This window comes from Geodermatophilus sp. SYSU D01176 (genome assembly GCF_054050015.1).
Window position 1 is genome coordinate 1 of record NZ_JBJGYN010000019.1, and the last position, 86,613, is coordinate 86,613.

Genomic DNA, 86,613 nt, shown 5'->3' on the forward strand with positions numbered 1-86,613 from the left:
TGGCCCGCTCCGACGCGGGCCACGCCGATCCGTCAGGAGGTTGCCGTGGACACCGGCGACACCGCATGGGTCCTGGCCAGCGCCGCCCTGGTGCTGTTCATGACACCCGGTCTGGCGCTCTTCTACGGCGGCATGGTCCGCGCGAAGAGCGTCCTCAACATGATGATGATGAGCTTCGGGGCGCTCGCGCTGATCAGCGTGCTCTGGGTGCTCTACGGCTACTCGATGGCCTTCGGCGACGACATCGGCGGCGGCCTGCTGGGCGACCCGCTGGAGTTCTTCGGGCTCTCCTCGCTCCTGGGCACCAGCGGCCTGGACGGCGGCTTCCAGCCCGAGAGCCTGGTCTTCACCGTGCCCTCCATGGCCTTCGTTGCCTTCCAGGCCATGTTCGCCATCCTCACCGTCGCGCTCATCTCCGGCGCCGTGGCCGACCGGGCCCGCTTCGGCCCGTGGATGGTCTTCGCCGGCGTCTGGGCGACCCTGGTCTACTTCCCGGTCGCGCACTGGGTCTTCGCCTTCGACGGCGCGGAGTCCGAGACCGGCGGCTGGATCGCCAACGACCTGCTGGCCATCGACTTCGCCGGCGGCACGGCGGTGCACATCAACGCCGGTGCGGCCGGCCTGGCGCTCGCCCTCGTGCTGGGCAGGCGGCGCGGCTTCGGGCGCGACCCGATGCGGCCGCACAACCTGCCGCTGGTCATGATCGGCGCCGGGATCCTGTGGTTCGGCTGGTTCGGCTTCAACGCCGGCTCCGCGTTGGCCGCCAACGGGCAGGCCGCGGAGGTCTTCGTGACCACGCTGGTCGCCACGGGGGCCGCGACCCTCGGCTGGCTGCTCACCGAGAAGCTGCGCGACGGGCACGCCACCTCGCTGGGCGCCGCCTCCGGCGTCGTCGCCGGCCTGGTCGCCATCACGCCGGCCTGTTCGTCGGTGACGCCGGTCGGCGCGATCCTCATCGGGCTGATCGCCGGCGTCCTGTGCGCCCTGGCCGTCGGCCTGAAGTACCGCCTGGGCTACGACGACTCGCTCGACGTCGTCGGTGTCCACCTGGTCGGCGGGCTGTGGGGCACCCTGGCCGTGGGCCTGTTCGCCTCGGCGTCCACCACGGCCGGCGTCGACGGGCTGCTCTACGGCGGCGGCGTCGACCAGCTGTGGCGGCAGGCGCTGGGCGCCGGCGTCGTGCTGGTCTACTCCTTCGTGCTGACCCTCGTCATCGGGGTCGTCATCGCCAAGGCCATGCGCTTCCGGGTGTCCGAGGCCGACGAGGTCACGGGCATCGACTCCGTCGTGCACGCGGAGACCGGCTACGACCTCGACTCCCTCGGGGGTGGCGGCGGCGCTGCGACACTGGGCACCCAGGCGCACGCAGGCAGCGCCCGTGCCGTCACCGTTCCCACCGAGAGGAGCCGGGCGTGAAGCTCGTCACCGCGATCGTCAAGCCGTTCAAGCTCGACGACGTCAAGAACGCCCTCGAGCTGATCGGCATCGCCGGGCTCACCGTCAGCGAGGTGCAGGGCTTCGGCCGCCAGCGGGGCCACACCGAGGTCTACCGCGGGGCGGAGTACCAGGTGGACTTCGTGCCGAAGGTCCGCATCGAGGTCGTCGTCGGGGAGGTCGAGGCCGCCCGCGTCGTCGACGCCATCGTGGAGGCCGCCTCCACCGGCCAGATCGGCGACGGGAAGGTGTGGGTGACCACGATCGACGAGATCGTGCGGGTCCGCACCGGCGAGCGCGGCGCCGACGCCCTCTGAATGAAGGACCCCCTGCCCCCACCCCTCGCACGCTCGGGGCGGGGCCCTGCAAGGGGGCCACGACACCGGGTCGGCCGGGGTGGGAGGAGTACCTGCCACCCCGGCCGACGCCGTTCCCAGGACAGCCTGACGAGGACCGAGGGGGAGACGTGCTGGACACCGGGTCGCTGCCCGCACTGCCGCGGGCCGAGCGCACCGAGGTGCTCGACGCCTGGCTGGCCGGCCTGCTCGACGAGGCGGTCGCGGGCACACCGCCCCCTCGGCCGCGCCGCGGGGGACCGCCACCGCTCACCGGGACCGACGGGATCGCCCTCGTGGCGGTCGGCAGCCTCGGCCGCCGGGAGCCGCCGCCGCACGGCGACCTCGACCTCGTCCTCGTCCACGAGGGCCGTCCCGAGATCGCCGCCCTGGCCGACGCGGTCTGGTACCCGATCTGGGACGCCGGGCTGCGCCTGGACCACTCGGTGCGCACCGTCGCCGAGGCCGTCGGCGTGGCCTCGACCGACGCCAAGGCCGGGCTCGGGCTGCTCGACGTCCGGTTCGTCGCCGGGGACACCGGTCTGGCCGCCGCGCTGCGCACCGCCACCCTCGGCAGCTGGCGGCAGTCGGCGTCCCGGCTGCTGCCCCAGCTGCGCGACCTGCGCCGTGGTCGCGCCCGGCAGGTCGGCGAGCTGGCCTTCCTCCTGGAGCCCGACCTCAAGGAGGCCTACGGCGGCCTCCGGGAGGGGCAGGTGCTGCGCGCGGTGGCCGCCGCGCAGCTGGCCGACGAGCCGGCCGCCGAGGTAGAGCAGGCCTACGCGTTCCTGCTCGACGTCCGCGACGAGCTGCGCCGCCGCTCCGGGCGGCCCACCGACGTGCTGGTCCGGCAGGAGCAGCGCCCGGTCGCGGTCGCGGTCGGGCTGCCAGACGAGGACGCGCTGCTGCGCGAGGTGAGCCTGGCCGGGCGCCGGCTGGCCTTCGTCGCCGACGAGACGTGGCGGCGGGTGGAGGCCGCGCTGGTCCGCCGTCCCCGAGCCCGCTACCGCCGGGTGCGCCGGGAGCCGCTGGCCGAGGGCGTCGTCCGCCAGGGCGACGAGGTCGTGCTCGCCCGCGACGCCCGCCCCGCCGCCGACCCCGGCCTGGTGCTGCGGGGCGCGGCCGCCGCCGCGCGCGAGGACCTGCTGCTGTCCCCCTACACCCTCAAGGTGCTCGCGGTGCACTCCCCGCCGGTGCCCGAGCCGTGGCCCGCGGAGGTGCGCTGGTCGTTCCTGCGGCTGCTGGCCAGCGGCCGCTCGGCGGTACCGGTGCTCGAGCAGCTGGACCAGGAGGGGCTGCTGTCGCGGCTGCTGCCGGAGTGGGACCGGGTCCGCTCGCTGCCCCAGCGCCACCCCTGGCACCGGTTCACCGTCGACCGGCACCTGGTGGAGGCCGCCGCGGCCGCCGCCGAGCTCACCCGGGACGTCGACCGGCCCGACCTGCTGCTGGTCGGCGCGCTGCTGCACGACATCGGCAAGGGCTGGCCCGGCGACCACAGCGAGGTCGGCGAGCCGATCGCGGCGCGGATCGCCACCCGGATGGGGTTCGCCGAGGCCGACGTCGCCACGGTGGCCGCGATGGTGCGCCACCACCTGCTGCTGCCCGACACCGCCACCCGGCGCGACATCGACGACCCGGCCACCGTCGAACGGGTGGCCGCCACCCTCGGCTCCGACCCGGCGCTGCTGCACCTGCTGCACGCGCTGGCCCAGGCCGACGGCGCCGCGACCAGCTCCTCGGCGTGGTCCCCGTGGAAGGCCCACCTGGTCGCCGCCCTGGTCGCCCGTGTGCAGGCCCGGCTGGGCGGCGCCCCGGTGCCCGAGCCGGAGCCGGTGCTGCACCCGGCCGAGCCGCAGGTGCGCACCGACGCCTCCACCGGCATCTCCGTCGGCGTGGAGGACGTCGCCGACGGCCAGCAGGTGACCATCGTCGCCCCCGACCGGCACGGCCTGTTCAGCCAGCTCGCCGGCGTGCTGGCGCTCAACCAGCTGGACGTGCGCGCCGCCAAGGTCAACGTCGTCGGCGACCGGGCCACCGCCGTCTTCGCCGTCCGGCCGCGGTTCGGCCGGGCACCGGTGGCCTCGATCCTGGCCGACGCCGTGCGGGCGGCCCTGGAGGGCACGCTGCCGCTGGCCGAGCGGCTGCGGCAGCGGGAGGTCGACTACCGCGAGGACGCCGCCCGGGCCACGCCGCCGCGGATCTCCTGGCACAACGGCGAGGTGACCGGCGACGCGACCGGGATCGTCGAGGTCCGGGCGGGGGACCGGGCCGGGCTGCTCTACCGGCTGACCGCGGCGCTGGTGACCGAGGGCCTGGACGTCACGTCGGCGCGGATCGAGACCCTCGGCGCCGACGCCGCCGACCACTTCTACGTCGCCAACCCCTCCGGGGAGCCGATCGGCACCGACCAGCGGGCCCGCGTGGAGGCCGCGCTGACCGCCGCCGTCCGCGGGGCGGTGCCCGACGCGGTCGCCGGCCGGGGGGACACGCCGGGCTGAGGTCCGCGGTCCTGTCGTACCCCCGTGCCACCGTCGAGGAGCGAGCGGGACGGAACGGTCCCGACGACGACCGCAGGGAGGCACCGCAATGACCGGCCAGTCCTTCGAGGTCGCCGCAGCCGAGGGCAGGGTCTGGGCCTGTCCCTCCTGCGACGGCGATCGCGAGTTCGTCCAGCCGCCCTGCGTGGACGGGCACACCGAGGACGGCGGCGACTGCCCCGAGTGGGCCTGCGCCGACTGCGGGACGGCGGTGTTCACGGCCGCGCCGACGGCGGCCGCGGCCCTGCCCGTGCGCCGCGCCGCCTGAAGAAGGACCGCCCTTCCCCCACGCCTCGCAGGCTCAGGCGGAGGGCCCCTGAAGGGTGGCCGTTCCAGGAGGTCGGGGGCTCAGGGCGGTGCCCGGGACAGGGCCGACCGGGCGATCCCGCCCTCGTGGGCCCCGCGCTCGTTAGGCTGGGTCGGAGGTGGCGCGACGGCCCCGGGGCTCCCCGGACGCCGGAGGCCGAGCAGCCGGTCGGAGCGACCGGCCGGCCGCGCCCGCGAGAACTGCTGAGGACGTGCTGTGTTCGAGACCCTCTCCGACCGCCTGGACAAGGTCTTCAGCGGCCTGCGCGGCAAGGGCCGGCTGACCGACGCCGACATCGACGCGACCGCGCGCGAGATCCGCATCGCGCTGCTCGAGGCCGACGTCGCGCTGCCGGTGGTGCGGTCGTTCATCACCGCCGTCAAGGAGCGGGCGCGCGGCGCCGAGGTCTCCCAGGCGCTCAACCCCGCGCAGCAGGTCATCAAGATCGTCAACGAGGAGCTCATCGAGATCCTCGGCGGGGAGACCCGGCGGCTGCGCTACGCCAAGCAGTCGCCGACGGTGATCATGCTCGCCGGTCTGCAGGGCGCCGGTAAGACGACCCTGGCCGGCAAGCTCGGCCGCTGGCTCAAGGCCCAGGGGCACACCCCGCTGCTGGTCGCCGCCGACCTGCAGCGGCCGAATGCGGTCAACCAGCTCGCCATCGTCGCCGGCCAGGCGGGGGTCGACGTCTACGCCCCCGAGCCGGGCAACGGCGTCGGCGACCCCATCCGCGTGGCCGCCGACTCGATCGAGCACGCGCGGCGCACCATGCACGACGTCGTCGTCGTCGACACCGCCGGCCGGCTGGGCATCGACGCCGAGATGATGGCGCAGGCCGCCGGGATCCGTGACGTGGTGCGGCCCGACGAGACGCTGTTCGTCGTCGACGCGATGATCGGTCAGGACGCCGTCACCACCGCCGAGGCCTTCCGCGACGGCGTCGGCTTCACCGGCGTCGTCCTCACCAAGCTCGACGGTGACGCCCGCGGTGGTGCGGCGCTCTCCGTGCGGCACGTGACCGGGCAGCCGATCATGTTCGCCTCCACCGGCGAGAAACTCACCGACTTCGACGTCTTCCACCCCGAGCGGATGGCCTCGCGCATCCTCGGGATGGGCGACGTCCTCACCCTCATCGAGCAGGCCGAGCAGGCGTTCGACGCCGAGCAGGCCGAGAAGATGGCCGGCAAGCTCGTCAGTCGCGAGGGCTTCACCCTCGAGGACTTCCTCGAGCAGATGATGGCCATCCGCAAGATGGGCCCGATCGCCAACCTGCTCGGCATGCTGCCGGGTGCCGGCGCGATGAAGGAGCAGCTCAAGCAGGTCGACGACCGCGACCTGGACCGCACCGCGGCGATCATCCGCTCGATGACACCGGAGGAGCGGGTCAACTCCAAGATCATCAACTCGTCGCGGCGGGTGCGCATCGCCAACGGGTCCGGCGTCACCGTCACCGAGGTCAACCAGCTGCTGGAGCGCTTCGCGCAGGCCCAGAAGATGATGGGCCAGATGGCCGGCAGCATGGGCCTGCCGGGTGTGGGCCCCATGTCGAAGAAGGCCCGCGGGCGGCAGATGCAGGCCCAGTCCAAGAAGGGCAAGAAGGGCAAGGGGAAGGGCAAGGGCGGCCCCGCCCGCCGGCCCGTGGGCGCCCCGGGCCTGCCCCCGGGCGCCGGCAACCCCTTCGGCGCGGGCTTCCCCGGCGGCGGGATGCCGGGCGGGATGCCCGGGCTGCCGCCGGGGCAGGGCCTGCCCGACCTCACCAAGCTGAACTTCAACCAGCCCGGGGACGAGCGGCCCTCCCGGTGAGCGCGGTGTGGTTGCACCTGGCCGGCGTCGTCCTGCCCGAGGGGGAGCACCGCGACCTCTGGGTGCGCGACGGCCGCATCACCTTCGAGCCGGTGCCGGGCGCCGAGACGGTCAGCTGCGGCGGCTGGCTGGTGCCCGGTCTGGTCGACGCGCACTGCCACGTCGGCATCGGGCGCGGGGGAGTGCACGTCGAGGACCTCGCCGGGCTGCGGGCACAGGCCCTGGAGGAGCGGGCCGCAGGGGTGCTGGCCCTGCGGGACTGTGGCTCGCCGGTCGACACCCGGGCCCTGGACGACGAGCCGGACCTGCCGACGATCGTCCGCGCCGGCCGGCACATCGCCCGCACCCACCGCTACCTCCCCGGCCTGGGCATCGAGATCGAGCCCGACGCGCTGGTCGAGGAGGTGCGGGTCCAGGCCCGCCGCGGCGACGGCTGGGTGAAGCTGGTGGGGGACTGGATCGACCGCGGCGTCGGCGACCTGGCACCCGAGTGGCCCGCCGACGCGCTCGCCGCCGCGATCGCCGCCGCGCACGGGGAGGGGGCGCGGGTCACCGCGCACACGTTCGGCACCGACGCGCTGCCCGACCTCATCGGCGCGGGGATCGACTGCATCGAGCACGGCACCGGCCTGACCGAGGAGCTCATCGGGCAGATGGCCGCCCGCGGCACCGCCGTCGTCCCGACGCTGGTCAACGTCGAGAACTTCCCCGGGTTCGCCGAGGCGGGGGAGCGCCGGTTCCCTGCCTACGCGAGCACGATGCGGCGGCTGTACGCGTCGTCGGGTGCGGTGGTCCGGGCGGCGTTCGAGGCCGGGGTGCCGGTGTTCGCCGGCACCGACGCCGGGGGTGGCATCGACCACGGCCGGATCGCCGACGAGGTGCGCGCGCTGCACACCGCCGGGATCCCGGCCGAGGCGGCGCTGGCGACCGCCTCCTGGTCGGCGCGGTCCTGGCTCGGGCTGCCGTGCATCGAGGAGGGGGCGCCGGCCGACCTCGTCGTCTACGACGCCGACCCGCGCGCCGACCTCGACACCCTCGCCCGGCCCCGGCACATCGTGCTGCGCGGCCTGGTCTGCTAGCCCGGGGGCGGCCCGAGCTCCAGGGTGACGTCCGTGCCGGCGGGGGAGGACGCCACCCGCAGCGCCCCGCCGGAGCCCTCGGCGGTGCGGCGGGCGATGTCCAGCCCCAGGCCGGTCGAGCCCCCTCCGCTGTACCCCCGTCGCACCGCCGCCACCGGCAGCCCCGGGCCGTCGTCGCGCACCGTCACCAGCGCTCCGCCGCCGTCCCGTGGACCGACGGCCACGTGCAGCCCGGTGCGCTCGGGGGTGTGCGCGAAGACGTTGCCCAGCAGCGCGTCCACGGCCGCGCCGAGGTCGGCGTCGGACACCCGCACCGGGAGCGGCCTGCCGGGGACGTCCACGGCGAGCGGGCGGCGCTCCTCCTCCGCGAGCACCGACCAGAAGCGAACCCGCTCATGGACCACCACCGCCGCGTCGCACCCCGCACCCAGTCCCTCCCGCACGCTGCGCCGGGCCTCGGCGATCACCTCGTCGATCCCGCGGCCGAGGGCGTCGACGTCGGCCCGGAGACGGTCCCGCTCGGCTGCCGGCAGGGCCTCGACGTCCAGCCGCAGGGCGGTCAGCGGGGTGCGCAGCCGGTGCGCGAGGTCGGCGGCGGCCTCCCGCTCGTCGGCGAGCAGTTCGCCGATCCGGCCGGCCAGCCGGTTGACCGCGGACCCCACCTCGCGGACCTCCGGCGGCCCGTCCGGGGTCACGCGGGCCGACAGGTCGCCGCTGCCCAGCCGCTGCGCCGTCGTCGCCAGCTCGCTCAGCGGACAGGTGAGCGAGCGGGCCACCCGGTCGGCGACCACGAGCGCGAGCAGCAGCAGGACCAGACCCAGGCCGACCAGCACGAGGCGGGTCCCGGCCACCCCGGTGCGGAGCTCGGCCGCCGGGACGAACACCTCGAGCACCGCCGTCCCGCCCTCGCGGCGGACCGGCTGGAGGAGGTGGGTGCCCTGCGCGGTCTCGCGCTGCTCCGCGCCGGCCGGTGCCGGGTCGTCCCCGAGCACGCCCTCCGTGCCGAGCCACGTGCCGTCGCTCCACCGCACCGCCAGGCGGTCGCCGGAGAGGGCGAGCGGACCCGCGGCGACCTCCTCCCGGGAGCCGAGGCCCACGGTGGGGACGAGCAGCTGCAGCTCCACGCGCGCGGCGTCGAGCGCGCGGGCCTCCGCGACGCGGGCCACCAGCGAGGAGGCCGGGAGCAGGAAGGCCAGCAGCACGACCGACGTCGTCGCCGCCACCAGCAGGGTGATCCGGCGTCTCACGAGCCGGGCTCGGCGAGGCGCACGCCGACCCCGCGGACCGTCTGCAGGAGCCGGGGCTCGGCGGCGGACTCGCCCAGCTTGCGCCGCAGCCAGGACAGGTGGACGTCGACGGTCCGGTCGGACCCGCCGTAGGGCTGCTGCCAGACCTCGGTGAGCAGCTCCCGCTTCGAGACGACGGTGCCGGCGCGGGCGGCGAGGTGGGCCAGCAGGTCGAACTCCTTCGGTGAGAGCTCGACCGGGCGGCCGGCGTGGGTGACCCGGCGGCTGCGCGGGTCGACGGTCAGGTCCCCGACCGCGAGCGGGGCGGGGCCGGTGTCGGCACCCGCGGCCCGCCGCAGCACGGCGCGGATGCGGGCCTCGAGCTGCCCGCGGAGAAGGGCTTGACCACGTAGTCGTCGGCGCCCGCGTCGAGGGCCCGGACGACGTCGGCGTCGTCGTCCCGCGCGGTCGCGACGACGACCGGTACCGCCGACACCGCCCGCAGCATCCGCAGCAGCTCCCCGCCGTCCAGGTCGGGCAGCCCCAGGTCGAGAACCACCAGGTCCGGCCGCTCCGCCACGGCCGCCTGCAGACCGGACAGGGCGGTGCCGGCGGAGCTCACGGCGTGGCCGCGGTCGCGCAGGGCGCGGATCACGGCGGTGCGGATCCGCTCGTCGTCCTCCACGACGAGGAGGTGGGCCATGGACGTCATCGTGGCGTCCCCGGGCGGGCGGTGGGTGTCCCCAAGTCAGGGGGATGAGCGCGGGGGCTGCACTTGTCACGCTCTTGACGTGAGCTTGACCGACGCGGCGAAAGCGTCTGCGGCATGAAGCGAACCGTTGCACTCGCAGCCCTCTGGACCGCCGCGGCGACGTCGGCCGTCGGCGTCGGGTTCCTCGCCGTGTCCCTCGTCGACGCCGAGGCCTCACCGGTGACCCGGCCGATCGCGGCCACCGAGTCGGTGTCCACCGCGCCGTCCTCCGCGGACGACGCCACCCTGCCCACCCCGGCGCCGCAGTCCCCGGCCCCGGCGCCGGCCTCGGGGGAGTACGCCACGGTCGGGGGGACGGTCTTCGCCTCCTGCGACGGCGGCATCCTGCAGGTGGCGGCCGCACCGGCGACCGGCTGGTGGCTCGACGACCAGGACCAGCACGGTGAGGTCGAGTTCGAGAGCGCCACGCGGAAGGTGGAGGTGCACGTCGCCTGCGCCGACGGCGTCCCCTCGTTCCGGGACGAGGGCGTGCGCGCCGACGAGAACCGGCCCGAGGACGCCGGCTCCTCACCGTCCCCGGGCACCGACGACTCCACCGGCCGGCTCGGCGGCGGCCACGGTTCCGACGACCCGCCCGGCGACGACGACGGCGGCGACCGCTCCGACGACCGCGACGACGACTGACCCCGCTCGACCCACGGACCCGCTGCCGGGCTCGGTGACCCCCCGCACCGAGCCCGGCAGCGTGAACACCCAGGTGAGCCGTCACCGCGCACACGTGGGCCGCCCGCGAGGGGCGTCGACGCGAGCAGAAGTGGGCGTCAGTCGGGGGCCGGAGGCTCCCCCAGTGGCGGCGCGGACACGCTCTCCGCAGCTCGGGGAGGCCCCCTGGCCGCGGTGTCGGCCGGTGGGCCGACAATGTCGTCGTGCTCCTGCGGATGTCCACGTTGTTCCTGCGCACCCTGCGCGACGACCCGGCCGACGCCGAGGTCCCCAGCCACCGCCTGCTCGTGCGGGCCGGCTACATCCGGCGGGCCGCGCCGGGTGGCTTCACCTGGCTGCCGCTGGGCTACCGCGTCTTCCGCAACGTCGAACGCGTCGTCCGCGAGGAGATGGACCGGATGGGCGCCCAGGAGGTGCACTTCCCGGCCCTGCTGCCGCGCGAGCCCTACGAGGCCACCAACCGTTGGACCGAGTACGGCCCCAACCTCTTCCGGCTGCAGGACCGCCGGGGTGTGGACTACCTGCTCGGGCCCACCCACGAGGAGATGTTCACGCTCCTGGTGAAGGACCTGTACTCGTCGTACAAGGACCTGCCGCTGTCGCTGTACCAGATCCAGACCAAGTACCGGGACGAGGCGCGGCCCCGGGCCGGGCTGTTCCGCGGCCGCGAGTTCACGATGAAGGACAGCTACTCCTTCGACGTCGACGACGCCGGCCTGGACAAGAGCTACGCCGCCCACCGCGACGCCTACATCCGGATCTTCGACCGGCTGGGCCTGGAGTACGTCATCGTCTCGGCGATGTCGGGGGCCATGGGCGGGTCCAGGAGCGAGGAGTTCCTGCACCCCACCCCGATCGGCGAGGACACCTTCGTCCGCTCGCCCGGTGGGTACGCCGCCAACGTCGAGGCGGTCAGCACCGTCGTCCCGGAGCCGATCCCCCTGGACGGGCTGCCCGAGGCCCACGTCGAGGACACCCCCGACACCCCGACCATCGAGACGCTGGTCGCGGTCGCCCGGCAGCTGTTCCCGGACGCCGGCTACACCGCGGCCTCGACGCTGAAGAACGTCGTCGTCACCCTCGTCCACCCCGACGGCACCCGCGAGCCGCTCGTCGTCGGCATCCCCGGCGACCGCGAGGTCGACACCAAGCGGCTCGAGGCCCAGGTCGCGCCGGCCGAGGTGGAGCCGTTCACCGACTTCGAGGGTCACCCGGAACTGGTCAAGGGCTACATCGGGCCGCAGGTGCTGGGCGCCGACAGCGCGTCGGGCATCCGCTTTCTCGTCGACCCGCGGGTGGTCCCCGGCACCCGCTGGGTCACCGGGGCCAACGAGCCCGGCAAGCACGTGTTCGACCTGGTCGCCGGCCGGGACTTCACCTGGGACGGCGTCATCGAGGCCGCCGAGGTGCTGCCCGGTGACCCCGCGCCCGACGGCTCCGGCCCGCTGGAGCTCGCCCGCGGCGTGGAGATGGGCCACATCTTCCAGCTGGGCCGCAAGTACGCCCAGGCCCTGGGCCTCGAGGTGCTCGACGAGAACGGCAAGCTCGTCACGGTGACCATGGGCTCCTACGGCATCGGCGTCTCCCGCGCCGTGGCCGCGATCGCCGAGTCCACCCACGACGAGCTGGGCCTGGTCTGGCCGCGGGAGGTCGCGCCGGCCGACGTGCACGTCGTGGCCACCGGCAAGGACGCCGCGGTCTTCGAGGCCGCCGAGTCGCTGGCCCAGGAGCTGGTCGCCGCCGGGCTCACCGTGCTCTACGACGACCGGCCCAAGGTCTCGCCCGGGGTCAAGTTCAAGGACGCCGAGCTGCTGGGGATGCCGACCATCGTCACCGTGGGCCGGGGGCTGGCCGTGGGCGTGGTGGAGCTGCGCGACCGGGCGACGGGGGAGCGCGAGGAGGTGCGGGTCGGCGAGGCGGCCGCCCGGGTGCTGGCCGCCGTCCGTCAGACCCCTGCGGACAGCGCCCGGTAGCGCGACGGCGTGACGCCGTAGGCCGCGCGGAAGGCGCGGCCGAACACGGAGGGGTCGGCGAAGCCGCAGCGGTGCGCGACGACGGCGAGCGGGAGCTCGCGCGCGCCGCTGCGGGCCAACTCCGCGCGGGCCCGCTCCAGCCGGCGCCGCCGCACGTAGCGCGCGACGGTCTCCTGCTCGCCGGCGAACAACCGGTGCAGCTGGCGCACGGAGATGAAGTGGGCGGCCGCGATCGACCGGGGGTCCAGCGTCGGGTCGGCGAGGTGCTCCTCCACGTGGGCCCGGACGGCCGCGAGCAGGGCCCGGTCGGTCCGCGCCGCCGGTGCTGGCGGGAGCGGAACGGCGCCGGCCGCGGTGGCGACCAGCTGGAGCAGCTCGTCGGCGAGTCTGTCCCCGGGGTCCGCGCCGACGACGTCGGAGCTGTCGACCAGGTCGCGGATCATCCTGCCGAGGACGCCGGTCAGCCCGGAGGAGCCGTCCATCCGCAGTGCGCTGAGCCCCTCCCCGGGCGGCACCGGTCCTGGCCGGCACCAGGTGAGGACGAGCAGCGACCAGGTCGGGGCGTCACCGGTCCGCAGCTCCCAAGAGAAGGCGCGGTCGGTCTCGTAGACGGTGTAGTCGCCCGGCTCCAGCCAGCACTCCCGGCCGTCCTGCTGCACCCGGGCACGACCCTGTTCCAGCAGGCCGACCTGCACGTAGTGCCGCCGGTCGGAGCGAGCCAGGCCCGGGGTGCGCAGGGCCCGCTGGTCGATCGACCGCACCCGCGACAGCTGCAGCGACCCCACGGCCCGGCTGCGGACCTCGCCGGGGAGCGGGCCGTCGACGGCCGGGAGGACGTCGAGGTCGACGAAGTGCTCGCCGAGCAGCGCCTGCCAGGACCGGACCCCGGCGGAGCGGGCGGTCGTCGGTGTCGGCATGGGGCCTCGCTGACGGTCGGCCGCGCGTCCTACGCGGCGCTTCCCCGGAACCTGCGGACGACGGGCAGAGGGTGCCACGCGGTCCCGGCCTGCGGAAGTGCGCCGACGCGGGCGCCGGCGGTCGAGGACCTGGCACGCACCGTCGGGTCCTCCCGCGCGCGGCGCGCCAGGATCGCGGCACCGTGCGCCGGGGTCGCGGCGCCGGGGAGGAGGCGACCATGTCGGTGACCGACCTGCCCATGCCGGGGACGACGACGGTGCACGGGGCCTGCCCGCTGGACTGTCCGGACACCTGCGCGCTCGAGGTGACCGTCGAGGACGGCCGGGCCGTCCGGGTCCGCGGCGACCGGTCGCACCCGTACACCCGGGGCGGGCTCTGCGTGAAGATGAACGACTACGAGCGCACCGTGTACAGCCCCGACCGGGTGCTGCACCCGCTGCGGCGGACCGGCCCCAAGGGCAGCGGGCGGTTCGAGCGGATCTCGTGGGACGACGCGCTGGACGAGATCGCCGCGCGCTTCACCGGGATCGCCGAGACCTCCGGGCCCGAGGCGATCATGCCGGTCAGCTATCTGGGCACCCAGGGGATCCTCAACGGCCTCAACGTCGGCGACCCGTTCTTCAACCGGCTGGGCGCCACCATCAGTGAGCGCACCTACTGCGACTCGGGCTCGTGCACCGCCTACGCGATGACCGTGGGGCCGACCGCCGGCGTCGACCCGGAGTCGTTCGTGCACGCGCGCTACATCGTGATCTGGGCCAACAACATGCTCAGCACCAACCTGCACCTGTGGCCGTTCGTCGCCGAGGCGCAGCGGCGCGGGGCCAAGGTCGTCGTCATCGACCCCGTCCGCCACCGGACGGCCCAGCACGCCGACTGGTACATCCCGATCCGGCCGGGCACCGACGGTGCGCTGGCGCTGGCGATGATGCACGTGATCATCGGTGAGGACCTGACCGACCGGGACTACGTCGCGCGGTACACCGTCGGCTTCGACGAACTGGCGGAGCGCGTGCGGGAGTACACCCCGGAGTGGGCGAGCGGGGAGACGGGCATCCCCGCCGAGGACATCCGGACGCTGGCCCGCGAGTACGCCGCGGCCAGCCCGTCGGTCATCCGGATCGGTGTCGCGATCGAGCGGCACGCCGGCGGCGGGCAGACCGTGCGCGCCATCTCCTGCCTGCCGGCGCTCACCGGGGCGTGGCGGTGGCCGGGCGGCGGGCTCCTGCAGCTGCCGCTGTGGGCCTTCCCGGTGAACTGGCCGGCGTTCCTCGGCGCGGAGTTCATCCGGCCGGGCACCCGCGTGGTCAACCAGTGGCTGCTCGGCCGCGCGCTGACCGGCGAGCTGCAGCTGGACCCGCCGATCCGGGCGCTGATGGTCTACAACAGCAACCCGCTGGTGGTCTGCCCCGAGCAGGACCGGATGATCGCCGGGCTCGCCCGCGAGGACCTGTTCACCGTGGTCAGCGAGCACTTCCTCACCGACACCGCCGACTACGCCGACATCGTGCTGCCGGCGACGACGCAGCTCGAGCAGCGAGACCTGATGTTCTCCTGGGGCCACTTCTACGTGACGATGAACCAGCCCGCCGTGGCGCCGCTGGGGGAGGCGGTGTCCAACACCGAGCTGTTCCGCCGGCTGGCCGCACGCATGGGCTTCACCGATGCGGCCTTCACCAGGACGGACGAGCAGATGATCGCCGAGGCGTTCGACTGGTCCTCGCCGGTGCTGGACGGCATCACGCCGGAGACCCTGGCGCGGGACGGCTGGGCGCGGCTGCGGCTGCCCGGCCCGGACGCGTACGCCCCGCACGCCGAAGGCGGCTTCCCGACGCCGTCGGGCAAGGTGGAGTTCGTCTCCTCGGCCGCCGCTGGCGGCAACTTCGTCCTGCCGCTGTTCCGTCAGGGGTCCACCGAGCACCAGCCCGGCGAACCGGTGGACCCGCTGCCGCACTACGTCCCGCCACGGGAGCGGCCGGACGGCCGGTACCCGCTGACGCTGCTGTCGCCGAAGTCGCACGCCTACCTCAACTCCAGCTTCGCCGACCGGCCCGGCCAGCAGCGCGTGCAGGGCGGCGCCACCCTGCACATGCACCCCGAGGACGCCGCCGCCCGGGGGTTGGCCGACGGTGCCGAGGTCCGGGTCGTCAACGACCGGGGCCGCTTCGCCGCCCGGCTGCACGTCACGGCGGACGTCGCCCGCGGCGTCGTCGTCTCCCCGATGGGCGCCTGGCGCAAGCACTCCGGAGGAGCCACGGTGAACGCGTTGAGCCCCTCGGTCTTCGCCGACCTCGGCCGCGCCCCGACGTTCTCGGACAACCTGGTGGAGGTGCGGCCGGCCTGAAGCCGGGCCTCCCTTCCCCCCACGCCTCGCACGCTCGACGCGGGACCCTGGAGGGAAGCCGTTCCCTCACGTCACCCGGGCTCGCGGCGAGCCTCCGGACGGGGCCGTCCGCGCTCGACGCGAGCGGCCCCCGCGCATCTGGCACAATGGACGGTCGAACACGGCGGTGGGCGGCCCTCTCACCGTTGCCGGCCGTGTCCAGCCGCACCGCCCCCGGCGTACCCCCACGCGCCGCTCCGGGCGGGCACACGACCTGCGTTCGAGGAGAACACCACACACCGTGGCCACCAAGATCAAGCTCATGCGCCTGGGCAAGATGCGCGCGCCGTACTACCGCATCGTCGTCGCCGACTCCCGCACCAAGCGCGAGGGCCGCGTCATCGAGACGATCGGCAAGTACCACCCGAAGGAGGAGCCCTCCTTCATCGAGGTCGACTCCGAGCGGGCGCAGTACTGGCTGGGTGTCGGCGCGCAGCCGACCGAGCCGGTCGCGGCCATCTTCCGGGTCACCGGTGACTGGCAGAAGTTCAAGGGCGAGCCCGCGCCGCCGCCCATGAAGGTCGCCGCCCCGAAGCCGGACAAGAAGGCCCTCTACGAGGAGGCGGTCCGCAACTCCGGTGAGGAGCCGGCCGCCGGCGCCACCACTCCGAAGAAGAAGGCCGCTCCCCAGGCCGACGCGGCTGCCGCCGCCGAGACGCCCGCCGAGTAAGACGTGCTGGAAGAGGCGCTCGAGCACCTGGTCAAGGGCATCGTCGACCACCCCGAGGACGTCCAGGTCGACCTGCTGAGCAACCGTCGCGGCAAGACCCTCGAGGTCCGGGTGCACCCCGACGACCTCGGCAAGGTCATCGGCCGCGGTGGACGCACCGCCAAGGCGCTGCGCACCGTGATGACCGGTGTCGGCGGCCGGGGCCTGCGGGTCGACGTCGTCGACACCGACGGGCGCTGAGCGTCTCTCCCGAGCACCACCCTGGTGAGCACAGAGCCCGACGACACCGTGGTGGTCGGCCGCATCGGCCGGCCCCACGGTGTCCGTGGTGAGGTCACCGTCGAGGTCCGCACCGATGACCCGGACCTCCGCTTCGCCCCCGGCGCGGTCCTGCGCACCGAGCCCGCCGACCGCGGGCCGCTCACCGTCGCCGGCCGCCGCTGGCACCGCGAGGTCCTCCTGCTGTCGATCGACGGCGTGGAGAGCCGCGAGGCGGCCGAGGAACTGCGCAACACCGAGCTGCACGTGCCCGTCGCGGCGCTGCCCGCGCTCGAGGACCCCGACGACTACTACGACCACCAGCTGGTCGGCCTGACCGCCCGGCTCCCCGACGGCACCGAGCTCGGCACCGTGAGCGCGGTCCGCCACGAGGGCGCCGACCTGCTCGTCGTCCGCCGGGTCGAGGGCGGGGAGCTGCTCGTGCCGTTCGTGACGGCGATCGTCCCGACCGTCGACGTCGCCGGCGGCTCCCTCGTCATCGACCCGCCCGAGGGGCTGCTCGACCTGTGAGCGCGCCCTTCCGGGTCGACGTCGTCACGATCTTCCCCGAGTACCTGGCGCCGCTGCGGCAGTCCCTGCTGGGCAAGGCCGCCGAGCGCGGCCTGGTCCGCGTGGGCGTCCACGACCTGCGGCAGTGGACCGACGACCCCCACCGCACCGTCGACGACGCCCCCTACGGCGGCGGTCCCGGCATGGTGATGAAGCCCGAGCCCTGGGCCCGCGCCCTCGAGGCCGTCCGCCCGCCCGGCACCCGCCTCGTCGTGCCGACCCCGGCCGGCCGCCCCTTCACGCAGGCCGTGGCCGCCGAGTGGGCCGCCGAGCCCGGCCTGGTCTTCGCCTGCGGCCGCTACGAGGGCATCGACCAGCGCGTCGCCGAGTGGGCCGCGGAGGCCGGACCGGTGTCGGAGGTCTCGATCGGCGACTACGTCCTTGCCGGCGGCGAGTCCGCGGTGCTGGTCATGGTGGAGGCGGTGACCCGCCTGCTCCCCGGCGTCGTGGGCAACCGGGAGTCCGTGGAGTACGACTCGCACGCCGACGGGCTGCTGGAGGGCCCCTCCTACACCCGGCCGGCGTCCTGGCGCGGTCACGACGTCCCGCCGGTGCTGCTGTCCGGCGACCACGCCGCGATCGCCCGGTGGCGCCGGGCGGAGTCCCTGCGGCGGACGGCGGAGCGGCGTCCGGACCTGCTGGCGGCGCTGCCCGACGGTGCGCTGACCGACGCCGACCGCGCGGTGCTCGGCGAGTGACCGACCGCGCCTGGGTACGGCCCACCGCGCGGGTCGTGGTGCTCGACCCGTCCGGGCGGGTGCTGCTGCTCGGCGCCCGGCTCACCGACCCCGCCGTCCCGCCCGGGGACGTGCTGTTCTGGTACACGCCCGGCGGCGGGGTGGAGCCGGGGGAGGCGGTGCGGGAGGCCGCGGCCCGGGAGCTGGCCGAGGAGATCGGCCTGGTCGTGGACCCCGGCGCGCTGGAGGGCCCGGTGTGGTTCCGCCGGCACGTCGGCCCGTTCGCCGGTGTGCAGATCGACTCCCGGGAGACCTTCTTCGTGCTGCGCGACGTCGAGCACGAGGTGGACGCGAGCGGGCGCACGGAACTCGAGCTGCTCGGTGCCCAGCCGCACCGCTGGTGGAGCGCCGCGGAGGTCGCCGCCAGCGCCGAGAGCTTCGCGCCGCGCGAGCTCGCCGACCTGCTGCCGGAGCTGGCGGCGGGTCCCTGGACAGGGCCGCCGCGCTTCGTCGGCTGAAGATGTGGCACAGTAGAGAGCTGCTGCGGACGCATCGCTTCGTCGACGCCGAGCTCCGCCCGGAGCGCAGCGCCCCGGATCGGACAGCCGGGGGCGCCTGCTGTCCGCACCGCACCGACATGACCGCTAGGACAGGACTGCCGCGATGAACACCCTGGACGTACTCGACGCCGATTCGCTGCGCGACGACATCCCCGAGTTCCGCCCGGGCGACACCGTGAAGGTGCACGTGCGCGTCATCGAGGGCAACCGCTCCCGCATCCAGGTCTTCCAGGGCGTCGTCATCCGCCGTCAGGGCGGTGGCATCCGCGAGACCTTCACCGTGCGCAAGGTCAGCTTCGGTGTCGGTGTCGAGCGCACGTTCCCGGTGCACACCCCGGTCGTCGAGAAGATCGAGGTGCTGACCCGCGGTGACGTGCGTCGCGCCAAGCTGTACTACCTCCGCGAGCTGCGCGGCAAGGCCGCCAAGATCAAGGAGAAGCGCGAGCCCGTCTCCCGCTGAGACGACGCGAGGCCGGCCGGTCCGGCCTGACCACGGCGGGTCTCCCGCGGCCGTACGCTGGCTCCGATGAGCAGTGACCGGCCCGGGTGGCCCGCCGATGTCGTTCCGGAGGGGGAGGATCCCCGGGCGACCGGGTCCACCGCCGACACCGGCCCCATCCGCCCCGTCGCCGGCCGCCGCGCCCGCCGGCGCGAGCAGGAGGCGAAGAAGGGCTCGCTGCTGCGCGAGCTGCCGGTGCTGCTGCTGATCGCGTTCGTGCTCGCGCTGCTGGTGAAGACCTTCCTCGTGCAGGCGTTCTTCATCCCGTCGGGATCCATGGAACGGACCCTGCACGGCTGCCCCGGCTGCACCGGCGACCGCGTCCTGGTCAACAAGGTGCCCTACTGGTTCGGCGAGCCCGAGCCCGGCGACATCGTCGTCTTCGAGGGTCCGGAGAGCTGGTCCCCGGAGGTCGACGTCGCGGAGCCCGGCAACTGGGCTTCCAGCGGCCTGCTGTGGCTGGGCCGTGCGATCGGGGTGGCCCCGCCCAGCGAGGACGACTTCGTCAAGAGGGTCATCGCCACCGGTGGCCAGACGGTGCAGTGCTGCGATCCCGAGGGCCGGGTCATCGTGGACGGCGTACCGCTCGACGAGCCCTACGTCTTCGAGGACACCCCGCTGGAGAGCCGGGCGTTCGGGCCGGTGACCGTCCCTGAGGACCGGCTGTGGGTGATGGGTGACCACCGGTCGGCGTCGGCGGACTCCAAGGCGCACATCGGCGACGAGTACTCCGGGACCGTCGCGGTGGACGACGTCATCGGCAAGGCCGCGCTGATCGTCTGGCCGCTCGACCGTTTCGGCACCCTCGGCTCGCCCGACATCCAGGGCACCGAGGCGGCCGGCGTGCCGGTCTCCGGCGCCGCGGCCGTCGCCGCTCCGTACGCGATGGGCCTCGTCGGCGCCGTGCCCCTCGCCGCCTGGCGACGGCGACGACGCCGGTCCCGCAGCGGCTGACCGCTCCCACGCTCCCTCGGCCCGCACCTCCCGGACCCCCCGGGGCGTGCGGGTCGAGTCGTCTCGCGGGTGCGCGGGGAATGGCGTCGCCATGTCGACACGAATGCGCTCGGTCTCCATTTAGCCGTTACCGGTGTGACTCGACAGGGCCGTGAGTGGCGCTCGAAAATTCTCCAAGAAATGTTGGAAAAGCGTTCAAGCACCCGTCTCACCCGTCCGATGGAGATCGTGAGAAGTTCCCCGAACGTGTGAAACGGAGTCTGTTGTGTCCGCACCCATGGCGAGCGCCGCTCGTGGCGTCACCCGCGTGCTCATCCTCGCCGACGCCCCCGTCCTGCGCCGTGGGCTGGTGAGCATGGTCAACGAGACCGCCGGCATGCAGTCGGTCGGGACTCCGGGCGAGCTGCGCCGCGCCCTCACCCTCGTCGAGACCGCCCGCCCCGACGCGGTGATCGTGGAGCTGGGCTCGGGCCGCGCCGCGACCCTGAACGCCTGCCGCGACCTGCGCCGCCGGTACCCCCGGGTGACGATCGTGGCCCTCGGCACCTCCGAGGACCCCGCGGTGGTGAACGAGGCGCTGGCCGCCGGCGTCCGCGGGTACCTGATGCTCAACACCTCGCCGACCCTGCTCGGCTGGGCCATCCTGGCCGCCCGCGCCGGCCGCACCGTCGTGGACCCGCAGATCCGCCGCGTCGAGCCGTCGGCCGCGCCCGCCCCGAAGCCGTTCGCCCCCGAGGTGCCGCTGACCCGCCGCGAGTCCGACGTCCTCGACGAGCTCATCCAGGGCCAGTCGAACCGGCAGATCGGCCGCAACCTGTTCATCAGCGAGGACACGGTGAAGTCCCACGTCAAGGCCATCCTGCGCAAGCTGGGTGCCCGCGACCGGGCGCACGCGGTCTCGCTGGTCCTGTCCTCCCGCAACCCGGCCGCCTGCACCTGCGGCGCCCACGCCGCCCTGGCGCCGGCCGAGGCCTGAGGGAGGACCCCCCTGCAGGGCCACGCCGCTCGCAGGCTGGCCTCGCCAGGCCGCTCCGGCGGCCGACGGTCCACGGGCCGGCCCCCTCTGACCCCGGGGGCCGGCCCGTGGCGTTCCCGGAGGGCGGCGCGCACTCGACCGGCCGTCGGGCGTCGTACTGTCGGACCGCGATGGCTGTCCGTACCACCCCCGCTCCTCCCGGGCCGCGGAGCCGTGCCCGCGCCGACGCGTCCGCCGACGACCGGCCCGATGCCCTCTGGGAGATGGAGCGCTCCCTGCGCCGCCGCGGCTTCGCCGCGGTCGCCGGTGCCGACGAGGCCGGCCGCGGGGCCTGCGCCGGGCCGCTCGTCGCCGCCGCCTGCGTCCTGCCCGCCGGCCGTCGGGGCAGGGTCCCCGGCCTCGCCGACTCCAAGCTGCTGACCGCCGCCACCCGTGAGCGGGTCTACCAGGAGGTCGTCGACCGCGCCGAGACGTGGTCGGTGGTGGTGATGCCGGTCGCCGACCTCGACGCGCGGGGCATGCACGTCACCAACATCGAGGCGCTGCGCCGCGCGGTGTGGGCCCTCGACCCCGGCGCGGACTACGTGCTCACCGACGGCTTTCCCGTCCCCGGCCTGGCCCGGCCCACCCTCGCCGTGTGGAAGGGCGACCGGGTGGCGGCGTGCGTGGCGGCGGCATCGGTCCTGGCCAAGGTCACCCGCGACCGCATCATGCTGGACCTGCACGAGCGCTGGCCCGAGTACGACTTCGCCGTCCACAAGGGCTACAGCACTGCCGCGCACGACGCCGCCCTCCTGCGGTACGGGCCCTGTCCCGAGCACCGGACGCGCTTCGTCAACGTGGCCCGGGCCCGCGACGCACACGCCGCTCGGGGACTCCAGCTGACCGGCTCGGCGGCCATGGTCGATGATGGGGTCATGCGCCCTGTGTCCGGAGAGCCGCGATGAGCACCGAGGACCTGGAGAAGTACGAGACCGAGATGGAGCTGCAGCTCTATCGCGAGTACCGGGACATCGTCAGGCAGTTCACCTACGTGGTGGAGACCGAGCGGCGCTTCTACCTCGCCAACTCCGTGGACCTTCAGGTCCGCGAGGCCGGCGGCGAGGTCTACTTCGAGCTCAAGCTCTCCGACGCCTGGGTGTGGGACATGTACCGGCCGGCGCGGTTCGTCCGCAACGTGCGGGTGCTGACGTTCAAGGACGTCAACGTCGAGGAGCTGGACAAGCCCGATCTCGAGCTGCCCGACGGCCCCCGGCTGACCTGATCTGCGCGTCACGGGCCCGAGGCTGACCCGCCCGGTGACATCCCCGGGTCGGGCGTCCACAGGCGGCGCCGGTGTCCACAGATCGGCTCGCTGACTGTCCCGGCCGGTCCGGGCGGACGACGGTCGGCCGGGTGCGAACGACATCGGACCTCGGCGCCCACGGCGAGCGCATCGCCGCCGCCTACCTGACCGACCACGGCCTGCGCGTCCTCGACCGGAACTGGCGCTGTCGCGACGGCGAGCTCGACATCGTCGCCCGGGACGGCGACGCATTGGTCTTCTGCGAGGTCAAGACCCGGCGCGCGGTCGGCTTCGGCCACCCCGTCGAGGCGGTGGGCCACGTCAAGCAGCGCCGGCTCCGGGTGCTGGCCCAGCGGTGGCTGGCCGCACACGACGAGCACGCCCCCGAGCTGCGCTTCGACGTCGTCGGCGTGCTGGTGCGCAGCGACCGGCCGGCGCTGGTCACCCACCTGCAGGCGGCGTTCTCGTGACGCTGGCGCGGACCTGGTCGGTGGGCCTGGCCGGGGTGCACGGCGCGCTGGTCGACGTCGAGGTGGACCTCTCGGCCGGGGTGCCCGGCGTGGTGCTGGTCGGGCTGCCCGACGCCGTCGTCCGCCAGTCGGTGGACCGGGTGCGGGCGGCGGTGGTGAACGCCGGCGGGAAGTGGCCGCTGCGGCGGATCACCATCGGGCTGTCCCCGGCCTCGATGCCCAAGCAGGGCAGCGGCTTCGACCTGGCGCTGGCCGCCGCGGTCCTGGCCGCCGACGGCGCGGTGCCGGCCGAGTCGGTGGGCCGCCTGGTGCTGCTCGGGGAGCTCGGACTCGACGGCTCAGTGCGCACCGTCCGCGGCGTGCTGCCCGCCGTGCTCGCCGCCGCCCGCGCCGGGCACGCCACGGTGGTGGTGCCCGCGGGCAACGCCGGCGAGGCGGCGCTGGTGGAGGGCGTCGAGGTGCTGGCCGCCGGCACCCTCGCGGAGGTGGTCGCCCACCTGAAGGGCCGGGCGCGGTTGCCCCGGCACACCCGCCCGTCGCTGCCGCCGGCACCGCCCGGCCCCGACCTGGGGGACGTCGTCGGCCAGCCGATCGGCCGCCGCGCGGTGGAGGTCGCCGCCGCCGGCGGGCACCACCTGTACCTCAGCGGGCCGCCCGGGGCCGGCAAGACCATGCTCGCCGAACGCCTGCCCGGCCTGCTCCCCGCGCTGGACGAGCAGGCGGCGCTGGAGGTCACCGCCATCCACTCGGTCGCCGGGACGCTGCCGCCGGAGTCCCCGCTGGTGACCCGCCCGACGTTCGAGGCGCCGCACCACTCCGCGACGATGGCCGCCCTCGTCGGCGGTGGGTCGGGGCTGATCCGCCCCGGCGCGCTGTGCCGGGCGCATGCCTGTGAGGTGACTCTGGAGAGTGTTCGCCGCAGTTGACGCAAAACCAGACGGCCATCAGGCACGAATTGTCGCATGGAGCACTCACCGACTGGCGTAGCCGCGGTGACGCATCAGCGCTTGAAAGCTAACGATTTCAGTAGCCGTTGATACCCACTAGGGTTGTAGAGCTCGGCCCAGTGACGTTTCTTGAGTCGATCGGGGACTTCGCAGGGCTCGAGGAGAACCGGAATCAGAAAGATCGAGCCCGGCGGCTGCTCGTCGGCCACATCCAGGGCGTAGTTAAGCTCTTTCTGCACATAGCCCGTCTTGGTGATTGAGGCCTGCGACAGGCAGGCGAGCACATACTGGCAGGCGCGGATAGCCTTTCTGATCTCGTCTTCCCAGTCCTGTCCAGGGAGCAAGTCCTCCTCGTCGAACCAACATGGAACGCCGTCACGCTTCAATTGGTGATACAAGTTTCGAACTCGTTCCTTGTCTCCGGATGAGTGACAGAGGAACGCCTTCCCGTACTTCGGCAAATCTTCGGAGTACTGGAGCTCTGTGAGCAACCGGTCAATCCTATCAAAGTTGCGGCGCGTCAGATCGGCTCTGCTCCTCAGTGCTAGCAGCAACTCACGTGCAGTCTCCCTGAGGTTCTCGTCGTCTTCGGTATCCAGGGCCTCGCGTAATTGGCCGATGAACTCCGACTGCTGATCCGGCGTCAGCTGTGCCGTCCCGATCGCCGAGCCCAGCCGGATTAGGTACGCGAACGGAATTGGGGGTGACTTCGGCAGGGGGTCCGGCAGCGGGCGTCTCGCGCTCGCGGCCTGCTGGATGGCGTCGAGCAGTGCCACTCCGTTGGCCAGGGTCCGCTCTTGGTAGTCGACCACCTGGATGTCGGCGACCGGGGTGAGGCGGAGCTTGCCCACGGGGCCGACCTGGACAGAGAGGATCGGCAGACCCAGCGCTCGGGCGTAGGACAACTCCGCCAGGCACGGCTTGGACGCCAGGGAGTTGCGGGACAGGCAGAACAGGAAGACGTCGCACTCCCGGATCTGCCGCAGGATGTCCTGCCACCACGGGTCCCCGCCCCCAAGCTCCCGGTTGGCCGACACCGAGAGGTGCACCCGTTGAAGGTCCGCGACGAGCTCCTCGACCGCGGTTCCGTCTTGCCGGGAGTAGCTGACGAACAGCCGCCCAGGGGTGTCGCGGGCCGTCAGGTCGGTGAGCAGTCGGTCGATCGCCTGGGCGTTGCGGTAGGTCACGTCGGGTCGCCGGCGAAGCGCTCCCAAGAGGTCGCGGGCGTCGTCCCTGGCCCCCTCATCGTCCTCCGTCTCCAGGACCTCGCGCAGATGCCGGATGAAGTCGCCCTGCTGGTCGGGCGTCAGCTGGGCTGCCCCGATGGCCGAGCCCAGCCGGAGCAGGTACTCGAACGGAACGGGCGGTGGTTTGGGCAGCGGGTCGGGCAGGGGCCGCGCATGCGTTGCCGCCTCGTCCACGGCGGCCAGGGCATTGAATGCCGACACCGCATCATCCGGCCGGAAGGAGATGATTTTTGGGTCCGCCAACGGCGTCGCCGGGAACTCAGTCACGTGACCGGCCTGGACCGGCAGGACGGGGCGCCCGAGAGCCAGCGCATAGTTTAGCTCCTGCCGGCTGCGCTTCGAGTGCAATGACTCGTCCGACAACAGGAAAACGAAGACGGTAGCGGAGCGAATGCCGTCCAAGATCGTGTCCCACTGAGCGACGCCTCCCTCGAGATCAGATCGCACCTTGCGCCCGGCCGCTTCGAAGAGTCGGGCAAGCGATCTGGCGACGTCCTCGTCGATCCTCGAGCAACTTACAAAAATGGTCGTGTCTGTCGGGCGTCGTGCATGGGTAATGTTGACTTGTGTTTCGAAGCCCAGCAACGCTTCGAGCGTATCCTCCGCGCGCCAAGCCGGGGCGCACGCCAGCATCAGTTGTCGTGAGGCGAGCTCGACATCGGGATCACGGATCCCATGCATTAGCGTCCACGCCCTCGTCCTAAAGGGAGGGGCAAGGTCGTCCTGGGTGAACAACATGTTCTCGCCGTTGTGTAACTGCCTCCACAGGTCGGGTCGCCGAGAGAGCGCCAAGAGGGAGGTATAGATCACCAGGCCGGGAAAGGTGTCCATCCATCGGCCCCATTGACTGTCGGGCCGCTGGTAATTGGGGTGCCCAATTTCCGGAGGCGGAGACTCGGAGCGACACGCGGGAATCCAGGACCTGTCGAAGTCGACCAGGCGAAAGGAACCCGATGTGTCGACAAGCACGTTGCCGTGAGCGAGGTCGCCGTGCGCGAACTCGGCCGCCTGGAGCCGGCTGACGAAGTGGCGCCACCTACCGGCGAGCTGGGCTAGCGCCCCTAAGTCCGCCTTGGTGGTGAGTTGCGCGACGTACGCGTCAAGGGTACGTCCTTCTATCCACTCACTCTGCACCATTGGCCAGGTCGAGTCGTTCACCGCAATCGCGTCGTCAACCCACATCGGCATCGACACGCAGTCCTCTATGCCGTGCGAATGGAGGTGTCCGGCGAGTGCGGTGTAGCGCGTGCTACTAGAGGCGCTCTCTGCGATGAAGAAGCGCAATGCTAAGTCCACTCCCTCCACCCGTGCCCGGAAGACGACGGCCGCATTGCCTGAGGCGGGCACCGGGATGCCCCAAACGGGGTGAAGGGTAAAGACAGCCCTGCGTAGTGAAGGCACTTGAAACGCGCGATCCGGTTGCTGTACCGCTGTCACATAGTCTTCGATGTTTGGAAAGGCCGTCACTGAAACCCCTCAAAGCAGCTCAGCGTTGATATCAGTGGTCCCGACGCGCATCAGCGCCTTGTCGTCGCAGTCGTTTCCGACCCGCGTTGCTCGGGGCACCGGGCGTCGGAACAGGCACGGTTGGTGAGGTCGGCCCTGTCCTTGTACCGATGTCCCATCCGCTCCGGCTCTGACGGGACTGTGGTGACCCTCATGGGATCGAGACCTCAGTGCTGAACCACAAGAGCGGGGAAGTGGCCGAACGCCTGCGCCGCGTCTATATGCGCCAGAGTGGCACGTTGTCACGGCTAATTCGTGGCAGTGCTGGGCGCGCAGTTTATCCTGCGCCTTCTCTTCTGTGCAGCCAGCCGTCGTATTCGGAGACGTGGCGACCTCCCCGCTATACATGACAGCTCAGTGGCCTCGGTCGTTGTGTCGTGTCCCAATTTCCAGAAACGCTACTGCTTTCGAAAGATCGGCGTTGAACACCAGACCGCGGGCACCCGCGGCCAAGTGAGTCTGTGTCCGGCGGGCGTTGTTGATGATCGACTGCGGCAGCGGGCTGCTGATCGAGAAGAGGGTCGGCCCGGGCGGGGGTAGGCCCGTGTCACTGGCCGGAAAATATACTCCCGGGGCCCAGAGGGGGGATAGGAAGAGATTGAACAATAGAGCTTGGCCATCGGCTGTCTCGATCCCGACGAGTCGTTTGGCCCACGTTCGAAGGTCGGCGCCTTTATAGGGGCTGTCGGTTACCTGTCCGTCGGTGATGTTAATTATGATGGGGGGAAAAGAGTTCGGGAAGGCGTCTGCCCAGTCGTTGATGTATGCGCCGGTCGTTGCGACAGCCTGGCACATGGGTGCGCCGAATCCGTGGGAGGGCTCGACCCATATGGGAAGCTTCTGCCTGGCCGAGGTGCCGTCGACTGGCGCTTCGTCGCGGACCGCGATGGGATGGTCGGCCAGCTCTGGAAGTGGGACGATGGCGCGCGCGGCCATGGAGGGGGGCAACGCTGATTCGATGCCTTCCCGCCCTGTGCTCGGCCGGAACCCGTAGCCGAAGATGCCAACGTAGAAATAGGGGCGTATCGGCTGGCCCGGTTCCCTTGTGGACTTGACACACAACTCCAATAGGACTTTGTTTACAGCTCGTGCCGCTAGTTCGGCCAGGCTCCGTCCAGAGCGGGACCACTGTTCCTGCATTGAACTCGACCTGTTGATTAGGAACATGACGCAGCCAGGAGTGGAGCGAGAGAAGGCCTGCGTATACACCGATCCTCCGGTGGGCCTTAGACGATGTGCTAGGTGGAATTGCGAGCGTGTCGGGGCGCTGGCCCCCTCCCTCGGCGGGCGACATTGGCTGTGTGCGCCCAACCGGCGTTCAGTGCCACGCACATCTGCAGCGTTCATGGCTGAAGGCGAACCTTGGGTTCTGGCGGGCGCATGCGGAAGTCGCCGCAGTGTGGACGCGGCGCAGGCGCATCGCCCCGGTGTGGGGGCGCAGTTCCACCGTGGTGCCCGAGAAGCCGAGCTCGCTGGAGAATAGATCGAGCCTGCTGACAATCCAGCGGTCGGAACTGCTGCTCCAACCCTTGCCTATCGAGGCGTCCCGCACCACGGCCCCGGCGGCCCACGGTCATCACATTCGCCAAAGAGTCTGTGTAAGGGCGCCATCGTCGTCCCACGCTCCTGCATGCGCGCGGGCTGGAGCGGATTCGCCTCGTCCGATCGTCGGCAAGAGGCGGAGGTTGGTCACGTGGCCACCCCGCACCAAGAGCATCGGCGAAACCAGCGCCCGCGCGTATGGCAGGTTGGCCAAGCAGATCTTCGAGGCCACGGATTGGTCGGACAGATCGAACGGGAAGACGTTGCACGCCTGGATCCGTCGCAGGATGTCCTGCCACCACGGGTTTCCACCACGGAGAGCTCAGGTTGTGCCACTCCGGGAGGTGCACCCGTCTCAGGTCCGTGACGAGGTCCCGGACCGCAACTTCGTCCTGCCGGGAGTAGCCGATGAACACCCGCACACGCACAGGCCCACCTCCGCCGCGCCCATCGCACGGACCTTCATGATGAGCCGACCCAGCCCTGCTGTTGCGCCTTCACCCCGTGCCTACTCAAACGGGCTGCGCAGCCGGCAGCCCCCAGCGGGTCTTCGCCGACGGGTCTTGCTGCTGTTGACAAAGCTGGCCGATCAGCTCGCGCGAGGGTGCGGTCGGCCATCCGGCGCCGGGAGCAGGACAGGCACGGATGTGGACGTGCGGCGGCGCCCAGGCTGTCACACAAGGTGGCGGCAGGGCGCGGCGGGGTACATGCAAGCACCCCCGGGCAGCTGTATGAGACGGACCTGGATCGCTGTGCCGTCGGCGGCTCCCACATCCGGGCCCTTGCAGGGGGGACCACGTCGGCACGTCGCCGGTCGCCGGCTTCAGTGTTCATCGCTTCCCCGCGGACATGAGGGTGTCCATCCGCTGCCTCGTCGAGGTCGCGCATCGGCTGCAGCCGCCGCCACAGCTCCGTCGGGAGGTCGGTGTCCCGCAAGGCGGCGAGGCAGCGCACCTTGACCTCGGCGGCGACGCTCTGCGGGCTCTGGTGGGCGGGTGACGGTGGGCGGACACTCGATCGGCAGCATCAGGGCATGCCGCCGCCACACACGCCCTCCACCGCAACGAAGGCGGACACGAGCATGAAGGTCCGTAGCCCGGTCGGCCATTGGTTGCGCCAGTGCGCCGACCGCATCATCCGAGTCCGTGCACTCAGAAGGATGCACGCTCGCGACTCGGCGCAGCGCCGGTTCGACGAGGGACTCACAGCACGGCGAACCCGGCCGTCGGAGAGTCCCTGGGACTTCACCACCGAGGGCATGCCGTGAACGAGCACCCAACCTGAGACCTGCGTCCCCGAGGCGGTCGACCGGCCGCAGCCCGCGGGTAGCACGCTTGTCCGGATGGTCTTGAGTTATCGGCTGTGGAGCCTGGTGACCGCCATGGCGAACGGGGTACGTAGGCGCACGCCGGGGCAGCGATGCGCCGTAGTCCCCACTACGACCGCCCGGCCGGCACGTTGGTCCTCCTCGCGGTGGAGGTTCGTGACGGTGTCGTGACGTTTCCTTGCCATGCTGGCCCGGGGCTGTGTCCACAGCGTTGACCGGCCTCCTTCCCTTGACCACCATCGCGTTCCAAGAGCTCAAGCCCCTGGCCCCTGGGGCACGTCGTACCTTGCGACAGGCTCGACGGGGATCTCGAAGTTTCTAAGCGCGGGTGGGGAACGAGAGCCAGGAGAGACGTAATGCCGCTGAAGGTGTTCATCTCCTACTCGTCGGCCGATCGCGCCGAGGCGCTGGCGGTTCGTCGGCTTCTTTCCAACCGGGGCTGCACGGTCTGGTTGGACGTCTTCGACATCCGTGTCGCTGCCGATCTGAAAAGCGAGCTGGGCGGCGGGATCGCGGCCGCTGATGTCCTCTGTCTGTTGCTCTCGCCGACGGCCGTCGAATCGCCCTGGGTCGTCGAGGAGGTCGCGCGCGGCGAGGAGCAGGAAGCTGCGCGGGGCATGCGCCTGGTCGCCGTACTCCTCCGGCCGTGCCGGCCGCCCGACCGACTGCTTGGCCGCGTGATGCTGGACGCGACCGCCGGGATCACCTCACCCGACGTCGGCGCTCGGCTCGCGCGTGCGGTACTCGGTGCCGAAGTCGTCGGCGATCTGGAGATCGACGCGGCGATGCAGGCGGCGCTGCAGGCCAGAATGCACGAGATGGAAGCGGCGCTCGTGCTTCCCGAGCTCGCTACGAAACTCGACGCAGTGCGCGAGACACCGATTCGCAAGCTGGAGATTTCTTTCCGCCATGAAGCACTGCCGCGCGGCAAGGTGCTGGCGATCAGGTTCACGTTCGACCAACTCTTCTCGCAGCCGATGTGGTTCTACTTCGCCCACTACCGGGAGGGGCACACCTGGCCGCAGTGGATGAAGACCATGGGTGAGCGCGACTACCGCGAAGTGCGCAGCGACGGCAAGCGCGTCGATGGACGCTTCAAGTGGTTCGAGCATGTCCGCGTACTCAGCCCGAACCTGGACGGCACGCCCCTGCGCGATCTTCCGGCGACATTTGGCATAGAGCTGAGCGGCGAGACGTGGCGCCCGGGCGGCTTTATCCCCTTGTACCCCGGCGGCCCGGGGCTCCCGCACCTCCCGCAACGCATGGAGGTCCCGTCGCTCGCGGCGCTCATCAAAAAGAAGGCCACCTTCGATGTCTTGCTTTTCGGGGACGAGGAGGAGGCGGGCAAGCACGTTCCACTCGAGGAGAACGACCTCCACGTGCGGCTCGTCGGCACGGCGGGCGAGGTCGCCGTCACCCTCTTCCGCAGCGCGCACGCTCCCATCGAGCGCGCGGTTCTCCGGGGCGCGTTCCTGCAGAACCGCCCGTCGCCGATCGAGCGGGAGGCGATTCTCGCGCTGTACCCACGGCCGCATGAGCTCGCTGCGGCAGAGCGCCAGAGCCGTGACGAGGCAGCAGCGGCGTTGCTCAACAAGCCGGAGGAGTCGCTGTCTCCGGACGAGCGCCGCGTGGTCGGCCGACTCTTCTACGACAGAGCCCAGCTGCTGATGTTTCGGGTCTACCACGCGTCGCCGCCGCTCGGGTCGGAGGCCCGGACGCAGCTGCACCTGTCAGCCCTCCGGGCGTGCTCGACCGTGTGCCGGGTCCTCGGCCCGCTCGTCGTCGAGGATCCACGGTTCGACGACGTGGGGATGGCCTTCTGGGCAGCAAGCAACCTGGCTGCCTACTTCTCGGGGCACAAGCCGGAGCGTGCGGTCACGAACGCTCAGCTCGCGGCGAAGTTCGTGTGGGAGGCGAGCCGCCGGGATCCGGACGAGCCGGAGTATCAACGGTGGTACTCGGACGCGCTGCGACGGCTCGCCGAGGCAGAAGCGGCCACCGGCCGTCATACGGCCGCGCTGAAAAGCCTCGACACCTCGATCGAGGTCCTGCGCGCACTGTACGAGCAGCTTCCAACGCCCGGCCGGCGCGACGACGTCCGAAAAGCGATCGAGTCGGCGCTGCGGGACGTGGCGCACTGGCCGGTGGCGACATCCGCTGCGCGTGCGCGGTGGGCCAGTTTGGCTAGTACCGCGTCCGGCAACGTTGGCACTGAACGGCCCATTCAATGACAGTGCGGACGCCCAGGCTGCCCCAAGACGGCGACCAGCCGTCGCACCGCTGACTGACGGGGATGTCGTCAGGTGGCGGTCGGGTTCCACGGCCCGGGTCGGGGGTGGGCGTCAGGACTGGAGCGCCAGTGGTCGGCCAAGGGCGGTTAGGACCTTCGTCCTGCGCAGTCGGGCCAGTAGCAGCGAGGTGCTGCCGGCGTCGGAGGCCGGAACTCTGGCGGGAATGGCCTCCACATTCGGCAAGGCGAGGCTGTCGAGGCGGCTGACCGCCGCGGGCGGCGGGGTACATAGCGACACGCTGGGGCATCATCCTGAGAGGGCGCTTGGGCTTGCAGGGGAGTCGCAACAGCTTCCAGCCGCTGTTCGACTCCGCGAAGAGCCAGCTCCTGCCGCTCGGCGTCGCCCCCGACCGACTGATGAGCCAAGGCCACGAACGGTATGAGCGAGGTCTTGACAGGAGCGGCCGCGCGGCGCACAACAGGCGCATGACTAGCGGTGCTCAACAGTGCCGAGGTTGCAGTGGGACCGGCAGCGTCCGTCACATCGCATGCGGAGGACTTGGCTACTTCGTTAGAGATTCAACGCGCGTACGCTTCGATAATAGCGTGGAGTTCAATAGAGAACACGTGCCTTGTACTGGCTGCACGCAAGGCTATACCCGATGTGGAGAATGCGGCGGTAGTGGCCTCATCAACATCCCGTCAGCCTCCCGCGCTCCCGCGGCTCCACAAGGGGCACCCAATCGGCCTTCTAGGATACTTGTCACTCCAGAGCGGGCAACTCGGCTATGGGTGGCGAGTGCAACACGCTATCTACTTGGCGAGGATTGGGCGCCCGCCGGCGTGAGGCTGGATCCCCCAACTTACTACTACGAGTTTCTGCCAGGGGGCAGGTTCTTCTTTGCGAATTACAACTCCGGGAACTTGCACCACAACCTGATTCCTGCCATGTGGGAAACCATACTCCACAAATATAGTTGTGAGGTTCGAGGATGGTTCAGGTCCTATCGTAGCGGTGACGTCACCTTCTATGCCGATGAGCAGTGCACCAACCAAACCCGCGCCGGCCGATGGCGGTGGCCACCAGGGGCCCACGACTGGCAGGGTAAAAGACAACGGCCCGCGCTCGAAGCGCGAGATCTTCTGTTCCTTCCCCTAGGGGCGGAGGATCCCTGGCTCTGAGGATCGCGATCGACGAGGAGTAAGTGCGCTGGTGTCGGCGACCGGCCTGCATCAGCGTGATGGGCGCCAGGTTGATGCAAGGCTTGTCGGGTCCGCGGCAGAGGAGATGGCAGCACGCCAGGCATCTCACTGAGATCATCACAGGGCGCTGAGACCATGGCATCAGCGCAGCAACTCTGTGATCCTCCGACGGGACGCCAGGCAGGCTAGCGTGAGGCGCACGACCCTAACCGGGAGTAGCTCGGCTTACCGCGCCGGCAGCGAGCGACCTGTGAAGCCTCAGCGCTGTGACGAAATCCGGCGACCTTGCTTAGTGGGCTCTGCTGGAGGCGGTGGCCTGACGTCTGGGCACATAGAAGCTCGCCAGGACACCGCGGCGTGCTCTTCCTCGACGAGGCGCCGGAGTTCCCGCGGGCGGTTCTGGACACCCTCCGGCAGCCGCTCGAGCGGGGATCGGTGACCATTTCTCGCGCTGGTGGTGCGGCCACCTTCCCGTGCCGCGCGCAGCTGGTGCTGGCGGCCAACCCCTGCCCGTGCGCCAGCGCTGCCGGGGACGCCGCCTGCACCTGCAGCCCGCTGGAGCGCCGGCGCTACCAGGCCCGGCTCTCCGGGCCGCTGCTCGACCGCATCGACCTGCGGGTCGACCTCCCCGCCGTCACCCGGGCCGCCTGGCTGGAGGCCGGGACGGCGCCCGAGCCGACCGCCGTTGTCGCCGGCCGGGTGGCGCAGGCCAGGGCGGCCGCGGCGGCGCGGCTGTCCGGGACGGGCCTGGGCCTCAACAGCCAGGTGCCGGGCCGGCTGCTGCGGGAGCGCTGGTCACCGCCCCGGCCGGCGCTGCGGCTGGTCGAGCGGGCCCTGGAGCGCGGGGCGCTGTCGGTGCGCGGCTACGACCGGGTGCTGCGGGTGGCGTGGACGCTCGCGGACCTGGCCGGACGCACCGTGCCCGGCCCGGACGAGGTGGCCGAGGCCCTCGGCCTGCGCCTGCAGCGGGCTGCGGCATGAGCGCCCTGCCGAGCCTCGACGAGGACATGGAGCAGGGGCTGGCGGAGGCGGCGTGCGACGGGCTCGCCGGGCCGGCGGTGCGGCGGGCGCGGGCGTGGCTGAGCCGGGCGGCCGAACCCGGCAGCGTCGTCTTCTGGCGCTTCGTCGAGGACGCCGGTCCGGTGGAGGCGGTCCGCGGGCTGCGGTCCGGTCGCGCGCCGGACGCCGTGCGGGCACTGGTCGGGGCCCGCGCCGGGCAGGACGCCTCGCTGGCGGACCTGCTGCGGGCCGAGCGCTGCGGCGCCCGGCTGGTCGTCCCCGAGGACCACGAGTGGCCGGCGCACCTGCTGCACTGCCTCACGCTGGCGACCAGCGAAGAGCCCGACGACCCGCGCCACCACGCGCCGCGCACGACCGCACCGGTGCCGCCGCTGGCGCTGTGGGTCCGGGGCGCCGCTCGACTCGACCAGCTGGCCGACCGGTCGGTGGCGATCGTCGGTGCCCGGGCGTCGACCGCCTACGGCGAGCACGTCGCCGGCGAGCTGGGCCACCAGCTGGGGGAGCGCGGCTGGACCGTCGTGTCCGGAGGTGCCTTCGGCATCGACGCGGCCGCGCACCGGGGCGCGCTGGCGGTGGACGCCCCGACCGTGGCGGTGCTGGCCTGCGGCGTCGACCGGGTCTACCCGGCCGCGCACGGGGCGCTGTTCCACCGCATCGCCGAGTCCGGGCTACTGGTCAGCGAGTGGCCACCCGGAGCGGCACCGCACAGGCACCGCTTCCTGGTCCGCAACCGGCTCATCGCCGCGCTGACCCGGGGCACGGTCGTCGTGGAGGCGGCGGCCCGGTCCGGCGCGCAGGCCACCGCGCGGCGGGCGCAGAAGCTGGGTCGGCAGGTCATGGTCGTCCCGGGCCCGGTCACCTCGGCGATGTCGGTGGGCTGCCACGAGCTGCTGCGCGACGTCGAGCTGGGCGCGGTCCTGGTCGCCGACGCCGCGCACGTGGTGGAGACCGTCGGCCGGCTGGGGGAGGACCTCGCCGACCCGCCGCAGCGCCCCACCGGTCCCCGCGACGGGCTCTCCGACGTGGCCGTCCGGGTGCTCGACGCCTGCCCGGTCCGCAGCGGGGTCGGTCCCGAGCGGCTGGCCCGGGTGGCCGGCTGCGACGTCCTCGACGTGCTGCGGGTACTGCCCGTGCTGGAGCTCGCCGACCTGGTCGAGCGGACCGACGCCGGGTGGCGGCTCACCCCGCCGCCGAAGCCGGCTGCCGGGGCGGGGCGGGGGTGACGGCAGGGGAGGAGGCGGCGTGAGGAGGAGCGGGGTCGGCGCGGCGGCTTGACCCCCGCCGGACCGCATCGGACCGTTTCCGGGTGACCGCCCGCACCAGCGACGCGCGCGCCGGGCTGCCGCCGGTGCTGGCGGAGGCGCTGGCCGGCTACGAGGAACACCTGCGCACCCAGCGGGACGTCTCCGAGCACACCGTGCGGGGCTACGTCGGCGACGCGGTCTGGCTGCTCGACCACCTGGCCCGCCGCGGGGGCACCCGGGTGGACGACCTGGACCTGGCGACCCTGCGCAGCTGGCTGGCCCAGGGCCGCACCCGTGGTGCCGGCCGGGCGACCACCGCCCGCCGGGCCGCGGCGGCCCGCTCCTTCACCGGGTGGCTGCGCCGGGCCGGTCTCACCCCCGAGGACGTGGGTCTGCGGCTGGTCAGCCCCAAGGCGCAGCGCACGCTGCCCGACGTGCTGGCTCCCGACCAGGCCCGTGTGGTGGTCGAGTCGGCGGGCGGGGCCGAGGAGCCGGCCGGACTGCGCGACGCGGTGGTCCTCGAGCTGCTCTACGCCAGCGGCGTCCGGGTCAGCGAGTTGGTCGGCCTGGACGTGGACGACGTCGACCGGGGCCGTCGCCTGCTGCGCGTGCTGGGCAAGGGCCGCAAGGAGCGCAGCGTCCCCTACGGCGTCCCGGCCGAGCGGGCGCTGGACGCCTGGCTCACCCGCGGCCGGCCGGCCCTCGCCACCGACCGCTCCGGCCCGGCGCTGCTGCTCGGCCTGCGCGGGGGGCGGCTGGACGCCCGGGAGGTCCGCCGCACCGTCCACGCCGCCGTGGCCGCCGCACCGGGCGCTCCCGACATCGGCCCCCACGGCCTGCGGCACTCCACGGCCACCCACGTGCTCGAGGGCGGGGCCGACCTGCGCTCGGTGCAGGAGCTGCTCGGGCACGCCAGCCTCGCGACCACCCAGATCTACACGCACGTCACGGTCGAGCGGCTCCGTGCCGTCCACGCCCAAGCGCACCCGCGCGCCTGAGAGGACCGCCGCCCGTGGATGAGACAGTTGGCCTGCGCGCCACCGGATCGCGCACCGCCGCCGTGCCCACCCCGAGGTCACCCGTCAGGGGCCTCCGACAGTCGGGAGCGCAGACCGTGACCGAGGCCGCCATCCACCGGCTCGACGAGACCCCGGACGACGCCGACGCCGCGCTGGCCGAGCTGTGGGCCGCCTACGTCGCCGACCGGGCGCCCGAGCTGCGCGACCGGCTGATCCTGCACTACGCGCCGCTGGTGAAGTTCGTCGCCGGCCGGGTCGGCAGCGGCCTGCCCGCGCACGTCGAGCAGGCCGACCTGGTGTCCTACGGCACCTTCGGCCTGATCGACGCGATCACCCGTTACCAGCCGTCGCGCGAGGTCAAGTTCGAGAGCTACGCGATGGCCCGCATCCGCGGCGCGATCATCGACGAGCTGCGCAGCACCGACTGGATCCCGCGGTCGGTGCGGATGAAGGCCCGGCAGTTCGAGCGCACCGTGGCCGCCCTGGAGAGCCGGTTGCAGCGCAGCCCCTCCGAGGAGGAGGTGGCCGCCGAGATGGACATGGACGTCGAGGAGGTCCGCAAGTTCCTCGGCCAGCTCTCCCTGGTCAACGTGGTGGCGCTCGACGAGCTGCTGTCCGACGACGAGGGGGGCGCCCCCCGCCTGGTCGACACGCTGCAGGACACCAGCGCGCTGGACCCGCAGGCCATGGCCGAGCACGGTGAGGCCCGCCAGCTGCTGGCCCGCGCGGTCGAGCAGCTGCCCGAGCGGGAGAAGGTCGTCGTCAGCCTCTACTACTTCGAGGGCCTGACCCTGGCCGACATCGGCCGGGTCCTCGGCGTGACCGAGAGCCGGATCTGCCAGCTGCACACCAAGGCCGTGCTGCACCTGCGCACCAAGCTCGCCGACATCGCGTGACGACAGCTCCGGGGGCACCGCAGCGAGGCGCGAGCGAGGAGCGGACCGGAGCGCGGAGTCGCGCCCGGGCCGTCGCCCGAGCAGTGGTCCTCGAGCACGCGCTGCTGCCGGTCGTCCCCGGACGGGAGGCCGACTTCGAGGCGGCGTTCGCCGAGGCCCGCGCCCTGATCGCCGCCAGCCCCGGCTTCCGGCGGCTCTCGCTGTCGCGCTGCCTCGAGCGGCCGGGCACCTACCTTCTGCTGGTCGAGTGGGAGCGCCTCGAGGACCACACCGAGGGCTTCCGCGGTTCGGCCGCCCACCGGCGCTGGCGGGAGCTCCTGCACGCCTTCTACGACCCGTTCCCGACGGTCGAGCACTTCCACGAGGTGCTCACCGCGACCCCCACCCGGGCCTGACGGCGCGCGGTCAGCCCATGGGCAGCAGCCGGACCTCGGGCGGCTCCAGCAGCGACAGCGGGTCCAGGTAGTCCTCACCGCGGCGCAGCCCCCAGTGCAGGCAGGCCGCGACCGGGCACCCCGCGTGGCCGGCCGCCAGGGTCCCGAGCACCGCGCCGCGCGCGACCGGCTGCCCGGCGCCCACCACGGCGTCGACCGGCTCGTACGTCGTCCGCAGGCCACCGGCGTGGTCGACGCTGACCACCGGCCGCCCGGCCACCATCCCGGCGAAGACGACGACGCCGTCCCCGGCGGCGCGGACCGGCGCTCCGGGCTCCCCGGCGAGGTCCGCGCCGCGGTGCCCGGCCGCGTACCGGTCCGCGGGCGGGTCGAAGGGGCGGGTCACCGCGCCGTCCACGGGGCGCGACCACAGGCCGGCGGGGACGTCGGCCGTCGCGGCCGGTGCCGCGACGGCCGGGGCACCCGCCGCGAGCAGCGGAGCCACCAGGAGCAGCAGGGGAGCGAGGACCCGTCGGCGCACGGGGAGAGCCTGCGTCGTCCCAGCGGCCGACCGGGCGGAGCCCGTCGGTCTGTGGACGGCCCCGGCCGCTGGGGAGGGCCGCCGGCGGCGCGGCGTATGCTGTCGGGCGCGACCCGTCCGCGACGGGTCGACTTCGCGCGTCCTCTCGTCCGCTGGCAGCAGCGGGACGGTCGCCACCCCGGTCCCCGCGGTCCTCCGCGGGGTCGTGGCGGCCCGGACGCCAGGGCGGAGCGCCACCCGGTGCCCGCGACAACCGAGGAGCGCGGCCCGGCGTGGCCGCGCGCAGAGCACAGAGAGGCTGCGGCCATGGCAGTCGTCAGCATGAAGCAGCTGCTCGACAGCGGCGTCCACTTCGGGCACCAGACCCGTCGCTGGAACCCGAAGATGAAGCGGTTCATCTTCACCGAGCGCAACGGCATCTACATCATCGACCTGCAGCAGACGCTCGGGTACATCGACAACGCCTACGAGTTCGTCAAGCAGACGGTCGCGCACGGCGGCTCGATCCTGTTCGTCGGCACCAAGCGCCAGGCGCAGGAGGTCATCGCCGAGCAGGCGCAGCGGGTCGGCATGCCCTACGTCAACCAGCGCTGGCTGGGCGGCATGCTCACCAACTTCTCGACCGTCCACAAGCGGCTGCAGCGGCTCAAGGAGCTCGAGGACATGGAGCAGACCGGCGTCATGGCCGGCCTGTCCAAGAAGGAGCAGCTGGGCCTGACCCGCGAGAAGGCCAAGCTGGAGCGCAGCCTCGGCGGCATCCGCGACATGCAGAAGGTGCCCAGCGCCGTCTGGATCGTGGACACCAAGAAGGAGCACATCGCCGTCGGCGAGGCCCGCAAGCTGAACATCCCGGTCGTCGCGATCCTCGACACCAACTGCGACCCCGACGAGGTCGACTACAAGATCCCGGGCAACGACGACGCCATCCGCAGCGCCGCGCTGCTGACCCGCGTCATCGCCGACGCCGTGGCCGAGGGCCTCATGGCCCGGTCGGCCGCGCAGGCCAACGCCGGCCGTGAGGACGGCGGCCAGCAGGCCATCGGTGGCGACGAGCCGCTGGCCGACTGGGAGCGCGAGCTGCTCACCGGCCAGCAGGGCGACGCCGCCGGCGCCGAGGCCACCCCGCTGCCGGAGACCCCGGCCGAGCCCCCGGCCGTGACCGCCGAGGAGATCGCCCCGGTCGAGGGCGTCCCCGCCACCGGCGGCACGGACACCGGCACCCAGGGCGCCCAGAACGGCTGACGCGGCCCCCCGTCCTCCTCACCTCCGCGCATGCTCGGGGTGGGAGGGCGGGGCCGCGCGTCCCACACCGAACGAGACTCCGAGGAAGAGGCATGGCTGACTTCACCGCGGCCGACGTCAAGCGTCTCCGCGACGCCACCGGCGCCGGCATGATGGACTGCAAGAAGGCGCTCACCGAGGCCGACGGCGACTACGACAAGGCCGTCGAGTTCCTGCGCGTCAAGGGCGCCAAGGACGTCGGCAAGCGCCTCGAGCGCTCGACGACCAACGGTGTCGTCGTCAGCAAGGACGGCGCGCTGCTCGAGCTCGACTGCGAGACCGACTTCGTCGCCAAGAACGCGGACTTCGTCGCGCTGGCCGAGCGCCTGCTGGACGTCGTCCTCGAGCGCAAGCCGGCCGACGTCGACGCGCTGCTCGCCACCGAGGTGGACGGCCAGACCGTCGCCGCCCTGGTCGAGGGCGAGTCGGCCCGCATCGGCGAGAAGCTGGTGCTGAGCCGGTTCGCGGTCTTCGACGGCCAGACCGCCACGTACCTGCACAAGCGGGCCACCGACCTGCCCCCGGCGATCGGTGTCGCGGTGCAGTACAGCGGCGGCAGCGAGGACGCCGCGCGCAGCCTGGCGATGCACATCGCCGCGGCCCGCCCGCGCTACCTCAGCCGCGACGAGGTCCCGGCCGAGGCGGTCGAGACCGAGCGTCGCGTGGCCGAGCAGACGGCCAAGGAGGAGGGCAAGCCCGAGCAGGCGATCACCAAGATCGTCGAGGGTCGGGTCAACGCCTACTACAAGGACTTCGTCCTGCTCGAGCAGCCGTCGATCACCGAGCCCAAGCGCACGGTGAAGCAGATCGTCGACGAGGCCGGCCTGACCGTGGAGCGGTTCGCCCGCTTCGAGGTCGGCCAGCAGTAGGAGGACCACCCTTCCCCCACGCCTCGTAGGAAGACCCCGTCCTCCCCACCCTGCGCACGCTCGGGGTGGGACCCGGGACGGGGCTGGCGGGTTCCTGAAGGGTGGCCGGTTCCAGCACGTCACCGGCCCCGTCCCGCACCAGGGACGGGGCCGGTGGCGTGTCCGGGTACCGGTGCGGGGACCCCTGCCCGCGAGCTGCCGCACGCGCCGTGCGGCAGGATCAGGGGAACGACGCCGAGCGAGGGAAGAACCGTTGACCGACACCGCCGCGCCGCAGCACACCGCGCCCCTGTCCGCCCCGACCGCCTTCGAGCCCGCGGACGGCGCGGGCTACAAGCGGGTCCTCCTCAAGCTCTCCGGGGAGGCCTTCGGCGGCGGCAAGGTCGGCGTCGACTCGGGGATCGTGCAGGACATCGCCACCCAGCTGGCCGACGTCGTCCACGGCGGCACCCAGGTCGCCGTGGTGGTCGGCGGGGGCAACTTCTTCCGCGGCGCCGAGCTGTCCCAGGCCGGCATGGACCGCCGGCACGCCGACTACATGGGCATGCTCGGCACGGTCATGAACTGCCTGGCGCTGCAGGCCTTCTGCGAGCAGGTCGGCCTGGAGACGCGGGTGCAGACGGCGATCGAGATGGGGCAGGTCGCCGAGCCCTACATCCCGCGCAAGGCGGTGCGGCACCTGCAGAAGGGCCGGCTGGTCATCTTCGGTGCCGGCGCCGGCATGCCGTACTTCTCGACCGACACGGTGGCCGCGCAGCGTGCTCTGGAGATCGGCTGCCAGGTGCTGCTCATGGCCAAGAACGGGGTGGACGGCGTCTACGACGACGACCCCCGCACCAATTCCGACGCCGTGATGTACGAGGACCTGGACTACGCCACGGTGCTGGCCAAGCAGCTGAAGGTGGCCGATGCGACGGCCATCAGCCTCTGCATGGACAACAGCATGCCGATCGTGGTCTTCAACCTGCTGCGCGACGGCAACATCGCCCGTGCGGTGGCAGGTGAGAGGATCGGGACGCTGATCAGCGACCCGGCCTGAGCGCCGCGTCGGCCAGCCCGCAGACCCGCACCCGCGGCGGAGCACTCCGCCGCACCAGGAGGAGAGACCCGTGATCGACGACACCCTGCTCGACGCCGAGGAGCGGATGGACAAGGCCCTGTCGGTCGCGCGCGAGGACCTCGGCTCGGTGCGCACCGGGCGCGCCGCCCCGTCGATGTTCAACAAGGTCCTGGTCGACTACTACGGCGCCCCGACGCCGGTGCCGCAGATGTCGTCCATCACCGTGCCCGAGGCGCGCATGGCGGTCATCAAGCCCTACGACACCGGCCAGCTGTCGGCGATCGAGAAGGCGATCCGCGACAGCGACCTCGGCGTCAACCCGACCAACGACGGCCAGATCATCCGGGTGGTGTTCCCGCAGCTGACCGAGGAGCGCCGCCGCGACCTGGTCAAGCAGGCCCGCGCCAAGGGCGAGGACGCCAAGGTGGCCATCCGCAACGTGCGCCGCCGGGCCAAGGAGGAGCTCGACCGCATCGCCAAGGACGGCGAGGCGGGGGAGGACGAGGTGCGCCGGGCGGAGAAGGAGCTCGACGACCTCACCGCCAAGCACGTGCACGGCATCGACGACGCGGTCAAGAACAAGGAGTCCGAGCTCCTCGAGGTCTGAGCCGGCCGGACCCCCGCCATGACCCCCGACCACGACACCGGGCCGATCCCCGCCGTCGGCCGGCGCCCGGCACCGCCTCCGCAGGCCCTGCCGCGGACGCGGACCGACCTGCGCACCGCGCCGCTGCCCGTGCAGCCGCCGGCGACCCCGGAGCCGTCGCCGCGGGAGCCGAGGACGGCGGAGGTCGAGGTCCCCACGTCGACGACCGAGTCCGTGGGCCCGGACCTGGTGCACCCGCCCGCGAAGAAGCCGGGGCGGGCGGGGCGCGACATGGTCGCCGCCGTCGGCGTCGGTGCGGGCCTGGGCGCGCTCATCCTGGTCTCGCTGCTGGTCTACCGGGCGGCGTTCCTGCTGGTCCTGCTGGTCGCCATCCTGGTCGGCGTCGTCGAGCTGACCCGGGCGCTGCGGGCGGGGGACGTGCACGCACCCCTGGTACCGGTCCTCGCCGGCGCCGTGGCGATGCTCGCCCTGGCGTGGACCCGGGGCGCCTCCGGCCTGGTCGTGGCGTTCCTGCTCACGGTGCTCGCCGTCCTGCTGTGGCGGCTCGGGAGCGGCCCGGAGGGCTACCTGCGGGACGCCTCGGCCGGCGTCCTGGTCGCGCTGTACGTGCCGCTGCTGGCCGGGTTCTGCGTCCTGCTCCTGGTGCCCGACGACGGCGCCGCCCGGGTGCTGGCGTTCATCGCGACGGTCGTCGGCAACGACGTCGGCGGCTTCGCCGCGGGCGTGCTGTTCGGCAAGCACCCGATGGCGCCCTCGGTCAGCCCCAAGAAGTCGTGGGAGGGGATGGCCGGCTCCGTCCTCGCCTGCGTCCTGGTCGCCACCCCCGTCGTGACGCTCGCACTCGGCGGTCCGTGGTGGGGCGGCGTGCTGTTCGGCGTCGCCCTCGCGGTCAGCGCCACCGCCGGCGACCTCGGGGAGTCGCTCATCAAGCGCGACCTGGGCATCAAGGACATGGGCAACCTGCTGCCCGGCCACGGCGGGATCATGGACCGGCTGGACTCGCTGCTGCCCTCCGCGGCCGTGGCCTACCTGCTGCTCTCGGTGGTCGCGCCCACCTGAGCGGAGACCTCCCAGGTCGACCCGACCGGGACGAAGCCGCGCCGGGCGTACCAGCGATGGGGCCAGTCGGTGGGGTCTGCCTCCAGCACCACGAGGTCGCAGCCGGCGGCCGCGGCGCGGTCCAACGCGGCGGCCAGGACGGCGTCCCCGTGACCCCGTCCCCGCGCCGCGGGGTCGGTGGCCAGCGACTCGAACGCGGCGGTCGCCCCGTCGACGCGCAGCTGACCGGCCGACACCACCCGGCCCTCCTCCCGGACGGCGAGGTCGGTCACCGCGACCACCCGGTCGTTGCGGTCTTCCCGGCCCACCAGCTGCGCCACCACCTCGTCCAGGTCGGCCTCGGACGCCGGCAGGTCGCGGCGCCACGAGCGCTCCCACAGGTCGTGCACCTCCCGCTGGTCGACCGCCTCGGCGCGGCGGCCGGGCGGGAGCGGCGTGGCGGGCCGGGCCATCACCAGCAGCTCCTCGGCCCGCCACCCCCGGCCGGCCAGGTCCCCGGCGGTCTCGTCCGCGCCCGCCCAGGTCAGCGACGCGGCCAGGTGCGGCCAGCCCGCGTCGGCGGCGACCGCGGCGGTGGCCGCGGCCACGTCGTCGGCGTCCACCGGCTCGGTGAGCAGGAGCCGGTTGTCGTCCCGCGAGTACCGGAAGCGCGGGTCCAGCACGGCGACGCCCCCGGGGACGTCGCGCACCTCGGCCGCCCGCCGGGTCCGCACGGAGAGGGCGAGCGCGAGGGCGCGGCCCAGTGCGTCGTCCGGACGGGGGAGGACCGGCTCGGCGGGCGGCCGGTACGGGACGACGGCGACGACGGCGCTCGTGGGCAGCGGGCCGTGCAGACGAGGGACCCCGTCCTCCCCACCCTGCGCGAGCTCAGGGCGGGCCCGGGGACAGGGCCGGCTTCCTGGTCCCCGGCGCACCGGGTCGGTCAGCCGCGCCGGGTCGACGACGAGCAGCACGAGGTCCCGCCGTCCGGGGAACAGCCGCGCGGCCGGCAGGTGCACCTGCCCGGGGGTGGACAGGTGCACGAACCCCTGCTGCGTCAGGGACGGCGGGCGCAGCGCCCCGTCGTCGAGGGCCGCGCGCCAGGCCGCCGGTTCGACCAGGTGGACCAGCACGCTCACGCGGCCGGCGCGGGCAGCGGGGGGTCGGGGTCGATGCCACGGGCCCGCAGCGCCGACTCGACCGCCTCGCACACGGCGCGCACCACGGCCACCCGCGCCCACCGCTTGTCGTCGGCGGGGATGACGTGCCACGGGGCGACGGCGGTGGAGGTGCGCTCCAGCATCTCCTCGACGGCGGCCTCGTACTCCTCCCGCTTGCCCCGGTTGCGCCAGTCCTCGTCGGTGAGCTTCCACGCCCGGTAGGGGTCGTCGCGGCGGGACTCGAAGCGGCGCAGCTGCTCCTCCGGGGAGACGTGCATCCAGAACTTCACGATGGTCATGCCCTCGGCGGCGAGCGTGTCCTCGAGGTCGACGATCTCCGCGTAGGCCCGCCGCCACTGCTCCTCGGTGGCGAAGCCCTCCACCCGCTCGACCAGCACCCGGCCGTACCAGGTGCGGTCGAGCACGGCCATGCCGCCCCAGCCAGGCAGCACCGGCCAGAAGCGCCACAGGAAGTGGTGCCGCTTCTCGTCGAAGGTGGGGGCGGCGAACTGGGCGACCCGGACGTGCCGGGGGTCCAGCTGCTCGACCAGCCGCTTGATCGCCCCACCCTTGCCCGAGGCGTCCCAGCCCTCGAAGAGCACGCACAGCGGCGGGCCCAGCTCCCCGGAGCCGATCTGCCCGCCGAGCAGCAGGCGCAGGTGCACCAGCCGCTCCTGGGCGGCGGCCAGCTGCTGCTTGGCCTCCTTCTTGGACAGCCGCACGGACAGGTCGACCTCGGCGAGACGGCTCATGCCCGGAGCCTGGCGGTTGTCACCCGCGGTGTCATCCCGAGCGCCCGACGGCCGTGATCATCGGCGGGTGGTCGGCCCGGTCGGCGTGTCGTACGCCCACCTGTCGATGGTCACGGCGGCGCAGTCCCGTGCTGGCGGATCCAGGCGTGCATCGCGATGCCCGCTGCGACGCCCGCGTTGATCGAGCGGGTGGAGCCGAACTGGGCGATGGACAGGACGCCGTCCGCGGCGTCGCGCGCCTCCGCCGACAGGCCGGTGCCCTCCTGGCCGAACAGCAGCACGCAGGCGCGGGGCAGCGGCTCGGTCTCCAGCGGGCGCGCGCCGGGCAGGTTGTCGACGGCGAGCAGCGGCAGCCCCTCGGACCGCGCCCACGCGACGAGCTCCGCGACGTCGGCGTGGTGGCGCACGTGCTGGTAGCGGTCGGTCACCATCGCACCCCGGCGGTTCCAGCGCCGCCGTCCGACGATGTGGACGGCCTCGGCGAGGAACGCGTTCGCCGTCCGCACGACCGTGCCGATGTTCAGGTCGTGCCGCCAGTTCTCGATGGCGACGTGGAAGGGGTGCCGGCGGGTGTCGAGGTCGGCGACGATCGCCTCGACGGTCCAGTAGCGGTACCGGTCGACGACGTTGCGCCGGTCGCCGGCGGCGAGCAGTTCGGGGTCGTACCGGGGGTCCTCCGGCCACGGGCCGTCCCAGGGGCCGACCCCGACGGTGTCGAGCGGGGTGGGTCCGCTCGCCGCCTCGGTCACCCGGCCGACGCTAGCTGGCCGCGCCGGGCCCCCGCCGCGGGCGGTGTGGGCAGCCTCGCGGCGGGTCCCCGTCGCGCCTCCGGGAACCGGCCCGTCGCGTCCGCGACCATGATCTCGCTCCTTTGCGTGAGTTCCCGATGACGGTGAGTGGCTGGAGGTGTGATGACGGCAGGGCAGGACGACGGGGGATCGATCGACCCCGGGCCGACCGGCACCTCGCCGGGTGCCGTCGGGCCACCGGCCGACGAGGCGCCGCCGGCCGACGACTGGGAGCAGGCCTGGCTGCCGGGGTGGGTGACCGGGCCCGGGGCGGACGCCGAGGACACGCTGTCGGACGGCCCCGAGGACAGCGGTCCGGAGGGCCGCGGCGCCGACTGCGCGCCGGGGGCACTCGCCCCCGAGGACGGTGACCCGGAGGACGCCGCACCCGAAGCCAGCGCACCCGAGGACGGCGCACCCGAGGACGGCGATCCGGAGCGTGCCGCGCCCCAGGCGGCCGCCGCCACCCCGAACGCCATCCCGGCCCCGCACCTCGCCGCTGCAGCCGAGACCGTGCGGCCGCGGGTCGTCGTCGCCCCGCGCGTGCGGCCCCGGCGCCGGGCGGCGACCGCCGTGGCGGTCGGCCTGCTCGCCGCCGGCGGCATCGCGGGCGCCGTCCTGCTGGCCGGGTCCTCCTCCGACCCGGTCCCGAGCGCGGACGTGCAGTCGTCACCGGGTGTGGTCGCCGCACCCGCCCTGCCCACTCCCACGAGCACGCCGCCCGGGACCACCGACGCCGTCCCGGCCGCCCCGACGACCAGCGCCGCGGTGTCGACCACGCCCGTGCCGACCACCCCGGTGCAGGAGCTCCGCGCGGACCCCGCTCCGGTGCGCGCCCCCAGGCCGCCCGCCCCCTCCCCGGTGACCGTGCCGGCCCCGGAGGCGTCGCCGTCCGTGGCCGTCCCGCCGGTGCTCCCCGAGACGCCGGCCGCGGCCCCGGGAGGCCAGCCACCGGACCCCGCCGCCGGCCAGGTGCCGACCGGTGGGTCGGCGCCTCCGCCGCCCCCGGCGCCGACACCCACCCCGACCCCGACGGCCACCCCGACCCCTACGCCCACCGCGACACCCGGCCCGACGTCGACGCCGGCGCCGACCACGACCGACGTCCCGACGCCGGACCCGGACGGTGACACCCCGGACGTGGTCCCCGAGACGCCGGCGACCACCGATCCGGTGCCCGACGAGCAGGTGTCCTGAGCGAGGGACCTCACCCGCGGAGCGGCGCACGCACCGGTGCGGGATGGGACCATGGAGGGCGCCATGACTGCCCTCCCCCTGGTCTTCGACGCCCCCCGCCGGGGCAAGCCGCCGCGCCACCTGGCCGACCTCACCCGTGAGGAGGCCCGCGCCGCGGTCGCCGAACTCGGCCAGCCCGCCTTCCGCGCCGACCAGCTCGCCCGGCACTTCTACCGGGGGGTGACCGACCCGGCGCAGATGACCGACCTGCCGGCCGCGGTCCGCGAGGAGCTCAGCGGTGCACTGCTGCCCGGGCTGCTCACGCCGGTGCGGACGCTGAGCGCCGACGGCGGCCGCACCCGCAAGACGCTGTGGCGGCTGCACGACGGCGCGCTGGTGGAGAGCGTGCTCATGCGCTACCCGGACCGGGCCACCGTCTGCATCTCCAGCCAGGCCGGCTGCGGCATGGCCTGCCCCTTCTGCGCCACCGGCCAGAACGGGCTGACCCGCAACCTCTCGGCCGCGGAGATCATCGGCCAGGCGGTCGCCGCCGCCGCCGCGATGGCCAACGGCGAGGTCACCGGCGGGCCGGGCCGGCTGTCCAACGTCGTCTTCATGGGCATGGGCGAGCCGCTGGCCAACTACGCCCGGGTCCGCAAGACCCTCGACGCGCTGGTGACGCCGGCGCCGCACGGGCTGGGCCTGTCCCAGCGCTCGGTGACCGTCTCCACGGTCGGCGTCGTCCCGGCCATCCGGCGGCTCACCGAGGAGGGGCTGCACGTCACGCTCGCGGTCAGCCTGCACGCTCCCGACGACGAGCTGCGCGACACGCTGGTGCCGATCAACACGCGGTGGAAGGTGCAGGAGGTCGTCGACGCCGCCGACGCCTACGCCGAGCGCACCGGCCGCCGGTACTCGGTGGAGTACGCGCTCATCCGGGACGTCAACGACCAGCCGGAACGCGCCGACCTGCTGGGCCGGCTGCTCGCCGACCGGCGGGCGCACGTCAACCTCATCCCGCTGAACCCGACGCCGGGCAGCCGCTGGGACGCCAGCCCGCTGCCGGCGCAGCGGGAGTTCGTCGCCCGGCTGCGTGCGCAGGGCGTCCCGACGACGGTCCGCGACACCCGCGGGCAGGACATCGACGGCGCCTGCGGGCAGCTGGCCGCGGCCGACCGGGTGGCCGGCGTCCCGGCCGTGGCGCTGCCGCAGCCGTCCCTCGAGCCGCCGGTGGAGCTGGGCGCCGAGGCGGACGGGTGACGTCCGAGGCGCCGGCGGCCGAGGCGCACGAGCACAGCCACGCCGACGTCTCCGGCGGGTGGCTGCGGGCCGCCGTCTTCGGCGCCATGGACGGGCTGGTCACCAACACCGCGCTCGTCGCCGGGGTCGGCGGCGGAGGCGCCTCCTCCCGCGCGATCGTGCTCTCCGGCGTGGCCAGCCTGGTCGCCGGCGCGATCTCCATGGCGCTGGGGGAGTACACCTCGGTGCGGACGCAGAACGAGCAGCTCGACCTCGAGGTGGAGAAGGAGCGCCGCGAGCTCGAGCGCAACCCGCGCGGCGAGCTCGCCGAGCTGGTGCAGATGCTCCGCGCCCGCGGTGTCGACGCCGACCTCGCCCAGCGGGTCGCCGTCCAGCTGCACCGCGACCCCGACACCGCGCTCCGGTTGCACGTGGTCGCCGAGCTGGGGCTCAACCCGGCCGACAAGCCCTCGCCGTGGACGGCGGCGGTCTCCTCGTTCGTCACGTTCGCCACCGGGGCGGTGGTCCCGTTGCTGCCCTACCTGCTCGGGTTCTCCGTGCTCGCCGCCGCTCTCGTCTGCGGTGCCGTGGGCCTGGCCGCGGCCGGCGCGCTGTCGTCGCGCTTCACGCCGCGGCCCTGGTGGTACGCCGCCCTGCGCCAGCTGCTCTTCGGCGCGGCCGCGGCCGGGCTGACCTACGGGGTCGGGGTCGCCATCGGCGTCGGGGTCAGCTGACCCCTCCCTCCCGGCAGGACAGTCCGGCCGCGGCGACGGCGGCCGTGGTGTCGGCCGTGGGGAGCCGCGCCGGCGTCCCGCCCAGCGGCTCCCCGGCCGACAGGACGGTCACCGGGCCGAGGTCGGCGCGGGCCAGGGCCAGCAGGTCGGTCGCGGAGGTCCCCGGGTCGACGGCGACCGCGCCCGAGGCGGCCCAGGCCAGGGACTGCAGCCGCGCCGGCCGCGACCAGGCCGCGCGCACCTGGTCCACCAGACCGGCGAGGACGGCGCCGGCGGTGTCGGCGCGCCCGTCCGGGTCGACCGGTGCGGGCACCCAGGTGCCGTCCACCCGGTGCTCGGGGTGCCGCGAGCGGACGAGGGCCAGCGCCGTGGCGCCGTCCACGTGCCGCCGGCCGGCCCGGGTCAGCAGCAGGCCGGCCGGCTCGTCCCGCACGGGCGCGGGGACGTCGACGTCCAGGCCACCCACGGCGTCGACCACCGCGGCGAACCCGGCCAGGTCGACGGTGACCAGGTGGTCGGTGGGGATGCCGAGCCCGCACAGTGCCGCGACCGTGGCCCGTGGCCCGTCCAGCCAGGTCGAGGCGAGGCGCTCGCCGGTGCGGCCGGAGACGACCAGCAGGTCGCGCGGCACCGACAGCGCCGTGGTGCCGGCATCGGTCTGGTGGACGACGACCACCACGTCGGCGCGGGCGCCGGGGACGTCCGCGGCGGTGCCGAAGTCGGCCGGGTCGGCGCCGGGGGGCAGCTGTTCCCGGGAGTCCAGGCCGACCAGCACCCAGGTGCGGCCGTCGGCGTCGTCCGCGGCGAGGTCGACGGCGAGTTCGCCGACGCGGCCGGTGAGCAGCGCGACGTCGGCGCCGACCGCGACCAGCAGCAGGGCGAGGACGGCGAGGGCGCCCCGGGTCCAGCGCCGCCGTCCCCGGAACGGCCGACGCCGGCCAGGGGAGCCCTGGCCGGCGTCGGGGTGGTGCGCTGCGGTCACGCTCAGACCTGCGAACCCTCCGCGGCCCGGCGGCGGGCGGCGAACACCAGGCCGCCACCCAGCGCCAGGGCACCCACGCCCAGGCCCAGCGGGAGGGCGATGTCGGCGCCGGTGTAGGCCAGGCTCGACGACGACGGGTTCGAGGTGGTGGCGGCCGCGGTCACGGTGAAGGACTCCTGGAAGTAGGTGCCCATGTTGCCCTCGTAGACCAGCGTGTGGTCGCCGGTCGGGGTGCCGGCCGGGACGGTGAAGGAGGCCGTCACGGTGCCGGTGCCGTCGGCGGTGAAGGTGCCGACGGTCTGCGGGGTCGAGTGCAGGGTCACGGTGACGACCTCGCCGGGCTTGAAGCCGGTGAGGACCTTGACGACCTTGCGGCCCGGGGCCGCGCTGTCACCGGTGGCCGAGCCCTCGTCCGGGCTGGCGACACCCGGGGTGTTGGCCTGCGTGCCCCGGACCACGTAGGTCGGTGCGGTCGTGGCGGGGGGCGCGGCGGTGGTCGGGGTCGGGGTGGTCGTGGTGGGGGTCTCCGTCACGGGGGTGGAGGTCCCGGACGACACGCTGACCGTGATCTCCGGGTACTCCACCGGCTCGCCGGCGTAGGAGGTGGCGCAGGCGGCGTAGAGCGAGTGCGTCCCGGTGGTCCCGGCCGGGAACGAGACCGCCGTCGACCAGGAGCCGTCCTCGGCCGGCTCGGCCAGGAAGACGCCCGTGGGCTCGGCCGCCTCGAAGTCCGCCAGGTCGGTGACGACGACGGCGAACGCCACCCAGTCGGGGTTCTGGGCGTCGTCGGCGACGCAGCCGGTCCCGCTGACCTGGAACGGCGCACCGGCCGTCGCGGTCGACGGCGCGGTGGGGGTGGTCAGGGGCGCCGCGAGTGCGGCAGGGGCGAGCAGCAGGCCGGTGGCCACGGTGGTGGCGGTCAGCCCGGTCAGGGTCGCGGCGCGGGTGGTGGTGCGGGGCATCGTGGCTCTCCGGTCACGGTCAGGGGCCCGGCACTCCGGACCTCTCTGCCCTCCCATCGGCTGTGATCGTCCCGGACTGGAGGGGAGAGGTGGGTCACCTGGTCTCGGAAGGGCAACGATCCGTCCCACCCGTTCCCCGCACGGACGACGAGAGGCCCGCCCCCTGCGGCAGGGGACGGGCCTCTCGAGGTCTGCGCTACTTGGCGCGCCAGGCGTTCCGGCGGCGGCGCCAGTCCACCAGCAGGATCAGCACCATCAGCGCGGCGATGGTCACGACCCAGATGTCCTCGACGCGGCCCTCGTGGTTGCCGATGAGGTAGGAGAGCATGAACAGGGTCGCGATGACCGCGCCCACGCGGCCCCACCTGCCGGTCTCGCCGTGCCAGCCCCAGTCCTCCGGGCGCTCGTGCTCGACCGGGTGGGCGTCGGCCCGGACGACGGCCTCCTCGCGCCCGGGCTGGTTGACCCGCCCCGTCGCCGGGTGGTCCACGGAGATCCGCTCGCGGTGGGTCTGCTCGCTCACACCGACATCCTGCCAGCCCGCCGGAGGAGCCACCCACCGAGGGAGGGACGGCGCGTCGGGGGAGGATGCGGGCCGTGGACGGCGTGCGCGAGGTGACGGTGCTGGGCTCCACCGGGTCGATCGGCCGCCAGGCGATCGCGGTGGCCCAGCAGAACCCGGACCGGCTGCGGATCACCGGCCTGGCGGCCGGGGGCGGGGACGTCGCCCGGCTGGCCGAGCAGGCGCTCTCCCTCGGCGTCCGCACCGTCGCCGTCGCCCGCGCGACCGCCGCCCAGGACCTCCAGCTGGCCTTCTACGCCGCGGCGTCCCAGCGCGGCTGGTCCCGGGGCGAGTACGCGCTGCCGGAGATCCTCGCCGGGCCGCGGGCGGCCGAGGAGCTGGCCGCCCGCCCCGCGGACGTCGTCCTCAACGGCATCACCGGGTCGATCGGGCTGCGTCCCACGCTCTCGGCGCTGCGGGCCGGTCGCACGGTCGCGCTGGCCAACAAGGAGTCGCTGGTGGCCGGCGGGGAGCTGGTGACCGCGGCGGCGGCGCCGGGGCAGCTGGTGCCGGTCGACTCCGAGCACTCGGCGCTGGCCCAGTGCCTGCGCGGCGGCACCCGCGGCGAGGTGGCCCGGCTGGTGCTCACCGCCAGCGGCGGACCGTTCCGCGGGCGCACCGCCGCCGAGCTGGCCGACGTCACCGTCGAGCAGGCACTGGCGCACCCGACGTGGGCGATGGGCCCGGTCGTCACGATCAACTCCGCGACCCTGGTGAACAAGGGCCTGGAGCTCATCGAGGCGCACCTGCTGTTCGACGTCCCCCTCGCCGACATCGACGTCGTCGTGCACCCGCAGTCGATCGTGCACTCGATGGTGACCTTCGCCGACGGCGCCACCATCGCCCAGGCCAGCCCGCCGGACATGCGGCTGCCGATCGCGCTGGCCCTCGCCTGGCCCGACCGGCTGCCGCACGTGCAGCCGGCCCTGGACTGGTCGGCGGCGAGCAGCTGGGAGTTCGCGCCGCTGGACGACGAGGCGTTCCCCGCGGTCGGGCTGGCCCGCTCCGCCGGCGAGGCGGGCGGCGTGGCCCCGGCGGTCTACAACGCGGCCAACGAGGAGGCGGTCGCGGCCTTCCTCGCGGGTCGGCTGCCGTTCCGGGGCATCGTCGACCTCGTCGCGCGTACCCTCGACGACGCGCCGGACCTCGGCGCCCCCACCTGCGTCGAGGACGTCCTGGCGGCGGAGGGGTGGGCCCGGCAGCATGCCGGGAGCGTGATCGCCGGAGGCTGAGCTGAGCGGGTTGCTGCTGACCGTCCTCGGGATCGTCGCCTTCGGGGCCGGGCTGCTCTTCTCGATCGCCTTCCACGAGTACGGGCACTTCTTCTGGGCCCGGAAGTTCGGCATGCGGGTGCCGCAGTTCATGGTCGGCTTCGGCCCGACGGTCTTCTCCCGCACCCGCGGTGAGACCGAGTACGGCATCAAGGCCGTCCCGCTCGGCGGCTACATCCGCATCATCGGCATGATCCCGCCGGCCGAGGAGAACGAGAGCACGCGGGCCACCCGGATGCGCTCGTTCATCGCCGAGGTGCGTGGCGCGGCCCTCGACGACGTCCGCCCCGGCGACGAGGGCCGGGTGTTCTACGCCAAGCCCTGGTGGCAGCGGGTCATCGTGATGTTCGCCGGCCCGTTCCACAACCTGGTGCTGGCGGTGCTGCTCTTCACGGTGCTGCTGACCGTCGTCGGCACCGGCGTGCTGACCACGACGGTGCGCACCGTCCCCGCCTGCGTGCTGCCCGCCACCGCCATCTCCCAGGCCCAGACCGGCGCCGACCCGTGCACGGTGCCGATCGACCCGTCCGGGCGGACCTGCGAGGAGGGGACGCCGGGGTGCGCGCTGCCCCAGCAGAGCCCCGCCGCGGCCGCCGGCCTGCGCCCCGGCGACACGATCGTCGCGATCGACGGGAAGCCGCTGGAACCGACCGCGTACGACAGCTGGACGACGGTGCAGGAGGCGATCCGCACCAGCCCCGGGCAGCCGCTGGACCTCACCATCGAGCGGGACGGCGCCCGGCAGCAGCTCACCGTGACGCCGATCCCCAACACCGTCTACGCGGATCCGACCGACCCCACCGAGGGGACGACGACCGCCGGCTACCTCGGGGTCTCGCCGAGCGGCGTGCTGGCCCGGCAGGACCTCGCGGACGTACCCGCCTACTTCGGCACCATCGTGGTCAACGCCGTCGAGCGGCTGGTCGAGATCCCCGAGCGCATCCCGCAGCTGTTCCGCGCGGCGTTCCTGGGGGAGGAGCGCGACCCCAACGGCCCGATCGGCGTCGTCGGCGTCGGGCGCATCTCCGGTGAGGTGTTCTCGATCCCGGAGCTGACCACCATGGAGAAGGTCAGCACGTTCCTGCAGCTGCTGGCCAGCATCAACCTGGTGCTGTTCCTGTTCAACCTGCTGCCGATCTACCCGCTCGACGGCGGGCACGTGGCGGGCGCGCTGTACGAGAAGGCGCGCTCGGTCGTCGCCCGGCTGCGCGGTCGGCCGGACCCGGGCCCGTTCGACATCGCCCGGCTGATGCCGGTGGCCTACGTCGTGGCCGGCCTCTTCGTCGTCCTCTCGGGCCTGCTGCTGATCGCCGACATCGTCAACCCGATCACACTGCAGTAGGCATCCCCGCCGCTCGCGGCGCCGACCTGCAGGTGGTGGGGATACTGGGGCACATGGCGATCCCCGTCGGTCTCGGCATGCCCGCAGCACCCCCGCCCGTCCTCGCCCCCCGGCGCAAGACCCGTCAGCTCGACGTCGGTGGCGTCGGGGTCGGCAGCGACCACCCGGTCAGCGTGCAGTCGATGACGACGACCAAGACCGCCGACATCAACGCCACGCTGCAGCAGATCGCCGAGCTGACCGCCTCCGGCTGCCAGATCGTGCGGGTGGCGGTGCCCGACACCGACGACGCCGAGGCGCTGCCGATCATCGCGAAGAAGTCGCAGATCCCGGTCATCGCCGACATCCACTTCCAGCCGCGCTACGTGTTCGCCGCGATCGACGCCGGCTGCGCCGCCGTGCGGGTGAACCCGGGCAACATCAAGAAGTTCGACGACAAGGTCGGCGAGATCGCCAAGGCGGCCAAGGGCGCCGGCATCCCGATCCGGATCGGCGTCAACGCCGGGTCGCTGGACAAGCGGCTGCTGGCCAAGTACGGCAAGGCCACGCCCGAGGCGCTGGTCGAGTCGGCGCTGTGGGAGTGCTCGCTGTTCGAGGAGCACGACTTCCGCGACATCAAGATCTCGGTGAAGCACAACGACCCGGTGGTCATGGTGCGCGCCTACGAGCTGCTGGCCGCGCAGTGCGACTACCCGCTGCACCTCGGGGTCACCGAGGCCGGCCCCGCGTTCCAGGGCACCATCAAGTCCGCGGTCGCCTTCGGTGCGCTGCTCTCCCAGGGCATCGGCGACACGATCCGCGTGTCCCTGTCGGCCCCGCCGGCCGAGGAGGTCAAGGTCGGCACCCAGATCCTCGAGTCGCTCAACCTGCGCCAGCGCGGCCTGGAGATCGTCAGCTGCCCGTCGTGCGGTCGCGCCCAGGTCGACGTCTACACGCTGGCCGACGAGGTGACCGCCGGGCTGGAGGGCATGGAGGTGCCGCTGCGCGTCGCGGTGATGGGCTGCGTCGTCAACGGCCCGGGGGAGGCCCGCGAGGCCGACCTGGGCGTGGCCTCCGGCAACGGCAAGGGGCAGATCTTCGTCAAGGGCGAGGTCATCAAGACCGTCCCGGAGTCGCAGATCGTGGAGACCCTCATCGAGGAGGCTCTTCGACTGGCCGGGGAGATGCGCCCGTCCGGTGAGCAGGTCGACGAGGGCACCCCCTCCGGCCCGCCCGTCGTCACCGTCGGCTGACCGGTCCGGTGCTGCGCACGCCGACCGCGCGGGTCCTCGACGAGACCGACGAACCCGCCGTCCGGTCCCTGCTCGCCACCGACCCGGTGGCCGCGTGCGTCATCGCCGGGCGCGTGGAGGCCGCCGGCACCGCGGCCTCGGCCCTCGGCGCCCCGCTGTGGGGCCTGGACAGCGGCCGCTCGCTGGACGCCGTCTGCCTGGCGGGGGCCAACCTGATCCCCTTCGCCCTCCCCGGTGCGGAGCAGGCGGCGGCGACCGCCTTCGCCGACCGGGCCCGCCGGACGGGCCGGCGCTGCTCGACCATCGTCGGCCCCGCGGCGTCGGTGGACCCGCTGTGGGAGCTGCTGGCACCCACGTGGGGCCCGGCCCGCGACCACCGGCCCCGCCAGCCGCTGCTGGCCATCGAGGGACCGCCCGCGCTCGCCCCGGAGCCGCGGGTGCGACCGGTCCGCCCCGCGGAGCTCGACGTCCTGCTCCCGGCGGCGGTGGCGATGTTCACCGAGGAGGTCGGGGTCAGCCCGCTGCGGGTGGACGGCGGCGCCGGCTACCGGGCGCGGGTGGCCGACCTGGTCCGCGCCGGGCAGTCGCTGGCGTGGATCGAGGGCGGCGAGGTGCTGTTCAAGGCCGAGATCGGCGCGGTGTCCCGCAGCGTCTGCCAGGTCCAGGGCGTGTGGGTCACCCCCGCCCACCGCGGCCGCGGCATCGGGACCGCAGGCATGGCGGCCGTGGTCGACTACGCCCGCACCGCGATCGCGCCGGTGGTCAGCCTCTACGTCAACGACTACAACGGCCCGGCCCGCGCCGCCTACGCCCGGGTCGGGTTCCACGAGGTCGGGCGCTTCGCCAGCGTCCTGTTCTGAGAGAGGACCCCCTTGCCCCCCGTCCCCCGCAGGCTCGCGGCGGGACCCTGCACGGGGGGCGGCCTCCCCGGGATCGGCGGTCTCGTCTGGAACGCTGTCTGCCCGTGCGCACACGTCGGGGAACGGTCCTGGGGTCCACGTTCACGCTGCTCGCCGTGCCGGTGCTGGTGGGCTGCTCCGGCGACGCCGAGGACGACGTCCGCGCCGCGGCCGAGGCGTTCCTGGCCGACTGGTCTGCCGGGGACACCGCGGCCGCCGCCGGCGCGACCACCGACCCGGAGGCCGCGACCGCGCTGCTCGAGCAGACCGCGAGCGACCTCCCGCGAGCCGGGCTCAGCGCCGAGGTCGGCCAGGTCTCGGTCGAGGACGGCACGGCCACCGTCGGCTGGACCGCCACCTGGGACCTCGCCGCCGCCCCCGACTGGAGCTACCCCGCCACCCTGCGGCTGCAGGAGGCCGAGGAGGGCTGGGACGTCGTGGCCGAGCCGACCCTCGTGCACCCGGAGCTGGCGGAGGGCCAGCGACTGCGGCTGGAACGCGAGCTGCCCGAGCGCGCGGCCGTCACCGACGCGGCCGGCCAGCCGCTGTTCACCCCCGCCGAGGTGGTCAACGTCGGCGTCGACCCGGGTCAGGTCACCGACCTGCCGGCGCTGGCCGCGGGGCTGTCGGCGGCCACCGGGATCCCCGCCGAGGAGATCGTCGCCGACGTCCAGGCCGCGCCGGCCGGCCAGTTCGTGCCGGTGATCACGCTGCGCCGGCCGGACTTCGAGGCCATCCGCGCGCAGGTCTTCGACCTGCCCGGCGCGGTGTTCCCCACCGACACCCGGCTGCTGGCGCCCACCCCCCGCTTCGCCTCGGCCCTGCTGGGCCGGGTCGGCCCGGCGACCGCCGAGGTGCTGGAGGAGACCGCCGAGGACGGCACACCGGTGTACGCCGCCGGCGACGAGCTCGGCCTCTCCGGACTGCAGCGCGCCCTCCAGGAGCAGCTGACCGGCACACCCGGCTTCACCGTGAGCGTGGTCAGCACCGACGAGGCCACCGGCGACCCCGGCCGGGAGGTCGACGCGGTGCCGCCGGTGCCCGGCGAGCCGGTGCAGACACCGCTGGTGCGCGCGGTGCAGACCGCGGCCGACGCCGCCGTCGCCACCCAGCAGCTGCCGACGCACCTGGTCGTCGTCCGGCCCGGCACGGGCGAGATCGTGGGGGTGTCGTCCAACGAGGCCGCTGCCGCAGGCAACGCGTTCACCGGCCAGTACCCGCCCGGCTCGAGCTTCAAGACGATCAGCGCCACCGCGTTGCTGGCCACCGGCACGCTGACCCCGCAGACGCCGGTGCCGTGCCCGGGCACCTTCGTGGTCGACGGTCGTGAGTTCGAGAACGCCGACCAGTTCGACCTCGGCACCGTCCCGTTCACCGCGGCCTTCGCGCGGTCGTGCAACACGACCTTCATGCAGCAGGGGCTGCAGCTGCCCGACGACGCGCTGGCCACCGCCGCCGCCTCCTACGGCGTCGGCACCGACTGGCAGCTCCCCGTCGACGTGTTCAGCGGCGAGGTGCCGGCCGACAGCACCGGGACGACGAAGGCGGCCGACGCGATCGGGCAGGGCCAGGTGCTCATGAGCCCCGCGCAGCTCGCCCTCGTCGCCGCGGGCGTGGCCGGCGGGACCCCGGCCGTGCCGGTCGAGGTCGTCGGCGCCGAGCCGGCCGGGCAGGTGCCCGCCGGTCCGGACCCGGCGGTGCTCGAGGCGCTGCGGCCGATGATGCGCGAGGTCGTCCTCTCCGGGACGGCGAGCGGCCTGGCCGACCGCGGCGAGGTCTACGGCAAGACCGGCACTGCCGAGTTCGGCACCAACACCCCGCCCGACGCCCACGGCTGGTTCATGGGCTACCAGCTGGCCGGGCCGCAGGGCGACCTGGCCTTCGCCGTCCTCGTCGAGACCGGTCAGTCCAGCAGCGTGGCCGTGGACGTGACCGACGCCTTCCTCGGCGGTCTGGGCGGTTAGCGGACGGGTTCCGGCAACGGTGTGCGGGGAGGCGGGGCCCGGGAACCCGGCTCCCGCGCCCACCGTCCGGCCCGCGCCTCCGTCAGGGCTGGGGCAGGCCGGGGAACGCGCTGGTGACGGGGGTCCGGTCGGCCGCGGCGCGCCACCCGACCGCGCGCACCTCCGCGGCTCCCAGCTCCGCCACCGCGAGCTCGCGGACCGACGCCTCCGCGGCCTGGTCCAGCAGCCGCACCCAGGCCGCGGACACCCCCTCCTCGAGGACGACTGCCAGTGCCGCGGCGTCCACGGCCGTCAGCACCGGGAACGGGAGGGTGTACCCGGCCTCGCGGGGGACCAGGTCGGCGCCACGGGACCCCAGGAGTGCCGCCAGGCGGTCACGGACGTCGCGGTGGGCGACCTCGGCGGCCGCCGCGGGTGCCCGGGCGTCCGGCGGCAGCGCCGCGCCCACCGTGCCGTACCCCCACACGGCGGCGTGCTCGGCGGCCAGCGCCTCGCGCAGTGCCGCGGTCTCGGTGCCCTCGTCGAGGAGCCCGTCGTCAGCCACGTCCGTGCCGCTCCCTCACGCCAGAGCCGCCTCGTGCCCGCGCAGCCCCGCGGCGATCGACCCGAGCAGCGCCGCCCGCGCGCCGGTCTGCCGGGCGCAGGCCGTGGCGTGGGAACCGGCCGCGGTGGCCACCTGCTCGCGCAGCCAGGTCCGCACGTCCCCGCCGGCCGGGGCGGCCGGCGGAGCGGAGGAGGACGCGGCCGGCGACGACGTCGAGGACGGCGCCGCGGCGCGCAGCCGGTCCAGCTGCTCGGTCGCCTGCGCGGCCAGGTCGCTCAGCGCGAGGGCGGGGTCGGCCGTCGTCGCCGCGGCGTAGGCCGCGACCACCGCCTCCTGGACGGCGACCTGGCCGGCCAGCCGGTCGGCCTCCTCCGTGCTCACCGCGGGGGCGCCCGCGGAGCCGGCGGTGCAGCCGGTCGCGAGCAGCGCGAGGCCGGCCGAGGCCGCCAGGAAGGCGCGGCGGGAGCAGCCCGCGGGAGCGGGGGTGGGGAGGGGGGACATCGGCCCCATCCTCGCAGCCGCGCACCCGCACGGCGGGGAGCACTCGGCGGGCGGGTTCCTGCCCGGCCGCCCGGTCTCGGGCCGGACGTGGGAGCGGTAGCCTGACCTTTCGCCCGGTACCGGGCCGACGGCGCGTCCGGCGTCCCCGACGGGCCGCGACGCGGGACGCCGACCACCGTGCGCGTCCGCCGACCGAGCCAGGAGAGGGAGGGAGCCCGTGTCCGCCGCCCCCCGCACCGACCCCGTCGCCACCCGGATGGCCGGACTGGTCGCGCCGGTCGTCGAGGCCGCCGGGTACGACCTCGAAGAACTGGTCGTCACCCCGGCCGGCCGGCGCAGCGTCGTCCGGGTCGTGGTGGACCGGGACGCCGGCGTGACCCTCGACGACGTCGCGGAGGTCAGCCGAGCGGTGTCCGCCGCCCTCGACGAGCACGACGGCGAGTTCGGCAGCGCCCCCTACGTGCTCGAGGTGACCAGCCCCGGGGTCGACCGGCCGCTGACCGAGCCGCGCCACTGGCGGCGCAACACCGGGCGGCTGGTCACCGTCGCCGTGGGCACCGAGGGGTCGGCCGAGCAGGTGACCGCCCGGGTGCTCGAGGTCGACGGCGAGGGGGTGATCCTCGCGGTGGAGGCCACGGGCAAGCCCGGCGCGAAGAAGCGGCCACCCACCCGGCGGCACGTGCGGTGGCAGGAGCTGGGCGCCGGGCGGGTGCAGGTGGAGTTCGGCCGGCCGGTCCCGGGTGGCGGGGACACAGGCACGACGCAGGCCGATCCCGCGGACGACGACGGAGGAGGACAGTGAACATCGACGTGACCGCCCTCAAGGCGGTCGAGCGGGAGAAGGGCATCCCGGCCGACACGGTCATCGAGGCCATCGAGACGGCCCTGGTGACCGCCTACCGGCACGCCGACGGCGCCAGCAAGCACGTGCGGGTGCACGTCGACCGCAAGAGCGGCGAGGTCGCCGTGCTCGCCCAGGAGCTCGGCCCCGACGGCGAGGTGGTCCGCGAGTGGGACGACACCCCCTCGGACTTCGGCCGGATCGCGGCCAGCACCGCCAAGCAGGTCATCGTCCAGCGGCTGCGCGACGCCGAGCACGAGCAGACCTTCGGCGAGTACGCCGGCAAGGAGGGCGACATCGTCAGCGGCATCGTGCAGGCCGACCAGCGGCGCAACGCCAGCGGCACGGTGCTCGTCGACATCGGCAAGGTGGAGGCCGTGCTGCCCGCCGCCGAGCAGGTACCGGGGGAGAGCTACCCGCACGGCAGCCGGCTGAAGGCCTACGTGGTGTCGGTCGCCCGCACCTTCCGCGGCCCGCAGGTCACCGTCTCCCGCACCCACCCGAACCTGGTCCGCAAGCTCTTCGCCCTTGAGGTGCCCGAGATCGCCGACGGCAGCGTGGAGATCGTCGCGGTCGCGCGCGAGGCCGGGCACCGCTCGAAGATCGCCGTCCGCACCTCCGTGCCGGGGCTCAACGCCAAGGGCGCGTGCATCGGCCCGATGGGGCAGCGGGTGCGCAACGTGATGAGCGAGCTGCACGGCGAGAAGATCGACATCGTCGACTGGTCGGACGACCCGGCGACCTTCGTCGCCTCCGCGCTCAGCCCCGCCCGGGTGACCAGCGCCCAGTTGGTCGACCGCCAGGCCAAGGCCGTGCGGGTCGTCGTGCCCGACTTCCAGCTGTCGCTGGCGATCGGCAAGGAGGGGCAGAACGCCCGCCTCGCCGCCCGGCTCACCGGCTGCCGGATCGACATCCGCAGCGACGCCCAGCCCGACGACGCGACGCCGTCCCCCGGGGTGGGGCGCGCGCCGCTGCGCTCGGGCGCGCCGGCCGGGCGCGGCGGTGCCCCCGGCGGCCGTCCCGGTGGTCCGGGCGGCGGCGGCCGCCCCGGTCGGGTGCCCGGTGGCCGGAGCCCGGAACACCCGGGGCCCTCAGCGCGCTAGAGTGAAAGGTGGCCGAAACGTCGATCCCGGTGCGCACCTGTGTGGGCTGCCGGAAGCGCGCTCCGGTCACCGACCTGCTGCGCGTCGTCGCGCGGGACGGGGCACTGGTCCCCGATCCGCGACGGAGGCTCCCCGGCCGGAGTGCCTCGCTGCACCCCACACCGGAGTGCCTGCGCGCAGCGGAGCGACGCCGGGCCTTCGGGCGGGCGCTGCGCCTCCCCGGAGGCGGCGGTGCCCCGGTGGAGGCCGGTCCGCTCCGGGACCACGTCCTCGGCGCGCCGACCCCGGCGCCTCCGGGGAGCGGGCCCCGGGCGGGCGACCACGCACGAACGACAACCGCACCAACACAGACGGACCCGCACCCGGCGGGTCCGCACGTCGAGAGCAGGACGTCGTCGGATGAGCAAGCCGTGAAGTCCCCACGATGACAAGCCGGACCATGCAGTACTGACCACGAGGTCGCGCGGGCGAGCCGCCGGCCTCACAAGAGGAGATCCGTGCCAGGCAAAGCCCGCGTACACGAACTCGCCAAGGAGTTCGGTGTCGACAGCAAGACCGTGCTCGCCAAGCTCAAGGAGCAGGGCGAGTTCGTGAAGTCCGCCTCCTCGACCGTCGAGGCCCCCGTGGCCCGGCGGCTCCGCGAGGCCCTCGGCAGCAGCACCGGAACCGGTGGCAACGGTGCCGGCCAGACGGCCGCGCCCCGTCCCGCCCCGCGTCCGAGTGCGCCCGCTGCCCCGCAGGCCCAGGCCGCCGCTGCTCCGGCCGCGCCGTCCGCCCCTGCTGCGCCGTCCGCCCCTGCTGCGCCGTCCGCTCCGGCCCCCGCGCCGCAGCCGCCGGTCACCCGCGCCCCCGGCGCGCCGACCCCGGGCCCCCGCCCGGGCGTGGCTCGTCCCGGTGCACCCGTCCCCGGTCCGCGGCCGACCGCGCCGGCGCCCCAGGCTCCCGCGGCCAGCGCGCCGACGCAGCAGCCGCCCGCGGCGCCCAGCGGCCCGCGGCCCGGCGGCGGTCCCCGTCCCGGTCCGGCCGGTGGCGCCACCCCGGGTGCGCGTCCGGCGGCTCCGGGCGCCGGCCCGCGTCCGGGGCCCCGTCCGGCCCCGCGTCCGGGCAACAACCCCTTCAGCAGCGCGCCGCGGCCGGCTCCGGCCGGCGGCGCGCCGCGACCCGGCCCCGCGGCCGGTGGCCCGCGTCCGGGTCCCACGGCCGGTGGTCCCCGTCCCGGTCCCGCCGGTCCCGGTGGCCCGCGTCCCGGTGCCGGTGGCCCGCGTCCCGCGGCCGGTGGCCCGCGTCCGGGTCCCGGTGCCGGTGGCCCGCGTCCGGCGGCCGGTCCCGGCGGTCCGCGCCCGAACCCGGGCATGATGCCGCAGCGTCCCTCGCCCGGCATGATGCCGCCGCGGCCGGCCGGTGCCGGCCGGCCGGGTGGCGGGCCCGGGGGCGCGACTCGTGGCCGTCCCGGGGGTGGCCCCGGTGGCGGTGGCGGCGGCTTCCGTCCCGGTGGCGGTGGCCCCGGTGGCGGCGGCGCCCCCGCCGGTGGCGGCTTCCGCAGCGGCGGCGGCGGCGGCGGTGGCCGTGGCCGTGGCCGTGGTGGCTCCGGTGCGGGCACCGCGGGTGCCTTCGGTCGTCCCGGCGGGCGTGGCCCGGTCCGCGGGCGCAAGAGCAAGAAGCAGCGGCGTCAGGAGTTCGACTCCATGGCGGCGCCCAGCATGGGCGGCGTCAGCCTGCCGCGGGGCAACGGGCAGACCGTCCGGCTGCCGCGCGGCGCCTCGCTGACCGACCTCGCCGAGAAGATCGGCGCCCAGCCGGCCGCGCTGGTCACCGCCCTGTTCCACCTGGGCGAGATGGTCACCGCGACCCAGTCGGTCAACGACGAGACGCTGCAGCTGCTCGGTGCCGAGATCGACTGGGACATCCAGGTCGTCAGCCCGGAGGACGAGGACCGCGAGCTGCTCGAGACCTTCGACCTGACCTTCGGCGACGAGGGTGACGAGGAGGACTGGGAGGCCCGTCCGCCGGTGGTGACCGTCATGGGGCACGTCGACCACGGGAAGACCAAGCTGCTGGACGCCCTCCGCAACACCAACGTGGTGGCGCGGGAGGCCGGCGGTATCACCCAGCACATCGGCGCCTACCAGATCGTCACCGAGCTCGAGGACAACGAACGGCCGGTCACGTTCATCGACACCCCGGGTCACGAGTCGTTCACCGCGATGCGTGCGCGAGGCGCGAAGGTGACCGACATCGTCGTCCTGGTCGTGGCGGCCGACGACGGCGTCATGCCGCAGACGGTCGAGGCGCTCAACCACGCCCAGGCCGCCGAGGTGCCGATCGTGGTCGCGGTCAACAAGATCGACAAGGAGGGGGCCAACCCCGCCAAGATCCGTCAGCAGCTCACCGAGTACGGGCTGGTGGCCGAGGAGTACGGCGGCGACACGATGTTCGTCGACGTCTCCGCGACCCAGCGCCTGGGCCTCGACGAGCTCCTCACGGCGATCCTGCTGACCGCGGACGCCTCGCTGGACCTGCGTGCCAACACGCAGCAGGACCCCCAGGGCGTCGTCATCGAGGGCAAGCTGGACAAGGGGCGCGGTCCCGTCGCGACGGTTCTCGTCCAGCGCGGCACCCTGCGCCAGGGCGACTCGATCGTGGCCGGCGACGCCTACGGCCGCGTCCGGTCGCTGCTCGACGAGCACGGCAACAAGCTGAAGGAGGCCCTCCCGGCCCGCCCCGTGCAGGTCGTCGGGCTCACGTCGGTGCCGCGTGCCGGCGACACCTTCCTCGTCGTCGAGGAGGACCGCGTCGCCCGGCAGATCGCCGACCGCCGCCAGGCCCGCATCCGCAACGCGCAGAACGCCTCCATGCGCAAGCGGATCAGCCTCGAGGACCTCGACGCGGCGCTCAAGGAGAACCGTCAGCTCAACCTGATCATCAAGGGCGACAACTCGGGCACCGTTGAGGCGCTCGAGGAGGCGCTGATGAAGATCGAGGTGAGCGACGACATCTCGCTGCGGGTCATCCACCGCGGGGTCGGGTCGATCACCAAGAGCGACATCGACCTGGCGCTGGCCGACGACGTCATCGTCCTGGGCTTCAACGTCCGGGCCGAGGGACAGGCCACCGAGCTGGCCAACCGCGAGGGCATCGACGTCCGGTACTACTCGGTCATCTACCAGGCGATCGAGGAGATCGAGGCGGCCCTCAAGGGCATGCTCAAGCCCGAGTACGAGGAGGTCCAGCTCGGCACGGCGGAGGTCCGCGAGGTCTTCCGGGTGCCGCGGATCGGCAACGTCGCGGGCTCCATCGTCCGCAGCGGGACGATCACCCGGAACTCGAAGGCCCGGCTGGTCCGCGACGGTGTCGTCATCGCCGACAACCTCACCGTCGAGTCGCTGCGTCGCTTCAAGGACGACGTGACCGAGGTCCGCGAGGGCTACGAGTGCGGTATCGGTCTCGGGTCGTTCAACGACATCAAGGTCGAGGACGTCATCGAGACCTTCGAGATGCGCGAGAAGCCGCGCGACTGATGACCGCTGACCGTGGGGCCCGGGGGGCGCCCCCCCCCCCCCCCCCCCGGGGCCCCCCCCCCTCGACTGGTGAGGTGCTGGAACGGCCCTCCGGCAGGGTCCCGCCCCGAGCGGAGCGAGGGGTGGGGGCGGGAGGGCCCTTGCTCAGTGCGCGACGGCCTTCTCCGCACCGATCCCGGTGAGCGCCCGCACCTCGAGCTCGGCGTTCTTGAGCTCGTTGGGCTGCTCCTTGGACAGCTTCGTGCCGAGCCAGCCGAGGAAGAACGACAGCGGGATCGACACGAGGCCGGGGTTGTTCAGCGGGAACCAGGAGAAGTCGACGTCCTGGATCAGCGACGGGCTCTTGCCCGTCGCCGGGTTGACCGGCGCCCCGGAGACCACCGGCGAGAACAGGATGAGCGTCACGCAGGTGATCAACCCGCCGTAGATCGACCACAGCGCGCCCTGCGTGGTGAACCGCTGCCAGAACAGGGTGTAGATGATCGTCGGCAGGTTCGCCGAGGCGGCGATGGCGAACGCCAGGGCCACCAGGAAGGCGATGTTCAGCCCGGCCTGCAGGGCCAGGATGCCCAGCCCGATGGAGATGGCGCCGATCACGATCGCGGCGATCCGGGCCACCTTGACCTCGGCATCCGGGTTCGCCTGCCCCTTCTTGATGACCGAGGCGTAGATGTCGTGCGCGAACGACGCCGACGCGGTGATCGTCAGTCCGGCGACGACGGCGAGGATCGTGGCGAACGCCACGCCGGCGATGATGCCGAGCAGGACCGTGCCGCCGAGCTCGAACGCCACCAGCGGTGCCGCCGCGTTGACCCCACCGGGCGCCGCCAGGATGGTGTCGGCGCCGACCAGCGCACCCGCGCCGTACCCGATGACCAGGCTGAACAGGTAGAAGATGCCGATCAGCCAGATCGCCCAGACGACCGAGCGGCGGGCGTCCTTGGCGGTGGGGACCGTGTAGAAGCGCATCAGCACGTGCGGCAGACCGGCCGTCCCGAACACCAGCGCGAGCGCCAGCGAGATGAAGTCCAGCTTCGAGATGTTGGTCGCGCCGTACTGGGCCCCGGGGGACAGCACGTTGCGCGGCGTGGCCTGGGCCGCGGAGGTGTCGACCGCGCCACCGAGCAGCGAGGACAGGTTGAAGCCGTACATGCCCAGCAGCCAGATGGTCATCACGCCGGCGCCGGCGATGAGCAGCGTCGCCTTGATGATCTGCACGTAGGTGGTGCCGCGCATGCCACCGACGAGCACGTAGACCATCATCAGTGCGCCGACCAGGATCACGACGACCGCCTGCGCCAGCTCCCCGGTCACACCGAGCAGCAGGGTGACCAGCGCGCCCGCGCCGGCCATCTGGGCGAGCAGGTAGAAGAGGCTGACCACGAGGGTCGAGGTCGCCGCCGCGGTGCGGACGGGTCGCTGGCGCATCCGGAAGGCCAGCACGTCGGCCATCGTGTACCGCGCGGTGTTGCGCATCAGCTCGGCGACGAGCAGGAGGGCGACGAGCCAGGCGACGAGGAACCCGATGGAGTACAGGAAGCCGTCGTAGCCGTAGATGGCGATGGCGCCGGCGATGCCGAGGAACGACGCGGCCGAGAGGTAGTCACCCGCGATGGCCAGGCCGTTCTGGGTGCCGCTGATGTTGCGGCCGGCGGCGTAGTAGTCGGCCGCGCTCTTGTTGTTGCGGCTGGCCTTGAAGGTGATGGCCAGCGTGACGAGCACGAAGGCCCCGAAGATGGAGATGTTGACCGCCGGGTTCCCGACGGTGGTCGTCGCCGGAGCGGCGGGAGCAGCGAGGAGCATCAGTGCCGTCCTCCGCGGGTCTCGTCGTCGCCCGGGGTGACGTCGGCACCACCGGCGCGCGCGTACTCGTGGTGCTCCAACCGCTGGCGCATCTCATCGGAGATGGGGTCGGTGCGCTTGTTGGCGTGCGCCACGTAGACGTGCGTGATCACGAACGTGGTGACGAACTGCCCGAGGCCGAGCAGGATGCCCAGGGTGAGGTTGCCCAACACCTTCGTGCCCATAAGGTCGGGGGCATAGGTGGAGAGCAGGACGTAGAGCAGGTACCAGGTCAGGAAGGCCGCGGTCATGGGGAACGCGAAGCGGCGGAAGCGCCGCTTCAGCTCCACGAACTCCGGCGACGCCTGGGCCTCGGCGTACTCCTCCGGCGTCAACAGCCTGCGTTCAGCGGGTGGTGTCACTGTGCCTCTCCCCTGTCGTCCTGGTCACCGGTTGACGGTGATCGCGGTCACTCTAGAGACAAATCTGTCCGTAATGGACGTCGGTGACCTTTTCGTTGCGCACAACCCGTCGCCGGCCCGCCCAGGAGCAAGCGTCGCCCAACTGTCGGGCGGACGTAACCGGGTGGGAACGCGGCGGCGCTGCAATGGGACATGGCCGCTCACGTGGAGACGTCGACGGGCTGGTACCCGGTGGCTCGCGCCGCCGAGGTCGGGACCACGCCGCTGCCGGTGGGCGCCGGCGGGCGGGCCTACGTGCTGGTCCGGCTGCGACCGGGCGCCGAGGTGAGCGCCTTCCCGGCGCGCTGTCCGCACCGGCTGGTGCCGCTGAGCGCCGGCACGGTGGTCGACGGCAAGCTCACCTGCCGGTACCACGGGTGGCAGTTCGACGGCGAGGGCCGGTGCGTCTCCATCCCGTCCCTCGGGCCGGAGGGGACCCCGCCCCCGCGGGCCGACCTCACGGTCCCCTGGGCGGTCGAGGAGCGGCACGGCTGGGTGTGGCTGGCGCCCGAGCGCACCGCCGTCCCCGCGCCGCCGCGCCCGACCACCGACACCGTGGCCGAGCCGGTCCCGGCCCCGCCGGCGCCGGACGGCCCGGTCCTCGGCAACCTCGACCCGGCGCTGGAGTCCGCATGGCACCCGGTGGCGCTGTCCAGCGAGCTGCGGGTCGGCGGCTGGCTGCAGGTCCGGCTGCTGGGCCGGACCTGGACGCTGCGCCGCACCGACCACCTGGAGGCCGACCCGCCGGCCTTCGGCGTCCGCGAGCGCCTCGGCGTCGTGTGGCTGGCCCCGGCCGAGCCACGCGACGTGCCGCTGGAGGTGGCCGAGGACGGCGACCGGCGCTTCGTCCCCGGCTGGCTCCCGCCGCAGCGTTCGGCGGGGACGGCGGGCGTGCTCGCCGACACCCTGCTCGACAGCGCGCACGCCCCGTTCCTGCACGGCGGCAGCTCCGGAGCGGTCGACCACCCGGAGGTGCCCGCCCACGACGTGGTGCTCGAGCCGGGCGGCTTCCGCAGCGTGCACGAGCAGTGGGTCGACAACGAGTCGGACCCTGGGGTGGCCACCGGCGAGCGCCCGCTGCGGCAGCGCCGACGGGTGACCTCCGTGTACCGGGCGCCGTTCCAGCTGCTGCTGCGCCTGGATTTCCTCGACTCCGGTGCGGTCACGACCGTGCAGTACCTGCTCCAGCCGGAGGACGCAGACTCCACGCGGGTCTACGCCCGGCTGCTGCTCTCGTCGGGCCCGGGCAACCCGCTGCCCGCACCGGGCGACGTCGAGCGCGAGGTGGCCTTCCAGCGCCGGGTGCTCGACGAGGACCTCTCGCTGACCGTGCACGTGGCCGGTCAGGGGCTGCCCCTGGGCGTGCGCGACGAGTTGCACGTCCGCGCCGACCGGCGGGGTGTGGCGCTGCGCCGGACCCTGTGCGACTTCGTCCGGTCCGCGCCGCGCGGGGAACGCAGTGCCGCCTAGGACGGCCGCGTACCGGGTCCCGCCCCGAGCCCGCGAGGGGCGGGGAGGACGGGGTCCGTCACTCCGCGGGGAGCAGCTCCCCGCAGGCGGCGCAGCGGACCGGCGGGTCGACGTCGGCGAGCCGTCCGCACGCCGGGCACACCCGCCGCAACCAGCACGCCGGATCACCGCCGTCCTCGCCCGGGTCGGCCGGCGGTGCGTCGTCTGTCACGCCGCCATGGTCGGACGCCGGGTGCCGCCCGGCAACCGGCGCAGCGCCACCGCCCCCGTGCGCCGGGCTGGGATGCTGGGGGTCGTGCCGTCCCCCGCCGCCCGCCGGACCGCGTTCGCCCTCGCCGCCACCCTCGCCGGCCCCGTGGCGTGGGTGGCCCGCGCCGCCTGGGGCCTGCCCACCGCCCTGGGTGCCAGCCAGCGGCGGGTGCAGGCGTACGCCGCCGGCTCACCGCACTTCTCCGACGGCCGCTTCCACAACCGGGTGAGCACCCCGACGCTCCCGCCGGCGAACGCCCAGCGGGGCCTGCTGCGCCAGATGCACGAGGAACGGCACGTCGGCCTGCCGGCGCGCCCGGTCCCGCTGGCGCGCCCGGACCTGCCCGAGCAGGCGGCCGAGCTCGCGGTGACCTGGTTCGGTCACTCCAGCGCCCTGCTGGAGGTCGACGGCCGCCGGGTGCTCGTGGACCCGGTCTGGAGCGAGCGGGTCTCGCCGTCCCCGCTGGTCGGCCCCACCCGGCTGCACCCCGCGCCGCTGCCGCTGGCGGACCTGCCGCAGGTCGACGCCGTCCTCGTCTCGCACGACCACTACGACCACCTCGACCTGCCCACGGTGCGAGCTCTGGTGCGCACGCAGACCGCGCCGTTCGTCGTCCCGCTGGGGCTGGGCGCCCACCTGCGCGGCTGGGGCGTGCCGGAGGAACGGGTCCTCGAGCTGGACTGGGACGGCGCGGTGGACGTCGCCGGCCTCACCCTCACCTGCACCGAGGCGCGGCACTTCTCCGGGCGGTTCCTCGCCCGGGACACGACGCTGTGGGCGTCCTGGGTGGTCGCCGGTCCGCGGCACCGGGTCTTCTTCGGCGGTGACACCGGCTACACCCCGGCGTTCGCCCAGATCGGCGCGCTGCTGGGCCCCTTCGACCTCACGCTGCTGCCGATCGGCGCCTACAACGACGCGTGGGCCCTCATCCACATGACGCCGGAGGAGGCTGTGCGGGCGCACGGCGACCTCGGCGGCGGCCTCCTGGTGCCGGTGCACTGGGCGACGTTCAACCTGGCCTTCCACCGCTGGGCCGAACCCGTGCAGCGGCTGTGCGCGGCCGCGGAGCGCTCGGAGGTGCGGGTGGCGGTGCCGCGGCCGGGTGCGCGGGTCGACGTCCTGGCGCCGCCGCCGCTGACCGACTGGTGGTCGGAGGTCGGCTCGCTCGCCGACGCGCCGGCCGACCTCGGGGACGCCGGCGCGGGCAGCTCCGTCGTCGCACGCGCGGCCTCCTGGCTGACCGCCCGCCGCATGGCCGACTGACCCAGCGTCCGCGCCTTCCCCGGGAATCGGTCGGCCCGGTCGTGCACCTCTGGCGCGCTCCGCCCCTGAGTGCAGGTGCGCTCACGGACGGAGCGGCGCGCGGAGCAGCTCGTTCTCCGGACCCGTCGGCCCGGCTCGGCTCCGCGGCACTCCTGCGCAGTCGCCCGGGCAGCAGCCCCGGTCAGCCCACCCGGCGGGCGACCTCGAACTGCGACGTGTCCCCGTCGGGGTCCAGCCGGTCGCCGGGGCGGCGCAGCCGCACCACCTCGACCCGGCGGCCAGGGCGCCGCGGACGGCGCGAGCCGAGCACGGCGGTCAGCGCAGCAGCTTGGACATCCGCCGGTCGGCCAGCGGTTTCCCGCCGGTCTGGCAGGTCGGGCAGTACTGCAGCGAGGTGTCGGCGAAGCTGACCTCGCGCACGGTGTCGCCGCACACCGGGCACGGCAGACCGGTGCGGGCGTGCACCTGCAGGCCCGAGCGCTTCTCACCCTTCATCGTGGCGGCCCGCTGCCCCACCTGGCGCTCGAGTGCCTCGGTGAGCGTCGCCCGCATCGCGTCGTAGAGGCGCAGCGCCTCGTCGTCGGTGAGCTTGTCGGCCATCTTGAACGGCGACAGCCGCGCGGCGTGCAGGATCTCGTCGGAGTACGCGTTGCCGATCCCGGCGAGCAGCGTCTGGTCGGTGAGCGCGCCCTTGAGCTGGCCGCTGCGCCCGGCCAGCAGCGCCACGAACGTGTCCCGGTCGACCGCGAGCGCGTCGGGCCCGAGCCGCGCGACGCCCGGCACCTCGGCCGGCGAGCGGACGACGTGGACCGCCAGCCCCTTGCGGGTGCCCTGCTCGGTGAGGTCGAAGCCGGGGGCGGGCGGGTCGGAGGCGTGCGGTTCCAGGTGCACGCGCAGCGCCAGCGGCCCCTTGCCCGGCTTCGGCGGGGCCGGCGGCAGCCCTGTGCGCCAGTGCAGCCAGCCGGCCCGCGCCAGGTGGACGACGAGGTGCAGGCCGGAGACGTCGAGGTCGAGGAACTTGCCGTGCCGGGCGACGCCGGTGAGCTCCAGCCCGCCGAGCGCCGACAGCGGCGGGTCGAAGGTCTTGATCGCCTGGACGGCGGCCAGGTCGACGCGGTTCACCACGTGGCCGACAGCGTGCTCCCGCAGGAACGCCGTCAGCGCCTCCACCTCGGGCAGCTCGGGCACCCGGCCACTATGCCGCGCGGGAACGTCTCCCGCCGTCCCCCATCGGGTGGTACCGACGAGCGGGGGGCCGGAGGCCTCCCCGAGGAGGGACGCAGCGGCTCCGCGCAGCCGGGGGTACGGCACCCGGCCGCGGTCGGAGTCCGGAGGACGACAGTGCGGAGGACGACAGTGCGACAGCGCGACAGGGAGGTCCGGACGTGACCGAGAGCGGGCAGGGCCGACCGCCGGTGGACGAGACCCGTCCGTCGGCGCCGGAGCAGGACCGGGACGGCGGAGCGCCCGTCCCCGCCGACACCGGTGTCGGGATGGGCCTCGGCGAGGCCGACACCTTCGAGCCGGAGGAGTCTGCCCCGGCCGACGAGGACGAGCAGTAGCTCAGCCGACCAGGTCGCCGTCCTCGGTGACCGGGGCGGTCGCGCCGGGCTCGTGCCGCGCCTGCTCGGCCACCGCCGCAGCGACGGCCGACGTGACGGCGGGGTCGAAGACGCTCGGGATGATGTAGTTGGCGTTGAGCTGGTCGTCCTTGACCACGGAGGCGATCGCCTCGGCCGCCGCCAGCAGCATCCCGTCGCTGATCTCCCGCGCCCGCGCGTCCAGCAGCCCCCGGAACATCCCCGGGAACGCCAGGACGTTGTTGATCTGGTTGGGCAGGTCCGAGCGGCCGGAGGCGACGACGGCGGCGTGCTGCCGGGCGCGCACCGGGTCGACCTCGGGGGTCGGGTTGGCCATCGGGAAGACGACGGCGTTCGGGGCCATGCGCGGCAGCGCCTCGACCGGCAGCACGTTGCCCGCGCTGACGCCGATGAAGACGTCGGCACCGTCGAGCGCGTCGGGCAGCTCACCGCGCACGCAGCCGGGATTCGTGCGCTCGGCAAGGTCGCGCTTGGCCGGCGAGAGCCGGTCGTCGTCCGGCGAGAGGATGCCCTCGCGGTCCCACACCAGCACGTGCCGGGCGCCGGCCTTGAGCATGAGGTGCACGATCGCCGTCCCGGCCGCGCCGCCGCCGGCGACCACGATCTTGACGTCCTCGAGCTGCTTGTCGACGACGCGCAGCGCGTTGCGCAGGGCGGCCAGCGCGACGATCGCCGTCCCGTGCTGGTCGTCGTGGAACACCGGGATGTCGAGCTTCTCGCGCAGCCGGGCCTCGATCTCGAAGCAGCGCGGGGCGGCGATGTCCTCGAGGTTGATGCCGCCGAAGCCCGGGGCGATCAGCTCGACGGTGCGGACGATCTCGTCGACGTCCTGGGTGTCCAGGCAGATCGGCCAGGCGTCGATGTCGGCGAACCGCTTGAACAGGACGGCCTTGCCCTCCATGACCGGCATCGCGGCACCCGGCCCGATGTCGCCCAGCCCCAGGACGGCCGAGCCGTCGGTGACCACGGCGACGGTGTTGCCCTTGATGGTCAGCCGGCGGACGTCGTCGGCGTTGTCGGCCAGCGCCAGGCAGACCCGCGCCACGCCGGGGGTGTAGGCCATCGACAGGTCGTCGCGGGTCTTCAGCGGCACCCGGGAGGCGACCTCGAGCTTGCCGCCGAGGTGCAGCAGGAAGGTGCGGTCGCTGACCTTGCGGACCTTCACCCCGGGGACGGCGCGCAGCGCGTCGACCATCTCCTGGGAGTGCGCGGCGTCCGCGGCCGAGCAGGTGACGTCGACGGTGAGCCCGTCGGAGCGGGAGTCGACGACGTCGATCGCGGTCACCGCGCCGCCGGCCGACCCGACCGCGGTCGCGATCCGGCCGATGGACGCTGGGTCGCCGTCGGCGGTCAGCCGCACGGTGATCGAGTACGACGCCGACGTGACCGGCCCCCGGGGTGGGGTCGCCGGCTCGCCGAGCGCGGTGTCGTCGGTGCTGGGCGTGGGTGCGGTCTCGGTGCTCATGGCGCCGTCCATGGTGACACCCGGCGCCGTTCGCCGGGTGGTTGCGGTCACAGTGGTCACGCGGGCCCGGGCGCGCCGCGGGCCCGTCAGCGGGTGGGGCGGGAGGTGCGCCCCTCGGCGCGGGCCTTGAGCCCCTGGCAGAAGTGCCGGAACGAGGGGTTCAGGTCCGGCGTCGAGCGGGCCAGCAGCGCGGCCAGCGGGCCGGTGTGGTCCTCGCGGATGGTGAGGACCGTGCCGCCGTCCTCCTGGGCGTCGAGGGAGTAGGTGCGCTCGATGACCGCCAGCCCCAGCGGCCACGAGGCGCGCCAGCGCATGGCCTCGAGCGGGCGGATCTCGGTGACCACCACCTCGAAGGGGCGGGTGCGGATCATGGTGGCGTAGAGCGTCAGCTTCTCGCCCAGCGCGACCCGGCCGTCCACCCGGTCGACGCCGGAGTCCCAGTCCCGCCAGCCGCCGACGTCCGCCAGCAGCGCCCACACCTGCTCCGCGCTCGCGTCGATCCGCGTCGCCGCCTCGTAGCTCCTCACGGTCGACCTCCCGTCCCCGCCCGCCCGCTCACGCGGCCCGGACCGCCGTCGTCTGCAGGTAGGTGTTCGGTACCACGATGCCCGGACCGCCGCCCCGGGTCGAGCTGCCCCACAGGTCGGCGAAGTCGGCCTCCAGCGCGGCGCGCCCGGCGGGGTCCAGCCGCTCCCAGGCCACGTGCACCGGGCCGAACCAGTCCCGGTAGCGCTGCCACTGCGCGGCCAGGGACGGGGCGGTCATGTCGACGGTCCGCTCGCTGTGCCGCACCCGGCGGACCTCGCCCCGGCCGAGCAGCCCCTCCACCCCCGCCGGCGTCCCCCAGCGCAGCGCGTCCCCGACCGCGCCGGCCGGGTCGTGGCGGGCGACCAGCGCCAGCAGCCGCCCGCCGGGCGCGTCCGGGCGCCAGGCGGTCAGCCCCAGCCGGCCGCCGGGGCGCAGCACGCGCAGCAGCTCCCGCGCGGCCTGCTCGGGCTCGGCGGCGAAGACCACGCCGAAGGTCGAGATGACGACGTCGAACGCCTCGTCGGGGAAGGGCAGCGCGCAGGCGTCGGCGACCTCGGTGGCGAAGGCCAGCCCCTCCATCGCGGCCCGCCGCTCGGCGTGGACGAGCAGCTCCGGGACGATGTCGCTGCAGACGACGTCGCCGTCGCGCCGGGCCGCGGCCAGCGCGGCGTTGCCCGTCCCGCCGGCCACGTCGAGCACCCGGTCCCCCGGGCGGATGGCGAGGTCGGCCACGAGCTGCTCGGCGGCCGGCACCAGCCGGACCCCCACCCGCTGGTAGTCGCCGGCGGCCCAGACCTCGCGGGCGCGGTCGGCGGCGGGCGCGGCGTTCATGACCCCGCAGTGTGCTCTGGGTGACACCGGCTGGGAAGGCGCCGCGGGAGTCGCGTCACGCCGCCGGTCGTGGGCCCTCGACCGGGTCGAGGGTCACCGGGCCCGCAGGCGCGGCGCGAGCGCGGCGGCGTCGCGGGACGACGGCGGGGCGGCGGCCAGCGCCCGTCCCCAGGCGACCAGGCCGGCGACGTCGACGCCGTGCGGCGGGGCGTCGGCGTAGGTGGCGATGCTGCCCGCGCCGCGCTCCAGCAGGCTCGCCGCGCCCCGGTCGTTGCCGCGTGCGACGTGGGTCAGGCCGACGGCTAGCTGGGCCAGCCCGCGCCACAGCTGCCGCTCCCGCTCCGGCGCGGACTTCCACGCGTCCTCGAGGACCTCGTGGGCGTGGAACGGCCGGCCCGCGTCCAGCAGCTGCTGCGCCTCGGTCAGCGCCTGGTCCGGCGTCCGCAGCACCCCCTCCGGCGCCCGCTCCTCCCCCGCGGCACCGCGGGGCAGCGGCCGTCCCAGCGCGTCACGCGGCCGGGCGTTGCGCGCCCGGCCCTCGGGGTCCCGGTCCCGGTCGACATCCACCGGACGATCCTGACGCGAAAACCGGTGGGGCGCTGCCGGGTTGCGCGCCTGTCGGTGGCCGCGTGCAGGATGTGGCCCGAGGACGGCCGCGGGACGGGCCGCCCCCGCACCGACCCGCGGTCGACACCGACCGGTCCGGACCTGGAGGGGGTGGGGCTCGTGGCCCCGACCACCGAGGAGCGCACGGCTGCCCTCGACCTGGACGCCGCCGTGGCGCACGTCGCCGGGACCGCGCTGCGCCCCGGCCCGGTCGGGGCGGTGGGCCTGGAGCTCGAGGCGCACCTGGTCGACCTCGACGCGCCCGCCGCGCGGGTGCCCTGGCAGCGGATCCGGGATCTGGTCGACGCACTGCCGGCGATGCCCGCCGGCAGCCGGGTGACCCTGGAGCCGGGCGGGCAGGTGGAACTGTCCGCCCCGCCGTACCCGGAGGTCGCCGCCGCGGTGGCCGCGCTGCGCGCCGACCGCGACGTCCTCGCCGCGGCGCTGGCGGCCGAGCGGCTGGCCCTGGCGCCGGTGGGCGCGGACCCGCTGCGGCCGCCGGCGCGGATCTGCCCGGCACCCCGCTACGTCGCCATGGAGGAGCACTTCGCCGCCGTCGGCTGCGCCGTGGCCGGGACGGCGATGATGGCCGGCACCGCCGCGCTGCAGGTCAACCTCGAGGCCGGGCCGCGCGCCGGCTGGAGCGAGCGGGTGTCGCTGGCCCACCAGCTCGGGCCGACCCTGGTCGCCGTCGCGGCCTGCTCCCCGCTCACCGGTGGTCGGCCGGCCGGCTGGGTGTCGCACCGGCAGCGGGTCTGGAGCGACCTGGACCAGGCCCGCTGCGGGCCGTTGCTCGGCGGCGCCGACCCGGCCGGCGAGTGGGCCGCGTACGCGCTCACCGCGCCGGTGATGCTGGTGCGCGACCCCGACGGGGGCGGCGCCGTGCCGGTGCGCGAGCGGGTCGGCTTCGCCGACTGGGTCACCGGCGACGTCCCGCTCGGCGGCCGGGCCCCCACGGCCGCCGACCTCGACTACCACCTGACCACGCTGTTCCCGCCGGTGCGGCCGCGCGGCTACCTGGAGATCCGTTACCTCGACGCCGCGCCCGAGCCCTGGTGGCCCGCCCTCGCCGCGGTGACGGCGGTGCTGCTCGACGACCCGGTCGCGGCGGAGCACGCCGCGGCGGCCACCACCCCGGTCGCCGGCGCCTGGGACCGCGCCGCCCGCGTCGGCCTGGCCGACCCCGCGCTGCACGCCGCCGCCCGCGCCTGCCTGACCGCCGCCCGCACCGCCGTCCCGGCTGCGCTGCGGCCGGAGGTCGAGGCGCTCGCCGACCTCGTCGACCGGGGCCGCTGCCCCGGCGACGCCCTGCTCGACACCGCCCGGACCGGCGGCCCCGCCGCCGCCCTCCTCTCCGCCACGGGAGCTCCCCAGTGACCGACCTGTCCGAGACCCTGGCGCGCGACCTGGAGGCCGCCCGCCGGCGCACCCTGCGGCTGACCGACCACGACGAGCCCGAGCTGCTGCGCCAGCACACCCCCCTGCTCAGCCCGCTGGTATGGGACCTCGCGCACATCGGCCAGCAGGAGGACCTCTGGCTGCTGCGCCGCGGCGACGCCCGCCGCGAGGGCCTGCTGCCGGCCGACGTCGAGGCGCTCTACGACGCGTTCACCCACCCCCGGGCGGTGCGGTCCCGGCTGCCCCTGCTGCCGCCGGTGGAGGCGCGGTCGTTCTGCGGCGAGGTGCGCGGCCGGGTGCTCGACCGGCTCGAGCGCCTCGGGCAGGACGACGACGGCGACCCGTTCGACTTCGCCATGGTCGTCAGCCACGAGCAGCAGCACGACGAGACGATGCTGCAGGCCCTCAACCTGCGCACCGGCCCGCCGCTCCTCGGCGCCGGGACGCCGCTGCCGCCAGGGCGACCCGGACTGGCCGGCACGTCGGTGCTGGTCCCCGGCGGGGAGTTCGTGCTCGGGGTGGACGCCGCCGACGAGCCGTTCTCCCTGGACAACGAGCGGCCGGCGCACGCCGTCGACGTCCCCTCCTTCCGCATCGGGCGGGTGCCGGTCACCAACGCCGAGTACGCCGCGTTCGTCGCCGACGGCGGGTACGCCGACCGGCGCTGGTGGTCCGATCGGGGCTGGGCGCACCGGGTGGAGGCGGGGCTGGAGCGGCCGCAGTTCTGGGGCGCCGACGGCCGCCGCACCCGCTTCGGCGTCGTGGAGCCGCTGCCGGGCGACGAGCCGGTCCAGCACGTCACGTACTTCGAGGCCGAGGCCTACGCGGCGTGGGCCGGCGCGCGGCTGCCCACCGAGGTGGAGTGGGAGAAGGCCGCGGTCTGGGACCCGGCCACGCAGCGGCGCCGCCGCTTCCCGTGGGGCGCGGCCGAGCCGACGCCCGCGCTGGCCAACCTGGGCGGCGACGCGCTGCGCCCGGCGCCGGTGGGCGCCTACCCGGCGGGCGCCTCCGCCTACGGGGCCGAGCAGCTGATGGGCGACGTCTGGGAGTGGACCTCCTCGGACTTCACCCCGTGGCCCAACTTCCGGCCGATGCTCTACGCCGACTACTCCGCGCCCTTCTTCGGCGGCGACTACAAGGTGCTGCGCGGCGGCTCCTGGGCGGTGGCCGCGTCGATCCTGCGGCCGAGCTTCCGCAACTGGGACCACCCGATCCGCCGGCAGGTCTTCAGCGGGTTCCGGCTGGCGTGGTCCGTCGACGAGACGGCCGCCTGACCCGTGTGCCGCCACCTCGCCTGGCTCGGCCGGCCGCGGACGCTGGCCGGGCTGGTCCTCGAGCCGCCGTCCTCCCTGCTGGTGCAGTCGTACGCGCCGCGCCGCCAGCGGTACGGCACGGTCAACGCCGACGGCTGGGGGGTGGGCTTCTTCTCCCCCGGCCGGGCGCGGCCGGCCCGCTGGCGCTCGGCGCGCCCGCTGTGGGGTGACCCCTCGTTCGCCTCGGTCGCCCCGGTGGTCTCCTCCGGGTGCGTGGTGGCCGCCGTCCGCTCGGCCACCGTCGGCATGCCGCTGGAGGAGAGCGCCGTCGCGCCGTTCACCGACGGGCGGTGGCTGCTGTCGCACAACGGCCGGGTGGACCGCGCGATGCTGCCGCCGGCGCGCGACGCCGAGTCGACCGTCGACAGCGCGCTGCTGGCGGCCCTGGTGTTCGACCGCGGCCTCGACGCCCTCGGCGCGACCGTGCGCGAGGTGGCCGCGGCCGACCCCGCCGCCCGGCTGAACCTGCTGGCCGCCGACGGCACCCGCCTGCTGGCCACCACCTGGGGCGACACCCTGTCGGCGCTGGTCACCCCCGACGGCACCGCACTGGCCAGCGAGCCGTGGGACGACGACCCGCGGTGGACCGACGTCCCCGACCGGTCCCTGGTCGAGGTCACCCCCGACGGCCTGACGCTCACCCCACTGTCCTGAGGAGCCCCGTGTCGATCCCGCTCACCAGCCACCTCGCCCCCGAGGACGCCGCCGAGGCGCTGGCGGCCGACGCCCGCGCCGGGCTGACCGCCACGCCGAAGACGCTGCCGCCCCGGTGGTTCTACGACGAGCGGGGCAGCGAGCTGTTCGACGAGATCACCCGGCTGCCGGAGTACTACCCGACCCGCGCCGAGCGCGCCGTGCTCACCGCGCACGCCGGGGACATCGCCGCCGCCTCCGGCGCCGACGTGCTGGTCGAGCTCGGCAGCGGGACGTCGGAGAAGACCCGGCTGCTGCTGGACGCGCTCCGCGACGCCGGCACGCTGCGGCGGTTCGTGCCGTGCGACGTGGACCCGTCGGTGCTGCAGGCGGCCGGGGCGGCGATCACCGCCGAGTACCCCGGGGTGGAGGTGCAGGCCGTCGTGGGCGACTTCACCCGGCACCTGGGCGAGCTGCCCCGGTCGGGACGGCGGCTGGTGGCCTTCCTCGGTTCGACCATCGGCAACCTGGAGCCGGAGCCGCGGGCGGCGTTCCTGGCCGACCTGGCCGGCACGCTGCAGCCGGGCGACACCTTCCTGCTCGGCACCGACCTGGTCAAGGACGCCGGCCGGCTGGTGCGGGCCTACGACGACGCCGCCGGGGTCACCGCGGAGTTCGACCGGAACGTGCTGCGGGTCCTGAACCGGGAGCTCGGCGCCGACTTCGACGTCGACGCGTTCGAGCACGTGGCGGTGTGGGACGCCGAGCACGAGTGGATCGAGATGCGGCTGCGCTCCCGCGCCGACCAGGTGGTGCGGGTGCCCGCCCTCGACCTCGACGTCCGGTTCGCCGCGGGTGAGGAGATGCGCACCGAGGTGTCGGCCAAGTTCCGCCGCGAGCGGGTCGAGGCCGAGCTCGCCGCGGCCGGGCTGACCCTGACCTCCTGGTGGACCGACCCCGACGGCGACTTCGGCGTCTCGCTCTCCGTCCCGGCCTAGCGGGAGGACCGCGACCCCTCCCGAGAGGACCCGCGGCGGGCCGGACCCCAGGACCTGCTCCCGCCGTCCTCCGTCTCTGAGTGCAGGTGCACTCAGAGACGGAGGACGGCCGAGAGGCACCCCGGACAGCCCACCCGCTCGCCAGGGAGGTCGCTGCATCCGGGGCCGAGCGGCCGCCGGAAGGAGCGGTGTCGGCCACCACCCCCAGCGGCAGGACCCCCGTGACCAGGACCCAGGCACCCGGCGTCGGCAGCCCCCGCGGCGACGCCCGCACCAGCGACGAGCCGGTGCCGTGACCGGGCTGCTCCAGCGGGGTGCGGCTAGGGTCGGGGAGGTGGCCTCGGACCTCGGATCGCTGCCGGGCGCCACACCCGAGCCCGACGACGCCGAGGTCGGCCGCCGGTTCGCCGCCGGTGACGAGCAGGCACTGGCGTGGGCCTACGAGCGCTTCGCCGGCCAGGTCCATGGGATGGCGGTGCGCGCCTTCGGGCCGGGCCCGGACGCCGAGGACGTGACCCAGCAGGTGTTCGTGTCCGCCTGGACCGGCCGCGCCGGCTACCGCCCCGAGCACGGCCCGCTGCCGGCCTGGCTGGTCGGCATCTGCCGGCACAAGATCGCCGACACGTGGGCCCGCCGCGACCGGCAGCGCCGGGCCGCCGAGGCCGTGGTCGCCGAGGCCCGCTCGGTGCCGCCGATCAGCGGCCCGCAGGTCGACACCGCCGTGGCCGACCGCGTGCTGCTGCTCGGCGAGCTCGACCGACTCGGCCAACCGCAGCGGGGCATCATCGAGCTGGCCTTCTTCGAGGACCTGACCCACACCCAGATCGCCGAACGCACCGGTCTGCCGCTCGGCACGGTGAAGTCCCACATCCGACGCACGCTCGAACGCCTGAGGTCACGGTTGGAGGTGGACGGTGCAGCACTGCACGCCTGAGCAGCTGTCCCTGGCGGCGCTCCGTGAGCCGCTGCCCGCCGCCGAAGCCGCCCACCTCGACGCCTGCGCGCGGTGCCGCGCGGAGCTGGCCTCGCTCCGCCGCGCGGTGGATGCGCTCGCCGTCCCCGAGCTGGCCGCGCCGGGTGCCGCCGTCCCGCCGCCGCCGGGCGTGTGGGCAGCGGTCGCGGCCGCCACGGGCGTCGCCACCGCGCCCCGCCCGGAGGTGCTCGCCGCCGTCGCGCCCCCGCCGCCGGCCGCTCTCCCGCCCCCGCCGGCCCCGGCACGGGCACCGGCACCGGTCGTCCCGCTGCGGACCCGCCGCTCGCGGCTGCTGCTCGCCGCCGTGGCGTCCCTGGTGGTCGGCGTCGGCATCGGCGCGGGCGCGGTGGCCCTCGGCACGCGCGGCGACGAGGGCCAGGCCGTGGCCGCCGCCGCGCTCGACCCGCTCGACGACAGCGGCGCCGCCGGCGAGGCGCGGGTGCTCGAGCGCGACGACGGCACCCGCGTGCTCCAGCTCGACCTCACCGCCGCGGCGCTGGAGGACGGCTTCTACGAGGTGTGGCTGATCGACGAGGCGGTCGAGGACATGTACTCCCTGGGGGTGGTCCGGAGCGGGGGCGAGGTCGGCCTCGAGGTGCCTCCAGGCGTCGACCTCACCGAGTACCCGGTGGTCGACGTCTCGGTCGAACCGCTGGACGGCGACCCGGGGCACTCCGGGGAGTCCGTCGCCCGCGGCGTGCTGGCTTGACGGCCTTCCTGCAGCAGAAGGACCCCGTCCTCCTCACCCCTCGGAGAAGGACCCCCTCCTCGCCGCCCCTCGCACGCTGGGGGCGGGACCCGGGAGGGGGCCTGGACCTCGGGACGGGGCCGTGGGGAGCAGGAGGTCCTTCTTCTAGCGTGGGGTCGTGACGGCGCTCGACACCTCCCTGATCCACGAGGACCTCGGCGCCGCGTGGCGCTCGGCCCGGCCCCGCCCGGCAGGCCGCCACCTGGACAGCGCGGCGTGCAGCCGGCAGAGCCACCGGGTGCTCGAGGCCGTCGCCCACCACGCCCGGCACGAGGCCGAGCTCGGCGGCTACGTGGCCGAGGCGACCGCCGAGGACCTGCTGCAGCAGGGCCGGTCGGTGATCGGCGGGCTGGTCGGGATGGCCGCCGTCGACGTCGTCTTCGTCGAGTCGGCGCAGGCCGCGCTGGCCGCCCTGCTCGCCGGTTGGCGGCTGCCGGCCGGGTCGCGGGTGGCCTGCCTGCCCGGGGAGTACGCGCCCAACGCGGCCCAGTTGCGCGCCGCGGGCCTGACCGTCGAGCAGCTGCCCGTCGACGGCCTCGGGCGGGCCGACCTCGACCGCCTGGCCCGGCTGCTGGCCACCGACCCGCCGCGCGTGGTGCACCTGACGCACGTGGCCAGCCACCGCGGCGTCGTCCAGCCGGCCGCCGAGGTCGCCGCGCTCTGCCACGCGGCCGGGGTGCCGCTGGTGCTCGACGCCGCCCAGTCGCTGGGGCACGTCGACACCGACCTCGGCGCCGACGTCGTGTACTCGACCTCGCGCAAGTGGCTGGCCGGGCCACGGGGGGTGGGCCTGCTGTGCGTGCGCCCGCCGGTCGCGGCCGAGCTCACGCCGCTGCTGGCCGCGCCGGACGACCTCCCGCCGCTGCGCGCCTTCGAGTCCGGGGAGGCGCACGTGGCCGGCCGGGTCGGTCTGGTGCTGGCCGTGGGGGAGCACCTCGCCGCCGGGCCGGTCCGGGTGCGCGAGCGGCTGGCCGAGCTGGGCCGGGCCACCCGCGAGGCGCTCGACGGCGTGGCCGGCTGGCGGGTGGTCGAGCCGCTCGACGAGCCGACCGCCACCACGACGCTGCGCCCGCCGGACGGCGTCGACGTCGTCACCACGCGGGCCCGGCTGCTCGGCGAGCAGGGCATCGTGACCACCGCGATCGGGCCGCAGCGGGCGCCGGGCGAGATGACCGGTCCGGTGCTGCGGATCTCCCCACACCTGGACGCCACCCTCGACGACCTGCAGGCGCTCGCCGCCGCGCTGTAGCCGGCGGTTTCCGCGGAAACCGCCGCCTACAGCGCGGCCTGCACCGCGGCCGACACCCGGCGGTGGACGGCGAGGGCCTCGTCCAGGCCGGGGTGCACCGGGACGCCCTCCTCGACGACGAACCGCCCGGCGACGACGGTGTGCCGCGCCGCCACCGGGCCGCAGCGCAGCCACGCCTCGACGGGGTCGGACAGCGCGCCGGCGAACGCCGGGCCCTCCAGCGACCAGACCGCCAGGTCCCCGCAGGCGCCGACCGACAGCTCGCCGATCTCACCGGTGCGCCCGAGGCAGGCCGCGCCGCCGCGGGTGGCCATCTCCAGCGCGTCGCGGGCCGACATCGCGCCCGCGCCGTGCCGCAGCTTGCCCTGCAGCATCGCGGTCCGGGCCTCGAGCCACAGCGACGCGGCGTCCGCCGACGCCGACCCGTCCACGCCCAGCCCGACCGGCACCCCGGCGGCGCGCAGCTCGGCGACCGGCGCCAGCCCGCTGCCCAGGACCATGTTGGACGACGGGCAGTGCGCCGCCCCCACGCGCGCCGCGCCCAGCCGGCGCACCTCGTCGGCGGAGGGCCACACGACATGCGCCAGCCACACCCGGTCGGACAGCCAGCCGACGTCCGCGAGGTGGTCGACCGGACGGCGGCCGAAGGTGGCGAGGCAGAACTCGTCCTCGTCCTGCGTCTCGCACAGGTGGGTGTGCAGCCGGACGTCGAGGAGTTCGGCGAGCTCGGCGGTGCGGCACATCAGGGCCGGCGAGACGCTGAACGGGGAGCAGGGGGCCAGCGCGATGCGGGTCATCGCGTGCGGCGAGCGGTCGTGGTGGGCGGCGACCAGGCGCTCCGAGTCGGCGAGGATCTCGTCGTCGTCCTGGACGACGGAGACCGGGGGCAGGCCGCCGTCCTCGACCGACAGCGACATCGAGCCGCGGGTCGGGTGGAAGCGCACGCCGAGGTCCCGCGCCGCCGCCACCTCCGCCGAGATCAGGTCGCCGCCGCCGCGCGGGTGCACGTAGAGGTGGTCGGTGGAGGTGGTGCAGCCCGACAGCGCCAGCTCGGTGAGGCCGACGGAGGCGCTGACGTACGCCGCCTCCTCGTCCAGCCGCGCCCACAGCGGATAGAGGGTGACCAGCCACTCGAACAGCCCGCCGGTCAGCGCGGGGGCGAAGGCGCGGGTGAGGTTCTGGTACAGGTGGTGGTGGGTGTTCACCAGCCCCGGGGTCACCAGGCAGCCGCGGGCGCCGACCCGCCGCGCGGCCGGCGGAGCGGGGTCGCCCGGGCCGCCCACACCGGTCACCACCCCGCCGGTGACCGCCACCCAGCCCCCGGGGATCTCGCGGCGTGCGTCGTCGACGGTGGCCAGCAGCTCGGCGTCGTGCACCAGCAGGTCAGCGGCGGTGTCCACGGGCCGCATCCTGCCCGCCCGGTGGTCCGGGCGGGTGTCAGCGCATGATCTCGATCAGCAGCACCCACGCGTTGGACACGGAGCCCGCGAACCCGGCCAGCAGGGCGGGCACCGTCCAGTAGAGCCCGCCGCCGGCACCGGCGAGCAGCGTGACCCCGGCGACGACGAGCGGTGCGCCGGTGAGCGCCACGATCACCGCGGGGACGACGATGCTGCGTGCCGGCGCGCCCGCGGGCCGGCCCCGCCGCACCCGCAGCACCGCGTCGGCGCCGGTCAGGACCAGGCCGGTGCCGGCCAGCTCGAGCCCGAGCGCCGTCGGGGACTGACCCGGGACGAGCACGAAGACCGCCGTCGCGAGCAGGACCACCAGCACCCCGAGCGTCTCCCCCGCCCGCAACGGCAGCCAGGCGATCCGCAGCACCTGCTTCAGGTTGATCGACACCGCGACGAACAGCAGCCCGAGCAGTGCGGCGGCGGCTCCGGCCATGGCGACGTAGAGCTCCGACCACGGCCCGGACTCGTACCCGGCCATCCGTCCGGGTCAGCCGGGCGCACCGGTCACTCGACCGGCTCGATGTCGAAGTTCGCGGTGTCGCCCTCGACCGAGGTGACGGTGATCCGCAGCGCGATCTCCTCGCCGCTCTCCGGGTCGGTGGCCGTGCACTCGGTGCTCGCGTCCACCTCGGCCTCGAGGTCCCCGGGGCAGGAGACGTCGGCGACGACGCCGAACTCGGACTCGATCGTGCTGGTCACCTGGGACTCGAGCTCGTCCTGCGCGATCGACGAGGAGCAGGCGGCGAGCCCGAGGACGGGCGCGGCGGCGATCAGCAGGCGGCGGCGCGGCACGGCGCAGACCCTAGCGGCGTCCCCCCGTGTCCCGGACCGTTCCGTTCCCCCGTCCGAGGACCAGCCGGGCGACCGCCGGGGGCAGGTCCGCGCCCAGCGGGCGGGCGCCGACCAGCCGGCCGGCCTCGGCCGGCGCCACCCCGGCCGCCTGCAGGACCTCCAGCGCCTGGACGTCGGGCAGCGCCTCGAACCAGCGCCGTCCCAGTGCCTCCCGCCCGGCGGTAGTGGGCCGGCCCCACAGCCGCAATCGCGCCATGCCGCCGTCGGGGAAGACGTCCAGCCGCACCCGGTCCACCGCCGGCCCGCCCTCGAGGACGAAGCGGTGCCGGGTGTCGGGCTGCAGGCGGGTCCGGGGCAGGACGACGACCTCGCCGTCCGGGCCGCTGCCGGTGAGGGACGCCGACCCCGGCGCGTTGCCCAGGAACCAGGAGGTGTCCAGCTCGGCCAGCGCGACCACGCCCTCGCAGGCCAGCGCCAGCTCCACCCAGTCGTTGCCGTCGCCCCGTCGCCGGCGGGTCTCCCAGCCCTCGCCCATGGACCGGGCCAGGCCGGGCGAGACCAACTGTGCCGGGCGGCCGTAGAACTCGTCGCTCACCCCGGTCACCAGGGCGCCGTTGTCGAGCGCGGCCAGGTCGAACGGACCGGCGTCGACCAGGCGCGGGTCGGGGACGGCGGTGCCGTGCACCCGCAGCCGCGCCACCCCCCCGTCGGGCTGGATGGTCAGCCGCACGTGGGTGACCCGCTGGGTCGAGTCGACGGCGAAGGTGTTGGCCGTGTCGCCGGCGAGGTCCGACAGCGGCAGCAGCGGCTGCCAGTCGGCGCGCTCCAGCTCGGCCACGGTGGGGTGGCCCTCGACGGCCGCGCCCTCGACAGACGCCCGCGGCGGGTAGTTGCCGGTGAAGTGCGCGGTGTCGACGACGACCGCCGCGACGACGCCCGGCACGCCGAGCCGGACGAGCGCCCAGTCCGAGCCCGGGGAGCGGCGGCGCCGGGTCTCCCAGCCGTCGTACTCCTTGCCACGGTGACCGAAACCGGGCAGCGCCCGCGCCGGGTGCGGCAGCACGAGGTTCTCCTTGGCGGCGAAGGACTCGTCGTTCGCCGCGAGCACCGCTCCGCCGAGGGCGCGGCCGGCCAGGTCGGGCAGGCGGGTGGGGTCGCTCATCGGGCTCCTCACAGCGTCGGCATCGCGGGTCACTGTCGCACGGTGGGGTGGGCAGCCGGGGTCCGCGAACCGGGTCGACCAGGCCCCGTGCCCTCAGCTGCCACCCCGGCCCAGCAGCCGGCCGCGGGGTGTCCCGTCGGCCTTCGCACCGCGCAGCCACGTCCGGCGGACGACGCCGGTCAGCTCCCGCCCCGCATAGGGAGTGACCGGGTTCCGGTGCAGCAGCTCGCCCACCCGCCACCGTTCCTCCGGCGCGAACGCGACCAGGTCGGCGTCCCGCCCGACCGCGATCGCCCCCTTCTGCGGCAGCCCGGCCAGCCGCGCGGGCGCCGCTGACATGCACGCCACCACCTGGGCCAGCCGCAGCCCGCGCGCCCGCGCCCCGGTCCACACCGCCGGGAGCGCCACCTGCAGCGAGGCGATGCCGCCCCAGGCCAGGCCGAAGTCGCCGACCTCGAGCCGCTTGAGCTCCGGCGTGCACGGCGAGTGGTCGCTCACCACCAGGTCGATGTCCCCGTCTGCCAGCGCCGCCCACAGCGCCTCCCGGTGCCGGGACTCCCGGATCGGCGGGCAGCACTTGAACGCGGTGGCGCCGTCGGGGACCTCCTCCGCGGCGAAGGTCAGGTAGTGCGGGCAGGTCTCGACGGTGGAACGCACCCCCTCCGCCCGGGCTCGTCGCAGCAACGGCAGCGCGTCGGCGTCGGCGAGGTGGACGACGTGCACCCGCGCGCCGGTGTCGCGGGCCGCGGTCAGGAGCCGGCCGATCGCCGTCTCCTCGGCGGCCGGCGGACGGGATGCGAGGAACGCCGGGTAGCTGGCGCCGTCCGGCGGGGGCGCGGCGGCGATGGCGTCGGCGTCCTCGGCGTGGGCGACGAGCAGCGCGCTGAACCCGGCGAGCTCGGCGAGGACCGCGCGGAGGCCGGCGTCGTCCAGCGGCGGGAACTCCGGGACGCCGGAGTCGAGCAGGAAGCACTTGAACCCGACGACGCCGGCCTCGTGCAGCGGCCGCAACTGGTCGAGGTTGCCGGGGACCGCCCCGCCCCAGAAGGCGACGTCGACGGCGACCTGCCCCTGCGCGGCCTGCCGTTTGGCGCGCAGCGCCTCGACCGTCGTCGTCGGGGGGACCGAGTTGAGCGGCATGTCGACGACCGTGGTGACGCCCCCGGCGGCAGCCGCCCGGGTGGCGCTCGCGAAGCCCTCCCACTCGGTGCGCCCGGGCTCGTTGACGTGCACGTGGCTGTCGACCAGGCCCGGCAGCAGCACCTCGTCGTCGGCCAGGGTGACGACCCCGGGAGGCGCGTCGTCGAAGCCCGTGACCGCGGTGATGACGCCGTCCGCGGTGTGCACGGTGGCCGCGCGCTCGCCGTCGGGGAGCACCACCCGGCGGGCGCGGACGGCGAAGGTCACGCCGCGGCCCGGCCGGCCGCGGGGACGCCGGTGGCCCGATGCCGCTCGGTGCTGCTCACGTGCACGCTGGATGCGTACGCCCGGAGGCCCGCGGGCGGCAAGCCGGGAGACCCGGACACTCCGCTGCCCGGCCTGCCCCGCTGTGTCATCCGGCGCGGTCCACGACGTGCCCCGAGGTGCGGACAGGAGATGCCTGAAGGGCCCTCACCGGGTGGTGAGGGCCCTTCGGGGAACGGGTTGTCCGGCGGCGTCCTACTCTCCCACCCCGTCTCCGGGGCAGTACCATCGGCGCTGAGAGGCTTAGCTTCCGGGTTCGGAATGGATCCGGGCGTTTCCCTCTCGCCATGGCCGCCGTAACGCTG

General features: G+C 74.4%; 83 protein-coding genes, 1 rRNA gene and 1 pseudogene. 55 read left to right on the forward strand and 30 right to left on the reverse strand.

All coding sequences use genetic code 11. From position 1 onward, the window contains the following. The first annotated feature begins 45 nt into the window (after positions 1-45). From ACI78Z_RS12115 to ACI78Z_RS12140, 6 genes are all read left to right on the forward strand, one after another. Positions 46-1,416: an ammonium transporter gene (locus tag ACI78Z_RS12115; RefSeq protein WP_457036784.1), complete on the forward strand. Its 1,371-nt coding sequence runs from the start codon at positions 46-48 to the stop codon at positions 1,414-1,416. Then, the gene (locus ACI78Z_RS12120) at positions 1,413-1,751 is read left to right on the forward strand and encodes a P-II family nitrogen regulator (protein WP_089304115.1); all 339 of its coding nucleotides are present in this window, start codon (positions 1,413-1,415) and stop codon (positions 1,749-1,751) included. Before ACI78Z_RS12115 ends, ACI78Z_RS12120 begins: the two co-directional genes overlap by 4 nt. 149 nt (positions 1,752-1,900) lie before the next feature. Beyond that, entirely contained in the window at positions 1,901-4,264 is a 2,364-nt protein-coding gene (locus tag ACI78Z_RS12125) for a [protein-PII] uridylyltransferase (protein WP_457036785.1), read from the forward strand. An 88-nt stretch (positions 4,265-4,352) separates the two neighbouring features. After that, positions 4,353-4,571, forward strand: a complete 219-nt coding sequence (locus ACI78Z_RS12130; RefSeq protein WP_457036786.1) for a hypothetical protein — start codon at positions 4,353-4,355, stop codon at positions 4,569-4,571. Positions 4,572-4,826: 255 nt separating this feature from the next. Continuing rightward, on the forward strand, positions 4,827-6,413 hold the full coding sequence (gene ffh, locus ACI78Z_RS12135; protein WP_457036787.1) for a signal recognition particle protein: 1,587 nt from the start codon (positions 4,827-4,829) through the stop codon (positions 6,411-6,413). Then, complete coding sequence (locus tag ACI78Z_RS12140) at positions 6,410-7,492, forward strand: amidohydrolase family protein (protein ID WP_457036788.1); 1,083 nt, start codon at positions 6,410-6,412, stop codon at positions 7,490-7,492. The genes ffh and ACI78Z_RS12140 overlap by 4 nt, the downstream gene beginning before the upstream one ends. On the opposite strand, the gene ACI78Z_RS12145 is transcribed toward ACI78Z_RS12140, so the two are convergent. The 3 genes from ACI78Z_RS12145 to ACI78Z_RS12155 are packed head-to-tail and all read right to left on the reverse strand — an operon-like array spanning position 7,489 to position 9,421. Next, on the reverse strand, positions 7,489-8,739 hold the full coding sequence (locus ACI78Z_RS12145; RefSeq protein WP_457036789.1) for an ATP-binding protein: 1,251 nt from the start codon (positions 8,737-8,739) through the stop codon (positions 7,489-7,491). The genes ACI78Z_RS12140 and ACI78Z_RS12145 overlap by 4 nt on opposite strands. Next, positions 8,736-9,080: a winged helix-turn-helix domain-containing protein gene (locus ACI78Z_RS12150; RefSeq protein WP_457036790.1), complete on the reverse strand. Its 345-nt coding sequence runs from the start codon at positions 9,078-9,080 to the stop codon at positions 8,736-8,738. The genes ACI78Z_RS12145 and ACI78Z_RS12150 overlap by 4 nt, the downstream gene beginning before the upstream one ends. Continuing rightward, positions 9,020-9,421: a response regulator gene (locus ACI78Z_RS12155; protein WP_457036791.1), complete on the reverse strand. Its 402-nt coding sequence runs from the start codon at positions 9,419-9,421 to the stop codon at positions 9,020-9,022. The genes ACI78Z_RS12150 and ACI78Z_RS12155 overlap by 61 nt, the downstream gene beginning before the upstream one ends. Positions 9,422-9,544: 123 nt before the next feature. On the opposite strand from ACI78Z_RS12155, the gene ACI78Z_RS12160 reads away from it, so the two are divergent. Both ACI78Z_RS12160 and ACI78Z_RS12165 read left to right on the forward strand, forming a co-directional pair. After that, positions 9,545-10,114: a hypothetical protein gene (locus ACI78Z_RS12160; protein WP_457036792.1), complete on the forward strand. Its 570-nt coding sequence runs from the start codon at positions 9,545-9,547 to the stop codon at positions 10,112-10,114. A 242-nt stretch (positions 10,115-10,356) separates the two neighbouring features. Further along, the gene (locus ACI78Z_RS12165; RefSeq protein WP_457036793.1) at positions 10,357-12,126 is read left to right on the forward strand and encodes a proline--tRNA ligase; all 1,770 of its coding nucleotides are present in this window, start codon (positions 10,357-10,359) and stop codon (positions 12,124-12,126) included. On the opposite strand, the gene ACI78Z_RS12170 is transcribed toward ACI78Z_RS12165, so the two are convergent. Next, entirely contained in the window at positions 12,099-13,043 is a 945-nt protein-coding gene (locus ACI78Z_RS12170) for a helix-turn-helix domain-containing protein (RefSeq protein WP_457036794.1), read from the reverse strand. The two genes, ACI78Z_RS12165 and ACI78Z_RS12170, sit on opposite strands and share 28 nt — an antisense overlap. A 218-nt stretch (positions 13,044-13,261) precedes the next feature. On the opposite strand from ACI78Z_RS12170, the gene ACI78Z_RS12175 reads away from it, so the two are divergent. The 13 genes from ACI78Z_RS12175 to ACI78Z_RS12235 all read left to right on the forward strand — a co-directional run bounded on the left by ACI78Z_RS12175 (position 13,262) and on the right by ACI78Z_RS12235 (position 23,272). Next, positions 13,262-15,388: a molybdopterin-containing oxidoreductase family protein gene (locus tag ACI78Z_RS12175; RefSeq protein WP_457036795.1), complete on the forward strand. Its 2,127-nt coding sequence runs from the start codon at positions 13,262-13,264 to the stop codon at positions 15,386-15,388. A gap of 280 nt (positions 15,389-15,668) precedes the next feature. Continuing rightward, entirely contained in the window at positions 15,669-16,097 is a 429-nt protein-coding gene (gene rpsP / locus ACI78Z_RS12180) for a 30S ribosomal protein S16 (protein WP_457036796.1), read from the forward strand. A gap of 3 nt (positions 16,098-16,100) precedes the next feature. Then, positions 16,101-16,337 carry an RNA-binding protein gene (locus tag ACI78Z_RS12185; RefSeq protein ID WP_457036797.1) on the forward strand — a complete coding sequence of 79 codons (237 nt, stop codon included), beginning with the start codon at positions 16,101-16,103 and terminating at the stop codon, positions 16,335-16,337. Between the two features lie 24 nt (positions 16,338-16,361). Further along, positions 16,362-16,886 carry a ribosome maturation factor RimM gene (gene rimM, locus ACI78Z_RS12190; protein ID WP_457036798.1) on the forward strand — a complete coding sequence of 175 codons (525 nt, stop codon included), beginning with the start codon at positions 16,362-16,364 and terminating at the stop codon, positions 16,884-16,886. Then, complete coding sequence (gene trmD, locus ACI78Z_RS12195; protein ID WP_457036799.1) at positions 16,883-17,623, forward strand: tRNA (guanosine(37)-N1)-methyltransferase TrmD; 741 nt, start codon at positions 16,883-16,885, stop codon at positions 17,621-17,623. The genes rimM and trmD overlap by 4 nt, the downstream gene beginning before the upstream one ends. Then, complete coding sequence (locus ACI78Z_RS12200) at positions 17,620-18,120, forward strand: NUDIX hydrolase (protein WP_457036800.1); 501 nt, start codon at positions 17,620-17,622, stop codon at positions 18,118-18,120. Before trmD ends, ACI78Z_RS12200 begins: the two co-directional genes overlap by 4 nt. 145 nt (positions 18,121-18,265) lie before the next feature. Beyond that, positions 18,266-18,622 (forward strand): 50S ribosomal protein L19, encoded by a 357-nt coding sequence (gene rplS / locus ACI78Z_RS12205; protein ID WP_457036801.1) that lies wholly within the window; start codon positions 18,266-18,268, stop codon positions 18,620-18,622. A 66-nt stretch (positions 18,623-18,688) separates the two neighbouring features. Then, entirely contained in the window at positions 18,689-19,615 is a 927-nt protein-coding gene (lepB, locus tag ACI78Z_RS12210; RefSeq protein WP_457036802.1) for a signal peptidase I, read from the forward strand. A 265-nt stretch (positions 19,616-19,880) separates the two neighbouring features. Beyond that, positions 19,881-20,591, forward strand: a complete 711-nt coding sequence (locus ACI78Z_RS12215; RefSeq protein ID WP_457036803.1) for a LuxR C-terminal-related transcriptional regulator — start codon at positions 19,881-19,883, stop codon at positions 20,589-20,591. A gap of 263 nt (positions 20,592-20,854) precedes the next feature. Continuing rightward, positions 20,855-21,538 carry a ribonuclease HII gene (locus tag ACI78Z_RS12220; protein WP_457036804.1) on the forward strand — a complete coding sequence of 228 codons (684 nt, stop codon included), beginning with the start codon at positions 20,855-20,857 and terminating at the stop codon, positions 21,536-21,538. Continuing rightward, positions 21,535-21,855 carry a DUF2469 domain-containing protein gene (locus ACI78Z_RS12225; protein WP_012949990.1) on the forward strand — a complete coding sequence of 107 codons (321 nt, stop codon included), beginning with the start codon at positions 21,535-21,537 and terminating at the stop codon, positions 21,853-21,855. The genes ACI78Z_RS12220 and ACI78Z_RS12225 overlap by 4 nt, the downstream gene beginning before the upstream one ends. 131 nt (positions 21,856-21,986) lie before the next feature. Beyond that, a complete protein-coding gene (locus ACI78Z_RS12230; protein WP_457036805.1) occupies positions 21,987-22,346 on the forward strand; it encodes a YraN family protein in 360 nt (119 codons plus the stop codon). Next, positions 22,343-23,272, forward strand: coding sequence for an ATP-binding protein (locus ACI78Z_RS12235; RefSeq protein ID WP_457036806.1), 930 nt, complete (start codon positions 22,343-22,345; stop codon positions 23,270-23,272). The genes ACI78Z_RS12230 and ACI78Z_RS12235 overlap by 4 nt, the downstream gene beginning before the upstream one ends. 74 nt (positions 23,273-23,346) lie before the next feature. Here ACI78Z_RS12235 and ACI78Z_RS12240 read toward each other — a convergent pair whose 3' ends face one another. Together ACI78Z_RS12240 and ACI78Z_RS12245 are read right to left on the reverse strand one after the other, a co-directional pair. Continuing rightward, positions 23,347-25,824, reverse strand: coding sequence for a TIR domain-containing protein (locus tag ACI78Z_RS12240; protein ID WP_457036807.1), 2,478 nt, complete (start codon positions 25,822-25,824; stop codon positions 23,347-23,349). Positions 25,825-26,400: 576 nt separating this feature from the next. After that, positions 26,401-26,982 (reverse strand): hypothetical protein, encoded by a 582-nt coding sequence (locus tag ACI78Z_RS12245; RefSeq protein WP_457036808.1) that lies wholly within the window; start codon positions 26,980-26,982, stop codon positions 26,401-26,403. A 2,289-nt stretch (positions 26,983-29,271) separates the two neighbouring features. On the opposite strand from ACI78Z_RS12245, the gene ACI78Z_RS12250 reads away from it, so the two are divergent. From ACI78Z_RS12250 to ACI78Z_RS12275, 6 genes are all read left to right on the forward strand, one after another. Beyond that, positions 29,272-31,146 carry a toll/interleukin-1 receptor domain-containing protein gene (locus ACI78Z_RS12250; protein WP_457036809.1) on the forward strand — a complete coding sequence of 625 codons (1,875 nt, stop codon included), beginning with the start codon at positions 29,272-29,274 and terminating at the stop codon, positions 31,144-31,146. A 1,559-nt stretch (positions 31,147-32,705) separates the two neighbouring features. Continuing rightward, entirely contained in the window at positions 32,706-33,329 is a 624-nt protein-coding gene (locus ACI78Z_RS12255) for an ATP-binding protein (RefSeq protein ID WP_457036810.1), read from the forward strand. Continuing rightward, positions 33,326-34,591, forward strand: coding sequence for a DNA-processing protein DprA (gene dprA, locus ACI78Z_RS12260; RefSeq protein WP_457036811.1), 1,266 nt, complete (start codon positions 33,326-33,328; stop codon positions 34,589-34,591). The genes ACI78Z_RS12255 and dprA overlap by 4 nt, the downstream gene beginning before the upstream one ends. 83 nt (positions 34,592-34,674) lie before the next feature. After that, positions 34,675-35,610 carry a tyrosine recombinase XerC gene (locus tag ACI78Z_RS12265; protein ID WP_457036812.1) on the forward strand — a complete coding sequence of 312 codons (936 nt, stop codon included), beginning with the start codon at positions 34,675-34,677 and terminating at the stop codon, positions 35,608-35,610. Between the two features lie 116 nt (positions 35,611-35,726). Beyond that, the gene (whiG, locus tag ACI78Z_RS12270) at positions 35,727-36,527 is read left to right on the forward strand and encodes an RNA polymerase sigma factor WhiG (protein WP_457036813.1); all 801 of its coding nucleotides are present in this window, start codon (positions 35,727-35,729) and stop codon (positions 36,525-36,527) included. 83 nt (positions 36,528-36,610) lie between these two features. Continuing rightward, positions 36,611-36,922: an antibiotic biosynthesis monooxygenase family protein gene (locus tag ACI78Z_RS12275; RefSeq protein WP_457036814.1), complete on the forward strand. Its 312-nt coding sequence runs from the start codon at positions 36,611-36,613 to the stop codon at positions 36,920-36,922. 10 nt (positions 36,923-36,932) lie between these two features. Here the strand turns inward: ACI78Z_RS12275 and ACI78Z_RS12280 are convergent, their stop codons facing one another. After that, positions 36,933-37,442 carry a murein hydrolase activator EnvC family protein gene (locus ACI78Z_RS12280; RefSeq protein WP_457036815.1) on the reverse strand — a complete coding sequence of 170 codons (510 nt, stop codon included), beginning with the start codon at positions 37,440-37,442 and terminating at the stop codon, positions 36,933-36,935. Positions 37,443-37,748: 306 nt separating this feature from the next. Between ACI78Z_RS12280 and rpsB the strand changes: the two genes are divergently transcribed. The 5 genes from rpsB to ACI78Z_RS12305 all read left to right on the forward strand — a co-directional run bounded on the left by rpsB (position 37,749) and on the right by ACI78Z_RS12305 (position 42,318). After that, complete coding sequence (gene rpsB / locus ACI78Z_RS12285) at positions 37,749-38,684, forward strand: 30S ribosomal protein S2 (RefSeq protein WP_457036816.1); 936 nt, start codon at positions 37,749-37,751, stop codon at positions 38,682-38,684. A gap of 92 nt (positions 38,685-38,776) precedes the next feature. Then, positions 38,777-39,592, forward strand: a complete 816-nt coding sequence (gene tsf / locus ACI78Z_RS12290; protein WP_457036817.1) for a translation elongation factor Ts — start codon at positions 38,777-38,779, stop codon at positions 39,590-39,592. A 253-nt stretch (positions 39,593-39,845) separates the two neighbouring features. After that, positions 39,846-40,631 (forward strand): UMP kinase, encoded by a 786-nt coding sequence (gene pyrH, locus ACI78Z_RS12295; protein ID WP_457036818.1) that lies wholly within the window; start codon positions 39,846-39,848, stop codon positions 40,629-40,631. A gap of 70 nt (positions 40,632-40,701) precedes the next feature. Further along, on the forward strand, positions 40,702-41,259 hold the full coding sequence (gene frr / locus ACI78Z_RS12300; RefSeq protein WP_448609669.1) for a ribosome recycling factor: 558 nt from the start codon (positions 40,702-40,704) through the stop codon (positions 41,257-41,259). An 18-nt stretch (positions 41,260-41,277) separates the two neighbouring features. Then, positions 41,278-42,318, forward strand: a complete 1,041-nt coding sequence (locus ACI78Z_RS12305) for a phosphatidate cytidylyltransferase (RefSeq protein ID WP_457036819.1) — start codon at positions 41,278-41,280, stop codon at positions 42,316-42,318. On the opposite strand, the gene ACI78Z_RS12310 is transcribed toward ACI78Z_RS12305, so the two are convergent. The 3 genes from ACI78Z_RS12310 to ACI78Z_RS12320 all read right to left on the reverse strand — a co-directional run bounded on the left by ACI78Z_RS12310 (position 42,285) and on the right by ACI78Z_RS12320 (position 44,958). Continuing rightward, complete coding sequence (locus ACI78Z_RS12310) at positions 42,285-43,436, reverse strand: GNAT family N-acetyltransferase (protein WP_457036820.1); 1,152 nt, start codon at positions 43,434-43,436, stop codon at positions 42,285-42,287. The genes ACI78Z_RS12305 and ACI78Z_RS12310 overlap by 34 nt on opposite strands. Beyond that, on the reverse strand, positions 43,433-44,209 hold the full coding sequence (locus ACI78Z_RS12315) for a polyphosphate kinase 2 family protein (RefSeq protein WP_457036821.1): 777 nt from the start codon (positions 44,207-44,209) through the stop codon (positions 43,433-43,435). The genes ACI78Z_RS12310 and ACI78Z_RS12315 overlap by 4 nt, the downstream gene beginning before the upstream one ends. A gap of 110 nt (positions 44,210-44,319) precedes the next feature. Then, positions 44,320-44,958: a TrmH family RNA methyltransferase gene (locus ACI78Z_RS12320; protein WP_457036822.1), complete on the reverse strand. Its 639-nt coding sequence runs from the start codon at positions 44,956-44,958 to the stop codon at positions 44,320-44,322. Positions 44,959-45,120: 162 nt separating this feature from the next. Here ACI78Z_RS12320 and ACI78Z_RS12325 point away from each other — a divergent pair, with 162 nt between their 5' ends. From ACI78Z_RS12325 to ACI78Z_RS12335, 3 genes are all read left to right on the forward strand, one after another. Then, the gene (locus ACI78Z_RS12325; protein WP_457036823.1) at positions 45,121-46,194 is read left to right on the forward strand and encodes a hypothetical protein; all 1,074 of its coding nucleotides are present in this window, start codon (positions 45,121-45,123) and stop codon (positions 46,192-46,194) included. Positions 46,195-46,257: 63 nt separating this feature from the next. Then, on the forward strand, positions 46,258-47,433 hold the full coding sequence (rlmN, locus tag ACI78Z_RS12330) for a 23S rRNA (adenine(2503)-C(2))-methyltransferase RlmN (protein WP_457036824.1): 1,176 nt from the start codon (positions 46,258-46,260) through the stop codon (positions 47,431-47,433). Then, positions 47,430-48,146: a VIT1/CCC1 transporter family protein gene (locus tag ACI78Z_RS12335; protein WP_457036825.1), complete on the forward strand. Its 717-nt coding sequence runs from the start codon at positions 47,430-47,432 to the stop codon at positions 48,144-48,146. The genes rlmN and ACI78Z_RS12335 overlap by 4 nt, the downstream gene beginning before the upstream one ends. Here the strand turns inward: ACI78Z_RS12335 and ACI78Z_RS12340 are convergent. The 3 genes from ACI78Z_RS12340 to ACI78Z_RS12350 form a co-directional block, all read right to left on the reverse strand. Further along, positions 48,139-49,128, reverse strand: coding sequence for an LCP family protein (locus ACI78Z_RS12340; RefSeq protein WP_457036826.1), 990 nt, complete (start codon positions 49,126-49,128; stop codon positions 48,139-48,141). The two genes, ACI78Z_RS12335 and ACI78Z_RS12340, sit on opposite strands and share 8 nt — an antisense overlap. 2 nt (positions 49,129-49,130) lie before the next feature. Then, the gene (locus tag ACI78Z_RS12345) at positions 49,131-50,090 is read right to left on the reverse strand and encodes a hypothetical protein (protein WP_457036827.1); all 960 of its coding nucleotides are present in this window, start codon (positions 50,088-50,090) and stop codon (positions 49,131-49,133) included. Between the two features lie 196 nt (positions 50,091-50,286). Beyond that, entirely contained in the window at positions 50,287-50,613 is a 327-nt protein-coding gene (locus tag ACI78Z_RS12350) for a DUF2631 domain-containing protein (RefSeq protein WP_457036828.1), read from the reverse strand. Positions 50,614-50,678: 65 nt separating this feature from the next. Here ACI78Z_RS12350 and dxr point away from each other — a divergent pair, with 65 nt between their 5' ends. From dxr to ACI78Z_RS12375, 5 genes are all read left to right on the forward strand, one after another. After that, positions 50,679-51,884: a 1-deoxy-D-xylulose-5-phosphate reductoisomerase gene (gene dxr / locus ACI78Z_RS12355; RefSeq protein WP_457036829.1), complete on the forward strand. Its 1,206-nt coding sequence runs from the start codon at positions 50,679-50,681 to the stop codon at positions 51,882-51,884. A gap of 10 nt (positions 51,885-51,894) precedes the next feature. Further along, the gene (locus ACI78Z_RS12360; protein ID WP_457036830.1) at positions 51,895-53,265 is read left to right on the forward strand and encodes a M50 family metallopeptidase; all 1,371 of its coding nucleotides are present in this window, start codon (positions 51,895-51,897) and stop codon (positions 53,263-53,265) included. A 53-nt stretch (positions 53,266-53,318) separates the two neighbouring features. Beyond that, positions 53,319-54,497: a flavodoxin-dependent (E)-4-hydroxy-3-methylbut-2-enyl-diphosphate synthase gene (gene ispG / locus ACI78Z_RS12365; RefSeq protein ID WP_457036831.1), complete on the forward strand. Its 1,179-nt coding sequence runs from the start codon at positions 53,319-53,321 to the stop codon at positions 54,495-54,497. An 8-nt stretch (positions 54,498-54,505) separates the two neighbouring features. Then, positions 54,506-55,357 (forward strand): GNAT family N-acetyltransferase, encoded by an 852-nt coding sequence (locus ACI78Z_RS12370; protein ID WP_457036832.1) that lies wholly within the window; start codon positions 54,506-54,508, stop codon positions 55,355-55,357. 104 nt (positions 55,358-55,461) lie between these two features. After that, positions 55,462-57,360: a penicillin-binding transpeptidase domain-containing protein gene (locus ACI78Z_RS12375; RefSeq protein ID WP_457036833.1), complete on the forward strand. Its 1,899-nt coding sequence runs from the start codon at positions 55,462-55,464 to the stop codon at positions 57,358-57,360. Positions 57,361-57,442: 82 nt separating this feature from the next. Here the strand turns inward: ACI78Z_RS12375 and ACI78Z_RS12380 are convergent, their stop codons facing one another. Further along, positions 57,443-57,904, reverse strand: coding sequence for a DUF4439 domain-containing protein (locus tag ACI78Z_RS12380; RefSeq protein WP_457036834.1), 462 nt, complete (start codon positions 57,902-57,904; stop codon positions 57,443-57,445). Between the two features lie 15 nt (positions 57,905-57,919). Further along, positions 57,920-58,405 carry a hypothetical protein gene (locus ACI78Z_RS12385; RefSeq protein ID WP_457036835.1) on the reverse strand — a complete coding sequence of 162 codons (486 nt, stop codon included), beginning with the start codon at positions 58,403-58,405 and terminating at the stop codon, positions 57,920-57,922. A 217-nt stretch (positions 58,406-58,622) separates the two neighbouring features. Here ACI78Z_RS12385 and rimP point away from each other — a divergent pair, with 217 nt between their 5' ends. From rimP to infB, 5 genes and pseudogenes are all read left to right on the forward strand, one after another. Further along, on the forward strand, positions 58,623-59,207 hold the full coding sequence (rimP, locus tag ACI78Z_RS12390) for a ribosome maturation factor RimP (protein ID WP_457036836.1): 585 nt from the start codon (positions 58,623-58,625) through the stop codon (positions 59,205-59,207). After that, the gene (gene nusA / locus ACI78Z_RS12395) at positions 59,204-60,349 is read left to right on the forward strand and encodes a transcription termination factor NusA (protein ID WP_457036837.1); all 1,146 of its coding nucleotides are present in this window, start codon (positions 59,204-59,206) and stop codon (positions 60,347-60,349) included. Before rimP ends, nusA begins: the two co-directional genes overlap by 4 nt. A 41-nt stretch (positions 60,350-60,390) precedes the next feature. Then, positions 60,391-60,777, forward strand: a complete 387-nt coding sequence (locus ACI78Z_RS12400; RefSeq protein WP_457036862.1) for a YlxR family protein — start codon at positions 60,391-60,393, stop codon at positions 60,775-60,777. A gap of 69 nt (positions 60,778-60,846) precedes the next feature. Further along, positions 60,847-60,990, forward strand: a pseudogene (locus tag ACI78Z_RS12405) (translation initiation factor IF-2 N-terminal domain-containing protein); the annotation flags it as partial. Between the two features lie 1,044 nt (positions 60,991-62,034). After that, positions 62,035-63,867, forward strand: a complete 1,833-nt coding sequence (infB, locus tag ACI78Z_RS12410; RefSeq protein WP_457036863.1) for a translation initiation factor IF-2 — start codon at positions 62,035-62,037, stop codon at positions 63,865-63,867. A gap of 144 nt (positions 63,868-64,011) precedes the next feature. On the opposite strand, the gene ACI78Z_RS12415 is transcribed toward infB, so the two are convergent. Next, the gene (locus tag ACI78Z_RS12415; RefSeq protein WP_457036838.1) at positions 64,012-65,670 is read right to left on the reverse strand and encodes a solute symporter family protein; all 1,659 of its coding nucleotides are present in this window, start codon (positions 65,668-65,670) and stop codon (positions 64,012-64,014) included. Then, positions 65,670-66,071, reverse strand: a complete 402-nt coding sequence (locus ACI78Z_RS12420; protein ID WP_457036839.1) for a DUF485 domain-containing protein — start codon at positions 66,069-66,071, stop codon at positions 65,670-65,672. Before ACI78Z_RS12420 ends, ACI78Z_RS12415 begins: the two co-directional genes overlap by 1 nt. Positions 66,072-66,275: 204 nt before the next feature. Between ACI78Z_RS12420 and ACI78Z_RS12425 the strand changes: the two genes are divergently transcribed. Further along, complete coding sequence (locus ACI78Z_RS12425) at positions 66,276-67,580, forward strand: Rieske 2Fe-2S domain-containing protein (protein WP_457036840.1); 1,305 nt, start codon at positions 66,276-66,278, stop codon at positions 67,578-67,580. A gap of 58 nt (positions 67,581-67,638) precedes the next feature. Here the strand turns inward: ACI78Z_RS12425 and ACI78Z_RS12430 are convergent, their stop codons facing one another. Beyond that, positions 67,639-67,791, reverse strand: a complete 153-nt coding sequence (locus tag ACI78Z_RS12430; protein WP_457036841.1) for a hypothetical protein — start codon at positions 67,789-67,791, stop codon at positions 67,639-67,641. An 84-nt stretch (positions 67,792-67,875) separates the two neighbouring features. On the opposite strand from ACI78Z_RS12430, the gene ACI78Z_RS12435 reads away from it, so the two are divergent. After that, positions 67,876-69,093: an MBL fold metallo-hydrolase gene (locus tag ACI78Z_RS12435; RefSeq protein WP_457036842.1), complete on the forward strand. Its 1,218-nt coding sequence runs from the start codon at positions 67,876-67,878 to the stop codon at positions 69,091-69,093. A 181-nt stretch (positions 69,094-69,274) separates the two neighbouring features. Here ACI78Z_RS12435 and ACI78Z_RS12440 read toward each other — a convergent pair whose 3' ends face one another. Together ACI78Z_RS12440 and ACI78Z_RS12445 are read right to left on the reverse strand one after the other, a co-directional pair. Continuing rightward, complete coding sequence (locus tag ACI78Z_RS12440) at positions 69,275-69,403, reverse strand: hypothetical protein (protein WP_457036843.1); 129 nt, start codon at positions 69,401-69,403, stop codon at positions 69,275-69,277. A gap of 5 nt (positions 69,404-69,408) precedes the next feature. Continuing rightward, positions 69,409-70,281: a DNA-formamidopyrimidine glycosylase family protein gene (locus tag ACI78Z_RS12445; RefSeq protein WP_457036844.1), complete on the reverse strand. Its 873-nt coding sequence runs from the start codon at positions 70,279-70,281 to the stop codon at positions 69,409-69,411. A gap of 197 nt (positions 70,282-70,478) precedes the next feature. On the opposite strand from ACI78Z_RS12445, the gene ACI78Z_RS12450 reads away from it, so the two are divergent. Further along, positions 70,479-70,655, forward strand: coding sequence for a hypothetical protein (locus tag ACI78Z_RS12450; protein WP_457036845.1), 177 nt, complete (start codon positions 70,479-70,481; stop codon positions 70,653-70,655). Between the two features lies 1 nt (position 70,656). Here the strand turns inward: ACI78Z_RS12450 and ACI78Z_RS12455 are convergent, their stop codons facing one another. From ACI78Z_RS12455 to ACI78Z_RS12470, 4 genes are all read right to left on the reverse strand, one after another. Then, a complete protein-coding gene (locus ACI78Z_RS12455; protein ID WP_457036846.1) occupies positions 70,657-72,159 on the reverse strand; it encodes a malic enzyme-like NAD(P)-binding protein in 1,503 nt (500 codons plus the stop codon). An 86-nt stretch (positions 72,160-72,245) separates the two neighbouring features. Further along, a complete protein-coding gene (locus ACI78Z_RS12460) occupies positions 72,246-72,686 on the reverse strand; it encodes an SRPBCC domain-containing protein (RefSeq protein ID WP_457036847.1) in 441 nt (146 codons plus the stop codon). Between the two features lie 28 nt (positions 72,687-72,714). Continuing rightward, positions 72,715-73,518 carry a class I SAM-dependent methyltransferase gene (locus tag ACI78Z_RS12465; RefSeq protein WP_457036848.1) on the reverse strand — a complete coding sequence of 268 codons (804 nt, stop codon included), beginning with the start codon at positions 73,516-73,518 and terminating at the stop codon, positions 72,715-72,717. A gap of 93 nt (positions 73,519-73,611) precedes the next feature. Then, positions 73,612-74,085, reverse strand: a complete 474-nt coding sequence (locus tag ACI78Z_RS12470; protein ID WP_457036849.1) for a DUF309 domain-containing protein — start codon at positions 74,083-74,085, stop codon at positions 73,612-73,614. A gap of 159 nt (positions 74,086-74,244) precedes the next feature. Between ACI78Z_RS12470 and egtA the strand changes: the two genes are divergently transcribed. From egtA to egtE, 7 genes are all read left to right on the forward strand, one after another. Beyond that, positions 74,245-75,501: an ergothioneine biosynthesis glutamate--cysteine ligase EgtA gene (gene egtA, locus ACI78Z_RS12475; RefSeq protein WP_457036850.1), complete on the forward strand. Its 1,257-nt coding sequence runs from the start codon at positions 74,245-74,247 to the stop codon at positions 75,499-75,501. Then, entirely contained in the window at positions 75,498-76,796 is a 1,299-nt protein-coding gene (egtB, locus tag ACI78Z_RS12480) for an ergothioneine biosynthesis protein EgtB (RefSeq protein WP_457036851.1), read from the forward strand. Before egtA ends, egtB begins: the two co-directional genes overlap by 4 nt. Positions 76,797-76,799: 3 nt before the next feature. Continuing rightward, positions 76,800-77,489 (forward strand): ergothioneine biosynthesis protein EgtC, encoded by a 690-nt coding sequence (egtC, locus tag ACI78Z_RS12485; protein ID WP_457036852.1) that lies wholly within the window; start codon positions 76,800-76,802, stop codon positions 77,487-77,489. An 8-nt stretch (positions 77,490-77,497) separates the two neighbouring features. Then, positions 77,498-78,466: an L-histidine N(alpha)-methyltransferase gene (gene egtD, locus ACI78Z_RS12490; RefSeq protein ID WP_457036853.1), complete on the forward strand. Its 969-nt coding sequence runs from the start codon at positions 77,498-77,500 to the stop codon at positions 78,464-78,466. Positions 78,467-78,800: 334 nt separating this feature from the next. Further along, positions 78,801-79,400 carry an RNA polymerase sigma factor gene (locus tag ACI78Z_RS12495; protein ID WP_457036854.1) on the forward strand — a complete coding sequence of 200 codons (600 nt, stop codon included), beginning with the start codon at positions 78,801-78,803 and terminating at the stop codon, positions 79,398-79,400. Beyond that, positions 79,381-80,148, forward strand: coding sequence for an anti-sigma factor (locus tag ACI78Z_RS12500; protein WP_457036855.1), 768 nt, complete (start codon positions 79,381-79,383; stop codon positions 80,146-80,148). Before ACI78Z_RS12495 ends, ACI78Z_RS12500 begins: the two co-directional genes overlap by 20 nt. 157 nt (positions 80,149-80,305) lie before the next feature. Continuing rightward, complete coding sequence (egtE, locus tag ACI78Z_RS12505; protein ID WP_457036856.1) at positions 80,306-81,436, forward strand: ergothioneine biosynthesis PLP-dependent enzyme EgtE; 1,131 nt, start codon at positions 80,306-80,308, stop codon at positions 81,434-81,436. Positions 81,437-81,462: 26 nt separating this feature from the next. Here egtE and ACI78Z_RS12510 read toward each other — a convergent pair whose 3' ends face one another. The 6 genes from ACI78Z_RS12510 to rrf form a co-directional block, all read right to left on the reverse strand. Continuing rightward, a complete protein-coding gene (locus tag ACI78Z_RS12510) occupies positions 81,463-82,836 on the reverse strand; it encodes an 8-oxoguanine deaminase (protein WP_457036857.1) in 1,374 nt (457 codons plus the stop codon). A gap of 37 nt (positions 82,837-82,873) precedes the next feature. Beyond that, positions 82,874-83,368: a hypothetical protein gene (locus tag ACI78Z_RS12515; RefSeq protein ID WP_457036858.1), complete on the reverse strand. Its 495-nt coding sequence runs from the start codon at positions 83,366-83,368 to the stop codon at positions 82,874-82,876. Between the two features lie 26 nt (positions 83,369-83,394). Continuing rightward, complete coding sequence (locus tag ACI78Z_RS12520; RefSeq protein WP_457036859.1) at positions 83,395-83,682, reverse strand: DUF4333 domain-containing protein; 288 nt, start codon at positions 83,680-83,682, stop codon at positions 83,395-83,397. Positions 83,683-83,692: 10 nt separating this feature from the next. Then, on the reverse strand, positions 83,693-84,844 hold the full coding sequence (gene alc, locus ACI78Z_RS12525) for an allantoicase (RefSeq protein ID WP_457036860.1): 1,152 nt from the start codon (positions 84,842-84,844) through the stop codon (positions 83,693-83,695). A gap of 93 nt (positions 84,845-84,937) precedes the next feature. Beyond that, on the reverse strand, positions 84,938-86,251 hold the full coding sequence (allB, locus tag ACI78Z_RS12530) for an allantoinase AllB (RefSeq protein WP_457036861.1): 1,314 nt from the start codon (positions 86,249-86,251) through the stop codon (positions 84,938-84,940). A gap of 239 nt (positions 86,252-86,490) precedes the next feature. Further along, positions 86,491-86,607 (reverse strand): 5S ribosomal RNA (rrf, locus tag ACI78Z_RS12535). Positions 86,608-86,613: the final 6 nt, after the last annotated feature.

Bases quoted from the DNA above. Each gene is read 5' to 3' on its own strand.
- ACI78Z_RS12130 (WP_457036786.1), top strand. From the start codon at position 4,353: ATGACCGGCCAGTCCTTCGAGGTCGCCGCAGCCGAGGGCAGGGTCTGG.
- ACI78Z_RS12155 (WP_457036791.1), bottom strand. From the start codon at position 9,421: ATGGCCCACCTCCTCGTCGTGGAGGACGACGAGCGGATCCGCACCGCC.
- ACI78Z_RS12160 (WP_457036792.1), top strand. From the start codon at position 9,545: ATGAAGCGAACCGTTGCACTCGCAGCCCTCTGGACCGCCGCGGCGACG.
- ACI78Z_RS12170 (WP_457036794.1), bottom strand. From the start codon at position 13,043: ATGCCGACACCGACGACCGCCCGCTCCGCCGGGGTCCGGTCCTGGCAG.
- ACI78Z_RS12175 (WP_457036795.1), top strand. From the start codon at position 13,262: ATGTCGGTGACCGACCTGCCCATGCCGGGGACGACGACGGTGCACGGG.
- rplS (WP_457036801.1), top strand. From the start codon at position 18,266: ATGAACACCCTGGACGTACTCGACGCCGATTCGCTGCGCGACGACATC.
- lepB (WP_457036802.1), top strand. From the start codon at position 18,689: ATGAGCAGTGACCGGCCCGGGTGGCCCGCCGATGTCGTTCCGGAGGGG.
- ACI78Z_RS12220 (WP_457036804.1), top strand. From the start codon at position 20,855: ATGGAGCGCTCCCTGCGCCGCCGCGGCTTCGCCGCGGTCGCCGGTGCC.
- ACI78Z_RS12225 (WP_012949990.1), top strand. From the start codon at position 21,535: ATGAGCACCGAGGACCTGGAGAAGTACGAGACCGAGATGGAGCTGCAG.
- ACI78Z_RS12245 (WP_457036808.1), bottom strand. From the start codon at position 26,982: ATGGCCGCGCGCGCCATCGTCCCACTTCCAGAGCTGGCCGACCATCCC.
- ACI78Z_RS12250 (WP_457036809.1), top strand. From the start codon at position 29,272: ATGCCGCTGAAGGTGTTCATCTCCTACTCGTCGGCCGATCGCGCCGAG.
- dprA (WP_457036811.1), top strand. From the start codon at position 33,326: ATGAGCGCCCTGCCGAGCCTCGACGAGGACATGGAGCAGGGGCTGGCG.
- rpsB (WP_457036816.1), top strand. From the start codon at position 37,749: ATGGCAGTCGTCAGCATGAAGCAGCTGCTCGACAGCGGCGTCCACTTC.
- tsf (WP_457036817.1), top strand. From the start codon at position 38,777: ATGGCTGACTTCACCGCGGCCGACGTCAAGCGTCTCCGCGACGCCACC.
- ACI78Z_RS12305 (WP_457036819.1), top strand. From the start codon at position 41,278: ATGACCCCCGACCACGACACCGGGCCGATCCCCGCCGTCGGCCGGCGC.
- ACI78Z_RS12315 (WP_457036821.1), bottom strand. From the start codon at position 44,209: ATGAGCCGTCTCGCCGAGGTCGACCTGTCCGTGCGGCTGTCCAAGAAG.
- ACI78Z_RS12325 (WP_457036823.1), top strand. From the start codon at position 45,121: ATGACGGCAGGGCAGGACGACGGGGGATCGATCGACCCCGGGCCGACC.
- rlmN (WP_457036824.1), top strand. From the start codon at position 46,258: ATGACTGCCCTCCCCCTGGTCTTCGACGCCCCCCGCCGGGGCAAGCCG.
- ACI78Z_RS12345 (WP_457036827.1), bottom strand. From the start codon at position 50,090: ATGCCCCGCACCACCACCCGCGCCGCGACCCTGACCGGGCTGACCGCC.
- dxr (WP_457036829.1), top strand. From the start codon at position 50,679: ATGCGGGCCGTGGACGGCGTGCGCGAGGTGACGGTGCTGGGCTCCACC.
- ispG (WP_457036831.1), top strand. From the start codon at position 53,319: ATGGCGATCCCCGTCGGTCTCGGCATGCCCGCAGCACCCCCGCCCGTC.
- ACI78Z_RS12385 (WP_457036835.1), bottom strand. From the start codon at position 58,405: ATGTCCCCCCTCCCCACCCCCGCTCCCGCGGGCTGCTCCCGCCGCGCC.
- infB (WP_457036863.1), top strand. From the start codon at position 62,035: ATGGCGGCGCCCAGCATGGGCGGCGTCAGCCTGCCGCGGGGCAACGGG.
- ACI78Z_RS12415 (WP_457036838.1), bottom strand. From the start codon at position 65,670: ATGCTCCTCGCTGCTCCCGCCGCTCCGGCGACGACCACCGTCGGGAAC.
- ACI78Z_RS12455 (WP_457036846.1), bottom strand. From the start codon at position 72,159: ATGAGCACCGAGACCGCACCCACGCCCAGCACCGACGACACCGCGCTC.
- ACI78Z_RS12465 (WP_457036848.1), bottom strand. From the start codon at position 73,518: ATGAACGCCGCGCCCGCCGCCGACCGCGCCCGCGAGGTCTGGGCCGCC.
- ACI78Z_RS12515 (WP_457036858.1), bottom strand. From the start codon at position 83,368: ATGGCCGGGTACGAGTCCGGGCCGTGGTCGGAGCTCTACGTCGCCATG.
- alc (WP_457036860.1), bottom strand. From the start codon at position 84,844: ATGAGCGACCCCACCCGCCTGCCCGACCTGGCCGGCCGCGCCCTCGGC.